Origin of the sequence: Maribacter dokdonensis DSW-8 (assembly GCF_001447995.1) — a bacterium.
In the GTDB taxonomy this organism is placed as follows: Bacteria; Bacteroidota; Bacteroidia; order Flavobacteriales; family Flavobacteriaceae; genus Maribacter; species Maribacter dokdonensis.
In genome coordinates this window covers 1-115,343 of the sequence record NZ_LDPE01000008.1, presented here as the reverse complement: position 1 = coordinate 115,343, position 115,343 = coordinate 1, and the positions used below count along the sequence as shown (strand labels likewise).

Sequence of the window (115,343 nt, the reverse complement as noted above, 5' to 3'; positions counted from 1 at the left end):
CAAGAAAATTAACATTTTAGATACCCCAGGACACAAAGATTTTGCCGAAGATACTTTTAGAACCCTTACCGCTGTAGATAGTGTCATAGTTGTAATTGATGTTGCTAAAGGTGTAGAGGAACAAACGGTCAAACTAGTAGAAGTTTGTCGTATGCGAAAAATTCCAATGCTCGTATTCATCAATAAATTGGACAGAGAAGGTCAAGATGCTTTTGATTTATTGGATGAATTAGAACAAAAGCTTGGACTTTCCGTTACCCCGTTAAGTTTTCCTATTGGAATGGGCTATGATTTTAAAGGTATTTACAACATTTTTGAAAAGAATATTAATCTTTTTAGTGGGGATAGTAAAAAGAATATTGAAGAAACGATTGCTTTTGATGACGTTACCAATCCTGAACTGGACAAAATTATAGGAAGCAATGCCGCATCGGAATTAAGGGATAATCTTGAATTGGTATGGGGTGTGTATCCAAAATTCAACAAAGAACTATACCTAAAAGGTGACCAACAGCCAGTTTTCTTTGGATCCGCCCTTAATAATTTTGGAGTTCGGGAATTATTAGATTGTTTTATCCAAATTGCCCCTACACCACGTTCTAAAAATGCTGAAGAACGTTTGGTAGAAGCTAACGAAAAAGCTATGACCGGGTTCGTATTTAAAATACATGCAAACATGGATCCTAAACATAGAGACCGACTTGCATTTATTAAAATTGTATCGGGTACATTTGAAAGAAATAAACCTTACTTACATGTAAGACATGGTAAAAATTTAAAATTTTCAAGTCCTAATGCCTTTTTTGCAGAAAAAAAGGAAATAGTTGATATTTCTTATCCCGGTGATATTGTAGGTCTTCATGATACGGGTAATTTTAAAATTGGTGATACGTTAACCGAAGGCGAAACCTTACATTATAAAGGCATACCTAGTTTTTCACCAGAACATTTTAGATATATCAATAATGCTGATCCATTAAAATCTAAACAGCTAAATAAAGGAATAGACCAATTAATGGATGAGGGTGTCGCACAATTATTTACTTTAGAAATGAATGGCAGAAAAGTTATAGGTACCGTGGGTGCATTACAGTTTGAAGTTATCCAATACCGATTGGAACATGAATATGGTGCCAAATGTAGCTATGAAAATTTCAATGTATATAAGGCATGTTGGGTAGGAACCGAAAACAGAAAATCAGATGAATTCAAGGAATTTGAACGAGTTAAGCAAAAATTCCTTGCAAAGGACAAGAGAGGTCAATTGGTATTTTTAGCAGATTCTCAATTCTCCCTTCAAATGACCCAGCAAAAATATCCATCAGTAAAACTACATTTTACTTCAGAATTTGAATAAAAAAAGCCCAATTTTTAAATTGGGCTTTTTTTATGCTTCTCCTGTAGGACCAAAATTAATTGGTATTGAAGGTTGCTCATAATCCTTTATTGTTCCGTGTGCTTTCTCAAAACGTTGCACATTATCGTTTAAAGCTTTTAAAAACTTTTTAGCATGTTGAGGAGTCAAAATAATCCTACTTTTAACTTTTGCCTTTGGAGCTCCTGGCATCATACTAATAAAATCAACCACAAATTCAGAAACTGAATGATTAATAATAGCTAGATTAGAGTATATACCTTCTGCCATTTTTTCGTCCAACTCAATATTTATCTGCTTTTGATTTGGGTTCTTATGTTCACTCATGTTTATTTCATATTAAAAAAAATGACCCTCAAATTTTATTTGAGGGTCAGTATTATAATTAGAATCTTAATGCCTCTTTTCTGGCCATTATCTCATCATATTCTTCTTTGGACCCAACGATAATACTATCATAGTCTCGCATACCTGTACCAGCAGGAATCTTATGACCAACAATAACATTCTCCTTAAGACCTTCTAAAGTATCTACTTTTCCACTTACAGCGGCTTCATTTAATACCTTAGTCGTTTCTTGGAACGATGCAGCAGAAATAAATGATTTCGTCTGCAACGATGCTCTAGTGATACCTTGAAGGATTGGAGTTGCCGTTGCAGAAACTGCATCTCTTGCCTCAACCAATGCCTTATCTCCACGTCTTAACAACGAGTTTTCATCTCTTAACTCTCTTGGAGTTACAATTTGACCCGGTTTAAGATTGTCAGAATCACCAGCCTCCATTACTACTTTCTTACCAAAGATTTCATCATTTTCTTTAATGAAATCATCTTTATGAATCAATTGATTCTCTAAGAAGATAGTATCACCTGGATCTTGAATTCTTACTTTACGCATCATCTGTCTAACAACTACTTCAAAGTGCTTATCATTAATCTTCACCCCTTGCAGTCTATAAACTTCCTGAACTTCATTTACCAAGTACTGTTGTACAGCGGAAGGACCTTTTATTGCTAAAATATCTTCTGGTGTAATTGATCCATCTGACAATGGCATACCTGCTCTTACATAATCATTCTCCTGCACCAAGATCTGATTAGATAATTTCACAAGATATTTCTTAACCTCACCTAATTTAGATTCAATGATTATCTCTCTATTACCACGCTTTATTTTACCGAAAGAAACAACACCGTCAATTTCAGATACTACTGCTGGGTTAGATGGATTTCTAGCTTCAAACAATTCGGTAACTCTTGGAAGACCTCCTGTAATATCACCCGCTTTTGCAGATTTACGTGGAATCTTAACCAAAGTCTTACCTTCTTTAATCTTATCGCCATCATCAACCATTATATGAGAACCTACCGGTAGGTTGTAAGAACGTAATGTTTCACCTTTAGCATCTTGAATCAATAAAGTTGGTATCAACTTCTTGTTTCTAGATTCTGAAATTACTTTCTCTTGGAAACCTGTTTGCTCATCTATTTCAACTTGATAAGTAACACCTTGCTCAATATTCTCATAAGCAATTTTACCTGGAAATTCAGAAACGATTACCCCGTTATATGGATCCCAAGAACAAATTACATCGCCCTTTTCAACTTTAGCTCCATTTTCCACAAACAATTGAGACCCATAAGGAATATTGCTTGTACTCAGAGTAATACCGGTTTTGGCATCAACAACTTTAATCTCAGTTGTTCTAGAAATTACGATCTCTGCTGGTTTACCATCAGAACCTTCGCCTGTAACCGTTCTTAAATCTTCAATTTCAGCAATACCCGAGAATCTTACTTCTAATTTATTATCCTCAGAAATGTTACCTGCAATACCACCTACGTGGAATGTTCTAAGTGTAAGTTGTGTACCCGGCTCACCAATTGATTGTGCAGCCACAACACCAACAGCTTCACCTCTTTGTACCATTTTATTGGTTGAAAGGTTTCTACCGTAACATTTAGCACAAATACCTTTCTCAGCCTCACATGTAAGTGCAGAACGTACTTCTATTTTTTCAATAGGAGATGCTTCCACTCTCTTAACATCGGCTTCCATAATCTGTTGACCCGCTTGAAGAACCAATTCTTCTGTCATTGGGTTATATACATCATGTAGAGAAACACGACCTAAAATTCTTTCACCTAAGCTTTCAACAACTTCTTCATTCTTCTTAAGTGCCTGAACTTCCACCCCTCTTAATGTTTCACAATCTTCGGTATTAATAATAACATCCTGAGAAACATCAACAAGTCTTCTCGTTAAGTAACCAGCATCCGCAGTTTTCAATGCCGTATCCGCAAGTCCTTTACGTGCACCGTGTGTAGAAATAAAGTATTCCAAAATTGAAAGACCTTCCTTAAAGTTAGAAAGAATAGGGTTTTCAATAATTTCTCCACCACCAGCTGTCGATTTTTTAGGCTTGGCCATCAAACCACGCATACCTGTTAACTGACGAATTTGTTCCTTAGAACCCCTTGCACCAGAATCAAGCATCATATACACCGAGTTGAAACCTTGCTGATCCTCACGGATACGTTTCATAGCCAATTCCGTCAACATAGCATTAGTCGATGTCCATACATCAATAACCTGATTGTATCTCTCGTTATTGGTAATAAGACCCATGTTATAGTTAGCCATAATGCCATCAACCTGACCATTGGCCTCACCGATCATATCCATTTTTTCAGCCGGGATAATAATATCACCTAAACTAAAGGACAATCCACCTTTGAAGGCAAATTCATACCCCATAGTCTTAATCTTATCCAAGAAAGCTGCAGTTGCAGGAACACTTGTTACAGCTAAAATATCACCAATGATATTTCTTAATGCCTTCTTGTTCAATACTTGGTTAATATAACCCGCTTCCTCTGGTACGTTTTTATTAAATAAAACACGCCCAACAGTAGTAGGTATAATTTGATTAACCAATTCACCCTCCTCATTAAAATCCTTAGCCCTAACCTTAATACCAGCATTAAGATTTACTTTACCTTCATTAAAAGCTATCTCTACTTCTTCTGCAGAATAAAAAGTTAAACCTTCACCGATAATTGGAACTTCTGGAGTTGATTTACGCTCTTTGGTCATGTAATACAGACCCAAGACCATATCCTGTGATGGTACCGTAATCGGCGAACCATTAGCAGGGTTTAAAATGTTCTGAGAAGCAAGCATCAACAACTGTGCTTCTAGAATAGCCTCTGGTCCTAATGGTAAGTGAACCGCCATTTGATCCCCATCAAAATCCGCATTAAATGCAGTACATGCCAATGGGTGTAGACGAATTGCTTTACCTTCTATTAATTTAGGTTGGAAAGCTTGGATACCCAAACGGTGCAAAGTAGGGGCCCTGTTCAATAATACAGGATGACCTTTCAATACATTTTCCAAAATATCCCAAACTACAGGCTCTTTCTTATCTATAATTTTCTTAGCGGACTTAACTGTTTTTACAATACCTCTTTCAATCAATTTTCTGATTACAAAAGGCTTGTAAAGCTCAGCAGCCATGTCTTTTGGAAGACCACATTCGTATAAGTTCAACTCTGGTCCTACAACAATTACCGAACGAGCAGAATAATCTACACGCTTACCAAGTAAGTTTTGACGGAAACGACCTTGTTTACCTTTTAATGAATCTGAAAGAGATTTTAAAGGTCTATTAGATTCCGTTTTTACTGCAGACGCTTTCCTCGTATTATCGAACAAAGAATCTACCGCTTCTTGAAGCATACGTTTTTCATTACGTAAAATTACTTCAGGAGCCTTTATTTCAACCAATCTTTTTAAACGGTTATTACGAATAATTACCCTTCTATAAAGATCATTTAAATCTGATGTTGCAAAACGACCACCATCTAATGGTACTAATGGACGTAATTCTGGTGGAATCACCGGAATTACCTTCATAATCATCCATTCTGGTTCGTTTTCTCTATTTTCTTGAGATTCCCTAAGTGCCTCAACTACTTGCAAACGCTTTAAAGCTTCAGTTTTTCTCTGCTTTGAAGTCTCAGTATTTGCTTTGTGTCTTAACTCAAAAGAAAGTTCTTTAAGATTTATTCTACCCAACAAATCAATTAAACATTCTGCACCCATTTTAGCAATAAACTTATTAGGGTCAGTATCTTCTAAATATTGATTTTCTTGAGGAATAGTATCTAATATATTCAAGTACTCTTCTTCTGTCAAGAAATCCATTTTATTGATTTCTTCACCTTCAGGTCCTTTAGCGATACCTGGTTGTATTACTACGTAACGCTCGTAGTAAATAATCATATCCAATTTCTTGGAAGGTAAACCTAAAAGGTAACCTATTTTATTAGGTAAAGAACGGAAGTACCAAATATGAGCTACTGGTACCACCAAATTAATATGACCTACACGATCTCTACGAACTTTCTTTTCCGTTACCTCTACACCACAACGGTCACAAACGATACCACGGTAACGAATACGCTTGTATTTACCACAAGCACATTCATAATCCTTAACAGGACCAAAAATACGCTCACAGAACAAACCATCACGTTCTGGTTTGTGAGTTCTATAGTTAATTGTTTCCGGCTTTAAAACTTCACCTCTAGATTCTGCCAAAATAGATTCTGGAGAAGCTAAACCTATGGAAATTTTATCAAACCTTTTTACTTGGTTATTATCTTTTATTCTAGCCATAATAGCGTTCTGATAATGTTTTAATTTGTTTTACTTAATAGTCTTCAATACTAACTATTGAACTATTCTTCCAGTCTAATATCCAAACCTAGTCCCTTAAGTTCGTGCATTAAAACGTTGAAAGATTCTGGTAAACCAGGCTCTGGCATTGTTTCTCCTTTAACAATGGATTCATAAGTCTTAGCCCTTCCGATTACATCATCGGACTTAACTGTAAGTATCTCACGTAAAGTTGCAGATGCACCATAAGCTTCTAATGCCCAAACCTCCATTTCACCAAATCTCTGACCACCAAACTGAGCTTTACCACCCAATGGTTGTTGTGTAATTAGAGAGTATGGTCCAATTGAACGTGCGTGCATCTTATCATCTACCATGTGACCAAGTTTCAACATATAAATCACACCTACTGTTGCAGGTTGATCAAAACGTTGACCGGTTCCACCATCGAATAAGTAAGTATGTCCAAATCTTGGAATACCTGCGTCATCTGTATACTTGTTTATCTCCTCTAAAGTTGCCCCATCAAAAATTGGTGTAGCATATTTTCTTCCAAGCTTAAGACCAGCCCAACCTAAAACTGTTTCATAGATTTGACCAATATTCATACGAGAAGGTACACCTAACGGATTCAAAACAATATCAACTGGTGTTCCATCTTCCAAGAAAGGCATGTCTTCGTGACGAACAATTCTTGAAACAATACCTTTGTTACCATGACGACCTGCCATTTTATCACCAACTTTAAGCTTACGCTTTTTGGCGATATACACCTTAGCAAGTTTCATAATACCAGCAGGCAATTCATCTCCAACAGATATAGTAAACTTATCTCTTCTTAAGTTACCTTGTAAATCGTTAAGCTTAATCTTATAGTTATGAAGAAGATCAGCTACCAATGCATTAGTATCTGCATCCGTTGTCCAACTACCACCTACTAAGTGAGCAAAATCATCAACAGAATTCAACATTTTCATTGAATACTTCTTACCCTTAGGTAATACTTCTTCACCTAAATCATTAAGAACACCTTGAGAGGTCTTACCATTTACTATAGTAAATAATTTCTCAACAAGAATATCTTTTAATTCTTGGAATTTTACTTCGTATTCCAATTCTAATTTAGATAGTTCTTCTTTATCTTCAGAACGTTTTCTCTTATCCTTTACTGATCTAGAGAATAATTTCTTATCAATAACAACACCTCTTAAAGAAGGTGATGCTTTTAATGAAGCATCTTTTACATCACCAGCTTTGTCACCAAATATGGCACGTAATAATTTTTCTTCAGGAGTTGGATCAGACTCACCTTTTGGTGTAATCTTACCAATTAGAATATCACCGGGCTTAACCTCTGCACCTATTCTGATCATACCATTTTCATCCAAGTCTTTTGTAGCCTCTTCAGAAACGTTAGGTATATCATGTGTAAGTTCTTCCGCTCCTAATTTAGTATCCCTAACTTCCAGAGAATACTCATCAACATGAATAGATGTAAAAATATCTTCACGTACAACTTTCTCTGAAATTACAATTGCATCCTCAAAGTTATACCCCTTCCATGGCATAAATGCAACGGTTAAGTTTCTACCTAATGCTAATTCTCCTTTTTCAGTTGCATAACCTTCACAAAGAACTTGCCCTTTCTTTACCCTATCACCTACTTGTACAATTGGCTTCAAGTTAATGTTGGTGCCTTGGTTGGTTTTTCTAAACTTCACCAAGAAATAAGTCTTGCTATCTTCTTCAAAACTGATTAATCTTTCCTCATCAGTTCTATCATATTTGATAGTGATTTTTTGAGCATCAACATACTCAATAACCCCATCTCCTTCAGCATTGATCAATACTCTTGAATCTGAAGCAACTTGACGCTCAAGACCAGTACCAACAATTGGAGATTGTGGTTTTAATAAAGGAACTGCTTGACGCATCATGTTAGATCCCATCAAAGCCCTGTTTGCATCATCATGCTCCAAGAACGGAATCAAGGAAGCAGAAATTGAAGCAATTTGATTAGGAGCAACATCGGTATATTGAATTTCCGATGGATCCACAACTGGGAAATCACCTTCTTCCCTTGCAATTACTTTTTCCGCATCTATAGTACCATCTTCCTTCATTGGAATGTTAGCCTGAGCTATTTTCATTCCTTCTTCTTCCTCAGCACTTAAATAAGTATAGTTTTTGTAGTCTACTACTGAATTCTCTACTTTTCTATAAGGAGTTTCCAAGAAGCCCATTGGGTTTACTTTAGCAAACACCGACAATGATGATATCAAACCAATGTTTGGACCTTCAGGAGTTTCAATAGGACATAAACGACCGTAGTGTGTATAGTGAACATCACGAACCTCAAAACCTGCACGCTCTCTTGATAAACCACCTGGACCTAATGCCGATAATCTTCTTTTGTGCGTAATCTCTGCCAATGGATTCGTTTGATCCATAAATTGAGACAATTGGTTCGTACCAAAGAAAGAATTAATTACTGAAGACAACGTCTTAGCATTAATCAAATCAATTGGTGTAAATACTTCATTATCACGAACGTTCATACGCTCACGTATTGTTCTTGCCATACGCGCAAGACCAACACCAAACTGAGAAGATAATTGTTCACCTACAGTTCTTACACGACGGTTAGATAAGTGATCAATATCATCAATTTCAGCTTTTGAGTTTATTAACTCAATTAAATATTTTATAATAGTTATGATATCTTCTTTAGTCAAGACTTGCTTGTCCATTCCAATATCCAACTGTAATTTTTTGTTCATTCTATAACGACCAACTTCACCTAAGTTATAACGTTGATCAGAAAAGAATAATTTATCAATAATACCACGTGCCGTTTCCTCATCTGGTGGCTCCGCATTACGTAATTGACGATAGATATGCTCAACCGCTTCTTTTTCAGAATTAGTTGGATCCTTCTGTAGTGTATTATGAATTATAGCATAATCTGACTGAGCATTATTCTCTTTATGTAAAAGAATAGTTTTTACATCGGCATCAATAATTTCAGCTATGTGTTCCTTTTCTAAAATAGTATCACGGTCAAGAACAATCTCATTACGCTCAATAGATACTACTTCACCAGTATCCTCATCAACAAAATCCTCATGCCAAGTGTTCAATACTCTTGCCGCTAATTTACGACCTAGTACTTTTTTAAGACCGGCATTAGAAACCTTCACCTCTTCAGAAAGGTCGAAAATCTCTAATATATCCTTATCACGTTCAAAGCCAATAGCTCTAAACAAAGTAGTAACCGGTAATTTTTTCTTTCTATCGATATAAGCATACATTACGCCGTTGATATCGGTAGCAAATTCTATCCAAGATCCTTTAAAAGGAATTACTCTTGCAGAATATAATTTTGTCCCGTTTGCATGGAAAGACTGACCAAAGAAAACCCCTGGAGATCTATGCAATTGAGAAACTACAACTCTCTCAGCACCATTGATAACAAAAGTACCACTAGGTGTCATGTAAGGAATTGTACCTAAATAAACATCTTGTACAATAGTTTCAAAGTCTTCATGCTCTGGGTCTGTACAATATAATTTTAAACGAGCTTTTAAGGGAACGCTATAAGTAAGACCACGCTCTATACATTCTTGGATAGAATATCTAGGTGGGTCTATGAAATAATCAAGGAATTCCAATACAAACTGATTTCTGGTATCAGTAATTGGGAAATTTTCCATGAAGGTGTTATAAAGACCTTCATTACCTCTTTCATCTGATTTAGTCTCAAGTTGAAAAAAGTCTTGGAAAGATTTAATCTGAATATCTAAGAAATCCGGATAGTCCGGTGTGTTTCTTGCAGAAGCAAAGCTTATTCTTTCAGTATTATTTGTGAACATCTACGGACAGTGTTTTGATCGTGAGTACTAGTTGGGTTGTATACTTCTTAATATACCTAATTCTATAAAAAGGCTTAGGTCTAAACGCAAAAAGCGCAAAGACCTAAACCAAAAATAATATGGTTGTTGCTATTATTTAAGCTCAACTTCTGCTCCAGCTTCTTCCAATGATTTTTTGATACCTTCAGCTTCGTCTTTAGTAACACCTTCTTTAACAGCTTTTGGTGCGCTATCAACGATATCTTTAGCATCTTTTAATCCTAAACCAGTTAATTCCTTAACTAATTTTACAACTGCTAACTTAGAAGCACCTGCTGCTTTCAAAATAACATCGAATTCAGTTTTTTCCTCTGCTGCTTCACCAGCTTCACCACCACCACCGGCAGCTACCGCTACTGCTGCTGCTGCAGGCTCAATACCGTACTCTTCTTTTAATATATCAGCTAACTCGTTTACTTCTTTAACTGTCAAGTTAACTAATTGTTCTGCGAAATCTTTTAAATCTGCCATTTTCTATCGTTTAATAAAATTTTTAAAATATACTTAGTTTATTGTGCGTACTTATTTTTCAGATAATGTTTTAAGGATACCAGCGATTTTACCACCACCAGATTTAAGTCCAGAAATAACATTTTTGGCTGGAGATTGTAACAATCCAATAATCTCACCAATCATCTCTTCTTTAGACTTAATGCTTACTAACGCATCCAAGTTCTCATCACCTATGTAAATTGCTTCTTCAACAAAAGCTCCTTTTAATAAAGGTTTATTAGATTTTTTTCTAAAATTCTTTATCAATTTTGCCGGAGCGTTGGCTACATCTGAAAACATTAAAGAAGTATTTCCTTTTAACGTTTCAGGTAATTCACCAAATTCTTTTTCAGAAGCCTCCATTGCTTTAGCAAGCAATGTGTTTTTAACTACAGCCAGTCTAATATTAGCTTTGAAACAAGCTCTTCTTAAATCAGAAGTTGTACCTGCATCTAAACCAGAAATATCAGCCACATAAATAGTGGCACTATCTGCCAACTGCGTAGTCAAATCTTTTATAACCGTTGCTTTTTCTTCTCTTGTCATACTATTAATTTTTAACTACCAGCTGTTAAACTGACTTTGGATCTAATTGCAAACTAGGACTCATAGTGCTAGACATGAAAATAGTTTTCATGTAAACACCTTTTGCCGCAGTTGGCTTCATCTTATTCAAAGTATCTAACAACTCCTTAGCATTATCCGCTATTTTATCAGCAGAAAAAGAAGCTTTACCTATCGCAGCATGTACGATACCTGTTTTATCAACTTTAAAATCTATTTTACCTGCTTTAACTTCAGATACAGCTTTTGCTACATCCATAGTTACAGTACCTGTTTTTGGATTAGGCATTAAACCTCTAGGCCCTAATACACGACCTAACGGTCCTAATTTACCCATTACGCTTGGCATTGTGATAATTACATCAACATCTGTCCAACCGCCTTTAATTTTTTCCAAATACTCATCTAACCCAACATAATCAGCACCTGCTTCTTGAGCCTCCGCTTCTTTATCTGGGGTTACCAAAGCCAAAACCTTTACATCTTTACCAGTTCCATGAGGTAATGTTACCACACCACGAACCATTTGATTAGCTTTTCTTGGATCCACACCCAAACGAACCGCTAAATCTACTGATGCATCAAACTTTGTATTGGTAATTTCTTTTATTAAAGCAGAAGCTTCTGTAACAGAGTATAGTTTATCTTTCTCTATTTTAGAATGCGCCTCCTTTTGCTTCTTCGTTAACTTTGCCATTTAATTACTTTTAAGATTTTAAAAAGGTCTTTTACCAGCTACCTTCATACCCATTGAACGTGCAGTACCAGCAATCATACTCATTGCCGATTCAACTGTAAACGCATTAAGGTCAACCATTTTATCTTCGGCTATCGCCTTGATTTGGTCCCAGGTAACACTACCTAATTTTACTCTGTTAGGTTCGCCAGATCCTTTTTTAATCTTAGCCGCTTCCAATAGCTGAATTGCCGCCGGTGGTGTTTTTACAACGAAGTCGAAAGACTTATCTTTGTAAACGGTGATAACAACTGGTAATACTTTACCTGGTTTATCCTGCGTACGAGCGTTGAACTGCTTACAGAATTCCATAATGTTAACACCAGCAGCACCTAAGGCGGGTCCAACCGGTGGCGATGGATTCGCTGCACCTCCCCTAACTTGTAGTTTAACTACTTTACCTACTTCTTTTGCCATTGTTTAAAATTAAATTAAAAGCGTGTTTACGGAAGCAACACTACTTTAATTATATGTATGTAACACTTAATCTAAATACTTAAATCTTCTCTACTTGCATATAGCTAAGCTCCAATGGTGTTTTTCTACCAAAAATCTTAACCATAACCTCTAGCTTGCGTTTTTCTTCATTAATTTTCTCAACAGTTCCATTGAAGCCATTAAAAGGACCATCAATTACCTTAACCGTTTCACCAAAAACAAATGGAATTGCAACACTATCTGTATTCACAGCTAACTCATCTACTTTACCAAGCATACGGTTAACCTCATTTTTTCTCAAAGGAACAGGATCCCCCCCTTTAGTTTCCCCTAAAAACCCAATAACATTGGTTATTGAACGTATGATATGCACCATCTCCCCACCTAAATTAGCTTTGATCATGATATACCCAGGAAAATACACCCTTTCTTTATTAATTTTCTTGCCGTTTCTAATCTGAACTACCTTTTCAGTAGGAACAAGAACATCCTCTAAATAGTCTGAAAAACCATGACGCTCTACTTCACTTTCAATGTATCCTTTGATTTTATTCTCTTGACCACTTACAGCTCGTACAACGTACCATTTTTTCTCTAAAACCTCTGACATAGTCCTATTAGTTTAAAACGTAGTTGAAATATGCTTTTATCACTTTACTAAAGACCGTATCCACACCCCAAGTAGCCAAAGCAAAAAGGATAGAAAACACAGCTACAACAACCATCAAATTAGATGATTCTGCACGTGAAGGAAGAGTAACATTATTCCTTAACTCTTCAACGGATTCTTTTATATATGTGAACATTTAAATACTGTTTTACAATTTCAACAAATAGGATTATTCATCCAAATTCTATTGTGCACGGGAGGAGAGACTCGAACTCCCGACACCTGGTTTTGGAGACCAGTGCTCTACCAACTGAGCTACACCCGTATGAACGGTGAACCAAATCACCAATTCTATTATTTGCATGTAAAGGTGTCCCGCTTGAGCAGAACACCCTTATACACAATACTCTTTTAAGACTAAATTAATCTATAATCTTAGTAACCTGACCAGCACCTACTGTTCTACCACCTTCACGGATAGCGAAACGCAAACCTACGCTTAATGCGATTGGCTGAATCAACTCAACTGTAATCGTAAGGTTATCACCTGGCATTACCATTTCAACTCCAGAAGGTAAAGAAATGTTACCTGTTACGTCAGTAGTTCTTACGTAGAACTGTGGACGATAGTTATTATGGAATGGTGTGTGACGACCACCTTCTTCTTTTTTCAATACGTAAACCTCAGCTTCAAATTTAGCATGTGGCTTTACAGAACCCGGCTTACAGATTACCATTCCACGGCTAATTTGAGATTTTTCAATACCTCTTAACAAGATACCTACGTTATCACCAGCTTCACCTCTATCTAATATTTTACGGAACATTTCAACCCCAGTAATAGTAGAGTTCAATTTCTCAGCACCCATACCAATAATCTCAACAGGATCACCAGTGTTTGCAATACCAGTTTCTATACGACCAGTAGCAACAGTACCACGACCAGTAATAGTAAATACATCTTCAACTGGCATTAAGAAATCCTTATCAACATCTCTAGCAGGAAGTTCGATCCAGTTATCAACAGCTTCCATCAACTCCATAACCGTATCAACCCATTTTTGCTCACCGTTCAATGCACCTAATGCAGAACCAGCGATCACAGGACCATTATCACCATCATACTCATAGAAAGAAAGTAATTCTCTTACTTCCATCTCTACCAATTCGATCAACTCAGCATCATCAACCATATCCACTTTGTTCATGAATACAACGATTCTTGGAATACCTACCTGACGACCTAAAAGGATGTGCTCACGAGTTTGAGGCATAGGACCATCCGTAGCAGCAACAACCAAAATAGCACCGTCCATCTGAGCAGCACCAGTAACCATGTTCTTTACATAATCCGCGTGACCAGGACAGTCAACGTGTGCATAGTGACGGTTAGCTGTAGAATACTCTACGTGAGAAGTGTTAATTGTAATACCTCTTTCTTTTTCCTCAGGAGCGTTATCGATAGAATCGAAACTTCTCAATTCAGAAAGACCTGCATTTGCCAAAACAGTAGTAATAGCAGCAGTCAATGTAGTTTTACCGTGATCCACGTGTCCAATAGTACCTATATTTAAGTGCGGTTTGGAACGATCGAAAGTTTCCTTTGCCATGTTTAATGTATTTTAATCTTAGTTTATATTAGTGTACAAATTTATACCTTAATTGAGCCAATGACGAGATTTGAACTCGTGACCTCTTCCTTACCAAGGAAACGCTCTACCCCTGAGCTACACCGGCGTAAAGTGTTGAATCTACCAAATAGCAGATTCCTGCCTTCGCAGGAATGACATTTCTGTCAAAATTTATAGAGCGGGAGACCGGGTTCGAACCGGCGACATTCAGCTTGGAAGGCTGACGCTCTACCAACTGAGCTACTCCCGCTTATAATATTACAATATTTCAATAAAATCCTTCAAGTAAAAAGTTTTGTGGGGAGAGCAGGATTCGAACCTGCGAAGACGTAGTCAGCAGATTTACAGTCTGCCCTCGTTGGCCGCTTGAGTATCTCCCCTCAAACTATTATTTTAAAGAACTTAAGAGCCGATGGAGGGACTCGAACCCACGACCTGCTGATTACAAATCAGCTGCTCTAGCCAGCTGAGCTACATCGGCTTATTTCACGACTTTTTCTGTCATAAAAAAGCCCGCTATTTCTAACGGACTGCAAATGTATAGTATTTTTTATTTATTCAAAACAAATTTTGAAAAATTTTTCTCAAACTTGTAATCTTAATTTCTGCTTTTGTTTTATTAGCCTGCGTTCCAGCGAACTACAAGCTGAATCCACAGCCTCCTCAAACGACTTACATTGCTTTTTTACCACAAATTTATCTTTAGGTACAGAAATTTTAATCTCAACTATCTTATTCTCCTTTGCACTTGTATTTTCCACTTTCATATAAACATCAGAGCTAATTACCTTAGAATAAAAGGTTTCCACCTTATCAAGTCTGTTTTGAAGAAAATTTATCAATTTTCTGTCTGCATTAAAATTTACCGATTGCGTATTTACTTTCATAGTCAGGAAATTTATAGGCCTTAAGAATTTAGCCAGATTAAACATTTATTTTTTATTTCCCCTTGGATGAGCTTTAGCATGCACTTTCTTTAATTCAGAAATACTATTATGCGTATACACCTGGGTTGATGCCAGACTAGAATGACCCAATAATTCTTTGACCGCATTTAAATCTGCACCTTTATTCAAAAGATGTGTTGCAAACGTATGCCTAAGAATATGCGGACTCGTTTTCACCTTTGAGGAAACCTCTCTAAAATACTTTTTTATTAATCTATAAACAAGTGTTTCATATAATTTATTACCTGACAAAGTCAAAAACATATATGAACCGTCATTAATTTCCTTTAAACCCTTTCTGTTATCCAAATAAATCTTAAACTTTTCCTTTGTTTCTAAAAGCATTGGCACAAGCCGTTCTTTATTTCTTTTACCCAGCACCTTTATGGTCATATTCGCAAAATCTACATCTGACACTTTTAAAGAAATAACCTCTGCCCTACGCATACCGGTAACATAAAGAACATGTATTAATAATTCATCCCGCACCCCTTCAAAATCATCAGCATATTCAATTTCAGATAATACTTTCTCCATCTCAAGCTCAGAAAAAGGAATCTCTATCTTTTTTGCGGTCTTTAATGCTCTGTGCATACTCAAAGGACTAACAGTAGTCACATCAATTTTTTGAAGGAATTTAAAATACGCTTTCAATGATGAAATTTTCCTATTTATTGTCCTATTATCATTCTGCTTTTCAGACAATTCTACTATCCAATGACGAATTAAAACATATTCTACCGTATCAATATCTTCAATCTCATAATTGGCCCCACAAAAACTCTTAAACTCTAGAACATCATTTTGGTACGCCTTAACCGTATGTGCAGAGTATTTTTTCTCTAATGTGAGGTATGATATAAATTGTGATAAATACATTACCTAAAGGTATCAAAGTTTTAAATTACTTGATTATGGAGCAAAAAAAATCCCGCAAATTGCGGGATTTTTATTTTCTAAAACAAAGCCTAAACTTCTTCTTGATCCCTTAGACCTTGAATATATTCTGCTTTTTGTATCTGTGCTCTACGCTCAACTGAAGGTTTTGTGAACTGTTGACGCTTACGCAACTGTCTCATTGTACCTGTCTTATCAAACTTACGCTTGAAACGCTTTAAAGCTCTATCGATGTTTTCTCCTTCTTTTACTGGTATTATTAACATGGGCTACAACCTCCTTTCTTTATGATTAAGGCTGCAAATATACTAACTATATTTAAATGGGCAACCTTTAATCTATTTTTTAAACTTTTAAATTTCCAGAACTAAACCGTAGCCGGCTTATATTCTTTCTTATCAATGATAATCTTAGAAATTATTTCCCTTAATATTTCAGATGTTCCACCACCAATAGGTCCTAACCTGCTGTCTCTAAAATTTCGTGCCATGGGGTAGTCCTCAATATACCCGTAACCACCTAAAAATTGCAAACACTCATAAGCAACCTCATCTGCAACCTTTGTGGATTTCAATTTTGAAATAGTGGCTTCTTTCACCACATATTGCCCCTTATCCAATTTATAGGCTACAGAGTAATTATACTCTTTACACATATCTATATCCGCATAAAGATCAACTACCCTATGCCTTAACGCTTGAAATTGATTGATAGATTTACCAAACGCCTCTCTTTCTGACATATAATTCAATGCATACTCCAACACATGCTCAGAACGGGCATGGGCATTTACCCCCATGATTAACCTTTCTAATGAAAAGTGCTCCATTATATAAGAAAAGCCCATATTTTCAACACCCATTAAATTCTCAATAGGTATTTTAACATTATCAAAAGCCAATTCTGCAGTATCGGATGCTCGCCAACCCAGTTTATTCAACTTATTAGCCGTTACACCTTCACTGTTTCTATCTACTGCAAATATGCTTATTCCTTTATTCCCTAATTCAGGATTTGTTTTAGCCGCAACAATCATATAATCCGCATAAACCCCATTAGTAATAAAGGTCTTAGAACCATTTAAAACAAAATGATCACCTTTTTTAATTGCAGTTGTTCTCATTGCAGCTACATCACTACCACCAAAAGGTTCAGATATACATAAACAGCCAATTTTATCACCATCTACACTTGGACGCAGATATTTTTCCTTTAAAAAAGAATCTGCCTCTTTGTTCAAGTGGGTCATAGCCAAATATGCATGAGCCCATATTGCCGCCGCAAATCCTCCAGAATTAATTTTCTGAAGTTCCTCTAACAATATAATAGTATAAAAGAGATCAAGTCCAAGTCCACCATCTTCTTCAGGAGTTGCCAAACCAAAATAGCCCATATCCCCAAACTTCTTCCAAATAAACCTTTCAATAGTCCCTGTTTCTTCCCACTTGTCTATATGGGGAACTACTTCTTTTTGTAAAAAATCTTTAAGGCTGGCCCTAAATAATTGATGTTCTTCGGTGAAGTACATACTTTGCATAGCGTTATTTTTATAATGACAAATATAAGGCAATTCTATCAATACGTTCTATAGGAAAATTTTCTATTTTTGATAATTCGTTCAAAGAATTGATACTTCCGTTGAGATTACGATAATTTACTATGCTTTCTGATACGTGTTTTTGAAGATATATCAATTTTGACAATTCTGAAGCAGTTGCAATATTTACGTTAATTTTTACGATTTTTGGTTTACTGATCACCCTAAACTCGTTCAAAGTTCTTTTTACCACATCTTTTTCAAGACCATAAACATCATACAATTGCTCATCGATTAAAAAACCACCCAACCTATCTCTAAATTTTATAATCCTAGCAGACAATTTCTCACCAATTCCACTTATTTTCTGCAAGTCTTGCGCAGTAACAGTGTTTAAATCCTTCAAAGTTATTTTATTGACATTTACAGATTCAATAGAATTAGACTTATGAGTATTAGGTTTAGCATTTTGTGTCCATTCCGGAAACTTGAAATCCTTAGAGATTACATTTAATAAGGAATTTGAAACCTTGGTAACCTCCTGAAACTCTTCCGCTGAATTCACAAACTTATTTCGCTTTCTATATTCATGTAGCCTATCAATCTCTTCTATTGTCATACCAAGAGAATATCCTTTAAAATCAGTAATAAAATTAGGATTAAATGGGTAGACACGCTCCTTATTATTCTTTGCTGCTATGGTTTTTAGAGAATCAACTTGGACCTGAAGGGAATTTTCTAAAATTAAAGGACCTGACACTTTTGAAGAATAGGATCTGTAGACATAGTAACCTATTTGAACAAGGATAAGCAATAACAACAAAAAGAAAATCCCACTTCGTTCTTGTTTATTAAACTTGAAGTGGGATTTGAGATTTTTCAAAATCTATATAAATATTAGTACACCTTTCTAATGGCTGTCAAATACCTATCAAAACTCTTCTTAACCTTAGGGAAAAGGATAAGCAGACCTATCATATTTGGAAATACCAATGCCAGAATCATAGCATCTGAAAACTTGATTACAGCGTCTAGCGTTGCTGCCGCACCAATAACCACGAACATTAGGAAAAGAACCTTATAAACGATATCTGCAGTTTTCCCTCTTCCAAACAAATATTTCCAGGATTGAAGTCCGTAATAAGACCAAGATATCATTGTTGAAAAGGCAAATAGTATAATTGCAATGGTAAGTACATATCTAAACCCAGGTATTACAGAGTCATATGCCATTGAAGTTAAGTCCACACCACCAACATATGCTCCAGTATCATTTAACATTACGGTACTACCAATACCATTACCATAATCAAAAGCACCGGCATCCATATTAAAGAAAATGATCACTAAAGCGGTCATGGTACAAATTACCACAGTATCAATAAACGGTTCCAATAACGCTACTATACCTTCACTTGCCGGATATCTTGTCTTTACCGCCGAGTGTGCTATTGCAGCAGACCCTGCTCCCGCCTCATTAGAGAAAGCCGCTCTTTGAAAACCTACAATGATAACCCCAATAATACCACCAATTGCAGCATCTGGAGAAAATGCACCGGCAAAAATCATCCCGAATGCATCACCTATATACTTTATGTTTGCAAATATGATTACCAAAGAAGCCAATACATAAATACCTGCCATAAAAGGAACTATCTTTTCTGTAACACTGGCAATCTTTTTAATTCCTCCAATGATTACAATACCTACCAATACCGCAAGTATTACTCCAATAATCACACCTGTAGCCCCACCTTCTAAATTTAACATTGAAGTCAATTGTACGGCAGCTTGATTAGATTGAAAAGCGTTACCACCACCAAAAGATGCACCCACACATAGCACAGCGAAGATACCGGCTAATATTTTACCTAAAATCTTAAAGTTACTTTCACTAAGTCCACGCGACAAATAGTACATTGGACCACCGTAAACAGTACCATCAGGACCTACATCACGATATTTAACCCCTAAAGTACATTCTACAAATTTTGTTGACATACCAATAAGTCCGCAAGCGATCATCCAAAATGTTGCCCCAGGACCACCCAAAGCAATTGCTACGGCAACCCCCGCTATATTACCCAGACCTACTGTACCAGAAACAGCAGTTGCCAAAGCTTGAAAGTGACTTACCTCACCCTCTTCACTTTCGTCTCTAATAGTATCAGGTATATCACCATCTTCGGTCATATGCTGCTGGACTTTTTCCAGCCCGTATTTTTCAATTTCCTCATATTTACCCCTTACAACATTAATTGCCAATGGAAATTTAGTTATACCCGGAAATTTGAAATAAATGGTAAAAAAGGTAGCTCCTGCTATCAAAAGAATCAATACAATTGGTATGTTATACCCAGCAATTGGAACAGAAGTCAATACTGTAGCTTCCCACCACGTTGCAAAAGGCATAAAGGCGTCATTTACTTTTTCATCCAAACCTTTTTCTTGTGCAATTGAAAGAAATGGTATTAACAGTGTTAATAGAGTTAGAAGTCTATACTTCATAAGTTTTAAAATTTTTTGAATTAGTCAGTTAGTCTAGCAATATCCTAAAAATAATGGATGCAATCAAATATATATGATAGAAAGATGATTATTCTATATGGAACATCTCGTTTAATTTTTTAATTTGTTCCGGTCTTCCCAGCACAATGACCTTACTTTTTGGTTGCAGTTCCATATCCGCTTCTGGGTTGATGATATAATTACCATCAGGTGATATGTAACCTATTATGGTACATCCGGTTTTTCTTCTTAAATCCAAATCCCTTAAAGAGTTACATTCTATTTGATCCGAAAAATCTTCTATTGCCACTTCCTCTAGGTTAGTAGTGTTTTCACCTTCTGTGGAAAGCTTGTCCATAAACGTTATTAAATCTGGCATCACTACTAAGGATGCCATATGGTCTCCACCTATTTTATCTGGCATAATTACTTTATTAGCACCTGCCAAAAACAATTTTTTCTGAGAATTTACTAAAGAAGCTCTGCTTATAATGAATAGATTTTTCTTCATTTGCCTTGCCGATAAAACTACAAACAGATTAGCTGCATCATCAGGTAATGTTGCTATTAAAAATTTTGCTCGCTCTATACCTGCCTGCAATAGCACATCATCATCATTTGCATCGCCTTCAATAAACAATACGTCATCTTCAAACCTTTCTATTATCTCCTTATCTTTTTCTATTACCACAAAAGGTCGCCTATACGCCTTTAATTTTTCTGCCGCTTGCATTCCATTTCGCCCAAAACCACAGACGATCACATGCTGATTTAAATTTTCGATAGCATTCTTCATTTTCTTCTTTTTAAGCAGTTCTACTGAATTTCTGGAAAGTAGGTATTCGGTGACTATTGATATTGCAAAACCAACTATAAATACACTTGTAACTATAAGAATTATTGTAAAGATCTTGCCTTCTGGCCCCATAGGCCTTACTTCGGAAAACCCTACAGTAGTGACCGTAATTATAGTCATATAAAAAGCATCTACCCAACTATAATCTGCAATAAACCTATAGCCCAACACACCAAAGGTCAAAACCATTAGCATTAATGTCAGTGCCAAATATATTTTAGACCGAAATAAGTTTATCATACATTACAGATCAAAGACTGAATTTCGTTTAGTATAAACAAGATCCTTAATTTTCAACCAAAAGGCCAGAAAAAGATAAAGAGCAAAACCAAAACCTACTGTTACAAAGGTCAGATAAATAAAAGAAGTTCTAACCACTCTTGCCCTTATACCCAAGCGCTCGGCAATTCTACCGCACACTTCGAATCCTCTTTTTTGAAAATAAAGCAATAATTTATAGAATACATTCATTGCGTATAAAATTAGACTTTTACATTCAATAAAGATGCACCTATGACACAATCTAAACATTTATCTTTTGTACAGTAATTATTGTACAATTGAAGATAGGCTTGAGAATCTTTAGCACTAAAGATTGATGTTTCTAATTTATCAAAGTTAGCTATAATACTGTTTTCTTCCTTTTTAATTTTAGCCATCATTTTAAACAAACCTTCATTATCCTGAGCGCCCTTATACCTATTGTAAGCAAACTTTAAAGGTATTATGGTATTAATGATCAATAAATTTAAAAATGAATTTGATATTTTCTTTTTGCCTTTTTTAGAGTTCTTACCAAAATTATAATGGGTATCCCAATATTGAGAAGTACCTACTTTAAAATATTCCTGAAAATCTAACTCATTATTTTCAATCAATGAATGGAATAAATTATTATTCTCAGCATAAATGGCACTCAATTGGGCTAATCTTATGGTAGGAAAGTTCATTGGTCTAAGCCTAAAATATTCTGGGGACTTGAAAACCGGGATCAAATTAAACTTATAACTCAGAAAAGTATATTCCTTTTTTAATTCATTTAAGTACTGATCATCATCTATAGTAACTTCCAATAAATTTGCCTGCCCTAAAAGCAAGCTTTCCATTTGAAATGGCTTTTTGTACAATTTTCTAATGATCGAAAAATCAATAGACTTGCCTATTTCAACAAATATTTCACGATTAATTTTTGACCCAAAAGATTTTAATAACATTAAAAATAAAACTTGTTCCCAGTTATTATTGGTATAGCACAATAATTCATTAATGTAGACCGATTTTTGTTCCAAACGCTCTATAAACAAGCGATCTAACCAATTATTCCTTATAAATCCGTCAACCGTGTCAAAATCATTTTCACAGTTTATGAACCTATGGTTTTTAACATTGAACAATTTTTGATAATTCTCTAGCACTTGCACAGGAATATAGTTCTTAAGGGAAAGTGTTGGTATTTGACCTCCATCTTTTCTATATACACCTATATCATCTTCCCATACTACATGTAAAATTACATTATCATAATTACGATCTTCTTGATGGTTATGCGCATACCAGTCTGATGATTTTACATGTATCTCAACATTACCTGCCCACAATTGACCATTCAACTCTAGTTGCGCGTTAAAAAAATCAGGACCACTTAAATGATTATGGGTCCCGGCAGACTTTATATAAACGGGTTCATTAGATGTAGTTTCTAATCCATTTACTGGATATTTTTTGTACTTCCATATAAAATGAAGCAAATCTTCCTTCATTTCATAAAAATAAAAAACCCGCTGTAAAGCGGGCATATTTTCTTAAAGAAATAAAATTAAGCGGTTTCACCTTCCCAATTCATAAATCCGCCTTGAAGATTAAAAGCCTTATCAAAACCTAAATTCTTCATAATTGCACAAGCTTGACCACTTCTATTACCAGACCTACAATACACGTAATAATTTTTGGTCTTATCTAACTTCTCAAGTTCAGCCACAAACTCTTGTCCTTTATAGATATCTATATTAATTGAATTAGGAATTATACCTTCCTCTACTTCTTCTTCTGTTCTTACATCGAGAATTATTGCATTAGAATCTTTCTCCAATTGCTCTTCCCATTCTTGTTGTGATAAATCTGCCATAGTGTAAATTATATACCGTAAAAATAATCGATTTTTATTTATTTATACCTCACAACTATTTTTAACAAAAAATTAATCTGAACAATCACTAATCCTAACAAAATAACTTTACATTTGTATATACAATTATTGTACACACATGAATGTAGAGGAAATTTTAAAAACAAACAAAAAAATGCCGTTGGCCAAACGGACATTAATTCATGTAGCTCTGGTAGCCAATAAGCTAAATGAGGAAGTTTCTATGGTGTTGAAGCCATTTGACATTTCGGTTCAGCAGTTTAATGTACTAAGAATATTAAGAGGGCAAAATGGAAAACCTGCAAACCTTTCTACCATTAATGAGCGAATGGTCACTAAAATGAGTAACACTACCCGCCTAGTAGATAAGCTAATTTTAAAGGGGTATGTTAACAGAACCGTATGCGAAAAAAATAGAAGAAAAGTAGAAATTGTAATTACCGAAGATGGATTGAACATCTTAAAACAAATTGATGGAATACTTTTTGAAGCAGAAGAAAATATGCTTAAAAATTTTACAGAAGAAGAGTTACATCAATTCAATGAATTATTAGATAAATTTTAAGCACAACTATGTATACGATATTAAATAAATTAAACTGGCGCTATGCCACTAAAAAATTCGATAGCTCTAAACAAGTTAGTAAGGCTGATTTAGACACTTTACTAGAAGGGGCAAAACTAACAGCCTCCTCTTATGGTTTACAACCTTATGAAATTTATGTTATTAAAAATGATAATATTAGACAAGAGTTAAGAAAAGCTTCATACAACCAACCACAAATTACCGATTCATCTTACCTTTTCGTTCTTGCTAACAAACCTAATTTTGACGAAGCATTAATTGACGATTATATAGATAATATCGTAAGCACTAGAGGGGTTACAAAAGAAGATCTTGAGGGGTATTCCCAAAGTATGAAATCTGCACTCTTAGACCTACCTAATGACGATAAAAATAAATGGTCATCTAACCAAGCATATATTGTATTAGGAAACTTGATGACCCTTGCTGCAGAAATGGAAATAGATACTTGCCCAATGGAAGGTTTTAATAAAGAACAGTATAATAAAATTTTGGGCTTAACCAAAAAAGGTCTAAACGCAGCAGTAGTTTTAGCTGTCGGTTATAGATCAACCGAAGATGATACGCAACACTACCCAAAGGTGAGATATTCACAAGAACAAATAATTACACACATATAAATTAAACACAATCATTTAAAATTAGAAACATGAAAAAATCATTATTAAGTTTAGTATTCGTAGCTGTTTTTGGCTTCTCTGCAACCGCTACCACCCCAATTGATGGCGAAAAGAAAGAAGTAAAAGTCAGCGAAAGTAAAGTTACCTGGAAAGGATATAAGGTTACTGGTTCACATGATGGAAACATTAATCTAAAATCTGGTCACTTAGAAATGAAGGGCAAAAAATTAGTTGGTGGAGAATTCGTAGTTGATATGACTTCTATAGTTGTTACCGACCTAGAAGCAGGAAAAGGAAAAGAAAAATTAGAGGGACACTTGAAGTCTGCAGATTTCTTTGGTGTTGAAAGTAACCCTACTTCCAAATTGGTTTTTACTTCGGTTAAACCCATGAACGATAACTCATATACGGTAAACGGTGACCTTACAATTAAAGGAATTACCAAGCCTGTTACTTTAGTTGTATCTATGTTTGAAAATAAGGCTTCAGCTACGCTTAAAATAGATAGAACTAAATATGATATTAAATATGGTTCAGGAAGCTTTTTTGATAATTTAGGTGACAAAGCTATTTATGATGACTTTGATTTAGTGGTAGATTTAGCACTATAAGCTTTAGATCGCTATAAAACTTGTGGAATTACAACAATTTAAAATCCCTTTGAGATATATTCAAAGGGATTTTTATTTTTGATAAGGTAAAGTTTGTAAGTTTAAATTTCCTTTTTATATTTGAACCTCAATGAAAAATTTAATCGCAAATACTTGGTGGTGGAACAACTTACGAAAAACATCGTGAGCAAAGCATCATTGTAGTAAAACTATATAAAGGCTTGTCATCACGACAAGCCTTCTTTATTTTATAAAAGTACCTATGGCCTATCAATTTAAAACATACCATAAAAAAATTCTTGCCGATACGGTAACACCGGTAAGTGTTTATTTAAAAATTAGAGACCGTTTTCCAAATAGTATTCTTTTGGAAAGTAGTGACTATCATGCCAATAACAACAGTTTCTCATATATCTGCTGCAATCCAATTGCATCCATTAAAGTGGAAAACGAAATCATTACAAAACAATTTCCGGATGGTGTGGTTGAAGAAATTCAAATAACACCAGAAATAGATGTTGTTGAAAGTATTGATTCTTTCAGCAAATCTTTTAAGGCAGATAGCAATGATTATAAATTCATTAATAATGGACTATTTGGTTATATGTCATATGATGCAGTTCGTTATTTTGAAGATTTGGAAATATCTCAAAAATCAGATTCAGTAAGCATACCAGATGTGTATTATGCGGTTTACCAAAACATTATTGCAATTAACCATTACAAAAACGAAGCATACCTTTTTGCGCATTGCTATAACACCGATAATAACATTCCAGAACTGGAACAACTACTAAATATTAGAAATTTTGCCACTTACAACTTTAAAATAGATGGTGATCGAAAGTCTAATCTTGAAGATGAGGAATATAGAGAGCATGTTGCTTTGGCAAAAAAACACTGTCAACGTGGCGATGTATTTCAGTTGGTTTTAAGTAGACGTTTTTCGCAAGGTTTTAAAGGTGATGAATTTAATGTTTACAGAGCTTTACGCTCGGTAAATCCATCGCCCTATTTGTTTTATTTTGATTTCGGGGATTTTAAAATATTTGGAAGTTCACCTGAAGCGCAACTTATTGTAAGCGAGGGCAAAGCCGAAATTCACCCTATAGCCGGTACTTTTAAAAGAACTGGTAATGATGAACAAGATGCACAACTCGCCAAGGAGCTAAAGACCGATGACAAAGAGAACAGTGAGCACGTTATGCTGGTAGATTTAGCTAGGAACGACTTGAGCAGAAATGGCAATGTAGTTAAAGTCGAGAATTATAGGGAAGTACAGTTTTTCTCTCACGTGATCCATTTGGTATCTAAAGTTACAGGCATGAAAAAACCAGATATACCTACCATGAAAGTGGTGGCAGACACTTTTCCTGCAGGTACATTGAGTGGCGCCCCAAAACATATGGCCATGCAGCTTATTGAAAAATATGAGAAGACTAGCAGGGGATATTATGGTGGAGCCATAGGTTTTATGGATTTCTCTGGAAACTTTAACCATGCCATAATGATCAGAACGTTTTTAAGCAAAAATCATAATCTCCATTATCAAGCTGGTGCAGGTCTTGTTGCTGCTTCTGACCCAGAAAGTGAACTACAAGAAACGTATAACAAACTAGGTGCATTAACCAAGGCTTTAGAAATAGCAGAAGACATTTAAAATGAAAAAAATATTAGTCATAGACAATTACGACAGCTTTACTTATAACCTTGTTCATTATCTAGAAGAATTGGAATGCGAGGTCGTTGTAAAGCGTAATGACCAACTTACACTTGAAGAGATTGATGCTTTTGATAAAATTGTATTATCTCCCGGACCTGGTATTCCAGATGAAGCCGGACTTCTTAAACCAATTATAGAAAAGTATGCTCCAACCAAAAGTATTTTTGGGGTATGCCTAGGTCAACAAGCAATAGCGGAAGTTTTTGGAGGATCATTGATCAATCTAAAGGAAGTATACCACGGTATAGCCACTAAGATCAACATTACCAAAGATGCCGTAATTTTTAAAGATATTCCCAAAGAAATAGAAGTTGGCAGATATCATTCATGGGTCGTAGACACTAATTTACCGGATGTTCTAGAAGCAACATCAGTAGATGAAAACGGACAAATAATGTCTTTACAACACAAAAAATACGACGTACATGCGGTACAATTTCATCCAGAATCCGTACTTACTCCTCAAGGAAAAAAAATGTTAGAGAACTGGCTGAACGCTTAAATCATAATTAAAGCGAACTAAACTTAAGGTTGAACTGTATAGTATTTAAAAAATGAAAGAAACATTAAATAAGCTCATAAATCACGAGATACTTTCCAAAGAAGATGCAAAGCGCATATTAGTCAATATTGCTAAAGGCGACTACAATACAAGTCAAATAGCAGCTTTTTTGACCGTTTATATGATGCGAAGTATTACCATTGAAGAATTAGAAGGGTTTAGAGATGCATTGCTAGATTTATGCTTGGCAGTAGATTTATCTGCTTACAACCCCATAGACCTTTGCGGTACTGGTGGTGATGGCAAAGACACTTTTAATATTTCTACATTGGCATCTTTTGTTACTGCCGGTGCCGGTGTAAAAGTTACCAAACATGGCAACTATGGTGTTTCCTCTAAATGCGGAAGTAGTAATGTAATGGAGTTTTTAGGAATCAAGTTCAGTAACAATGCCGGCTTTTTAGAAAAATGTATTGATAAGGCTGGTATTTGTGTATTACATGCGCCCCTATTTCATCCGGCTATGAAAAACGTTGCCCCTATTCGTAAAGATCTGGCGGTAAAAACATTCTTTAACATGTTGGGACCTATGGTAAATCCTGCATTTCCAAAAAACCAAATGGTAGGTGTTTTTAACCTTGAATTAGCTCGTATGTACGGATACCTTTATCAAAAAACAGATAAAAATTTCACCGTATTACATGCCTTGGACGGTTATGATGAAATATCATTGACAGGAAATACCAAAACTATTTCTAACCATACCGAAACAATGCTAAAGCCTTCTGATTTTGGTGTGCCGGAAATTAAACAAACCGATATTGTCGGCGGTGACGGCATTGAATCTTCTGCTCAAATTTTTATGAATGTATTACAAGGTAAAGGCACAGAAGCGCAAAATAATGTAGTTTGTGCCAATGCCGGTATTGCCATAGCCACAGTAAATAACCTAACTCCTATTCAAGGTTTTGAAAAAGCCAAAGAATCTTTGTTAAGTGGAAAAGGATTGAACGCATTGAAGAAAATACAAGAGTTGAGCAAAAATTAAACAGCACACTTTCTGTCTCAATGAAATGAGACTATCTAAACACACATGTAATGAATATTCTAGACAAAATTGTAGCGGATAAACGAAAGGAAGTAGAATTGAAAAATTTGATTTTCCCTTCTTCACAATATGAACATTCTGTATTATTCAACAGAGAGACTTTTTCACTGGCTCAAGCTCTTAAAGATAGTGACACCGGCATTATTTCTGAATTTAAAAGAAGATCACCATCCAAAGAAAGCATCAATCAAAATGCAAATGTTGGGCAGGTTGCCATGGGATATGAAAAAGCGGGTGTTTGTGGTATGAGCGTGCTTACCGATATTAAATATTTTGGTGGTTCTTTAGAAGACTTGATCATTGCAAGGGCATCGGCACAATTACCGTTATTACGTAAGGAATTCATAATTAGTGAATACCAAATTATAGAAGCCAAAGCTTATGGCGCAGATGTTATTCTTCTTATTGCTGCCGTGCTAACTAGAGAAGAAATAAAAAAATTCTCTGAATTGGCTAAAAGCTTAGGTTTAGATGTTTTATTAGAAGTACACAATGAAGACGAACTTCATAAATCAATCATGCCCAGCATAGATATGTTAGGAGTCAATAATAGAAACCTAAAGACTTTTGAAGTTAGCTTAGAGACCAGTAAATCGCTTTCATCCCAAATTCCTGATGATTTTGTAAAAGTATCTGAAAGCGGAATAAGTTCTATTGAAGCAATTAAGGAATTAAAAATGTATGGTTATAAAGGATTTTTAATCGGAGAGAATTTTATGAAAACCGATACTCCAGGCGAGAGTGCCACTCAATTTATTAAAGATCTAAAAGAAATAAGATGAAACTCAAAATCTGCGGTATGAAACTAAATACTTCTGAAGTTGCACAATTGCGACCAGATTATCTTGGTTTTATATTTTGGGAACATTCAGCTAGATTTTTTGATGGGGAAATTCCCGATTTACCACACACTATCAACAAAGTAGGCATTTTTGTTGATGCCGATATAGACTATATTATTACACTGGTCAAAAAACATCAATTACAGGGTCTTCAATTGCATGGTCACGAGAGCCCTGAATATTGTAGACAAGTTGCAGAAAAACTTATGAAGTTGAATAAAAAAATTGAGATCATTAAAGTATTTTCCATTAAAGATGAGTTTGATTTTGAAAGTTTAATGCCCTATGAAGATGTGTGCGATTTTTATCTTTTTGATACTAAAGGGAAACTTCCTGGGGGCAATGGCTATACCTTTAATTGGTCTGTCCTTAAGAATTATCCTTCTAACAAGCCTTTCTTTTTAAGTGGGGGAATTGGTTTGAACAGTCTTGATAAAATTAATGAGTTTATGAAATCACCCGAGTCTAAATTCTGCTATGCCATTGATGTAAATAGCAAATTTGAAATAGATCCAGGGTTAAAAAATATTGAAGAATTACAAAAGTTTAAAGAAGCGCTATGAATTATAATGCTGACGAAAAAGGATACTACGGTGAATTTGGTGGTGCCTATATACCGGAAATGTTGTACCCAAATGTAGAGGAACTACGCCAAAATTATTTAAAATTGATGCATGAAGATTCTTTTCAAAAAGAGTTTCATCAGCTGTTAAGAGACTATGTGGGTAGACCTTCTCCCCTATATTTTGCTAAACGCCTTTCTGAAAAACATGGTTGCAAAATTTACCTAAAAAGAGAAGATCTTAATCATACTGGTGCACATAAAGTGAACAACACCATAGGTCAAATTCTTATGGCTCAAAAGTTGGGCAAAACTAGAATTATTGCCGAAACCGGTGCTGGACAACACGGTGTGGCCACGGCAACCGTTTGTGCTCTTATGGGTATGGAATGTATTGTTTACATGGGGGAAATAGATATTGCGCGCCAAGCGCCAAATGTTGCCCGTATGAAAATGTTGGGTGCTGAAGTTAGACCTGCAAAATCTGGAAGTAGAACACTTAAAGATGCTACCAACGAAGCCATTAGAGATTGGATCAACAATCCGGTAGACACCCATTATATCATTGGTTCTGCCATTGGTCCACACCCTTACCCAGATATGGTCACTCGTTTTCAATCGGTAATATCCGAGGAAATAAAATGGCAGTTAAAAGAGAGAGAAGGTCGTGAAAACCCAGATTACGTGGTAGCTTGTATTGGTGGTGGCAGTAATGCCGCAGGTACCTATTATCATTTTCTACACGAGCCTGAGGTTGGCATTATTGCAGTTGAAGCTGCAGGTAAAGGCGTGGATTCTGGTGAGAGCGCAGCAACATCCGCCCTTGGAAAAGTAGGAATCATTCATGGATGTAAAACCATGTTGATGCAAACCATAGATGGACAAATTACTGAGCCTTACTCCATTTCTGCCGGGCTAGACTACCCAGGCGTTGGTCCTATGCATTCTCACCTTTACAAATCTGGCCGTGCAGAATTTTATTCGGCTACAGATGATGAAGCCATGGCTGCAGGATTGGAATTATCAAAATTAGAAGGTATTATTCCCGCTATAGAAACAGGGCATGCATTTGCCATTTTTGAACATAGGAAATTCAAAAAAGATGATGTCGTCGTTATTAGCCTTTCCGGCCGTGGAGATAAAGACCTGAACACATATATTGATTACTTTAAGTTAGCATAACCTTATTATGAGCAATAGAATAACATCAAAATTAAAAGAAGATAAAAAGCTTCTATCTATATATTTTACGGCCGGTTACCCATCATTGAACGATACGGTAAAAATTATTGAAGATTTAGAAAAGAACGGTGTTGATATGATTGAAATAGGATTACCGTTCAGTGATCCTTTGGCAGACGGACCAACAATTCAGGAAAGTTCTACCGCCGCTTTAAAAAACGGAATGACCACCGAAATTCTTTTTAGTCAACTAAGAGATATTCGTAAAACGGTTTCTATACCATTGATTATTATGGGATACTTTAATCCAATGTTACAATACGGTATTGAGGCATTTTGTAAAAAGTGTCAAGAAATTGGAATTGACGGACTCATTTTACCAGATTTACCGCTAGATGTTTACCAGGAAGAATACGAGGAAATTTTTAAAAAACACGGACTCTTAAACATTTTTCTAATCACTCCGCAGACCAGTGATGACCGTATTCACCAAATAGACGATGCCTCTAACGGATTTATCTATATGGTAAGTTCTGCAAGTGTCACAGGATCAAAATCCGGTTTTGGTCAAGAGCAAGAAAGTTATTTTGAGCGCATTGACAAAATGAATTTAAAGAACCCACAAATTGTCGGTTTTGGAATTAAAGACGAAGAAACATTTAAGCAAGCAACCAAAACCGCTAAAGGTGCAATAATTGGTTCTGCCTTTATTAAACATTTAACGGCTAATGGCGTAAACTCCATTTCAGAATTTGTGAATACTATACGATAAACTACTTTCTAATAACCTGGGTTTTGTACCGCATTAGGATTTAAGTCTATTTCCGATTGCGGTATTGGCCAAACGTACTCGTGAGGTTGGTAATCTTTAGAAAAGTCATTAGTAGAGTTAAAACCATCTATAACTTCTTGAAGTTTGTTCCATCTAACTAAATCGTCTCGTCTATGGCCTTCAAAACATAATTCTAATTTTCGCTCTAAATAAATTACATCAAAGAATTGATCCTTATTAAGATTTCCAGGTACATTGTTCTCGTTCCCAAATGCTCTTTCCCGAACTTGATTAATCGCTGCATAAGCTAAAGGAGTTGGTCCATTTACTTCATTCTCAGCTTCTGCTAACAACAACAATACATCTGCATATCTAAAAACAGGATAGTCAAACGATGTAGACTCAAAATCTGCATCAGGCAATTCTCCGTTATACCATTTTAATGGTCTCCAATTCTTTGGATCTACTTCATTAACCACATTATTACCAGAAATAGAGAATGTCGCTATGTTATTCTTAAACCGATTGTCTTCAATTTCTATCGGAAAACTAACAGGATTTTCAAATAACATGGAACTATTGAATGAATTTTCAAAACCAGAAACAAGTAACAGTGCATCTTCTGAAGCAATACCCAAAGGCCCCCAATAATCGTTAAACGAACTTTTGGAATCTTCACCTCCATCAAAAGTTATTTTAAAGAGAATTTCTCTATTTGAGGCTTCATTTTCTTCGTTAAAAACTGAATTATAATCTAACATTAATTCATACTGCCCTTGCAGAATTTTCAACTGTTCTAAAGCACTGCCGTATTTACCGTATTCATTTAAAGGAAAACCGGCCATGGTCATATAGACTTTGGCCAACAAAAATCTTGCGCTCCACTGATTTGCCTGATCATTACTATTTAAAACTGGTAAATTTTCAATTGCATAAAGCAAATCTTCTTCTATTTGTGAGTAGGTGGTACTTGGATTTTGAGGATAGTTTGGCGGACCGCTTAAATCTATTTCAGCTGTTACGCTTAAAAGAGGATTGCCATATATTTTTATTAGATTGAAATATAATAAGCTTCTCAAAAATTTAAAATGTGCTTCTAATTCTTTTCTATCTATCTCACTGGACACAACATTTGAAGAATCCATTAAATAGTCGATTCCCAAATTCAAGCCCCTTATTTGAATATAATGTTCTGCCCATACCTGATTTATAACAGTAGATTGAGCATTAAAAGAATAGGCATCCAAATCAACCAGTTCACCATTAAAATTTGGATTAGCTTTTAATATATCTGTACCAGTATCCCCCCAATATGATAAATATGCATCTGCATTAAATATTGATCGCAAATTATTATAGGATACATTCAATAAAAAATCAACGTCCAAATCTTGCTCAGTTAATTCGGGTATTTCAGGGATATTAAAAACTATCTTTTCAGTAACATTATTAGTAAGTACAACTTCTTGAAAATATAGAAAATCAGGATTTTGGTTCAATACCACGTTGACTACATAATTTCCTGTATCAATAGTTTCAAATACCACTACACCAGATTCTCCTACTACCAATGTTCTTGTTTCTGGATTCGTAGTTACAACAGCACCAATTGCTGCATCGGATCCCAGCAAAACAGTAACTTCAATATTTCCAGAATCAATCTCTTCTATCTCAGAAATTGTATTATCATCAGAACATGAATAAAGAACAAAAAACAATAAGAAATATTGGATGAAATTTTTCATTATTTACAATTTATAACTTGTCAAAGTAATACATTTTATTAATTCAAAAATTAAAATTCGCATTAAATAAGAATATTATTCTTGCACTATTTTTTTTAAATTAATTTATAATTTTCCATATACCATGATATTGGTACCAACACAGATTATTCACTCTATTTTCCTTACTTTTAAAGAATATATTTACATGAACGACCATGAAAAAACTTCTTACACTTACATTCCTTTTATTACTTTTTACCGCCCATTCTCAAGACTCCATTTTAATAAAATCTAAAGTAGCGAATGCTATTGGCGAATTAAGGGAATTTGTAGCTATACCTAATGATGCATTAAATGCGGACGATATTGATTCTAACCTTTTTTGGCTGAGAAAAAAATTCACTGAACGCGGATTTAATAGTACCATTTTAGAAACCGAAGGGCTACCATTATTTTTTGCCGCTCTACCCATGGACGACAACAAGCCAACTATTTTGTTCTATATGCATTTAGATGGGCAATCTGTAGACGCTACAAAATGGGATCAACCAGATCCGTATAAAGTAGTTTTAAAATCCAAAACCGAAGACGATTGGAAAACTGAATCTTTCTCAGAACTTAACGACGATATAAATTATGACTGGCGCCTTTTTGGAAGATCAACTTCAGACGATAAAGGTCCTATTATCATGTTCTTGAATGCTATAGACGCACTTAAAAAAGATGCTATAGACATACCTTTTAATGTAAAGGTGATTCTAGATAGCGAAGAAGAAAAAAGTAGCGCACCATTACCACAAGCGGTGCGTACGTATAAAGATTTATTGAAAGCCGATTTTTTGGTGATAAACGATGGTCCGGTTCACGTTTCCGGGAAACCAACAATAGTTTATGGTTGTAGAGGAATCACAACATTATCAATAACAACTCACGGACCTATAAAACCACAACATAGTGGTCATTACGGAAACTACGCTCCTAACCCTGGTTTTCAATTGGCACAGCTACTAGCAACAATGAAAGATACCAATGGAAAAGTTCTTATAAAAGGATATTATGATGGAATCTCATTAGATGATGCAACACTAGCTATTTTAAAAAGCGTTCCGGACAATGCAGATGTCATCAATAGCAATTTAGCCATCTCTAACCCAGAAAAGGTTGGCGGTTTTTATCAAGAAGCATTGCAATACCCTTCTTTAAATATTAGAGGACTAGGCTCTGGCTGGGTTGGAGAAAAAGCAAGAACAATTGTGCCGGCCACCGCCACAGCTGAATTAGATTTAAGGTTAGTACCTGAAAGTGATGGCACAAAACTTAAAAACCTTGTAAAAGAACACATAAAAAATCAAGGTTTTCATGTAATGAGTACGGAACCCACTCTGGAAGACCGCCTAAAATTTGATAAAATTGTTACTATTAAGGAAGGCTCAGTTACGGATGCTTTTAGAACCGATCTAAATAACCCTTTTGGAAATAACATAGTTAAAACCATGGAGTCCAAATTTGGAGAAAAACCTGTTCAAATCCGTATAATGGGCGGTACTGTTCCTATTTCGCCATTTATCAATGAACTAAAAATTCCTGCATTCATAGTTCCAATGGTGAACCCAGATAACAATCAACATAGCCCTAATGAGAATTTAAAAATTGGACAAATAGCGTATGGTATAAAATTGTTTTATGCATTACTTAGCCCAAGTAAAACTGAATAGTTTAGTTTAACATTCTATAACAAAGCTTTATTAACTAATTAACGGAGTTCTCATTTTCAATTTATTATCTTAAATATGAACCTAAAAAATTGAAATTATGGGAATTATAAAAGATAATAAAAAGTTTAAAAGAAAAGTAGAACAAAATAACCCAACAAATCCGACAGGGAATACCAATATAGAAACAAACGATTTTGATATAGATAAGGAGACTATTAAAAATCAACAGAATAAAAAATAGCACACTATATCCAACAAAGTAAAAAGCCCGATTCAATATTTTGAATCGGGCTTTTATTAGGATGTTATTTTATAAAAAACTATGCTGAGTTTCTACTAGCATTGATATTACCGTATAGTGATCTGGTAACAATCTTTTCGTACAATTCTTTATACTCCGTACCTTCTCCAATCCTTTGAAGCGCATATTGTTGAATAACCAATAAAGGCAAGACTATACTCTCACGAATTTTGATGGACTCCCTAGAAATTGCTTCTTTCTTCATTAATATTTCCATGCCAGATAGTTTTAGAAGCATTGCTTTAGATAATTCATATTCTGCATGAAGAATCTCCCAAAAAGCACCATACTCCTTATTTTCTTTCATGTAACTGGTCAATTCAAAATAACATTTGGTAAGACTCATCATACTGTTCATCATCAAAGCTTGAAAGAACGGTACTTCTTGGTACAACCTTTTGGCCTCTTCAAATCTTCCATCTTTTTCAAGTTTCTCAAGAGCAGTACCAATACCATAATAACCTGGTACGTTCTGCTTTAATTGACTCCATGACCCTACAAATGAAATTGCCCTTAAATCAGACAATTCAAGTTTGGCCTTATTTCCTCTTTTTCCAGGTCTACTACCAATATTTGCTTTTGTGTAATATTTAAGCGTACTCATGTTTTCCAAGTACGGCATAAACTTATCATGGTGTTTTAGATCATCATATTTTTTAAAACTTAGTTCTGACAGCTCTTCAATCAACTCTCTATCAGCATCAGATATAACAATTTCTTTTCCTAAAATTGTGTTAGACAATCCGGCGGTCAATAGTTGCTCACTATTATAAATAAACTGTTCTTTGGTACCATAAGTACTTGTTATGGTTTGCCCTTGAATAGTTAATTGAATTTCATTATTCGCCACTTTATTGGTCTGCGCAGCATAAAAACGATGCGTTTTTCCACCTCCTCTTGCCGGTGGGCCTCCCCTACCATCAAAAAATACGGCAGCAATATCATTCTGATCACAAACCTCTGAAAGCTCTTCTTTTGTCTTTAAAATGGACCAGTTGGCTTTTAAATAGCCCCCATCTTTAGTTCCATCGGAAAATCCAAGCATTATAGTCTGCTTTTTATTTCTATTTTCTAAATGGGCCATATACTCAGGTAAACTGAATAAAAACTTCATGGTATCTTGAGCTGTATCCATTCCGTTCATTGTTTCGAACAACGGCACTATATCAAACGTTATTTCTTTGTCTGCCCAGCCACACCATCTAAACAGTGCGTAAACAAACAAAATGGAATACTTATCTTCAGAATTACTGATAATGTATCTATTACATCCTTCTTCTCCATTTTTAGCCTGTATGGTCTGTAATTGAAGTATGTTCTTAATAGTATCTTTTACAATATCTTCTTCATAATCATCTGCTACCAAATTTAAATTCTTATGCAAAAGAATATCCAATAATTCCTCGTCAGATAACTCACTTAGCTCATCATTGATAAAACCATTCTTTTTTAATACTTCTACCATTACTTTGGTATGCATACTATGGTCTTGGCGTATATCTATTGTAGCAAAGTGCACCTTGAATATCTTTACCTTATCAATAAATTTTTCCAAATCTTTTAGATAAAGACTTTGGTATTTTTCTATTAATATGGATTGTATTTCTTCTAAAGGAACAATTAAATCTTCATAACCAATATCCTTAGAACTATCGAACATGGCCGTGTATAAATTACCCCTAAGCTTCTGCAACGGTTCTTGTACATCTTTAAAGGTAAGTTTATGCACCAAACCTTTAAGGTCATTATAATAGCACTTCATTAACGTTAAACGAAGCTCGTTCATTACATCTCTGGTGATATCTGCAGTTACAAACGGATTTCCATCTCTATCGCCGCCAGGCCAAAAACCTAACTTGACAATATCATGATTTTCAAAATTCTTTGACCCTGTACTACCCTTGATATAAGCATACATATCACCAATTGCATCATAATATACATGTCTTAGCGTGTAGATTATATTTTTGGCTTCATCTAAAGGTGTCGGTTTTTTTGCATTGATCAAAGACGTAAGGCCTAGTTGTTGTAGACCTACATCTATTTCATCAATTTTATCTTCTAATATTAAAGTTCTAAGGTTTGTAATGATATCTAAAACCGCCGGAGTATAAAATTGTGTTGGGTGCGCCGTTAAAACTATACGTGCACTGAACGTACTCAACTTGTCCCAAATAGTATCCCAAGATTTATTTTTTTCAACCAACTGAAAATAATCTTTTAATGACAATGAACTAGAATGCTTGTGTAACTTTGGGAACGCCGCATCTTCTACACTATCATAAAGAACAACTTGTCTTTCTACATACTGTATGATGCGAAACATAAAGTCTATTTGTTCTTTTTCTGATTTTATTTCTACAAAATTCTCGAAAAAATTCTCAAGAATTTCTTTTGGGTTTAGTCCGTCACTTAACCCCTTTTCAGATTGATTCAGTAATAAAGGAATCAACATACCTACATTTTCAATATTCTCGTAGGGAAGGTTTAAGAATAGACTATTGTAAACATTAAATTTATTTTGAACAGATTTCTTAAATTCTGCTAATCTTTCTTTTTGTTGCATATATTAAAAAACTTTTAGTCGTACCATTACGACAAACTCTTTAAATTTCGAACATAAATATCGCTATTCCAAGAGAATTTAGAGAATGATTTTTGTGAAATATCATATTCCTAGAAGTATACCACAAAATTGTCTGTATTGACAACAAATATTCCAAAAAACAGTAGTGCCTATATATCTTTACAATGTAAATAAGTAAAAAAATTTTTCATTTTCATATAGTGTTCTCGTAAAAGAGTCTTGTCTTAAAAGCAAGACTCTTTTTAGTTTATCCACTTACAGAACCATCACCTCTATTAAAAATATTTTTTATACTGTAACACTCTAAAGTCTATAGTATTGAATTTAGGATTTTCACTTTTCATTTTCTTATACAAATCCAAACTACCTACTGCCCTATTTGCTGCACCAGAAGGTGCCGTTAACGAAACCGTTCTTATGAGTTTATTAGTACTTGGGTGTACAAACTCATGAATTCTAGGCACCTGATTAGAAATCAATTTTAATGCTACCGCACTTTCCTTTAAATGTTTTCGGAAAAAATATTCCGGTCCATTTTTACTATTACCACCTGTAAATAAAAGCGTGTGTATTTTTTGATATTCTTCTAGATACCCGAGAACATTTCTTAATGCTATATTCTGCATACCTAAATCAGAAGCATCAATTTTCTCTCTTTCTGCAGAAGCTACTATGTCGCATATGCCAATTTTTCTATCCTTCAAAAATATTTTGCGCTGATCAATAGCTTTACTAGTGGTTTCAAATTTCAAATTAAGATCAAAGATTTTATTTAAAATAGGCCATAGCTGCCCGTCCCTGCTTCCGTAACAAAAGTTTACATCTCCTTCTTTTAAATCACCGGTAGTAAAACGAGGTGGCGGTAAGGTCCCCACTATAAGTTTTTCAGTAGAATTGTCAATAAATGGTTCATATGGGTGAATATGCTTAAAAATCTTTTGCATTAGTGATTTATTCTCTTGAGCCTATTAAAATGACCGATCATGACTAAATTACTTACTTTAATAGAAAGAACAATATTATGGGTAAAGGAGACAGAAAATCTAAAAAAGGAAAAATATCTAATAATTCTTACGGGGCAAGAAGACCTCGTAAAATTAAAAAGAGACCTACCGTAGAAGAAAAAATAAAAATCAGTAAAAAGAAATAGTTCTAATCGTCTATTCTAAAGGTTAAATCTACTTGGTTATCTTCATCCAAAGATATTTCATAGGTATAAAAACCAATAGGTAAGGAATCTGATAAAACATCTGTTGGAAAATAGTTAAGACTTGTTGAATCTGTAAGTATCGCTATTGCAGGATTGGCGAATGCAGTTTCAAACTCCATATAAGTTGAAAACTCATCTGCCGCGATATTCTCATACACAGTATCTTTATCCGCAATTCTTACTTCACTAAAAAAAAGTTCTGTGTTATTGTGAATACGAATATTGACAAGATTAACCTCATCATCCCTATCAGTACACGAGAATAATAGGACAACGATAATTACAGATAGCAAATAAACCCTTTTCATAGACGTATTGTTATACCTTTAGAACGAAAAAGAGATAATAATATTTTATCTAATAAAAACGGGTTGATTTTCTTTTAAAGTATGCTCTTTACTAAACTGATAATCATCTAAATTAAAACCTTTTATATCTTCAAGAGTTTTTGCATTTGTATCAATAATATACCTCACCATAGAACCCCTAGCTTTTTTGGCAAAAAAGCTAATTATCTTTAACTTATCATTCTTCCAATCTTTAAATACCGGAGTAATAATATCTGCCTTAATTTTTTTCGGTTTTAATGCACTATAATATTCGTTACTGGCTAAGTTCACCAATAGCTCCCCTTCTTCCATTTCATTGTTCAAATGATCGGTAAGCCTTTCTCCCCAATATTCATATAGGTTTTTCTTTCTTCCAATTTTTAAAGATGTTCCCATCTCTAAACGGTAAGGTTGCATAAGGTCTAGAGGTTTCAATATACCATACTGCCCCGAAAGAATTCTGAGCGATTGTTGTAAAATTTCAATCTTCTCTTCGGTTAACGTATAAGCATCTAAGCCTTGGTATACATCACCGCTAAAGGCATAAATTGCCGGTCTGGCATTTTCAGGTGTAAACGGTGTTGTAAAATCTTGATTACGCTGCCAGTTTAATTGTGCCAAGTTATCTGAAATGGACATCAATTCAGAAAGTGCTTTTGGCTTTTTCTTCTTTAATATTTTATTCAGCTTTTCAGCATCTTCAATAAATTCTGGCGATGTATATTTAGTTGTTGGCAAGTCACTTTCATAGTTCAATGACTTTGCCGGAGAAATAACAATTTTCATAATGCAATTTTAATTCTCCAAAAATAAACATGATCAACTTGAAGACCTACAAAAGATATAAAAGAGTTTAAATAGTGGTATTGAAAAATCTTATGCTGTACTGTTCTTGCTATAGCTACGCCATTTTTCAATTGCATTGGCCATATCATCTGGTATTTCAGAATCAAAACTCATATGCTCACCCGTAACAGGATGTACAAAACCTAAAGTTTTGGCATGTAATGCCTGTCTAGGCAATAGTTTAAAGGTATTCTCCACAAATTGTTTATACTTTGTAAAGGTTGTTCCCTTCAATATTTTTTCACCACCATAACGCTCATCATTAAAAAGGGTATGACCTATATATTTCATATGAACCCTAATTTGATGTGTTCTACCCGTTTCTAGTTTACATGATACTAAAGTAACGTAACCTAATCTTTCCAAAACCTTAAAATGGGTTACTGCTTCTTTACCTTCTTCCCCTTCTGGAAAAACATGCATTTGCAATCTATTTTTAGGATTTCTACCTACATGACCCTCCACAGTGCCTTCATCTTCTTCAATATTACCCCAAACTAAAGCTATATACTCCCTTTCTGAAGTCTTGTCAAAAAACTGCTTGGCCAAATGGGTCATTGCGGCTTCAGTTTTTGCTACGACCAGTAAGCCCGATGTATCTTTATCTATACGATGCACCAAACCGGGTCTCTCGTTACTGTTAGATGGCAAATTATCAGTATGATGTATTAAGGCATTAATTAAGGTTCCTGAATAGTTACCATGCCCGGGATGTACAACCATGCCTGCAGGTTTATTCACCACCAATAATACATCATCTTCATAAACAATATCTAAAGGTATATCTTCTGGAACCAATAAAAACTCATGCGGTGGATGCTCAAAAAGAACCTTTACCTCATCACCTGCCTTTACCTTGTAGTTAGATTTTACAATCTGATCGTTGACCCAAACATGACCATCTTTCGCGGATTGTTGAATTTTATTTCGCGTAGCATTTTCAATGAAATTCATTAAAAACTTATCCACTCTTAAAGGTACTTGACCTTTAGACGCTACAACTCTATGATGTTCAAAAAGTTCGCCATCTTCATTCTCAGGGCGCTCCATGTTCTCTTCCATCTAATCTTCTGATTCAGATTTAATAATGGCTCTTTCGGTAATACTGCCATTTCCACAGATCAATTCTATCTTAGATGTTTTTGGCAACTTATCACCGGGCTTAATATCCTTACCCTTAAATTTTATACGGTACACCATATCTTTACCCAACTCATCTATATAGGTAACCCTTTGTACATCTAAACCAACTGCCTTTAACATTGAAGAGGCATTACGCTTGGTCACTTGAATTATTTGAGGAACGGTAACTTTCTTATATCCAGAAGGATTTACCGTAAAATACACCTTTCTATTTTCCTTTACTTTTGATCCTGCCGTAGGGTTTTGTTCTATGATTGAAAATCTAGGATAATCTGGATTGTAATTTGCAGAGTCCAACACTTCATATCGCAAACCGGCCTCTTCAATAGATTTTCTCATTTCCATGACAGACTTCTTAGAAAAGTCTGGCACTTCTACAAATTCACCATGATTAGTAGTACTGTTCAAGTACCTTAACACAAGAAAAATGGTGATTATCAATACCAGTACCGCAAGACCTAATTGAATTAAAAAGGTTTTGCTTTTTAAAAAATTGAAAAAATTCCTCATAGATATTATTTGACCCGACAAATATAGTAAATGCCCCCGTACCAATTCATGCGCATAGATCTATAGTTAGATCATATCCATAAAAATATATTCCCTTAGATGAATGCTAAAGGTTTTCTTTTATATTTTATTTCAATGCTTCATCTTTGCTAAAGCATTCTTAACTGACCAAATAGATGAAAAAAAATATTGCAATTATAATGGGCGGCTATTCTAGTGAATATAAAATATCGCTTAAAAGTGGTAATGTGGTCTATAATTACCTAGATAAAGAAAAGTTCAACCTTTATAGAATTCATATTTTTAAGGATAAATGGGTTCATGTCGATGATAATGAAAAGGAAACCCCCATTGACCGGAATAATTTTTCCATTCCCCTTAATGGCACATCGGTAACGTTTGATTGTATTTTCAATGCTATTCACGGATCACCGGGTGAAGATGGCTTAATGCAAGCCTATTTTGAACTTTTAGGACTAAAACATACTTCATGTGATTTTTACCAGGCCGCCCTTACCTTTAATAAAAGGGATCTATTAAGTGTTCTTAAACCTTACGGCATTAAAGCAGCTCCATCTTATTACTTAAACTTAGGCGATGATATCAATGAAAATGAGATCATAGAAAAAGTAAAACTTCCCTGTTTTGTTAAAGCGAACAAATCTGGAAGTAGTTATGGCATCACCAAAGTTTATGAAGCCAAAGACCTAAAAAGTGCCATTGAAACAGCATACAAAGAAGACGATGAAATTATTATTGAAGGTTTTCTTGAAGGAACCGAAGTATCCGTAGGTGTTTTAAAACTGAAGGGAGAAACAACTGTTTTCCCTATTACCGAAATTGTTTCTGAAAACGATTTCTTTGATTACGAAGCCAAGTATGAAGGTAAATCACAAGAAATCACCCCTGCCAGAATTAATGATACACAATTGAAAAATGTTACTCAAGCCTCCAAGAAAATATACGATGTTTTAAAAATGACCGGTTTTTCCCGAAGTGAATTCATCTTTATTGGTGACGAGCCTTATTTATTGGAAATGAACACCACACCGGGTTTAACCACTGAAAGTATCTTACCTCAACAAGCAAAAGAGGCAGGTATTGACCTGGGCATGTTATTTGAACATGCTATAACAGAGGCATTGTCTTAAATTACCTATATTTAGAAAGTAAAACCAATATATGAGACGCGCAATTTTTCCTGGTTCTTTTGACCCATTGACCTTAGGTCATCATGATATTATTATGAGAGGTATTACTTTATTTGATGAAGTAATTATTGCTATAGGAAAAAATGCAGACAAAAAATACATGTTCAGTCTAGAACAACGTATAAAATTTATTGAGGAAGCTTTCAAAGATGTACCATCTATATCCGTTAAGTCGTATGAAGGACTAACAGTAGATTTTTGTAAGAAAGTAGATGCTAATTTTATTTTAAGGGGATTACGTAATCCTGGAGATTTTGAATTTGAGAAGGCCATAGCCCATACAAATAGAAAGTTATCTGAGATAGAAACCGTGTTTTTATTGACCTCATCGGGCAAATCGTACATTAGTTCGTCTATTGTAAGAGACGTAATACGCAATGGAGGCGATTATACAGGTCTAGTACCCGATTCTGTAAGAATATAGATGCATTTCATCGGCCTGACAACATAAAAGGCTGCCTGAACCACACTTTTTCGCAAAAACACAACAATTTACGAGGCAAGGTTAGAATATTCTTATAATTTAGTAGGAAAATTCTTTCCACCTATGCTTAAATCAAAAAATAGTTCATCATTTTCTTTAGATTGGATCAACCAAATTCCATCGTCTATTGCCATTATAGATACTGGTTTTAATTTAATGAGTGCATCACCTAGATGGCTTGCCAATTTTCAATTGGATCTTGACCAAATAGAAGGTGAAAACTTTACAAGTCTATTTCCTGAACTGTCTCAAGATCTTTCTACCCGTTTAAAATATAGTTTAGACGGTTTACGGGACATTAAGTTTAAATACAACGCTAAAGATTGTCATTATTCATCTGAAGATTCCATATGGCACTTAAATCCTTGGAAAGATGGATATGGAAATATAATTGGTGTGATCATTAAAGTTGAGCCCATTTCAAAAACAGAAGAATTAGAACGGGAACTGAATAAAACAAAACTGTTACTTAATAATAAAAGTTCTGTCGCAAAAATTGGCAGTTGGGAGCTTGACATTATCAACAACTCTTTACACTGGACACCAATTGTAAATAAAATATATGGTGTAAAAACCGACTTTGAACCAACTTTAGACAATGCCATTGCTTTTTACATAGATGACTCTAAAAAAATAATACAAAAAGCAGTGGAAGAGGCTATCAACCTAGGAAAACCTTGGAATGTAAAAGCTCAACTTAAACAACAGAATGGGAATATTATTTGGGTAAACACCATTGGTAGACCAAAGTTTAAAGATGGTAAATGCATTAGAGTCATAGGAACCATTCAAGAGGTTGATAAAGAAAATCAAATAGATGTTCAACTTTCAAAATTAGAAGACGAACTTAATGAATACCCATTATTTGAGAAAATTCCTCAAGGTCTTGCCATTGTTGATTTTGAAACTGGGAGATTTATAAATGTCAATCATCAATTTTTAAAATTATCTGGATTTGAGAAGCCCACTTTCTTAAACCAGAGCTTTAAAAAATTCGTTAATTCTTCAGTCACCGGAAAATTAGAAAGTTTAACAGATCAATTAGAAGAAAACGGCGCATTTAAGCCTGTTAAATTCACCTTCACCAATAAACTAAAACATCATTTAAATTTAAAGGTTACAGGTAATTTAGTTGTGGGTAAAAACAATAAAAAGAGTATTCTCTGCACTGTAGAAAATATTACCACACAAACCAAATTAGAAAAAAAATTAAAGAATACCATTTCGGCATCAAGAGAAAAAAATGATCAACTTCTTAATTTTGCCCACATGGTTTCTCACAACCTTAAAACACACGCTACTAACTTTTCGTTGCTCTTAAACTTTCTTAATGACGAGAAAGGCCTAACCCAGCGAAATAAGTATATGACAATGCTTTTTAACGCATCTGACAATTTATCTGAAACAATTAAAGGTCTTAGGGAAATTGTAGCGGTAAAATCAAATGTAAACAATGAAAAGAAATCACTTAACCTTAACGAAAGTGTTTTTGTTGTGGAGCAAAATGTAGCAGGGTTGCTTAAACAGACCAATGGTAAAATTATTAATGAAATTTCAGATAACACGACTATTAAAGCTTTACCAGCTTACTTAAATAGTATTTTGACCAACTGCATTACCAATTCTATTAAATATAGGTGTGAAGAAAAAAAACCTATCATAATTTTAAGCGTACAGGAAGATAAAAACTATACCACTTTAAGCGTTGAGGATAACGGATTGGGGATAGATTTGGAAAAGTATGGAGACCAACTTTTTGGTCTTTATAAGACCTTTCATAGAAACAAAGAATCTAGAGGTATTGGTCTTTACATCACAAAAAACCAAATGGAAGCCATGAACGGTAAAATCACTGTAGAAAGCACACCTGGGCAAGGTTCTATTTTTAGGTTTCATTTTAACAAAAAGTAAAAACATAATTAAAAAGTAGTTTTTTAAATCTTTTACAACGTAAATGGCAGCATTCACAACAATTATATAGTTAAATATGTCATTCCCGTTAAATTCGTAAGAAATTTCATCGGTATGGTAAAAGTTCCCCTAACATCAAATGCCTCGTTCTTAATTAGACAATTGCCGGCACCAACAGCCTTCATTGATACTAATTTTAATATTGTTCAGACTTCTGACAAATGGACGAGTCTTTTTAATAAAAATAATGAGTGCTGTAAATCTGATAGCTTATTTGACGTTTTTCCCGATTTAAGCCATAAATGGAAAATGGTAATAGAAAATTGTTTTAACGGTAATCCTCAGCCAATGGGCATTCATAAAGCCACTGATTGCGACGGACAAGAGCTTTGGTTCGAGTGGAGCAATGCGCCTTGGTATGATGTTGATGAAAATATCGTTGGGGCCATCATTCAATTAAGTAACATTACCGATGCAGTAAACAATGAGCTTGAATTGAACAAGAAAGAACTATTTCTTCAACAACAAGCAGAAATTAGCAAAATTGGTAGATGGGAGTATAACATTGCCGAAAACCAACTTATTTGGTGCGAAACTACCAAAGCCATACACGAGGTACCGCAAAATTTTTCTCCGAACATTGAAAATGCCTTATTTTATTACAAAGAGGGACATAGTAGAAATACTATATCAATGGCTTTGTACGAAGCACAAAATAAAGGTAAGGCTTGGAGTAATTTAAAATTGCAGATCATAACAGCTGCCGGAAAAGAAAAATGGGTAATGGCCGGGGGGAAACCTATTTATAATAAAGGTGAAATGGTTGGTCTTATAGGTACTTTTCAAGATATACATGAGCAGGTTGAAGCAAACATTAAAACTATAGATAATGAAAAACTGTTAAGAACGCTAATTGACAATTTACCTGTTAACGTATACATTAAGGATACAGAATCCAGAAAGGTATTGATCAATAAAGCGGAATGCGAATACCTTGGCGTAAAAGACCCAAAAGAAGTTATAGGTAAAAACGATTTTGACCTTTATCCTTTTAAGACCGCAGAAAAAATACGAGCAGAGGATTTAAAAGTAATGAACACTCTTGAACCTATTATTGGTAAGGAAACAAAAAAAATTACTTTAGATGGTAAGTCAACATCTTTTCTTAGTTCTAAAATTCCATTATTAAACAGTAAAGGAATAGCTTATGGTATTGTAGGTATTAGTTTAGATATTACAAAACTTAAAGAAAAAGAAAAAGAATTAAGAAACATTATAAACATTGCCTCGGTACAAAACAAAAAACTACTGAACTTTACACATATAGTCTCACATAATTTACGTTCTCACTCGGCAAATTTTTCAATGCTGCTGAACTTTTTAGAAAACGAAAAAGATGAAGATGAAAAGACAAAGATCGTAGAAATGTTGACCAAGGCCTCTAATAGCTTACTTGAAACCTTAGACAATTTAAATGAAGTAGTTTCAATAAATACTAACACCAATATAGAAATTAAAGAACTTTATTTAAATGAAAAGATAACAGATGCTAAGCAAGGTTTATCTTCACTTATTTTAAATAATAATGCCACTATTGAAAACAACATACCAGAAGATTTCACGGTAAGTTCAGTACCGGCATATTTAGATAGCATTTTAACCAACTTTATTTCTAATGCGGTAAAATATAAACACCCCGAAAGAGAAGCCAAAGTTGAATTAAGTGCGGAGAAAAAAGATAATTATTCAATATTGACCATAAAAGACAATGGTTTAGGAATAAATTTGGAGAAATATGGCAAAAAACTCTTTGGTATGTATAAAACCTTTCATGACCATAAAGATGCCAGAGGTATAGGACTATACCTAACCAAAAACCAAATTGACGCTATGAACGGTAAAGTTGAAGTTAGTAGTGTAGAAGGAGAAGGAACAGAATTTAAAATTTTCTTTAATGAAAAAAATTAGTGATATCACTATTATAGATGACGACGCAATTACCGTTTTTGGTTTGCGAAAATTAATCTCTTCTAGCGTAGATTGTAATACGATTGCATCATATGCAAATGGCAAAATTGCCATAGACGCTATGATCGATTTTTTTAATAATGAACAACAAATTCCGCAAATTATATTTTTAGATATCAATATGCCTATTATGGATGGATGGGAGTTTTTAGAAGCTTTCATCAATCTTCCCATTACCGATAAAATTAGAATTAATATTGTCACCTCTTCAATTGACCCTCGTGACCAACAACAATGGGAATATTTTAAAGGTAAAAGTCATCATCTCATAACTTTTAACCAAAAACCCATTGATAGAAATAAAATTGTAGAAATTACCCAAGTTGCATAAACCAATAAAGTAATCCTTATTTTTACAATCAATTAATGGCCTTTAAACCAATTTAATTGATTGTTCATGAAAGCGATCCTACCTCTATTATTGTTTTTTTCATTGATTTCTTGCGAGAATAAGATTGAAGATACCAAAACAGATTTTCCTACACCGTTTGAAACTTCCAATAAAACCGAAACGGCTACCTATGAACAGGTAATAGATTTTTACATAAAACTTGCCAAAGAATTTTCAACTATAAACATACAGACCATTGGCACTACTGATAGTGGCAAGCCGCTACATGTGGTAACATTTAGTAGCAAAGGTGATTTCGATTTCAAAAAATTAGCGACGAACAATACCATGTTATTGATCAATAACGGTATTCATCCTGGGGAGAGTGATGGTATAGATGCTACCATGTTACTTTTTAGAGATTTGGCAAGCAATGAAATTAAAACGCCTAAAGAAACCATTATTGCTACCATACCTGTTTATAATGTTGGTGGCGCCCTTAATAGGAACAGTACCACCCGTGCCAACCAAAATGGCCCGGTTGAATATGGTTTTAGAGGTAATGCCAAGAACTATGACCTTAATAGGGATTTTATAAAAACGGATACCAAAAACACGGAAACCTTTAACAAGATTTTTCATCTAATTGATCCAGATGTTTTTATAGATAACCATGTTAGCAACGGTGCGGACTATCAATACACCCTTACCCATTTATTTACCCAGCACAATAAATTAGGAGGAAAATTGGGTAAATATGTTCATGATGACCTAATGCCCCAACTACAAGACTCTTTATTGAACAACGGGTGGGATATTACGCCCTATGTAAATGTATTTAACTCACCGCCAGAAAATGGATTTCAGCAATTTCTGGACAACCCTAGGTACTCTACGGGGTACACCACGCTATGGAATACCGTAGGTATGATGGTAGAGACACATATGCTAAAACCCTACGATCAACGTGTAGCGGGAACGTACCAACTCATGTTGAACATGATTGCAATAGCAGAAAAAGATGGTCGCAAAATAAAAGAAATGAGAAATGCTGCAAAAAACGCTTTTCAGCAGAATGATTACTACCCTACTCAATGGCAAGTAGATACAACTAAAGCTTCAAGTTTTATATTTAAAGGGTTTAAGGCCGATACATTAACTAGTGAAATTACAGGTTTTAACAGACTAAAATATAACCGAGAAGTACCTATAGAAACTGAAATAACTTATCAAGATTATTTTAAGGCATCTGACTCCATCCAAATACCAAAAGCATACGTACTAGGAAAGCAGTGGCACAATGTTATTAAAAGATTGGACTTGAATAAAATTTCGTACACTGAATTAAAACAAGATTCCACGATATTGGTCGAATCATATCAAATTGACGATTACAGTACGTATACATCACCTTACGAAGGTCATTATCCTCATTATAATACTTCTGTAAACGTGACCAATATTACTAAAGAATTCAAAGCTGGCGATATTGTAATACCAGTAGATCAACCCGGTCTTAGATATATTATTGAAACATTGGAGCCTAGTGCCGTAGATTCATTTTTTAACTGGAACTTTTTTGATACTATTCTACAACAAAAAGAAGGATTTTCTCCTTATGTTTTTGAGGACACCGCTTTAGAGATGCTAAACAATGATACCATACTAAAATCTGAATTTGAAAATAAAAAGATAGAAGACTTAGATTTTAAGAACAACTGGTACCTACAACTAAAATGGTTATTTAAACATAGTAAACACTATGAGGAGGCTTACATGCAATATCCGATCTATAGAATAACTAACTGAATTTAATCTTCTTCAAATAGAATTCTTATGTTCACATAAGAATTCTCCAAGGCTTTTTTAATTTTTTCAGGACCTTTCCATCTAACTTTAAAAATGCCTTCTTTTTTCTCAGGTTTTAATTTACCCTCATAATCGGTACTCATTTCGTACCAAAATACTTGTTTTAGTTTGGTAATACCATTACGCCTAAAAACATGATATGTAGTGCGCAAGTAATTATCCAATCGAAGGCCTTTGACTCCTGTTTCTTCCTCTACTTCACGTATGGCACACTCTTCAATTGTTTCGCCTTTATCAAGTTTTCCTTTTGGCAAATCCCACTTATCATTTCTATAAATGAAAAGAACTTTTCTTTCCTTATTGTACACAACACCACCTCCCGCTATTACCAGTGGTATTTCTTGAGTAAACTTTTTTAAAATTTCATCGTGGTTTGGGTGGTATATGAACGCTTCCTCCAACTTCCCCTTCCTCAATGAACTTATAGCCTCTTCAATAGACTCCTTATTTAACAAAAAATACTCACCCTTTGTGGTATCGGAGAGTTTATTTGTTAAAATCAAAGGCAATTCATTAACAAAAACTTTATACATTTGCGTCATGGTTTTAGACAAAAACACTGCAAAAAAAACGGCAGAGCTTCTCTTGCAAATTAATGCAATAAAATTGAAACCCGAAAATCCTTTTACATGGGCTTCGGGTTGGAAATCTCCTATATATTGCGACAATAGGATTTTACTTTCTTACCCTATCATCCGAAACTATATTCGTGATGAAATGGCTAAGCAAGTTGAACAATTATATGGCAAGCCAGATTGTATTGTTGGGGTTGCCACCGGGGCAATTGGCATTGGTGCTTTGGTAGCGGACAAACTCAACCTACCATTCGTATATGTACGTCCTGAGCCTAAATCGCACGGGCGTCAAAATCAAATAGAAGGTCATTTAGAAGCACACCAAACGGTGGTTGTGATCGAAGATTTGATCAGTACCGGTAAAAGCAGCCTAAATGCCGTAAAGGCACTAAAAGCTATAGATGCCAAAGTTAAAGGCATGTTGGCTATTTTTACATATGGTTTTGAAACTGCCGATTCTAATTTTAAAGAAGAAAATACAGAGTTGCACACGTTAAGCAATTACGCTCATTTAATTGAACAAGCTTCTGACACTGGTTATGTAAAAGAAGAGCAATTAGCAACTTTAATGGAATGGAGGAAAGACCCTTCTAAATGGACAAATAAATAATATATGTTTATAGAAACGCCTAAGGCACAAGTAGCAAAAAGTAAAGAAGATACTTTTAACTTTTTGAACGAACTATCTAATTTTAGACAGTTAATGCCAGAAAACATTGATAAGTTCGAAGTACTTAATGAAAATAGATTTCTTTTTGCCTTAAAAGGCATGCCCGAAATTGTATTGGAAAAAAAAGAGCAAACTCCTTTTGAACAAATAATTTTAGGTGCGGCCAGTGATAAATTGCCATTCACCTTAACGGCAGACATCAAAGAAGTTGATGGTCAGCAAAGTGAAGTTATTTTAAGCTTCAAAGGTGAATTTAATGCCATGATGGCCATGATGATCAAATCACCAATCACGAATTTTATAAATACGCTGTCAACAAATTTGTCAAAAATCTAATACAGTAACTGTATTTCTTTTAAGCCAAATTCTTGAAAATCACCATTTACTAGTTTCACTACCAATTTACCGTCAATAGAAACTTTTTCAATTGTACCGGTAATTTGTATGTCATCGTGAATCTTGAACGTACTCATTTGCCCTTTTTTAAATAAATGGGCATGATACTGTGCATACAATTCACTTTCCATTAATTGAAAAGGTTTGATCATGTTTTGATGTAGATGTTCTATCAGCGAATAAAAAATTTCATCAAGATCAAAATCAGTACCGGTTATCGCATTTAATGAAGAGGCATGTGGTGCGCTTTTAAATGATTTTTGGTTTACATTTAAACCAAAACCTATTATGCTTCGCTTAATTTTAGAACCAGTTATGATATTTTCGATCAAAATACCGCCGATTTTGTAATTACCTGACAGAATGTCGTTTGGCCATTTAATACTTAAATCAGGTATATCAAAATCTTTTAAGCTCTCTATTATAGCCAATGAAACACAAACACTTACAAGAAAAACTCGTTGAATAGGAATATCCAAATTCTTTTTCAATATACTGAATGCTAGATTCTTACCAGGCTCAGATTCCCATTTCGCATTTAACTGCCCCCTACCTGAAGTTTGATTTTTGGTAGTTACGACAGTAAAATCATCTAACTCCCTTTTAAATGACAAATCTTTTAAATAGGTATTTGTAGATTGCGTGGCATCAAGTTTGATTATTTGCATTTACAGTTCTTATTGTGAATCTTTAATGTATTGTTAAAAACTAGACCTAAAAGAACAAAAAAATAATAACTTTGTAAAAATTAAAATTTTTGAATGCAGGAAAATAAAACTAGCGCAGATGAGTTAATTGCATTAATTATACAAGGAGTTGACGAAGTAAAAGGACAAAATGTAAATCTATTAGATTTAAGAGAAATTGAAAACACCGTTTGTGATTACTTCATAGTTTGTAACGGTACGTCCAATACGCATGTAAATGCGATCGTAGGTTCTATCCAAAAAACAGTAAGTAAAGCGATTCAAGATAAACCCTGGCACGTAGAAGGCGAGGACAATGCCGAATGGGTATTGATGGACTATGTAAACGTAGTAGTCCACGTATTCCAAAAGCAAGTTCGAGAATTTTATGACATAGAAGGTTTATGGGGTGATGCAAAATTCACGACCATAGAAAGTAGCGTTAATCAATAAAAAATTAAAATGGCAAAAGAAAACAAAACAAATCCGAAAAAACCAAAATTTAGTTCTTGGTGGATTTACGGATTGGTAGCAGTATTACTTATTGGATTTCAACTGTTCAATAGTGATGACCTAGCTAGCACACAAAAAACGACTACTTCAGAATTACAGCAGTATTTGAGAAATGGCGATGTAAAAAAGATATTGATCATCACCAATACAAATCAAGCTAAGGTTTTTTTAACCGATGAGGCCATCGCAAAAGAAGTACATAAAGATGTAAACGAGAAGTCCTTTCTTCCATCATCTGGCAATGTACCTCAGTATACATTAGACTATGGTGATCTTCAAATATTTCAAAATGAAATAACTGAAATCAAAAAAGAGAACAACTTAGATACCATTATTGAATTTGGAAAAGAATCTACAGCCATTTTAGATTTCCTTTTATCCTTATTACCATTTGTATTGATTATTGGTATTTGGATCTATCTAATGCGTAGAATGTCTGGCGGAGGCGGAGGCGGTGCCGGTGGACAGATCTTCAACATCGGAAAATCTAAAGCGAAGTTGTTTGACGAAAAGACAGATACAAGAACATCTTTTAAAGACGTTGCCGGTTTAGAAGGTGCAAAAGAAGAAGTTGAAGAGATCGTAGAATTCTTAAGAAATCCGGATAAGTATACATCATTAGGTGGTAAAATACCAAAAGGTGCATTATTAGTAGGACCTCCAGGAACAGGTAAAACACTTTTGGCCAAAGCCGTTGCAGGTGAAGCTAAGGTACCTTTCTTCTCTTTATCCGGTTCAGATTTCGTTGAAATGTTCGTAGGTGTAGGTGCATCTAGAGTACGTGATTTATTCAAGCAAGCTAAAGACAAATCTCCGGCAATTATATTTATTGATGAAATTGATGCTATAGGTAGAGCCAGAGGAAAAAATAACTTCACGGGATCCAATGATGAACGTGAAAATACTTTGAACCAGCTATTGACCGAAATGGATGGTTTTGGCACTAACACCAATGTAATAGTACTTGCTGCTACCAACCGTGCAGATGTTTTGGATAAAGCATTAATGCGTGCCGGTAGATTTGATAGACAGATTTATGTTGACCTACCGGATATTCGTGAGCGTAAGGAAATTTTTGAAGTTCATTTAAGACCTATTAAAACTGCCGAGACTTTAGATTTAGATTTCTTGGCAAGACAAACACCTGGTTTCTCAGGTGCTGATATCGCCAATGTATGTAATGAAGCCGCTTTAATAGCTGCTCGCAATGAAAAGAAAGCTGTAACCAAACAAGATTTCCTAGACGCTGTAGATAGAATTGTAGGTGGTCTTGAAAAGAAAAATAAGATTATAACACCTGGTGAAAAAGAAACCATTGCTTACCACGAAGCTGGTCACGCAACCACAAGTTGGATGCTAGAACACGCTGCACCGTTAGTAAAAGTTACTATTGTACCAAGAGGACAATCTTTAGGAGCAGCTTGGTATTTACCTGAAGAGCGCTTGATCGTTAGGCCTGAACAAATGCTTGATGAAATGTGTGCAACTATGGGCGGTAGAGCTGCTGAAAAGGTGATTTTCAACAAAATTTCCACAGGCGCTTTGAGTGACCTGGAGAAAGTAACCAAACAAGCTAGGGCAATGGTTACTATTTACGGACTTAATGATGAAATAGGAAACATTACTTATTATGATTCATCAGGTCAAGATTCTTATGGATTCTCAAAACCGTATAGCGAAGACACCGCTCGTAAAATAGATGCCGAAATTTCAAAAATTATTGAAGAACAGTATCAACGTGCCATTAAAGTTTTAACGGACAATAAAGATAAACTAACCACTTTAGCAGAACGATTGTTGGAGAAAGAGGTTATCTTTAAGGAAGATTTGGAAAAAATCTTTGGTAAGCGAAATTTTGAAAAAGATATTTTAGCGTTAGAAAACGAAAAGAAACTTAAAGAAGAAGAGGATAATAATTCTACAGAGCAGCAAGAAATTACTGAAAATAAGTAAAATTGCAGTACTTTAGATAAGCAATTAGTTCAATAGTATAAATGGGGTTTTTAGATATTTTATTTGGTGGCGGCAAGAAGAAAGTTTCGAAAGAAACAGCAGAAACGCGTGGTGACCATATGCCCGATTTAAATATACCTGTTGATGAAAAATTTACTATTCATTTTAAACAGAATGGAGGTAAATTTATCTATTGCGATTCTGACAATGAGGTTTCACGAGCCATACAGAACATAGTTACTGAAAATAATTGGGAGAATGAGCCTTTCTTTGTTCTCAATGAAAGGCTAGCCCAAAAATTTTCTAAAGAACCTATTACCTTTACCGACAATGCTAGACAAAGCGAAGTATTCTTTACTACCTGCGAGCATTTAATTGCACAAAATGGTAGTATTTTAGTTTGCTCTAACCAATTACTGGAAAAAAAGGTTAATGAATTACCAAGTAACGTAGTTGTATTTGCGACTACAAGTCAATTGGTAGAATCAATTGGAGAAGGTCTTAAGACCATAAAAAAGAAGTATGGCCAAAAAATACCGGCCAACATAACCACTTTAAAACACTTTAAAGCTACCGCAGAAAATTCAGATGATTTTCTAACGTATGGTAGTAGTACTAAAAATCTTTATCTTTTACTACTGGAAGATTTATAGTATGAAAGAAATTTTACGAAGGTCATTAACTGGGGCTGTATATATCATTTTATTGCTGTCAGCAGTATTTTTAAGCTCCGATGCGTTCGATTTTCTATTTATGACCTTTGGACTAGCATGCCTTTACGAGTATAAAAAATTGGTTCGTCTTAAAGGATATCACATATTTGCAGCATACTTAGCGCTTTGGTGGGCATTTATATATTTGGTAAAAGACCAGCAGGTTATTAATATACTTATGCTAATTACTATAGTAGTAGATATTTTTCTATTGATCAACCTTTTCACAAAAAAACCTTTAGTACTCAACACTCCATTAAAATTTATAGTAGGATTGTTCTACATTGGTGGAGGATGTATTTTTCTTACTATGATACCTTATAAAAATGATGCATTTGCCAAATTATTGATCATGGGCATTTTTATATTGATATGGGTAAATGATTCATTTGCATATTTAGTTGGCAAAAGTATTGGGCGTACTAAACTTTTTCCATCAGTTTCTCCTAAAAAAACTATTGAAGGTACTTTAGGAGGTTTTATATTTGCACTGGCAGCAGCTTATCTTATGGCAACTTTTGAGGAGCTAATTAGTCCTATTCAATGGATGATACTTGCTACTGTTATAGTTGTTGCGGGTAGTTTAGGAGATTTAATAGAATCTAAATTCAAACGAACAGCTGGCGTTAAGGATAGTGGAGCCATATTACCAGGTCATGGTGGTATGCTTGATCGTTTGGATAGTTTGGTTTTTGCAGCACCGTTTGCATATTTAACTTTAAATATTTTTAGTTATGTTTCATAGAGAGGGACAAAAAATAATATTGTTTTCTTTTTTACTTGTTGGGGTTAGTATACTATTGGCCCATTTCTTTATTGATATAGCATGGCTGAAGCTAACGGTACAAATACTTGGCTTAATTATCTTGATAATTATACTACAGTTTTTCAGAAACCCTAAAAGACTGGCCAAAAAAGATTTTAATGAAATTTTGTCTCCTGTAGATGGCAAGGTTGTAGTTATTGAAGAAGTAGAAGAGAAAGAATATTTTAAGGATAAGAGAAGGCAAGTATCTATCTTCATGTCTCCCGTTAACGTACATGTTACCAGATACCCTGCAAGCGGTAGTATTACTTTCTCAAAATATCACCCAGGTAAGTACCTAGTAGCATGGCACCCAAAATCAAGCGAAGAAAACGAAAGAACAACGGTAGTCATAAAAACACCTAAATTCGGAGAAATTCTTTACCGACAAATTGCGGGTGCATTGGCCAGACGAATTGTAAATTATGCTGAAGAAGGTGAAAGTGTGCAGCAAGGTGACGATGCCGGTTTTATCAAGTTTGGCTCAAGAGTAGATTTGTTTTTACCACTAGACTGCCAAATTAATGTAAAACTTAACCAAAAAGTTAAAGGCGCCGGCACGTGTATTGCTACTTTTATTGACCCAAATGAAAAAGACGAACTTACATACTGAATTTGAGAAGACGGTTGATTTGGTAAATAACTATACTGAACCTATACCTGCAGATGTTCTTTTAAAACTTTATGCCTATTACAAAATAGCGAATGCTAATTTTGAAAACCCAGGCAGTAAAACTCCTTTGATAAATGCATTTAAGGCAAACGCCCTTTTTCAAGCCAAGAATATGAGCAAAAAAAAGGCTATGCAAGCTTATATTGAATTAGCTACGAAAGAATTGAAGGCAGGACAATGACCTTTTGTAAAATTTAATTTAAATTTATAGTTGTTGCAGTAGAGTTTAAAATTTTATTTAAACATATGACACGTGCCAAATGAAACAACTAGAAAAATTAAAACTCAACATTCTCAGAATCTCCATAGGACTTGTTTATCTATTTTTTGGCTTTATAAAATTTATACCCAATCTAAGTCCGGCCGAAGATTTAGCCACCAATACAATCGGAATTTTGACTTTTGGAATTTTGCATTCCTCCTTAAGCTTAATTGTATTAGCAGTTGTTGAAACCTTAATAGGTGTCTTTCTCATTGCAAACTGGAAACCCAGGATTTTTATCAGTATAGCTATAGTTCACATACTTTTCACGTTTACTCCTTTATTTTTATTACCAGAAGAAATTTTTGGCAAAGGTGAATTGGTTTTTACCTTGGCAGGGCAATATATAGTTAAGAATATAATCATTTTAAGTGCCCTTTTATCCTTAAAAATAGATTTGAATAACAATCTTGAAAAAACTGCCAGTACGGAACCATCGTCAGAACAATTGATTGCCATTAAAAATCAATGATATAAATCTTCTAAATCCGCATCACAAAGAGAACAGATAAGATCTTCTAATTTTTCACATACATCTTTAAAAAAACGTTCTCCTTTTTCAGCAGTAGCATACTCCGGATTACCTATACCTGTGTCACTACTAACTTTAGACCATTGGCGTTCTGCCCAAGCCCAACCCTCATTATAAGCTTTGATCTTAAATTTTTTAGCACTACCACTACCCCATGATTCTTTCGCCAATACCAGTTCTGGTCTTAAATAAAGCATTAGGCTAGTCTCCATCTCATCTGCATGATCACCTTTTTCCTTAAAATATTTAGATTTATCTAACATTGGTGGAAAAAAGCAGAAGCTGATGAACATCTTTGGAAACAATAAACCCAGTTCCCTAACAATTGGTTTAAAGTTATTTCCACCATGCCCATTGAACAATAGTAGTTTTCTAATTCCCTGTCTATCCAAAACAGTTACCAAGTCTTTCAATATTGCCAGTTGGGTAGACGGATTTAAATTCATATCTAAATAAATATCCTTTTGCCCAGTATTGACACCGTAAGGTATGGTGGGCAAAATAATTACTTTTTTACCCTTTTCCCATGCGATCTTACCCGCAGCTTCAACCATATTTTCAGCTTGGTAGTTATCTGTGCCATATGGCAGATGATAATTATGTGCTTCTGTTGCACCCCACGGTAATACCGCCAGTTCTATATTTTCATCCTTTAAATGATTCCAGTTTGTTTCTGCTAGTATATATGGTCGTATCATAGTATTAAAGATACTATATACGCATAAAAAAACCCTTGAATAAATTCAAGGGTATGTATATTATTTACTTAATGTAATGTACTTACAGGACTTTTTTACCAGATATAATGTTGTATAGAATTACAATAACTGCAATCACTAATAAAATATGTACTAAACTACCGGTTGCAAGTCCAGGAACAATTCCTAACATTCCTAATAACCATATAATTATACAAATAACTGCTACTAACCATAATAGACTTCTCATAATGTGTGTTTTTTTAGATTGTTTATATGACAAAGTTAAAGGCATTACCCCTTTACCCTTAACTCAAACGAATTGATTACTAGCTCTAAATCAGCAGCATACCATCAACACACTTCACTACAAGTACTAAAAACCAACCACTTACATTAAATTTTCCTTAAAAAAATCAATGGTTCGCGACCATGCCAATTCTGCTGCCGGTTCGTCATATCTTGGAGTTGACGTATTATGAAAACCATGATTAACTTTCGGATAGAAATAGGCTGTATTTTCTTTACCCAGCTCATTAAGCTTTTTTTCATATTCAGGCCATCCGGCATTTACACGTTCGTCCAAACCTGCGTATTGCAGTAATAAAGGAGCGTTTATATCTTCTATTCCTTCCGTAGGCTGACCGCCATAAAATGGAACAGCAGCTGCTAATTCCGGCACTTTCACTGCCATCATATTAGAGATCCATCCACCGAAACAAAAACCTACAACCCCTATCTTACCTGTACACCCTTCATGATTCTTTAAATAATTAAATGCTGCAATAAAATCCTCAAGCATTTCATTTCTGTCTCTTTTCCGTTGCATTTCCCTACCTTCATCATCATTTCCCGGATAACCACCTAACGGACTTAAAGCATCTGGGGCAATCGTGATAAAACCCGCTAGAGCAGCTCTTCTTGCCGTATCCTCGATATACGGATTCAAACCTCTATTTTCATGTACCACCACTATACCCGGTAACTTTACGTCAGCTGATTTTGGTTGTGATAGTAATGCCTTAATCTCCCCACCACCTTTTGGCGAATCATAGGTAATAAAACCAGAATCAAGATCAGGATTGTTTTTATCAACCAATAACGTAGTTTCGTAATCTGGCATTAAAAAACTCATTAACGAAGGCACCGTAATACCTCCTACCGCATACATTGATAGTTTTTGCACAAAGTCTCGTCTTTCTAGTTTATTATGCGCATAGGCATCGTAAAGATCAAACACTTCTTGTTTAATATCCTCTTTTCTTAATGATTTCATTTTCAAAGCTTTTTGGTTCTATTTAAAATTACAAAAAGCACTTGAGTACGTCCATGATTTTAACAATAGAAAAAGCCTCACTCCCAAAATATGGGAATGAGGCTTTGTTATCTATTAAAAAATATTAGCCTAAACTTGCTAAACTCTTTTCTAAAGTTTCAATTTTAGCCTCGGCATCAGCTAATTTTTGACGCTCAATTGCTATTACCTTTTCAGGGGCATTATTGACAAAACGCTCATTAGATAATTTCTTCTGAACAGACTGTAAGAATCCTTTGGTATATTTCAACTCTTCGTTAATCTTCACAATTTCAGCCTCAATATCTATAGCACCTTCCATAGGTACAAAGTATTCGTTACTCTTTACCCTAAATGTCAATGCACCTTCTAACTGCTCTTCTGTATAAGCAATATCAGAAACATTGGTAAGTTTTGATATAACAACATCAAAACGATCACTCACCTTTTCGGTATTTAAAACAGATAATTCCAATGCTTCCTTCATAGGAATATTCTTATTCTTTCTTATAGTTCTGATACCGGCATTAACCTCAGCAGCAAAATCGAACTCTTCCAATAATTGTTCATCTATTTTACCTATTGTTGGCCACTTTGCAATCACCAATGCTTCGCTCTCGCTCCTTTTTGAAATATGCTGCCACACCTCCTCGGTCAAAAATGGCATGAACGGATGTAACAATTTCAAGTTCTGCTCAAACAGTTGAATTACCTTATCAAAAGTAATTTTATCAATAGGTTGTTGGTATGCAGGTTTAATAATCTCCAATAAAGAAGAACTATAATCATCCCAAACCAATTTATAAATTGACATTAAAGCATCGGAAATACGGAACTTGCTAAAGTGATCCTCAATCTCTACCAAGGTCTTGTTCAATTTAGACTCGTACCACTCTAAACCAAGTTTTGATGCTTCGGGCTGTGGTATATCTGCAACCTCCCAACCTTTAACCAATCGGAAACCGTTCCAAATTTTATTGGCAAAGTTTTTTCCTTGCTGACACAGATCTTCATCGAACATTAAATCGTTACCTGCCGCCGAACTTAACAACAAACCAACACGTACGCCATCCGCTCCATAATCTTCAATTAATTTTAATGCATCTGGCGAGTTCCCCAAAGATTTAGACATCTTGCGACGTTGCTTATCCCTTACCAAACCTGTGAAATAAACATTCTCAAAAGGTTTCTTACCTCTAAACTCATACCCAGCAACTATCATTCTAGCTACCCAGAAGAATAGAATATCCGGACCCGTAACCAAATCGTTGGTAGGATAGTAATAATTCACCTCTTCATTATCAGGATCCATAATGCCTCCAAATACACTCATTGGCCATAACCAAGATGAAAACCAAGTATCTAGCACATCGGCATCTTGCCTTAAATCACTTTCCTGCAAATCTGAATTGCCAGATTTCTCCTTTGCCAGTTCTAAGGCCTCCTTTAAATTAGCGGCAACCACAAAATCTTCTTGACCGTCACCAAAATAGAACGCCGGTATCTGTTGTCCCCACCACAATTGTCTAGAGATGTTCCAATCACGAACGTTCTCCATCCAATGGCGATATGTATTTTCAAATTTCTTTGGATGCAGTTTTACATCTCCACTTTCCAACACTGCTTCTAAAGCGGGTTTTGCCAAATCTTCCATTTTTAAAAACCACTGATCAGACAGTTTAGGTTCAATGACAGCTTTGGTTCTTTCTGAGGTACCTACCTTATTGATATGGGTTTCGGTTTTTACCAAAATACCCTTTTCCTCCAATTCTTTTGAGATTTCTTTTCTAACTACAAAACGATCTTTACCCTCGTAATGCATACCAAAACTATTTAAGGTGGCATCATCATTAAAGATATCTATAGTCTCCAAGTTATGCTTTTCGCCTAGCGCTTTGTCATTTATGTCATGCGCAGGTGTCACCTTTAAACAACCGGTACCGAACTCTACATCAACGTACTCGTCTTCTATAATAGGTATTACCCTATTACAAATAGGAACAATAACGTTTTTACCTTTTAAATGGGTAAAGCGCTCATCGTTAGGGTTAATACATATAGCTGTATCACCCAAAATAGTCTCTGGTCTTGTGGTAGCAATGGTCACTTTTTCATCTGAACCTTCTATGGCATATGACAAATAGTACAACAAACCTTGTTTTTCTTCATATACCACTTCTTCATCAGACAATGTTGTTTGCGCCTCTGGATCCCAATTTACCATACGATAACCGCGATAAATCAACCCTTTATTATAAAGGTCTATGAACACTTTTATAACACTATCATATCTTTCTTGGTCCATAGTGAACGCTGTACGGTCCCAATCACAAGAACAGCCCAATTTCTTTAACTGCTCTAGTATGATACCCCCATACTGGTGTGTCCAGTCCCAAGCATGTTTCAAAAACTCTTCCCTTGTAAGGTCATTTTTATTGATACCTTGCTCTTTTAATTTAGCCACCACTTTTGCCTCTGTAGCAATAGATGCGTGATCCGTACCAGGTACCCAGCATGCATTTTTACCTAATAAACGAGCTCTTCTGATCAATACATCTTGTATAGTATTGTTCAGCATATGCCCCATATGAAGAATACCGGTTACGTTTGGTGGTGGTATTACAATACTATAAGGTTCCCTATCATCGGGAACCGAATGAAAATATCCGTTTTTCATCCAATACTCATACCATTGAGATTCTGTGGACTGCGGATTATATTTTGAAGGAATTTCCATATTTGGAACAGTTTTTGAATAAATAAATATGTGGTTATTAAAAATAAAGCCGAACTGACATTCTAACGGTCATTTCAGCTAAATTTTACCTAAAATTAAATACGAAACAAAAATAAGTAACGTTAGAGTATAACAAAAGGATTTTGAGGTTGATCTGAAAAGATTTAATTTTGAAATCCACCCAAAATTAAAAATGATGAAAAAAATAGTACTTGTATTATTTGTAGGCTTACTAGGATTTAGCTTGACCGCTCAAGACACTGCGGCCAAAATAGAGTTTAAGTCAGAAACGGTTGATTATGGTGAAATAGCAAAAGGTTCTGACGGAGTTAGAGTTTTTGAATTTACCAACACCGGTACTGCTCCGCTTATTGTAAGTAAAGTAAGTTCTAGCTGTGGATGTACAATTCCAAAAAAACCGGAAGACCCAATTTTACCAGGTAAAACAGGTGAAATTCAAGTTAAGTATGATACTAACAGAGTTGGACCTATTCGTAAAGCGATTACGGTAATATCTAACGCAGATACACCAACAAAAGTTTTAAAGATCAAAGGAGAAGTAAAAGCTTCTACCGGTACCAAATAAAAATTACTGATGTAAAATTAAAAGCCCAACTGAAAAGTTGGGCTTTTTTTGTCTTATTGATCATCAAAAAGGGGTTTTAACTCAAAGCTGAACAACAAATCATTGTCATAACGCTCTACCAAAACCTTTATCCTTTTATCTTTTTTTACATTAAGCATGTGCATGATCTCTTGTAATTTGTATCTATGAATACGCTTACCATTTACAGCCAAAATTACATCACCCTCACGCAAGCCTGCTGAATGTGCCGGACTCCCTTGACGAATTCCCGATACAATTATCTCTGGCACCAAACTCAACCTTGTAGCTCCTTGAAGCAAAATTTGAACATCTCCATAAGATTTTGCATTACTATTTACAACACCGTTAGCATCGGTAATTCTTTCTGAAACATACCGCATACCGGCATGTTGAAGATCAATACCACTTATATTATACTGAAATAGTTTACCAAAGTTTGAATTCTTGGTTAGTATGAGCTTTTCATTAGCATAATCAAACACCACATGAAAGCGCTTTATAATCTCCCCGCCAAGACTACCATTTCTACCACCAAAATCAGCAATAGTATTAAATGTTTCCATATCAGGAAATGCTGCCTTGGCATCGCTCAAAATAAAATCAGAAATCTTTAAATGATTTATTTTGGTCCTCTTTCCAAAAATATCTCCTGCCAAACCTTTGCCAAGAAAATCCTGATAGTGTTTTTTTGGAAGTTGAATTCTCTCATCTTCAAACAACCAAACCGCATCACTACTACCGGTATCCAACAATAATTTAACAGGAATTTCATCGGTTTTATTGACCATCACATGAGCATCTAAATATGCTTTTCTTCTAATTACCGACATGTCCACTACCCTAGTATGCTTAGACGTTTTATATGTATAAAGCGCTGGATCATAAAACTTAATGGTCTTTTTGACATAGTTGACATCCACAACAAAATCCCTAAATAAATCATACCCAATAATTCCATGCACAGGAATACCCAGACTTGGAGAAAAATTAATTCCCGCATCCATCACTACATAAATATTTTGATAAAGGTTCTTTACATCACCCAGTTCCACCCTATTATTAGTAGACTTTAATGCGTTAATGGGATCACCTTCCCCCAAACCGTTAATGGTTATCTCCGTAACATTATTCAACTGAATGGAATCCTGATCCGCCAAATTGAACAATATGGGCGTGCCCACACCAGAATCTAACACAAAAGACAATTCAGTTCCGTTTACCTCTACAGGAATAATCATAAGATTATTAATGAGCTGAAATTTTACCTTTTGAAACTTCTTGCCCTTTGGCAATTGGTATGTTTGTGCATTTACAGATAAACCCGCACAACCAGCAAAGAGAATCAAAAAAAAGATATATCTACGTAACATAATCTATATGAATTAGTTAAGCCTTTTTAAGATACGTAAATTTTTAATACGATCGCTATATTTAACAGCACATAGAAGTTTAAATAAAATACAATTTAATTGTAAGTACCATTATCATTTATCACTTTTGCGTAAAATATAATTATATGCCATCTGTCTCAAATAAAGGGCTTACCATGCCCCAATCACCCATTAGAAAACTAGTTCCTTTCGCTGAAGGCGCTAAAAAGAAGGGGATTAAAGTCATTCATTTAAATATTGGACAACCGGACATAAAGACCCCTCAACAAGCATTAGATGCCGTAAAGAACAACAACATTAATGTCTTGGAATATAGCCGTACCGAAGGTTCTGAAGAATTTAGAAGCAAAATTGCCCAGTATTACATCAAAAATGATATTCCGGTAAATGCCAATGAAATTATAGTGACCACTGGTGGATCTGAAGCTTTGTCCTTTGCCATGAATACCATTGCAGATACTGACGATGAAATTATAATTCCAGAACCTTTTTATGCAAATTACAATGGCTTTGCAACTGCCTGTGGCGTAACTGTGGTTCCTGTCGTTTCTAAGCTTGAAGATAATTTTGCCCTTCCTCCAATCGAGGAATTCGAGAAATTGATTACCTCAAGAACCAAGGCTATTTTAATTTGCAACCCAGGTAACCCTACAGGATATCTATATAGCAAAGAAGAAATACAAAAATTAGCAACACTGGTTAAAAAGCATAATATATTCTTGGTTGCCGATGAAGTATACCGTGAGTTTACGTATGACAACAAGACACACACTTCAATTTTAAAGGAAAAAGGCTTAGAAGAACACGCCATTGTCATTGATTCCGTTTCAAAAAGATATAGTATGTGCGGAGCTAGAATTGGTTATTTAGTTTCTAAAAACAAAGACTTTATTGCAACGGCTCTCAAATTTGCACAAGCGCGATTATCACCACCAACCTATGCACAAATTGCTAGCGAGGCAGCTTTGGACACTCCTGATAGTTATTTTGCCGAAGTTAAAGAAGAATACGTTGCCCGAAGAAATCTTCTTATTACTGAACTTGAAAAAATAGAAGGCATTAAGATTGCCAAACCTCAAGGTGCGTTTTATTGTATTGCCGAATTGCCTATTGAAGATGCCGACCATTTTGCGCAATGGCTATTAGAAGACTTTAGCTTAAATAACGAAACTGTCATGGTAGCACCTGCAGCTGGATTTTACGCTACAAAAGGTCTGGGTAAAAAACAAATTAGAATTGCTTACGTTCTGGATAAAGAAAGTCTAAAACGTGCAGTACACATTTTAAGCGAAGCACTTAAAAATTACAAGGGTTAATGATCATTTATGACCACTTTTCTTTAAAGAACTACAATACTTTTGGTATTGATGCCACGGCTAGATACTTTGTGGAAGTAACCACTATTGAAGAATTACAGGATATTTTAGAGAATAACTCGTATCCAAGAAAAATTCTTATTGGTGGTGGTAGTAACATGTTGCTTACAGACTATATTGATGCTCTTTTTATACACGTTAATTTAAAGGGCAAGCAGATAGTTTCACAAGATGACAATAATGTGATCGTCAAAGTAATGGCCGGAGAAAATTGGCACAATATGGTAATGTGGGCAATTGACCATGATTTTGGTGGTTTAGAAAACATGTCTTTAATACCTGGTAATACCGGTACGGCTCCTATCCAGAACATTGGTGCCTATGGGGCAGAATTAAAAGATTGTTTTGTAAGTTGTGAAGCTGTCAGAATAGAAGATCAACAATTGGTAACTCTTTCTAAGGAGGAATGTCAATTTGGCTATAGAGATTCGTTCTTTAAAAATGAAGGCAAAGACAAGTACGTAATTACATCGGTAACTTTCTCCTTTACAAAAAAGAACCATAATATTAATTCTGGATACGGTGCTATAGAAAATCAATTGCTTAAGGAGTCTATTTCAAATCCTACAATAAAAGATATTTCCAATGCCGTAATAGCAATTCGCCAAAGTAAGTTGCCAGACCCAAAAGAATTAGGAAATAGTGGTAGTTTTTTTAAAAATCCGATTGTCACAAAAGAAATTTTCACCCGGTTCAGCACAACATATCCAGAGGCACCTTTTTACAAAGTTTCAGATGACTATTATAAAATTCCTGCAGGCTGGTTAATAGAACAATGTGGCTTTAAAGGAAAACGTTTTGGCGATGCCGGCGTACATAAAAATCAAGCGTTGGTACTGGTCAATTATGATAGTGCTACCGGTAAAGACATTCTAGATCTTGCAGCAAAAATTATTGAAGAGGTCAAAAGAAAATTCGAAATTGAAATAAGTCCAGAGGTTAATCTAATAAAATAACCCCTGTAAAATTTACAGGGGTTATTACCAAACCAAACCAACCAAAAACAAAGTGGGCAGTTACCAGCTGACCACTTATTCAATATATATTTTTAGAAAACGCCACTTTAACAATCAATTTTATAATTTAGCGTTTAAGCATATACGGTTCAATCTTAGCATTTGGATGTCCATTATAAAAAAATATGTACATCTTTTTAAATTATGAGCACTCTATTAGAAAATCATATTGTTGAATTATTACAAGAGCGAAACGAAAAAGCGATTTCCCTTTTGTACGATAACTATGCTGATACCCTATTGGGTGTTGCCAATAAAGTAGTACGGGATCCAGAACTTGCACAAGACGTGGTTCAAGAATCGTTTGTGAAAATTTGGAAGAAAGCAGATTCTTACGACCCTAAAAAAGCAAAACTTTTTACTTGGCTTTTTAGAATTACACGTAACACTGCAATCGATAAATTAAGAAGTGTAAACACAAAAAGTGATAAAGAAATCCAAATAGATGTTTCAGACGTATATACTTTAGGTGTTGAAAGCACAAGACCAGAATTAATGGATGTAAAAGAACATCTAGACAAAATTGAAGAAAAATATCAAATTGTACTAGAAGCTCTTTTCTTTCAAGGCATGACCCAACAAGAAGCAAGTGATGAGTTGGATATACCATTGGGAACCATTAAATCTAGATTAAAGATAGGATTGCGCGAATTAGGCAAAATCTATGGTCCTGCCGTAATAGCCATGATATTAAATATTGTATTATGAAAGACAAAATAAAAATTTTCCTCGATTCAGATTTGTTGGAAAAATATCTTTTAGGAACCACTACAGAGTTAGAAAGCTTACAAGTGGAGCGCTACATTGCCATGTACCCTGAAGTTAGGGAAACCTATGCAGAGCTACAGGAAAACCTTGAAATTTTTGCTAAGTTACACGCCATTGAAGCCCCACAAGGACTTAAGGATAAAATCAACGCAAGAATTAAAGCTGAACGTAAAGGCAGAAAAAGATTTTACAGCTATGCTATTGCAGCTAGTATTACCGCTATACTATTTATTGGCATTTCAACTTTCTTCTGGAATCAGAACCAGAGTTTACAAGAAGAGAACAGTGTTGTTAGCAATAAAATAAAATTGCTAGAGGAGAATATGAAAGAACAATTGGAAGACGTGCGCAACCAATTTATTGTTCTTAACAATCCACAGACAAAAAAGTATAACGTAAAAGGCAACCAAAAAGCAAAGGAGCTTAAAGCTGTGGCATACATTAATCCTGTTAAAAAACTATCCTATATTAATGTTAGCAAATTGCCTAATATTCCTGAAAGCCAGTGTTTTCAAATGTGGGCAGAGGTTAATGGCAAAATGATCAATTTGGGTATTATAGAGGAAGCAGGAGACCAACAAAAGTTGCTTGCACTGCCATACGCGGAAAATGCCGTTGGTTACATTACCATAGAACAAAAAGGTAACAACCAAGCACCGACCGTAGAAAATATAGTTGCCAACATAGCTTACTAGGTCAACTCACATAAAGTATTCTTAAAGCCCCATATTTGGGGCTTTATTTTTTATCTTTGTATAAAATTCAGCATATGAAACTAGTATTATTGACCATTGGGTTATTAGCATTGGCTTTTGCAGGAATAGCTATTAAAATATGGTCTAAAAAAGATGGTAAGTTTGCAGGTACATGTGCCAGCCAAAGTCCGTTTCTAAATCAAGATGGGCAAGCTTGTGGTATGTGTGGCAAAATGCCAGATGAACAAGATTGTAAAAAAGATTTAATCTCAGAATAAGTACACTTACTTCTTAAAACAAGGAGTTTACAATATCGGTATTTGAATAACACAGACAAATTAGAAGAAACAATTCTTAAAGCTAAACAAGGCAATCAAATTGCGTTCAGCCGTTTATTGGATATGTTTTGGAACGATGTGTATGGATTTCAACTAAAACGCACCGAAAATGAGAACGACTCTGAAGACATTACCATACAGACCTTCTCAAAAGCGTTCGATAAAATTCACACTTATAATGATGCTTATGTTTTTAAGACATGGTTGATAACCATTTCAAAGAATATACATATTGATCTGGTGAGAAAGCGAAAAAAGAGTTTGTTAGACTCCCATAGCAATACGGAAGCCATAACTTCAGCTTTAGATGCCACCCCTTCTATGGAAGATCAACTTATTCAAGAACAGAATTTAGCCGATTTACTAAGGGATATCAAAAAATTGAAACCTCATTATCAAGCGGTAATCAACTTAAGATATTTTAACGAGTTGAGCTATGCCGATATAGCAACTCAATTAAATGAACCTATTAATAGTGTAAAGGTTAAGTTACTAAGGGCAAAAAAGCTTCTTTCAGAAATTATTGAAGCGAGAAAAAAATAACATATTGGTTATTACGTAATTTTTTCACCTTCATTTGTGTAGAATACAATTCTACTTTATCCTCATTTTTATAGTTCGTATATTTGTATTAAAATTATCGCATGTCAACAGTTGTAAAAGAAAATGTTGCTCCACCAAAAGGCAAACCAAAATGGCTACGGGTTAAATTACCTACCGGTAAAAAATATACCCAGCTTAGAGGCTTAGTTGATAAGTATGATCTTCATACCATTTGCACCAGTGGTAGTTGCCCTAATATGGGAGAATGCTGGGGAGAAGGTACGGCTACCTTTATGATTTTGGGTAATGTTTGTACAAGATCATGTGGCTTTTGCGGTGTTAAGACAGGTAGACCTGAAAACGTAGATTGGGCAGAACCGGAAAAAGTAGCTAGGTCCATTAAAATAATGGGAATCAAACATGCTGTAATTACCTCTGTAGACAGAGATGACCTTAAAGATATGGGCTCTATTATTTGGGCAGAGACCGTTAAGGCCATAAGAAGAATGAACCCTACAACTACTTTAGAAACTTTAATTCCTGATTTTCAAGGAATAGAAAAGCATTTGGATAGAATTGTTGCTGTTGCCCCTGAGGTGGTATCGCACAATATGGAGACCGTTAAAAGGCTGACCAGGGAAGTACGTATACAAGCAAAATACGAACGTAGTCTTGAAGCTCTTAATTATCTAAAAAAGCAAGGTATTAACAGAACCAAGTCTGGTATTATGCTAGGTTTAGGTGAGCATGAAGATGAAGTTATAACAACTTTGGCAGATTTACGAAAGGCAGACGTTGATGTTGTAACTATTGGGCAATATCTACAACCCTCTAAAAAACATCTTCCTGTAAAAGAGTTTATTACCCCTGAACAGTTTAAAAAATATGAGGATATAGGTCTAGAAATGGGCTTTAGACATGTAGAAAGTGGCGCTTTGGTAAGATCATCTTACAAAGCACATAAACACATTCTTTAATTTATTTTTTTAACCGCTCCTAGATTTTCAAAGTTTATTGGTTAACCCATGGTTTCCATTAAACTTCCGATTTCACAAGTATAAAAATTTACGATAACCAATGCAGAAATTAAATATTGGCATTAATGGTTTCGGAAGAATAGGTAGAACCCTATTTCGCCTTTTGCAAGAACAGCCTAACTTAAATGTTGTAGCAATAAATGATTTGGCAGATGCCAGAACACTTTCACATTTACTAAAATATGATAGTATTCATGGTACCTCGGCGCTTAATATTTCATGTGATGAAAATCATATTATCGTCAATGATGGTCGTATAATTTTACACAACGAATCTCATCCGTCAAAAATAAATTGGTCATCAACAGCAGTTGATTTGGTTGTAGAATGTACTGGTAAATTTAAGGATCGGGAAACCCTTGCTTTCCATATTAAAAACGGAGCTAAAAAAGTAATTCTTTCTGTACCGCCAACTGAAGATGATATTAAAATGGTTGTTTTTGGTATCAATGAAAATTCATTGACAGCAACAGATGATATTATTTCTAACGCATCTTGTACTACCAATAATGCTGCACCAATGATAAAAGTGATCAATGATCTTTGTGGTATAGAGCAAGCATATATTACCACCATACATTCCTACACTACCGATCAAAGTTTACACGATCAACCTCACAGAGATTTAAGAAGGGCCCGTGCAGCCTCACAATCTATAGTGCCAACAACTACAGGTGCCGCTAAAGCATTGACCAAAATATTCCCTGAACTAGCGGATACCATAGGCGGTTGCGGTATTAGAGTACCTGTTCCAAACGGCTCATTAACAGACATTACCCTTAATGTAAAAAGGGAAACGAGCATTGATGAAATAAACGCTACTTTTGAAAAAGCGGCTAAAAACCAGTTTAAAAATATTGTTCACTATACCAGCGACCCAATAGTTTCTATAGATATAAACAATAGTTGCTATTCTTGTACGTTTGATTCTTTAATGACCTCTGTCATAGGTAAAATGGTTAAGATCATTGGTTGGTATGATAATGAAACAGGTTATAGTAGTAGAATTATAGATTTAATTAACTTCATTAGTTTTAAAAAGTATATTTGAAAATTTTATTTTTAAATAAAGTAATTAAAGTTTTATTAGTCCCCATTATAATTTTGGCGACTACTACTGTCGTATTTTCCCAAGACCCAATTTCCCAAAAAGATATTCAACCTTATTTTGATCAAGCACGAAAGTTCAAAAATCAAGACAAAATAGACCTTGCCCTAGAAACGTTGAACACAGCTGCCAATGAAGCAGAAAAACGTGAAGACATTAAAGGTTTAATTGATAGTCTTCATGAACTGGCACTTTTATATTTAAGAATTGACAAAGAAGGTGATACAGAATTCTATTGGGATCGTGCCAGCGTATTATTAAAAGATATTTCTTACCCATACGGTGATGGCATGCACAAGTATATTGAAGCTATACTACTACATAGAAGTAATAGAAACTTTCAATCCCTATTTATGCTAAACGAGGCCAAGCAGCTAAATAACGATCGTAATTTTTACAATAATCTATTGTTGACAGAAGCAAAGGTTTATTTAAGTCTTGAAAAATACGATAGTGCCTCTAAAAATTTGAATTCACTTTTGGTCAATACAGACTTGTTTGAAAAAGAATATTTAACAAGTCAAGCATATCTTACCCTTGCCGAACTAAATCTAATTCAGGAAAATTTTTCTGAAGCTGCCAAAAATGGCGAAAATGCCTTGGAAGTTGCCACACATAATGGTTTTCTAGAGGACATTAAAGATGCAAATATTCTCTTGACCTCGGTTTATGAAAAATTAGGACTATACCAAAAATCATTGGTAAACAGTCAAAATTTAGTTCAATTGAAGGACTCCATTTTCAATGTTGAAAAGAATAAAATAGAAGCAAAAACTGCAGATAAAATAAGAGATAATTATAAAACTGAAGAGATTGCCCGTCAAGAAAAGAAAATTGAAGAACTGACGGAATCTCAGAACAGATCTGAACTAACGGCTATTTTAACATCTGCTTTTTTAATTATCATATCATTATTGGCTGTTACACTTTATAGAAACAATCAAATAAAATTAAAGACCAACGATCTTTTACAGACTAAAAACAAAGAACTACAAATAGCAAGAGATGGTGCAGTACAAGCTATGGAAGCTAAGACCAACTTTCTCTCAACAGTAAGTCATGAATTAAGAACTCCACTTTATGCTGTTACTGGTCTCACCCATTTATTACTTGAAGAAAACCCTGAAGAGCACCAAAAAGAACATTTAAAAGCTTTAAAATTTTCGGGTGATTACTTACTTAATTTCATCAATGATATTTTACATATCAATAAAATTGACGCCAATAAGCTTGAACCCTTGAATATGGAGTTCAATCTAAAAAAGGTAATTAACGAAGTAATTAATTCACTAGGACAAAGTGCCAAATCTAACAATACCAACCTTATTTTAGAGTATGACCCTAAAATACCTAGCCATTTACTTAGTGACCCATTAAAGTTATCGCAGATATTCATGAACCTGATCGGTAATTCGATCAAATTCACCAAGGGAGGTGAAGTTAGGGTGATTTCTAAACTTTTGAACAAGGATCAAGATGATGTCACCATTTATTTTGAAGTGAAAGATAATGGAATAGGCATATCAAAAGAAAAACAGAAAAGTATATTTGAAGGTTTTGAGCAAGGGTCCATTCAAATAAACAGGGAATATGGCGGAACGGGACTTGGCTTAACCATTGTAAAAAGTCTTTTGGGTCTTTTTAATAGTCAAATTGAACTAGAAAGTAATTTAGGAGAAGGAAGCTCATTCTTCTTTGAGATTAAAATGAAGAGTATTGATGATCTTGCCGAGGATGTTGCTTTTGAAATTGCTCCTAAAGACTATGACTTTAAAGGTCTTCATTTATTGATTGTTGAGGATAACAAAATCAACCAGGTCATTACCAAAAAAATGTTGACCAAAAGAGATATGACCAGTGATATTGCCAATAACGGTCATGAAGCGGTTGATCTTGCCAAAGAAAATGTATATGATGCCATTTTAATGGATATACACATGCCAGGTATTAGTGGTGAAGAAGCTACCATAGAAATTAGAAAGTTCAATCAAGACACTCCTATTATTGCATTAACCGCAATTTCTTTAGATGATAGTTTAGAAAGTTTTTATGCTGCCGGATGTAACGATGTTGTTACAAAACCATTTAAACCAGAGATTTTCTACCAAAAAATAGGTGAAAATATTTTTGACAAAAAGCCTAAGAATTCTTTGTCATAAACTGCAGTAATTCCTGCCTCAAAGCTTCTTTCCCATCGTATAGAAACTCATGTTTCACTTCAATATAATGCAGGTTTGGAATTTTTGACTTTAGCCTTACGTAATCCTTTTCAGTAGTAAGAATCGTTTCCTTCTTTTTTAAATCCTCTATTTCAGCATCGGTAAAAAAGTGATGATCGTTGAATTTCAAATGCTCAAATGTAATACCGGATGATTTCAAAAACATCTCTAAAGGAGTCGGGTTGGCTATGCCCGTTACCAAAGTCACGTTTTTAGTTTTTAAGCTTTCAAGTGGCATTTCAACACCCTTTAAATCTCTATTATAATCCAAATAACTAAAAAATACTTTTTGGTAGTGTTTGGGAGCAAGCTGTAAAAGTATTGTTGATTTATCGGTATTGGATAAATCTGCAGGGCATTTGGTTATTACTATAATGTCTGCCCGGTTTGCCTCTCCTTTAAAATCCCTTAAATCGCCTGTAGGTAGATACCAGTCATTGACATACAAATTATCATAAGCCGTTAACAATATTGAAAAATCAGGTTTTACCTTTCTGTGCTGAAAAGCATCATCCAATAAAATAACATTGGGATCAATATCTGTCCTTAATTGGTTTATTCCATTTCTCCTATCTGCATCAACTGCGACGGCAACTTTTGGAAATTTCTTTTTTAATTGAAACGGTTCATCACCTAACTCCTCTACACTGGTATGATTACCGGCAAGTAAAAATCCCTTCGTTCTTCTCTTATACCCCCTGCTTAATATAGCAACTCTAAAACTTTCACCTAGTTCACGTACCAGTAATTCTATCATAGGTGTTTTACCGGTACCGCCAACGCTTAAATTACCTACACAGATTGTTTTTACAGCAAACGTTTTAGAAGAAAAAACACCCATGTCGTATAATCGATTTCTAAAAAAAACAATCAATCCGTATAGGAGTGAAATGGGAAAAAGAAGTTTTCGTATTAGCTGCATTAGAACGAAATTATAATAATTTATCTTTGAATATCTTATTTTTCCATAAAATGACTGTAAAAGACATCACCCGAATATTAGAAGAATTTGCCCCACTACCCTATGCCGAGGATTTTGATAACGTTGGCCTATTGGTGGGCAATGCAACAAATGAAGTGAGCGGAATATTGGTTACGTTAGACACCTTAGAGAATGTTGTTGATGAAGCTATCGCCAAGAATTGTAACCTTATTATTAGTTTTCACCCTATCATTTTCGGTGGCTTAAAAAAGATTACCGGTAAAAATTATGTGGAACGTGTAGTCATTAAAGCTATCAAAAATGATATTTCCATTTATTCTAACCATACCGCACTTGATAACGCCCGTTACGGAGTCAATGCCAAAATATGTGAGGTACTAGGCCTTTCGAATACAAAAGTGCTACTTCCCCAAAAGAACACGATAAAAAAATTAACTACGTACGTACCCAAAAATGCTATTGAAGAAGTGAAAAATGTTCTTTTTAAGGTAGGTGCCGGTAACATTGGCAACTATTCCAATTGTAGCTTTTCGGTTGAAGGAAATGGCACCTATAAAGCCAATGAAGGTGCAAACCCCACCATTGGTACAATTGGAACTACCCATACCGAGAACGAAGTGATGCTCACATGCGTGTTTGGTAAAGATCGGGAGTCCGTTATAATTAATGCACTATTGACCTCACACCCTTACGAAGAAGTAGCTTATGATATACAAACCATAGAAAACACCAACCAACATATTGGTATGGGCATGATCGGTGAATTAGACCAAGAGGTTTCAGAATTGCAATTTCTAAATGACCTTAAGCTCAAAATGAACGCAAAATTGGTGCGACATTCCAATTTATTAAATAAACCCATTAAAAAAGTAGCCGTTTTAGGTGGCAGTGGTTCTTTTGCCATTGGAGCGGCAAAAGCTGCTAAAGCAGACGTATTTGTTACTGCTGACCTTAAATATCATCAATTTTACGAGGCTGAAAATCAAATAATTTTGGCAGATATTGGACACTTTGAAACTGAGCAGTTTACAAAAAACCTTTTAGTTGATTATCTTACAAAAAAAATTCCTAATTTTGCAATCCATTTATCGGAAAGTATAACAAATCCCATCAATTATTTTTAATATGGCAAAAAAAGAAGATTCGTCTGTAGAAGCAAAGTTAAGAGCATTATATGATCTGCAATTAATTGATTCTAGGGTTGATGAAATAAGGAATGTTCGTGGTGAACTACCTTTAGAAGTAGAAGATTTGGAAGATGAAGTCCTTGGCCTAAAAACGAGAATGGATAAGCTTAAAACCGATTTAGAGAATATAAACTTTGAAATTGGCGCTAAGAAGAACCTGATTGAAGAAGCAAAGGCTTTAATTAAAAAATACGGCGAGCAACAAAAAAATGTTCGTAATAGTAGAGAGTTCAATTCTATTAGTAAAGAATTGGAATTCCAAGAATTGGAAATTCAATTAGCTGAAAAGAACATTAAAGAATTCAAAGCTCAAATAGAGCAAAAGAAAGCTGTTATCTCTGATACCAAAGAACGTTTATCTGAGCGTGAGGCACACTTAAAGCATAAGAAAGGTGAATTAAACGCTATTCTTGCCGAAACGGAAAAAGAAGAAAAAGCGTTGTTGGAAGAGTCTATCAAATTCCAAGATAAAATTGAAGAGCGTTTGGTTAAGGCATATGCCCGTATCCGTAACAACGTTAAAAATGGTTTAGCTGTTGTTCCAATTGAAAGAGGTGCATCTGGTGGGTCTTTCTTTACAATTCCACCACAGGTACAAGTTGAAATTGCTTCAAGAAAAAAAATCATTACAGATGAGCATAGTGGTCGTATTTTAGTTGACCCAGTTCTAGCTGAAGAAGAAAGTGAAAAAATGCAAAAAATGTTCGCTAAATTATAATAGCGCACATTGTATAAAAAAAGAAAAGCCATCTTCTTAAAGATGGCTTTTTTATTGGTATATGTATAAAATTCTTAGGAACCGGATAACAGCTTCAACATTAAGTTCTCAACCTCTAAACTATCCCAATTTTCTGCAATATTGGATATTTTCATAACCTCTTTCATTATTTCTTCTTGAGCATCACCTTCCGCTAATGCTTCTGCATAAGGTCTATTGGAAAAGGTAACCCTGCTGTATGCAGGTATCCACTTTTCTGGGTGTTTTGAAGAAAAGTGTTTTTCTATTTTCTTTTGAAGTAAAAAATTAGCGTCTGCGGTTTTACTGCTCATCTCTATGAAGTTTCTATAACTCAGCTCTGCTATAGCATCGGCATTTGGCTTGCGTTTTTCTTGATAGGTAGTAAAAATACGCTCCCAATCATCTCCAAATTCCTGAATAAGCTGATCTAAGACATAAATATCTTCAAAACCAGCATTCATACCCTGACCATAAAAAGGAACCACAGCATGGGCAGAATCTCCTACCAGCGCTACTTTATCCCAATAAGTCCAAGGATAGCATTTCATAGTTACCATGGCACTTGTAGGGTTTTTAAAGAAATCTTCGGTAAGGTTTTCAATTTCATCCTTTACATTTGGAAAATAAGTATTGAAAAAGCGTACAGCATCTTTCTTTGTTTGTAAACTTTCAAAAGATACTTCCCCTTCAAATGGCATAAAAAGGGTGCATGTAAAACTGCCATCTAAATTGGGCATAGCAATAAACATGAATTTACCTCGCGGCCAAATATGAAAAGAATGCTTATCTAGTTTATGTGTACCGTCTGCGTTAGCAGGTATGGTCAATTCTTTATATCCAACATCAATAAAATCTTGCGAATAGTCAAACCTGCTACGGCGTTGCATTTTATGTCTCACCCTAGAAAATGCCCCGTCACAACCAAATACCAAATCAAATGGATATTCTTTCCACTCGCCCTTTTCACTTTCACCTGTGAAAACAACAGCCCTTGGCAGATCAATATCCCATACCTTTTCTTCAAAACGAAAGTCTACCCCATTATTTTCGGCTAAATCTATCATTCGTTTGTTCAGGACCCCTCTTGATATGGACCAAATTGCCTCACCATCCTTACCATATTTTTGAAAATACTGTTCTTTACCAATAACGTGCATGGCACGTTTGTCTAAAGGAATGGCTATTTTTTTGATTTCCTCCTCTATTCCAACAGTTTTTAAAGCGTTCCATCCCCTATTGCTCATAGCCAGGTTAATGGATCGACCAGAAAACTCAATATTTCTAATATCCGGTCTTCTATCAAACACCGTTATTTTATGTCCGTATCTCTTTAAGTAAATAGCTAGTAAAGATCCTACTAATCCAGAGCCTATTATGGCAATATTCTTTTTTTCTTGGGTCATGTATTGGGCTTTAAGCCTACATTAAGTGAATGTTAAAAATATGAAATATTGCCCAAAATTTAAGCTTTATCGCAACAAACTGAACAAATCATTTATCTGATAAGGTTATTTTTTGTTTAATTTTTTAATATTTTTATTAAACAAAATAAAATTATATTGAAACATTTTACCTCAAACGATATTCATGAAATGCCCAGTAGATATAGGGCACATTTGATCAATAGTTGTACCGGTTATAAATCTGCCAATCTTTTAGGGACAAAATCAGTATCGGGTATTAGTAATTTAGCCATTTTCAACTCCGTGGTGCATATTGGCAGTTCTCCGCCAATGCTAGGTTTCATTTTACGTCCGTTAACAGTTGCAAGAGATACTTATAAAAACTTTAAAGAGACTGGCTTTTTTACTGTAAACCAAGTAAACAATGAAATAATTGAAGGCGCTCACCAAACCGCAGCAAGCTACAAGGAGCATATTTCAGAATTTTCAAAAACAAATTTAACCGAAACTTACCTAGACCAATTTCACGCTCCCTATGTAGATGAAAGTGCTATAAAACTGGGGTGTAGTTATGTTAATGAATATAGAATAGAAGAAAATGGATGTGTAATGATTATAGGTGCCATTGAACATATTTATTTGCCCGACGACATTTTACATGAAGATGGCTGGTTACAGTTAGATAAACATAACGCTGTTGTGACCAATGGTTTAGATGCGTATGCGCTACCTAGACTTTTAAATAGATTTTCTTATGCTGAACCGGACAAGCCTTTACAAAAATTACTGTAATGGCGCATAAAAAAATACAGCTGCCTTCTAAAATATGTATTACCTGTAAGAAGCCATTTTCATGGCGTAAAAAATGGAAAAGAGATTGGGACCATGTAAAATACTGTAGTAAAAAGTGTAAACAACTTAAACAATAGAACATGAATAATTTAATCTGGTTTAGAAATGACCTAAGAATAGGTGATAATTCTTCCTTGAACGCTGCCGTGAAGGGACAGAAAGTTATTGCCTTCTATTGTTTTGAAACTATTTTTTTTGATTATGATACCTACGGATTTAAACGAACGGGCAAGTACCGGGCCAAGTTCTTACTTGAAACCGTAACCCAATTAAAAGCAGCGCTTAAAAAACTTAACATTGCCCTTTTCATTTATGTGGGCCGATCTGAAGATTTCTTGCCTAAATTAATTGAACAACATAATATCGATACCGTATTTCTACAAAAAGAATGGACAAGAGATGAGCAGCTTGTACTTGAAAATGTAAAGAATAAAATATCGCCTTCTATTCAATTCAAAGAAGTGTACGACCAATTTTTATTTCATCCAGATGATATTCCCTATACAAGTTTCAAATCCATACAAGAAATATTCACCAACTTCAGAAAAGATTGCGAAATCCATTGCAAGGTAAGAGCTCCTCAAATGCCGATTAAGGCAATGTCTAAGAATAATTTGGTCCGCACTAAAACAGAATTACCCACTTTAAATCAATTGGGTTTTAATAACTTCACCCAACACACGCATACGGCCTTCCCTTTTCAAGGTGGTGAACATGAAGCACAAAAACGCATCGAACAATATTTTTGGGATTCTCAAAAGCTAGCTGTCTATAAAAAAACCAGAAACGGATTAATTGGTGAAAATTATAGTTCAAAACTCTCTGCTTGGTTAGCTAATGGTAGTATATCTCCCAGAACCATCTACTGGGAAGTTAGAGAATTTGAAAAAGAAATAGTAAAGAACCAAAGTACCTACTGGTTAATCTTTGAACTTATTTGGCGTGATTATTTTAAGTATATCTCCTTAAAACATGGTGATAAAATCTTTGGACTAACAGGTATACTTCAAAAGCCTTACGAATGGAAAAGAACATCAGTAGCACTAGAAAAATGGATAAATGGTACTACCAAAGAACCTTTTATCAATGCAAATATGAAAGAATTATTGGCAACCGGATGGATGAGCAATAGAGGTAGACAAAATGTAGCCAGTTTTTGGTCTAAGGAATTGGAGCAAGACTGGCGAATTGGCGCCGCATATTTTGAGCGTATGCTCATAGATTACGATGTGCATAGCAACTATGGAAATTGGATGTACAATAGCGGCGTTGGTAATGACCCCAGAGATAGAAAGTTTAATATTAAAAGTCAGGCTGTTCGCTATGATAGTGCCGGTAGTTACCAACGTTTGTGGCTGCAAGAAACATTGTTTTAAAAATTAAAATTAGACGAAATGAAAACTGTACGGTTAATTCTTGGTGACCAGTTAAACCAAAATCACTCTTGGTTCAATGAAGTAAATGATAATGTCATATATCTTATGGCAGAAATGCGCCAAGAGACCGACTATGTTAAACATCACATACAAAAGGTAATAGCGTTCTTTTTAGCTATGCGAAATTTCAAAGATGAACTGAGCGCTAAAGGTCATCAATTTATATATTTCTCACTTACTGATGCAAATAATCCTCAACAACTAGAGGAAATTATCACTAAAACCATCAAAGAATCAAACGCCAAAAAATTTGAATATCAATTACCTGATGAGTACAGACTTGATGAACAATTAAATAATATATGTAAGTCATTACCAATAGCTACCTCTTACGCCGATACCGAACATTTTTATACAACACGATTTGAATTAAGGGATTTCTTCAAAGGAAAAAAACAAATGATCATGGAAAGCTTTTATCGTATGATGCGCAAAAAGCACGATATCCTAATAAATAACGATCAACCTGAAGGTGGAAAATGGAATTATGATCAAAGCAACAGAAATAAATGGAAAGGTCAACCAAGCATTCCCCATGAGAAAGATTTTAAAAAGAACGTTGAAGAAATTATTGAGGAGCTTTCCAAAGCTAAGGTTAAGACCTTTGGTAATGTTGACCCCACAGCATTTTCGTGGCCAGTAACCAAAGTAGATGCCCTAAGTACCTTGACTTATTTCTGTGACCAGCTCTTACCACATTTTGGTGATTACCAAGATGCCATGCATGAAGACCAAAAGTTTTTATTTCATTCTAGATTGTCATTTGCAATGAACAGCAAAATACTTTCGCCTAAAGAGGTAATTACCCGGGTCACAGCCCATTATCATAAAAATAAGGACGTAATTCATATATCTCAAGTTGAAGGCTTTACTCGTCAAATTTTAGGTTGGCGAGAATATATGAGAGGTATTTATTGGAAAGAAATGCCACTATATAAGGGCTTAAATGTGCTAGAAAATAAAAACAAACTACCCCATTTCTTTTGGACAGGTAAAACGAACATGAACTGTTTAAAACATGCCATTGGTCAAAGTTTAGACCACTCATATGCCCACCACATACAACGTTTAATGATTATTGGAAACTTTGCACTACTTACACAAATGGATCCAGACGAGGTAGACCAATGGTATTTAGGTGTTTATATAGATGCCATAGAATGGGTTGAAATTACCAATACCAGAGGAATGAGCCAATTTGCAGATGGTGGTATCGTAGCAACCAAACCTTACGTTAGCAGTGCCAATTATATTAATAAAATGAGTAATTATTGCTCAAAATGCCCTTATAACCACACAAAAAAATTAGGAGACAAAGCCTGCCCATTTAACTCGCTGTACTGGAATTTTTTAGCAGATAAGAAAGCGCATTTTAAAAACAACCAACGTATGAAAATGATGCTGTCACTTTTAGATAAAATGGACGGTAGTGTTTTAGCTGACATACAATTAAAAGCAAATGATTTAATGAAAAATTTAGACGCACTTTAATAATTAGTTAATATGAATTTAACCTTATTATCTAAGCCAAATTATATTTTTGTTGTGTAGTTAAATTTAACTTTCCGCGAGAGCGCCTATATAAATAAAAACACCTTTTTAACATTTTTGAAAAGGTGTTTTTGCATTTAAGAAGTTTTTTAAAATCTTCCAAAATCACCAAAATTACCCATCTAAATTCTTGTCCTACTTTAACTCCAATCGGTTGAACCTATTGATTTCATCGACCAAATGCACAATCACATCATCAACAGGTCTTTAACAACAATTTTAACACTCTACAACAATTTCAAATCGTAATTCAAGTCAATTCTTACATAAAACACAAAAACGATTTTTATAAAAAATTCAGTTTAAAATACTAATTATCAATTACTTATAAATATAAATAGAAAATTCACAATTTACATTTAACTGAAAAATAAGAAAAGGACTACATATTATTTACCACAAAATCCCCTTGCTTCACAACAACAATTAAATATCCCAAAACTATCACCGTTAATTTGTCAATGTAGGTTCGTCGACGAATAACATCGGGTGAACTATAAAATTGAGTTATTAGACGGGTAGGTCCTAATTTTGTAACAGAATTAGATCCCAAATCTGTTCTAACAAAAAACTTAACCTTCTATTTAGCAATTGATTGCGATTCTTCGTAATCTATTTTGATGTTGGTTAAGTAAACTATAAAGAATTAAACTTAACCATTAATATGAAGTCTATTTACACTTCTAACATCATCTCCCCCAAATGCTGTTTTGAAAAAACTGTATTTCCAATATATGGAATACAACATCTCTTTACATCTTTTTCAAGGGTCAACAATCTGTCCAAATCAATGGCGGATAGTGATGCTGTTTATAAGGTAAACCATAATTCTTTTCTAGGGATGGATATTCCGTTGACCAACGGCAGCTCCAACACTCAAAACATGGCTAAAAATTTTTACGTGTTCAAGCACGGTATTCTCCTAACAAATAATAAAAATTTATAATGGAAAGATCAACTTTCATAAAACCGACATTTTTTTTATTTGTCTTGTGGTTCTTTATAGGATCAATAGATGGCTTGGCACAAACTTTTTCGGTTTCAGACGCAAGTGCAAATGAGGGGTCTAACATGACCTTTACGGTTACTTCCAGTAGCTTTATAATAGGTAACCGAACATTTGATATTACATATGGTGACGTAGCAGATACTGCACTACCTTTAGATTATTCCGGTCCAAATTCAGTAACCCTGGGTTTTTTTGGTACCACCTCAACTTTTACCGTTGCCGCTTTAAACGATGATTGGGTAGAAACAACCCAGCAAGAATTTACACTTACGCTAAGTGATCCCTCTGGCTCATACTCTTTTTCAGATGATACGGGTACCGGTACCATTATAGATACTGATGTAGCCTATGTAACCGGTGGAAACTATGATATCACGGAAGGTGGAGAAATACAGTATGTTCTTCGATTATCAAACGGCACTAATACCAGCGGTCAACAATACGTAGGTATTGAAGATGATTATACTGTTGATTTTTCTGTTGAGGCTAATGCAAGTTCAACGAGTCCTGCTAGTGATGGTAGTGATTTCAACGCATTTACCACTACGGCTACTTTTCCTGCAGGTTCTATTGCAGGTTCTGAAATAATTATACCCATACCAACCATAGACAACGCTATAGTAGAACCTTCTGAAGAGTTCAACGGTGTAAAATCTAGAAATGCAGCGGAGACTACCAAATATGGCACTAGCCCTTCAAGGGTTAGCATAAATACAGAACGCTCTGCACTTCGCATTCATGATAATGATACCGCTACCATAAATTTAAGTAATACTACAGAATTAGAATCTGTTGGTAATGCCAGAATTAGTTTTACATTAAATGGCGAAGTTCAAGATAATTTCAGAATTGACTATGCTACATCAGATAATACGGCAACACATCCTTCTGATTATGATGAAACTATCGGCTTTCTTAATTTTAATGGGTCTAATAATCAAAGTTTTAATAGAAATTTTAAAATTAACGATGATACCGTAATTGAATCCACGGAATATTTCACGGTAATATCTTCTTATTCCCCGGATGCCAACACCATGACCAACTATGTTCCCCAAAACATAGTTTTTGTAACCGGTGAAGGTGAAATTACAATTACAGATGATGACTTGGATACTGATTTTGATGGCGTAAATGACTTAGTGGATGAAGATGATGATAATGACGGTATTACGGATATTAACGAAGGTAACGGTGATGCCGATGGCGACTCCATTATTGACAGCTTAGATAATGATTCTGACAATGACGGTTGCCCCGATGCTATAGAGGCTGGACATACAGATCCTGATGGCGATGGTTATTTAGGTAACGGTCCTCTAACCGTAAGCAACGGTACAGTAGACCCTTCTACAGGGCGTGTTTTAGCACAAGGTGGCTATACAGGTACGGATAGTAAGGTTACCACAGCGTTCCAAACCGTTAGTATAACATTACAGCCAAACGATAGAGTTGCCAACCTTGGCGACACTATTACCTATACAACAGGTGTTAACGGAACCGGACTTACCTATCAATGGGAAGTTAGTACGGACAATGGTACCACTTGGAACCCTATTTCGGATAGCGGTATTTATTCAGGTTCCACGACTACCACATTGACCTTGACAAATATCACAAGCTCTGAAAGTGGAAACCAATATAGATTTAGCGCGTATGATAGTGAAAATCTATGTACTCCTTATACCTACTCTAATGCCGCAGACCTTTTTATAAGACCTGTTGTTACCATTGCAGACGCGAGTGTTGCAGAAGGTAATGATCTGGATTTCTCCGTTAGCTTATCTCATGCGGTAAATGAAGTAGTGACGTTTGACCTTACGTATACAGATATTACTACAATAGCATCGGACTATACTGCCCTGTCAGGTTTTTCAGTACCTAGTAATACATTGAATACAAATATCCTTATTCCGGCCATAGATGATAATATCATTGAAAGTGATGAAACTTTTACCTTGGGCATGACCAATGGCTCAACCAATGTAGGCGATATTACCGATACTGCGTTGGGAACCATTACTAATATAAATGCCCCTGCTGCGGGTGAAGGTGTTTCCATAGCTGATTTTTCCGTTGATGAAAATGTGGGTACCGTTAATTTTATATTGACCTACACCGGACCTACAGTACAAGATTCCTTTACCGTAGACTATGCTATTACAGATATTAGTACAACTCATGGCTCAGATTATAATGTAAACCTTACTGGTCAGGTTACTTTTCCTGCCGGTACTTCTGATGGTAACACCCAATCACTTTTAGCAGCAATTACAGATGATACCGTAATTGAAGGTGATGAAAGTCTTAGTATTCAAATATCAAATATCTCAAACAGTCTTTTGAATATTATCAAGCCAGATGCTACAGGTACAATCATAGATAATGATACTACCCCAACGACAGGACTATCTATTGCAGACGTAGATTTCAACGAGGCAGCTGCATCGGCAAACTTTGTAGTTACCTATAATGGTGGTAATGTTAAAACTGGCTTTACAGCAGATTATACCATTAGCAATGGGTCTGCTATAGAAGGAGATGACTATACCGCTACATTAACAGGTCAGGTTTCTTTTCCAAACAACACTACGGACGGTGCAACTCAACTTGTAAATGTTACTATAATTAATGACCTCATCATTGAAGGTGACGAGAATTTAAATATTGAACTATCAAATCTTTCTACCAATCTTATCAACCTAGTAGACCCAATTGCGATCGGTACCATTATAGATAATGATTCTAAAACACCTACCACAGGTTTAACGGTTGCTGACATCAATATAGATGAAAATGATGGCACTGCTAATTTTGTGGTTACTTATAATGGTAGTGAACTGCAAAATTCTTTTACTGTAGATTACGCTATAACGGATGGTTCAGCTATAGCTGGTACAGATTTTAGTGGAAACCCTACATTAACAGGTCAGTTGACATTCCCGGCAGGGACCAATGACGGTGACTCACAAAATGCGAGTATCAACATCAATGACGATACCATCATTGAACCTGATGAAACCATCAATTTTCAATTAACGAATTTATCTACTAGCCTTATTAATTTAGTAGATGCAAATGCTATTGGTACTATTACCGATAATGATTTAAAAACGGCAACCACAGGTTTAAGTGCATCTGACTTTTCGGTTAACGAATCCGCAGGAAGTACTAACTTCATCATCACTTATAACGGAAATACCGTACAAGATTCCTTTACCGTAGAATACAATATTACGGACGGTACTGCTTCAGACGGAAAAGATTATACCACAACACTTGCTTCAGGACAGTTAACTTTCCCAGCCGGTACATCTAATAATGATCAACAGTCAATTGAAGTTACCATACTGGAAGATGCATTCATAGAAGCTACGGAAGATTTGAACGTTCAACTTTCTAATCTGTCCACCACTTTAATTAACATCGTAGATCCAACAGGTACGGGCGCTATTACCGATAATGATAATACCGCTACTAAAGGAATTGATTTTCAGAATTTAACGGTTACCGTTACAGAAGGTGATACTGGTGATAATGTAAATGCGACATTCGTCGTTGAATTCATTGGTGATGTGGACACTGGCGAAACTATTGAAGTAGATTATTTTGTAACTAACGGTAGTGCGGCAAATGCCACAGATTTTACTCCTCATGCTACCATACAAACCTTAACATTTACCAGTACAACAAAAACACAAAATATAGTTGTGCCCATAATTAGCGATGACACCATTGAGAACGAAGAGGATTTCTTTGTTGATCTTGTTGCCATACGTTCAAATGTTGGTATCAACTTATTAAACAACCAAGCTAGAGGAGTTATACTTGATGACGACGGAGGTTCTGTTGCTGTAGCTGGTTTTAGTATCGTTGAACAGACCAACGGTATCAATTTTGATGTTACGTATACCGGAGACAGATTAAACGGTGGGTTTACCCTGGCATATTCTATTACCGATATTAGCACAACTTCTGGTGTTGACTATACTTTAACCACAGATCCACAAACAACTGGAACCTTAACTTTTACCGGTGTAAATAACGAAGTACGTTCAGTTCAAATCAATGTTGTTGGTGATGATTTCATTGAAAACAATGAAGATTTGAGAATTACGATTTCTAATCCATCTTCATCTAAAATCAGTATATCCAATGCGGATGCAATTGGTACGATAACCAATGATGATACGGGTACAGTGGCTGCTACAGGTTTTTCTGTAGACGAATTCAATGTAACCGCCAATTTTGAAGTTACGTATACCGGAAAACCAATAAATGGAGGTTTTACAGCATCCTATGAAATTACGGACAATACCACCACATATGGTAGTGACTATACCGCTTCGGCAACAGGTACCCTTAACTTTACCGGTACTTCAGATGAAGTACTACAAGTTCCTGTGGATATTATCCAAGATGCTATAATTGAAGGTGATGAGACCTTGAGATTGACAATAACCTCAATTTCCCCAAATTTAATTACAGCTTCTAACCCTACAGCTATTGGTACTATTAGGGATATTAATCATTTACCAAGTGCAGTAGATGATTCTTTTGTTGTATTCCAAAACCAAGCTTCCGCAAATATTACGGTGCTTGATAATGATGATTATGGGTTTGACGGACCTGCAGCCGTAAACCCTCTACAAGTGGTAAACAACCCTATTAATGGTACGGTTACACTTAGGGACAATGGCACACCTGGTGACGCTACAGATGATTATTTTGAATACCAACCTAGTCCATCTTTTAACGGAAACGATTCTTTTAGATATAAAATAGTAGATTCTAACGGATCTGAAGATGAAGCTGTTGTTAACATATTTGTAAACGACACCAACCTTAAAAAAGATTTTGAAATTCGCTATTCCGGAAGTATCAACGGAGACTTTACCATGATCGCCAACAATGTACTTTCAAGAAATGCAACAGGAAATTACAATGGAGAAGATGGTAACCATGATTTCAACAACAACGTTTTTGTAGATATAGACTCAGACCCAACAACGTTCAACTCTACCAATGCGAACTTAGCAAACCCAGAGCCTTCGTTGAGCTGTTTAAATATTAAAAAAGCTTATCTATATTGGGCTGCCGCAGATAAAGAATACGATGGTACTACTGGTGGTGGTGCTACAGAACCTTCTTGGAATTACAACCAGGTTAAATTAATGCTACCAGGCCAATCTTCATATACAACAGTTTCTGCAGATGAGGTAATTTATAGAGGTCGTGATGATCATTTTCAAAATGACCCGTATGTATGTATAAAGGATATTACCGATGACATCAATGCTCTTTCTACCCCTTTTGGAACCTATCAAGTAGGTAACGTAAAGGCTACCGAAATGGATTTACGTTCTCACGGTATTGCAAATGTGACCGGAACCTCTGGTGGATGGCAAATTGTATTCGTTTATGAAAACGTATCATTAGACCCTAAAAACATTACCCTTTATGATGGTTATGTGCACACCTTTGCATCTAATGGTGCGGGTGAAACAGAATTTAACTTTAGCGGCTTTGAAACCATACCTAACGGTAATATCAATGCCAATGTAATGTTAGGTGCGTTAGAAGGTGACCGTGATCTTTCAGGTGACCAACTATTAATATTTGATACTTCTAATAACTGGTCAAAATTATCGACTACGTTAAGAGATGAAGACAACTTCTTTAACAGTCGTATTACCATTGACGGTCTGAATTACGTGGACAGAAATGCCGCTAGTACCAATACCTTAGGTTTTGATGCTACCGTATTTCCATTAGCCAATACGGCCAATAGATATATTGATAACGATCAAACTTTTGCCCGATTTAAAATTACTACAGATCAAGAGTCTTACGGTCTATATTTAATGGGATTAAGTGTAGATGTTTACAAACCTAGTCTAGGGGCCTTAAGTTTAAATACAAATACCAGTGGTCCTTTTAATGCTAGTGATATTGTACCCTTGACTTTAAACGTTACCAATATTGGTAATGACGATATTCAAGATCTTGTTATTACCACGGTTCTTCCTGCTGAAGCAGATTTTTCCGGGGTAGGAACTTTACCTTCAGGAATTACCCATTCTTATGACCCGTCTACTAAAACATTGACCTTTACGGCTCAAAATGGTACTACCAATATGGGTGATAATTATGATATTGATTTCGATATTGAAATTATAGAAGCTTGTTACTTTTTGGAAACCGCCTGTGTTGCTAGTTTTGAATTACAGGCAACGGCTACGTATAGTGGAGTAATTAGTGGTGACCCTATTACCACTAACAGTTCATCTTCTACAGATTCTTGTGGAATAGGTACACATACCCCAACAATCATAGATGTACAACAACCCCCACAGGTAAATTGGTCAACGGCTCCTAATGCATTGGACAGAACTATTGCCTGTGATAATATTGCAGCACTTAACAATGCCAATTCTTTGGTACCTGCAACGGCTTCTTGTGATTTTACTTTGAATAAAACAGCAGGTAGTTTTGTACAATCTGGAGCTTGTCCTACTGAAGGTACGTATACCAATACTTGGACATTTACAGATGCTTGTGGTAGAGTAAGTGAAACTTTTACCCAGGTTATCACTATTGAAGATAATGAGGCGCCTACTTTTAATGAAACTTTACCACAAGATTCTTATGCTGCTCATGACAATATACCTACGGCACCGATACTTTCTGCTAATGACAATTGTGACTCTAACTCTACAGTGACATTCAACGAAACTTATGATGGCGATAATACAAGCACAAATTACACGATTATTAGAACTTGGACAACTAACGATTGTGCAGGTAATAGCACAAGCCATACACAATACATTTATGTTAGTGAAAATGGTGATCCTATAGGTCTTAGAATTAACGACGTTACCGTTAATGAAGATGCTGGTACGGCTGTTCTTGAAATTACACATACCGGTACTGTTTCTGGCGGATTCACGGTAAACTATACTACCGCAGATGATACCGCGGTTGAATCTGAAGACTATGTTTCTGCATCGAATACCGTTTCTTTTGCCGGTACCAATAACGAAACAAGATCGGTTACCATTACAATTAATGATGATACAATTATAGAAACTACCGAGCAGTTCTTTGTTCAACTTACAAATGGTACAAATACACCTACCATTAATGATAATGAGGGTATTGTAAGTATCACCGATAATGATAATGTACCTGGTAGTACAGGTGTTTCTTTTGCCAATGATAATGTTATTGTTACAGAAGGTACTAACACTTTTGCGAGATTCACAGCTACCTTCACAGGTAATATTACTCCTGGAGAAACAGTTACCGTTGATTACGCAACAGGAAACGACACCGCTATTGAACCAGGTGATTACACGTCTTCTACAGGTACAATTTCATTCAACAGTACTACAAATTCAGTTAATATAGACGTACCGATCATAGACGATAGCATAATTGAACCGTCGGAAGATTTCACTATAACATTATCCAATATTCAATCTAATATTAATGTTGGGTTCTTAGATCAACAGCCAACTAATTCTGCTATTGGTACCATTAACGACAACGATAATATACCGGGCACTACGGGTATTTCATTTGAAAACGACAATATTACCGTAGATGAAGCTGCAGGTACTGCCACCATTAATGTTTTATTAACAGGTAATGTTCAAGGCGGATTTACCTTAGACTTTACAACCAATGATAATACGGCCACCCAACCTGGTGATTATATTACTAACTCGGGGCAATTGACCTTTACCGGTACAGATGGTGAAACCCAGTCCATAACCGTTACCATTAATGATGACTCACTTATAGAGGTAACTGAAAGTTTATTTGTAGACCTTTCAAACCTTTCAACTTCATTAATTGCAATAAATGACAACCAGGGAGTTATCAATATTACCGATAATGATGGTGGCGCCGGTACGGGTATTTCATTCCAAAATGACGATATCACTGTTAATGAAGCTGATGGTACAGCTACAATAAATGTACTGTTAACAGGTAATGTTCAAGGCGGTTTTACTATAGATTATACTACTAATGATGACTCTGCCTTTCAACCAGGGGATTATACTACAAGTTCAGGTCAATTGACCTTTGCCGGTACTAACGGTGAACTACAACCAATTACAGTTGCTATTATTGACGACAATATTATTGAGACTACAGAAAGATTGTTTGTAGACTTATCTAACTTATCTACAACCTTAATTGCCATTAATGACAGTCAAGGGAATATAAATATTACCGATAATGACAACATACCTGGAACTACCGGTATTTCATTTGAAAATGACGATATTACCGTAGATGAAGATGCTGGTACAGCCACTATAAACGTTCTATTGACAGGTAATGTTCAAGGCGGCTTTACGGTAGACTATACCACCAACAATGATTCTGCCATTGAACCTGGTGATTATACCTCAACTTCTGGTCAATTAACTTTTACCGGCACCAACGGAGAAATTCACCCTGTAACGGTCAACATCATAGATGACAACATCATTGAAGCTACTGAAAGACTGTTCGTAGACCTATCTAACTTATCTACAACCTTAATTGCTATCAATGACAACCAGGGGAATATCAATATTACCGATAATGACAACATTCCTGGAACCACGGGTATCTCTTTTCAAAATGATGATATTACCGTAGATGAAGCTGTTGGTACGGTTACCGTAAATGTACTCTTAACCGGTAACGTACAAGGTGGTTTTACATTGGATTATACTACCAGTGACGACTCTGCTGTTCAACCAGATGATTATACTACAAGTTCAGGTCAATTGACCTTTCTAGGTACTGACGGTGAGCTACAGCCAATTACCGTTACAATTATTGATGATAGTGCTATTGAGACGTTAGAAAGATTATTTGTTAACCTATCTAACCTATCTACTAATTTGATTGCCATCAATGACAATCAAGCAAACATTAATATTACCGACAACGATAATATACCGGGTACTACGGGTATCGCATTTGAAAATGACAATATTACCGTTGATGAAGCTGCAGGTACGGCAACCATAAATGTGCAATTAACAGGTAATGTTCCTGGCGGATTTACGGTAGATTATACAACCAACAACGATACTGCTATACAACCAGGAGATTATTCTCCTATAAACGGTCAATTGACTTTCACCGGTACAGATGGAGAAATTCAGCCAGTTACGGTGACCATAATCGATGACAATATCATAGAGGCTACCGAGAGACTATTTGTTGACCTTTCAAATTTATCGACATCCCTTATTGTTATTAATGACAATCAAGGTAACATCAATATCACCGATAATGATAATATACCAGGAACTACGGGTATCTCTTTCCAAAATGACGATATCACAGTTGATGAAGCCGCTGGCACTGCAACGATCAATGTATTGCTTACCGGTAATGTTCAAGGTGGTTTCACCCTAGATTATACTACGAACAATGATTCTGCAGTACAACCAGGTGACTATACTACCAATGCAGGACAATTAACTTTTGTAGGTACAGATGGTGAATTCCATCCTGTAACGGTAAGCATTATAGATGATAACATCATTGAAGCTACTGAAAGGTTATTTGTAGATCTGTCAAACTTATCTACCACATTGATTGCAATCAATGACAATCAAGGTAATATTAACATTACAGATAATGACCATGTGCCCGGCACCGGAATCTCATTTGAAAATGATAATATTATAGTTGATGAAGCTGCTGGCACAGCAACTATAAATGTATTGTTAACAGGTAATGTTCAAGGCGGATTTACGGTAGATTATACCACTAATGACGACACCGCGGAAGCTCCTGGTGATTACATCTCAACTGCCGGTCAATTAACGTTTGTTGGGACAGATGGCGAAACACAGTCAATTACCGTAAGTATCATAGATGATAATTTAATTGAAGCAACTGAAAGATTGTTTATTGACTTGTCTAACCTTTCTACTACACTAATCACCATAAATGATCACCAAGGTAATATCAGTATTACAGATAATGATAACATACCTGGCACTACTGGTATCGATTTTGAAAACGACAATATTACCGTAGACGAAGCTGCTGGTACTGCAACGATCAATGTTCAATTGACAGGAAATGTACCTGGCGGATTTACTATTGACTATGCCACTGCCGATGGTTCCGCAATTGAACCTGGTGATTATACTAGTAATTCCGGTCAACTTACTTTCGTTGGTACAGATGACGAATTACAACCTATAACGGTTACTATTATTGATGATAATTTCATTGAAGCTACTGAAACGCTATTAGTCAATTTATCTAACCTTTCTACTACGTTGATCGGTATAAACGACAATCAAGGTAATATCAATATCACAGATAATGACAATATACCCGGCGTTACAGGTATCTCATTTGAAAATGATGATATTACGGTAGATGAAGCTGCCGGTACTGCTACGATCAATGTATTATTGACGGGTAATGTACAAGGTGGATTTACTTTAGACTATACTACCAACAATGATTCAGCGGTTGAACCTGGAGATTATACTGCTATTGCCGGTCAGTTGACCTTTGCCGGTACAGATGGAGAAACACAGCCAATTACTGTAAGTATCATTGATGATAATTTAATTGAAGCAACTGAAAGATTGTTTATTGACTTGTCTAACCTTTCTACTACACTAATCGCCATAAATGATCACCAAGGTAATATCAATATCACCGATAACGATAATATACCAGGTGTTACAGGTATCTCATTTGAGAATGACAATATTACGGTAGATGAAGCTGCAGGTACTGCAACGATCAATGTATTATTGACAGGTAACGTTCAAGACGGATTTACCATAGACTTTAGCACAAATAATGATTCCGCGATATCACCTGGAGATTACACTCATAACAAAGGGCAATTGACTTTTAGCGGTACAGATGGTGAAGTTCACCCTATAACCGTAAGCATTATTGACGACACACTAATTGAGTTTACGGAAAGTCTATTTGTTGACCTTTCTGATCTATCGACCACATTAATTACTATTAATGACAATCAAGGTACTATCAACATCACTGATAACGATGCCGATCCTACTTTATACGGAGTGCAATTCGATATCACGTCAATAGATGTGAACGAGGATGCAGGTACCGTATCTCTTGATGTCATACTAAATGCAGATGTTCAAGACGAGTTCACGGTAGAGTATTATACCGTTGATGGGACTACCATAGAAGGTAGCGATTATACAGGTGTTCCTCAAGATACCCAGACATTGACATTTGGTGGAACAAATTCAAATACTCAGACTATTGTTATTCCTATTATAGATGACACCTTAATCGAGTTTACGGAGAACTTCCAGGTAATCCTTGAAGATATTTCTTCGCCTATCGTAGGTATTCTTGCCAATGATACGGCTACGGTAAACATTATTGATAACGATGCCGATCCTTCCTTATACGGAGTACAATTCGATATCACTTCTATTGACGTGAACGAGGATGCAGGTACCGTATCTCTTGATGTCATACTAAATGCAGATGTTCAAGACGAGTTCACGGTAGAGTATTATACCGTTGATGGGACTACCATAGAAGGTAGCGATTATACAAGTGTTCCTCAAGATACCCAGACCTTGACATTTGGTGGAACAAATTCAAATACTCAGACTATTGTTATTCCTATTATAGATGACACCTTAATCGAGTTTACGGAGAACTTCCAGGTCATCCTTGAAGATATTTCTTCCCCTATCGTAGGTATTCTTGCCAATGATACGGCTACGGTAAACATTATTGATAACGATGCCGATCCTTCTTTATACGGAGTACAATTCGATATCACTTCAATAGATGTGAACGAAGATGCAGGTACCGTATCTCTTGATGTCATACTAAATGCAGATGTTCAAGACGAGTTCACGGTAGAGTATTATACCGTTGATGGGACTACTATAGAAGGTAGCGATTATACAGGTGTTCCTCAAGATACCCAGACATTGACATTCGGTGGAACAAATTCAAATACTCAGACTATTGTTATTCCTATTATAGATGACACCTTAATTGAGTTTACGGAGAACTTCCAGGTAATCCTTGAAGATATTTCTTCGCCTATCGTAGGTATTCTTGCCAATGATACGGCTACGGTAAACATTATTGATAACGATGCCGATCCTTCTTTATACGGAGTACAATTCGATACTACTTCGGTTGAGGTAAACGAAGGTGCAGGTACCGTAACCTTAAATGTTGTACTTAATGCTAATGTTCAAGATGAATTTACTGTTGAGTTCTATACGGTAGATGGTTCAGCAGTGGATGCCAACGATTACACAGGTGTACCTCGTAATACCCAAACATTGACATTCGGTGGCACAAACGATAATACTCAAGCTATAGTAATTCCTATTATTGACGATATTATTATTGAAGACCCAGAAACTTTCAATGTCATTCTTGAAAATATATCTAGTCCAATAGTTGGTATATTATCAGATAATATTGCTACGGTGACCATCATAGATAATGATGGTAATGAAGGCTGGCCAACCGATGAGACCATTGAAGCTTGTGATACGATCCCAGATGCATTTGTAATAACTTCTGATAGCACTTGTGCCATAACAGTTGATTATGATGAATTAGTGGAAGGTCAAGATGATGAGTGTGCAACGGAATATACCATTACCAGAACATGGACTATTACTGATTGCGTAGGTAATGTTCGTACACATACACAAGTAATTACTATTGAAGATACAGTAGCCCCAACTTTCAATGAAGCGCTACCGTTAGATATGACCGTTGAATGTAATATGGTGCCAGATGCATCTATATTGACAGCTACAGATTCTTGTGACCCTAACATTGAAGTGGTTTTTGAAGAAACTATTACCAATGATGAAAACTGTGCAGTTGGTTATACCGTAACTAGAACTTGGACCGCTACGGATTGTGCCGGTAATTCAACAGAACATACCCAAGTAATTACTATTGAGCCAACTGGTCCTATCATGAGCCAGCCTTATGAAGAAGAAATTACTATTATCTGTGGCGACGAAATTCCAGAAGCACCAGAAATGACCTTTACAGGTGGTTGCGGTAATTTTGAAGTTGTTTTCAATGAAGAAACGCAACAAGCTGATGACTCTGACGATTATATGATCATAAGATCTTGGAACGTAACGGACTCTTGTGGCAACACTGCCTTATTTGAGCAAATAATTTTCGTATTACAACCTCAATTACAGGAAATTACAATTAACATTTGTATAGAAGAAGAGCCAATTGACCTATTGAATTACCTACCTGCAGATTTTGACAGTAACGGTATATTCATGATTCTTGAAGGTGATGTTGTTCTTGAGGAAAACATTTTTGATCCTATGAACCATGAGCCAGGTGAATATAAAATTGCCTATAGCTCTACAGAGGGTACTTGTAAATACTATGTTGACTTTACAGTAATTGTAGATACTGAATGTGTACCATGTGGTAGAGGTGATATTATCATCTCTAAAGCGGTTACCGCAAATGGTGACGGAGTTAATGATTATTTTGAAATTACGGGTGTTGAGTACTGTGCCTTTAGTTTTGATGTCATCATTTTTAACCGTTGGGGTACAAAAGTTGCAGAGGTCAAAGACTACCAAAATGATTGGGGCGGTGAGTCTCCTAATGGTTCATTCGGTCAATCCGGTATGTTACCAACAGGTACGTATTACTATATTATTACCGCAACCGATATTGAAACAGGTACTATTCTAGAACCGTTCAACGGGTACATTTACCTAGGTACCAACTAATATTAAAATACATTATTTACAGCACCTCATCTTAAAAAAGACGAGGTGCCTATTTTCCTTTCCCCCATTAGAACACTAACATAAAACGCTCTTTTTAAGCCTATTATAGCACATATTTCATTTAACCGATAAAATCATCAATTAAACGAAAATACGGTATAAGAACGAATAATAAGGAGAGTCAACCGTTAATTTTTCTATACATAAGAACAGCGTTTAAATTTGTTTAAATAAGATTAACCTACTTATTCATTAACATATAGCCGTAAAAAGCTAAACCCAAACATAACCATGAAAAAAGCTAATCTCTTTTTAGCCATTTTACTATTTACCGGTGTATTTGTAAGTGCACAGCAGTTACCTCAATTTACACAGTACATGTACAACACCATTTCTGTTAACCCGGCATACGCAGGTAGTAGAGAAACGTTGAACGCTACAATATTACATAGAAACCAATGGGCAGGATTAGAAGGTAACCCACGTACCAGTACCCTATCCGTTCATTCTCCATTAAAAAATGAAAAGATCGGTATTGGCGTATCATACATCAATGACCGTTTAGGTTTTGAAAGCACCAACTATTTTTATGGTGATTTCTCATATACCGTTCCAGTAAGTCAGCAAGTAAAAATGCGTTTTGGACTAAAGGGCGGGTTCACAAGTTATAACCTAGAAAATCCTGATCCCAACGATCAATTCTTCAATGCCAACTTCAACAGTATCAATCCTAATTTTGGTGCTGGCTTTTATATTGGCTCAAACAGATGGTATGCCGGTATTTCATCTCCAAGAATTTTAAATACAGATTTGAACGAAGGCGAATTTGAAGCTATAGAACGTAATAGCTATTATGCCATTGGTGGTCTGGTTTTTGACCTGTCTGAAACAACTATTTTTAAACCTACCATAATTACAAAATTTACAAATGGTGCCCCGGCAACCTATGATTTTACCATTAACTTTTTGTTCAATGAAAAATTTTGGGTAGGTACCTCATATAGAGTGAACGATGCATCTAACTTTGGTGCAATGATGGATTACCAAGTTTCTAGAGATTTTAGAATTGGTTATGCCTATGATCTACCGACATCATCGGTAAGACCTTATACTGGCGGTACACATGAAATAATTTTGATATTTGAACTTGCCAAAAAAGTATTAGGTCCGGTAAAATCCCCCAGATATTTCTAATAATTTAAAATCGATACGATGAAAAATTATAAAAATTTGGTGCTTTTAACGCTACTATTTCTAGTAGGGCAATTTACCATTGCGCAAATAGCATCGCAAAAAAAAGCTGATTATTACTTTAGTAAATTTTCCTATTCTTTAGCAATACCTGAATATGAAAGAATGGTGGAAACAGATTTTAATGCGGAATATGCACACCAGCAATTAGCTGAATGCTACCTATTAATCCGTGATTATAAAAAATCTATTCCGCATTTTAAGGCTGTAATCAACAATGCCACCCTTCCTACAGATTATTATTTTAAATATGCCATGGCACTTTATGCCAATGGAGATTTGGATGAATCTGAAACTTGGTTGAAAAAGTACAAAAAGTATAATAAGAACGATTCTCGTGTAAAACGATTCTTAAAAGATGGTAACCTGGCATCGGTAGTCTTCAACAGTAGACAACGATATGAGGTTGAACCTGTATCATTTAATTCTACAGATAGTGATTTTGGCGCGTTTCGGTTTTTAGGAAACATCTATTTTGCCTCTTCTAGACGAGACGTGGTAACCGGTGAAACTTATGGCTGGAACGATGAGCCTTGGTTAGATCTTTTTGCTGTGCAAGAGGACAATCCTATGTCTGAACCTATACGTTTAAAAGGAGATATCAACACAAAATTTCATGAAAGTTCCGTAGCTTTTTCTACAGATTATAAGAACGATACCATCATGTATTTTACCAGAAATAATTTTTATGATAAAAAAGCTGGTTACGGTGTATCAAACGAAATCAACCTAAAAATATATAGCGCCAAATTTGTAGATGGCAAATGGGTAGAAAATAGTAATCTTAGAATGAACAGCGACTACTATTCAACCGGTCACCCATCTGTTAACCAATCTAGGACCCGAATATATTTTGCCTCTGATAGACCTGGCGGTTACGGTGGTACAGATATCTATTACGCAGAAATTCATGAACGTGGAGGTATACAAACGCCGATCAACGCCGGACCCATTGTTAATACGGAAGGAAACGAAATGTTTCCGTTCATAAACGAAGAGGGTAAATTATTCTTTAGTTCAGATGGTCATGTTGGTTTTGGCCAATTAGATGTCTTTTCTACCATATCAAATGAGGATGGTGAAGTTATTGACATTATTAATTTAGGTACTCCTATAAACAGTTCAAGCGATGATTTTGCATACTATGGGCTACCTAACGGTTTAGATGGTTATGTAAGCTCTAACAGAGAAGGTGGCGTTGGTAGTGATGATATTTACAAGTTTAAATTTACCCCTGCCTTAGATGTAGAAGGTTATGTTGTTGATGGTGTCAATAATCAAATGCTGGATAGTGTAACGGTCAAATTATTTGATCAAATTACCAACACGCTGGTGGCGCAGACTACAACAGATGAAAATGGGTACTATAGATTTCCGGTGAACAGAAAAACTACTTACATGATCGAGGCGGTGAGAAAAACCCACCCACATAAAAATGTTTTCTTTAACACCTCTTCTACCCCAAAGGCACAAAAGCTTATGAGGCAAGATATTGTTCTTGAGCCTGTATTAGACCTTAAAGTATTGGCGGGACTTAATAAAATATACTTTGATTTCAACAAAAGTGATATTAGACCCGATGCTGCTGCGGAGCTAAATAAGGTAATTAAGGTAATGAACATTACCTACCCAGATATGATCATTAAACTAGAGGCACATACAGATCCGGTTGGTAGTCATGCCTACAATGATGATCTTTCTGAAAGTAGGGCAAAATCTACCTACGAATATTTAATTGAGAACGGTGTTTCTAAAGATAGAATTGTTTCATACAAAGGGTTTGGCAAGCGAGTACCTATCAACCATTGTACAAGTAAACAAGACTGTTCTGCAGAGGAACTGGAACTAAATAGAAGAACAGAATTCCCTATTTTACAGATTAAAAAAGGCATAGTTGCCTCAAAATAAGTATATAAAATTATCACCAAATAACGACCAACCATAAAAAAAGTCCTTTACAATTTTGTAAAGGACTTTTGCTTTTTATAATAAGTAGCTACCTATTCTAAAATACCGTCTACGATACCGTATTTAATAGACTCCTCTGCATTCATCCAATAATCTCTATCAAAATCTTTTAAGACTTTATCAAAGTCTTGACCACAGTTATCCGCCAAAATCTGGGCACTTAACTCTTTGGTCTTAATAATTTCCCTTGCCTGAATTTCAATATTGGAAGCTTGCCCTCTTGCACCACCACTTGGCTGGTGAATCATTACTTGTGCGTGTGGCTGAATAAACCTTCTACCCTTTTTACCAACAGACAATAATATAGACCCCATAGAGGCTGCCAGACCGCTACAAATAGTAGAAACAGGACTCTTTAATGACTTTATAGTGTCATACATTGCAAAACCAGAAGTTACATAACCTCCAGGACTATTAATATATAATTGAATTTCTTTATTGTTCTGCATATCCAAGTATAACAACCTATCAATTACATGTTTTGCAGAATCGTCATCAACCATACCCCATAAGAAGACTTTTCTTTCCTCCAGCAATTTCTCATCTATGGCTTCCTGAATTTTTCCTTTTTTAGAACTCATATTTTAAGTTTATTTATCTCTAACAAAATTAATGAATTAAATCATAAACAGAAGAGGCAATCCTTCTCCTAATTAACGTCCAATTCTTTTCAACTTATATTACAATTACTCTTTTGGTGCCGTAATCTCTTCTACTTCCACCGTTTTTTCCACTACCTTCTTAATAGGGATAACCACTTTGCCGGTTTTTGTCTTTAATACCATTGCTATATTATCTATACCAACCACTGTACCTTGCAAATCGCCTATTTTAACCTTATCTCCTACTGCATAAATTTTTCTAGAATAAAAAGTTCTCAAAAGATCACCAACTATTTCTCTAGACCCTAAACCTAAGGCCAAAGAGATCGCCAACAAAAAAGCTCCCAGAACAATGGTAAAGTTATTGGTTATGATCTGTGTGTCTATACCTGCTTGGTTTAACGCTGTTATACTCACAAAAATTATAATGAGGTAGAACAAAACATTTCCAAGAATTTTTCCACCACCTAGACCAATAGAATCAAAAACCTTAATAATGGTCTCTTTGATCGTTTTGGCCAAGAACAATCCTATCATGAAAATGACCATAGCAGACAACAAAATAGGCAGGTAACGTAGTAAATTGGCAATTTCTGTAGAAATAATGGTCAAGCCCATAATATCTGAGGCCACAATTATAAACACCAACCAAAGCAGCACTTTTACAAAGGTTACAATGATTTTAGATAGATCTATCTTAATATCGGCATCACCAAAAAGTTTAGCGTCATTTATTTTTTCAGAAATACTGCTCAACTTAATGACCTTAAATATCTTTCTTAATACCAGGGTGGTAATTTTTATTATGATCCACCCAAATACAATTACTATAAAGGCCCCGAAAATACCTGGTAACGCTGCCGCTATATCTTTAAAAATATTACTTAAAGATTCAAATGTTAGGTCTTTCCACTTATCTACTGTTTCCATATCTGGTCTACTACTATTATTTCTGGTTAGGTTTTGAATTCGTTTTTAACATGCCCTCAATAATAGAGGCAAAATTACCCGTAAATAGATTGGTCAATTCCATCACCAATTTAGCCGCAGCGACATCATCCATAACTTTTTTACGTAGTTCTGGTGGAACATCTTTAAGATCCCCTTGTAAATTTTTAAATGGATTATTGTCCTGTTCTAGCATTAAGGTAGGGTTTTATACATTTCCGTTACTTTCGCTTTTGCCCTTTTGAGCCTCATTTTTATCGCACTCGGTTTTAAATCTAAGATATTTTCCAATTCTTTTATTGATGCTCCATCTTGATATTTCAATAATAATAGAGATTTATCTTCTGGCGCAATTAGTTCCAAAGCCTTTTTTAGCTTATCTACCTGCATTTGCAATAGTAAATCATCGGTTACATCAACAGGTATATCTTCTTGAGTATCATATTTAATTGAGTTATCATTTATTTTTCTTTCCTTATTTCTGTTCACGTAATTGACACAAAAATTATAAGTGAAAGAGTAGAGCCAAGTAGAGAATTTTGAATTTCCCTTGAACGAACCCAACTTAACAAATAACATTAAAAAAATATCTTGGGTTAAATCTTCAGCTTCTTTGTTAGACTTTGAAAATCCTAAACACTTATTATAGACCAATTGAGAGTACCGATCATATAATTCTCCAAATAATAAAGAATCGTTATTGGCAACAATTCTCTCGATCAACTCATTATCGGTAAGTTTTTCATGTGCGCCTTTAGAAACCGTTTTATTTCCAAACTGGTTTCCAATGATTATAAAACAAAGCTTCTTAAGAAAAGTCACCCTAATAATTATGTTTACAAAAAAATAAAAGTAGGTTAAAGATACTGTAATTGATATATTTACTTGAAAATCTACAGAAAAATGAAAAAATTAATTCTTCTTTCCATTCTTGTTTCAAGCGTATTTACAGGATGTAAAACCGACCAAAAAAAATCTAAAGTTGTCGTTGCCGAAGATAAGGAATTGACCGTTCTTGAAAAAATAGCCAATGCCAACGGTTTTGAACACTGGAAAGATGTAGAGCGTATAAAATTTACTTTTAATGTAGATCGTGAAGATGAACACTTTGAACGTACTTGGTTATGGGAAACGGGTTCTAACGATGTAACCATGATGACAAGACAAGACACCATCTCTTACAACAGAAAATCTGTAGATAGTACCATGACGGCCACCGATGGCGGATTTGTAAATGATAAGTTTTGGCTATTGGCACCATATCAATTGGTATGGGATCAAAAAAGTTTCACCCACAAGCACACAGAAAATGTAGAAGCACCGATCAGCAAAGCTACCATGCATAAATTAACCACAGTTTATAATAATGAAGGTGGCTACACACCTGGCGATGCCTACGACTATTATTTTGGAGATGATTATATTATTAAAGAATGGGTATACAGAAAGGAAAACCAGTCTGAACCTAATATGGTAACCACTTGGGAAGACTATAAAAACCTAAACGGGTTACACATAAGCATGATGCACAATAGACCGGATGCTGATTTCTCACTTTATTTTTCCGGGGTAGAGGTGAAATAATATGGTACAAAGTTTGATACGTTTCAATCTTAACAACTAATCCATGAGACCATCATTCTTTCTGTTTTTTCTACTTTCATTTATTGGATTTTCACAACAGACTATAGATGCTGTAATAGTAGATGGTGCCGACAATGTTCCTCTTGAATTTGTCGGTGTCTATAATTCTAAAGATCATACTATTTCCAATGAAGATGGTCGGTTTCAATTTTCATCACTATTTGATTCCATTATAATTTACAGGGTTGGTTATGATAAATTAACTACTACTTTTCAAAAAGTAAAGGATACCATTTTCCTCAACAAAAGTGTATTGGAGCTTAATGAAGTTACGGTTACGAATGAAAAAACCCTATGGCAAAAAGTTGGGGATTCTATTAGATCTAATTACCCTATTTATCCATATAAAGAGAAATTTCTGTTGAGAGGTGTTTTAAGATATAATGGTGAAATTACCAGAATTCAAGACTTGCAAGGTAAACTGGAAAGAAGAACGCTATTATATACAAAAGAAATTGACCCCGATAAGAAAGACTTTAAGGTAGAGTTGACCAATATGCGTAAAGTTGGATTAGTGAAAGATGAAAATGAAGTATACTTCATTTTCGAAACCTTTTACCAATTATTCATGAATTTCACCCCTATGAACGCTACTGGAGATGCTTTTGATTTGACCGAAGCTACTTTTAATAATGGCAGTAAGACCAATTTAAGTTTTCAGACCAAACCAGAAATTGAAAATGAAGAAGTAAATGGCCATTATATTATCAACAATAATGACCATGCTATTGAAAGAATTTACATGGCCATTAACAATAAAGACAATCCTTATAAAAAGGATGGCAATATTAGATTTAGAACGGTCTCCGTTGAAAAAGAAATGTCACTTTCCAAATCTTCAAATACAAACAAATATTACATAGCCACGGCAAAATATGATGTAAAGGTAGAGGTGACAGATGATAAAAATTCCTACACCTCTTTTTATGATGTATCTTTTATATTGACTACATCTGACCATGAGGGCGACTTTCCCGTCAAGAAAAATGTGAGCACTTCTAAAGATCTATTCAAAATAAAATACCCGTACGATCAGCGTTATTGGAATGCTCAAAATCAATTATTGCTAACAGAAGAAATGCTGGATTTTATTGAAAAAGTACAAGATCCCAATAATGAATTTAAAGTAAGAAGCAATATCAAAAACTGACCTAAGCTTTCTTTTTCTTTAATAAAAATGTAAATAATAGAATTAGGAATCCACAAGCCAAAAGTACCACGAAGCTTCTGGTCAAACTATAATTCTCTGCTAGAAAACCTAAAATTGGTGGGGCACACAAAAAGCCGGCATATCCTGAACCTGCAATAAAGGCAATGCCTTTAGAAGAATCTATTCCTTTTACATTCCCCCCTATTCTAAAAACTTCAGGTACCATGACAGAAAATCCCAATCCGTTTAACGCAAAACCGATAATACTTAAGTAAGTATTTGTTGTCAATACTAAAAAGTATCCTGCAATTGCTAAAATTGCTCCTACGGCAACTATCTTGACCGATCCAATTTTATCACTGATCCCATCCCCTAAAAACCTTCCTAAGGTCATGGTGATTTGAAACCCTAAAAATCCCAATCCCCATAAAGTTTCTGGCGCTAACGCAATTTCCTTTAAATATAGTCCGCTCCAATCTACGATAGCACCTTCACTACCCATGGCCAAAAAAGAAATAAGACCTAATAGCATTAACGGTTTTAACAAACCAAAACTAAAGGGTTCATTTTCTATTTCTTCGGCTACTTCCGTAAAATATTGTTTCCTAAATTTAAAATTGACCACCAAAACGAGTAACACGGCAATGAACATGTGTAGTACGGGATTTGACAACGGACCAATTAAAAAACTACCCAAACCTGCCAAAACACCACCTAGACTAAAAAAACCATGAGATGCTGCCATAAACTTTACCTTATCCTTTTTCTCTATTTCCGTTACCAAGGTATTCATAGCAATATCCGTGATACCATTAGAAGCCCCAAAAAGAAACAAGGCTGCCATTAACATATAATAACTGGGTGCCAGTAGTGGCAGCATGGCAGCAACACAACTCGCCAACACCCCGTAAAATGTGCTTTTACCAACCCCTACCCTATTGATAATACCTGAGGCAAACGGAAAAACCGTGAATACACCTAGTGCCAAAAAGAAAATAGCTATACCCAGCTCAGACTTACTAATATGCAAAGTCTCTTTGACCGTGGGTATATAAATGGCCCATGTTCCAAATAGTATGTTGATACTTGCAAATACCCATGACGGACCAAAATAACGTGCTTTCCCTAAAATTAATCGTAATGACTTCACTTGGTTGTCAGATGTTAGTTATTGGTTACTTCGGCTACGCTCAGCACAGGTGTTGGTTGTTGGTTGTTGGTTGTTGGTTGTTGGTTGTTGGTTAAAATTGAAAAAATACCTTTCTATTTTCTTTTCTCTCTTTTCTATATTCTAAATTCTACAAAATTTTAATTGGCAAGTACTCCTTCTTTTAATATCTGCCCAAAACGGTACATATCTTCAAACGTAGAATAGAAAGGAGCCGGTGCTAAACGAATTACATTGGGCTCTCGCCAATCTGTCACCACCCCATTTTCCATCAAATAATTAAACAACGCCTTGCCCTGTCCATGTAAGAACACAGAAAGCTGACAGCCTCTATCTGCCGGAGTTATGATTTCAAAAGTGCTATCTACCTCTTTATCTATTTCATGTAGAATAAACTCTAGATAGGAAACAATTAATTTTCTCTTATCAATCAATTTATGCATACCAACTTCTTCAAACATGGTCAATGAAGCCAAATAGGGCGCAACCGATAGCACAGGTACATTGCTTATTTGCCAGGCATCGGCATTTTCCATAGGTTCAAACTCTGGCTTCATTAAAAAACGGGTTTCCTTTTTGGTTCCCCACCATCCTTCAAAACGCTGAATATCTTTTTTATTCAGGTGTTTTTTATTCACGAAAATTCCAGAAGCATTTCCTGGTCCGCTATTCATATATTTATAACTACACCATGATGCAAAATCGGCATCCCATTCATGCAGTTTCAATTCTACATTACCAACGGCATGTGCTAGGTCCCAACCCACATTGGCACCAACTGCTTTTCCTGCTTTGGTAATAGCTTCCATATCCATTACTTGACCATTGTAATAATTTACTCCGCCAATTAAAACAAGTGCTAGTTCATCTCCCAACTCTTCAATTTTTGCCAGTATATCTTCTGTTCTCCAATGATGCTCCCCTTCTCTCTTTTTAATCTCTACAATAGTTTCATCCGGGTCTAGCCCATGAAAACGAACTTGACTTTGAAACATGTATTGATCACTAGGAAATGCTTTTTCTTCACAAAGAATCTTAAATCTCTTTTGAGTGGGGTTGTAAAAAGAGACCATCAATAAATGAAGATTCACCGTAAGCGTATTCATTACCGATATTTCTTCAGGCAACGCCCCCACTACTTTTGCCAAGGGCTCAGCTAGGCGCTCATGATAGTCCCACCAAGGTTTTTCTGCATAAAAATGACCTTCAACGGCAAGTTCCGCCCAATCTTTCATGACCTCATCTACAAACGATTTGGTTCTTTTTGGCTGTAATCCTAAAGAATTACCGGTAAAATAGATGACCTCCTTCCCATTAATTTTAGGAAAAATAAATTCATCTCTATATATATTCAAATTGTCTTTTGCATCTAATGATTGTGCAAACTGCAACGTATTTTTAAACTCCATAGCTAATTTTGTATAAAGGTAAACATAAGCCTATAATATTATAAGCTCCATGCAATAATAGCATTTTAAGATTCTGTTCTTAATCGCATTTCGATCATGTGTCTTTTAAACCCTTTTTTTTCATAGGCTTTAATAGCAGGTTCATTTTCCTCATATACATGCAACCTTATTTCCGTAAGCCCAATATTCATGGCCCAATGCTGTAAGGCTTCCACAATTTTACCGTTAATTCCCCTGCCCCTATATTCCGGATCGGTATACATAAAACCCAAATAAGCATAGGTCTCATGATCCAAGTAAGGTCTTGCCTGTTTTTCCAATGCATAACCCGTTGCCACAATTTTATCTCCGTCACAAGCAACCATAAGGGTAGCTCTTGGGTTTTCTATCAATGCATCTAAATCATAGTATTGCACATCATTATTTCTAATAGTTGGATCCATTGGGCGTTCTGCCTTGACCACTTCTTGCTCATATTGCAATAGTACAGGCACATCATTTTTTAGGGCTTCCCTAAGGGTAATTTCATTGTTCATGGTTATGCTAATTTGAGTCCATTAAAATAAGGCTTAAAACCCTATTTTTGCAAAAAGAAACGCATGCATTTTTTATCGCCACTTTTAGAAAATTACTTAGCGGACCATTCACAGCCAGAACCTAAGTTGTTACAAGAACTTACCCGAGAAACGCATTTAAAGGTTATACAGCCCCGTATGCTAACGGGGCATTTTCAAGGTCGTGTTTTAAGTTTACTTTCTAAATTGATACATCCTGCCAACATTCTAGAAATTGGCACGTATACCGGTTATTCCGCTTTATGTCTTGCGGAAGGATTACAAAAAAACGGACAATTACATACTATTGATGTCAATGCAGAACTAGAACAAATTCAGCGTACTTTTTTTGATCGAAGTGATTATGGTAATCAGATCATACAACATGTAGGTAATGCTTTGGACATTATCCCTAAAATGGATATCACCTTTGACCTTATTTTTATTGATGCGGAGAAAAAGCAATACGATAAGTATTTAGATGTTGTACTACCCAAAACCAAATCTGGCTCTGTGATACTTTCAGATAATGTATTGTGGTCAGGTAAAGTGGTTGAGCCTTTGAACCCAAAAGATGTGACCACAAAAGTATTGTTGGACTATAATAAAAAACTAAGTGATCATCCACAATTAGAGACGGTATTGCTGCCTATTCGTGACGGACTGACCCTAAGTAGGGTAAAATAAGTAAACCGTATAACTTGTAGAACAACCAAGCAGAGCATATACCTACCAAAGCACCTACCATTAAATCTATAGGAAAGTGCACCCCAACATACACCCTACTCATAGCAAATAGTATAGGCCAGATATAAAATAAATACACCCATTTAAATTCTCGCCTTAAAAAAAGAACGGTCAACGTGATTATAGAAAAGGAAGATGAGGCATGGCCCGAAAAAAAGCTGAACCCGGACGGACTCCGTAAAATACGGATCAACGTATTTAGCTCTTCGTCATTATTAGGTCTTAAGCGGGCTACCACATGCTTTGTCAGGTCAGTGACCGTAGCCACAAAAGCTGCCATAATCAATATGGTCAAAATCATTGTTATAGCTTCTTTCTTTGGGAATTTTATAAAGAAAAGTGTAATGATCAATGCAAAGAGTGGAATCCAAGGTGGAAATTTGGTAACGGTAGACCAAAAAGCATCGTACTGTTCTATACCTAGACTGTTAAGATAGACAAAGGCATCTCGATCCCATTGTAAGATCTTATCTAGCATAAGCGCTTATTTTCTCTTGATCGTACCGGTTACTTCATTGATATTTTTAGTGACGTCATTTATTTGCTTTTTAACGTCAGTACCTAAACCGGAACTAATATCTTGTTTCATGTCATCAATATCCTTTTTAATATCGGTCACAAAACTTGTATCTATACCTTGTTTGTCGGCACTTTTTTGAATTTCTTGTTTAATATCTTCAGTAGCATCTTTTAGCTGGCGCATACCTTTGCCCAAGCCCTTGGCAATACCAGGAATTTTGTCGGCACCAAAAACCATCACTACGATAAACATAATGAAGAAAATTTCCGCGCCACTAATAAATAATGAATACATAGCAATCATACTACAAATATAAACAAGTTTAGTATCGAAATTAAAAAAGCCCCGTAGTTATACGAGGCTTTTTTCAATAAATGTTTTGTTAATTATTCTCCTTTGATTCCTTCTTTCATTTTATCGAAATCACTTTCCTGCTCTTTCTTTGGCCAACTATTGTTAGTTGTATCAATATCAGCAGTTTCCATTTTGGGGTCTATCTGAATTCCTTTTAGCTCAGATGTAGATGAAATCACCATACTTACCTCTTTGCTGTTCTTTCTCCAGATTTCTGGCGGATAGGTTACATTCTTAACCGATCCGTCCTCATATGTATACTCAACAATTAAAGGCATTGGTAAACCACCCGGACTGTTGTACGTTACTTCGTAAAAATACTTAGGCTCTTTTATAGCTGCTCTTTCAGCGGCCGTCATATTATCCATCATAAATTCCTTCAACGTTTTAGAAGTTTCAGAAGGCAAATTATTCTTTAGTTCCGGTGATACCATACCGGCATCATCATACTCCTCTAAATATACCATTGGTGGTAAATTGGACTCTGGTATACCGCGCTCTGCCAAATATGCTTTCATCTTCTTATTTGGCTGATCGCTTACGTAGTATTTCTTAATATCCTTTACGGCCATATCCACATAGTCGGTAGTATAGAACCATCCTCTCCAGTACCAATCTAGATCAACGGCAGATGCATCTTCCATTGTTCTAAAGAAATCTTCTGGGGTTGGGTGCTTAAATTTCCAACGGTGAGAATATGTTTTAAACGCATGATCGAACAACTCGCGACCCATTACGGTCTCTCTCAAAATATTCAACGCTGTTGCAGGTTTTCCATAGGCGTTTGGTCCTAATTGAAAAACGTTTTCAGGGTTAGACATAATTGGTGCAATAGTACTTTGATCACCGCTCATGTAAGGTACGATCTTAGCTGGATCCCCTCTTCTTGATGGGTATTTTGCGTTAGGCGCAATAGCTTCTGGATATGCTTCCCCAAACTCTTGCTCTGCCATGTACTGCATAAAAGTATCTAAACCTTCATCCATCCATCCCCATTGACGCTCATCCGAATTTACTATCATTGGGAAAAAGTTATGTCCTACCTCATGAATGATTACACTGATCATTCCATATTTAGTTCTGTCAGAATAGCTACCATCCTTATTTGGTCTACCGTAGTTCCAACAGATCATTGGGTACTCCATACCTTGTCTTTTGGCATGTACAGAAATTGCTTTAGGGTAAGGGTAGTCAAATGTATGCGAAGAGTAAGATTTCAAAGTATGCGCTACAGCTTTTGTAGAATACTCTTCCCATAACGGGTTACCTTCTTTAGGGTACATAGATACCGCCATTACGTCTCTGTTACCCAATTTTACCGCTTGCATGTCCCAAATGAACTTTCTTGAGGTTGCAAAACCAAAATCACGAACATTCTCCGCTTTTAGCTTCCATGTCTTTGTTTTATCTGAAAAACCTTTTTCTGCAGCTTCTGCTTCTTCTTGACTTACAATGATTACAGGTTTGTCATATGATTTTTTCGCTTTTTCATAACGCGCCATCATCTCTTTGCTATATACTTCTTTTCTATTTTGAAGTACACCTGTACCATCTAAAATATGATCTGCAGGTACGGTAATGTTCACCTCATAATCCCCAAAAGGAAGAGCAAATTCGCCATTACCCCAAAACTGGTGGTTCTGCCATCCTTCAACATCATTGTAAACGGCCATTCTTGGGAAGAACTGTGCAATTACATATGCTCTGTTACCGTCTTCAGCAAAATACTCATAACCTGATCTTGCCCTATTAATCGTATGATCCGGTATATTATAGTTCCACTTGATCTTAAAAGCATACTTATCCCCACTCTTTAACGGCGTAGGTAAATCTACACGCATCATAGTAAAGTTAATGGTGTAAGGCAATGCTTTTCCAGAATCATCCTTAACGTAATCTATATTGAAACCGCCATCAAAAGGTTCGGTCATAAAGTTACCTACAAATTTCTCTGGAGAATCTCCCAAAGAAATACCGCTACCATTTTTTAAAGCCGCCTTAGAATCTTTAGCTCGTACATTTTGGTCTAACTGCACCCATAAATACTCCAAATCATCCGGGGAATTATTGGTATATGTAATGGTCTCTTCACCAAATAGTTTAGCATTCTTATCATCTAAACGAATGTCCATTACATAGTCTGCCTGCTGCTGATAGTAATCAGGACCAGGTGCGCCAGATGCAGATCTGTAGGTGTTAGGCGTAGAAAACTCTTCATACAATTGTTTGAACTTACTCTGGTTGTAGTGCCCAGGTTCCTTTTCTTTGGTCATCGTTTCTTGAGCAAACGTTACGGCCGTAAAAAGGAATAAAATAGACGCAAATGCGTACTTTACTCTTTTCATTACTTGGTTTTTTTAGTGTCCGAAAATTAAAGTTTTTATAGGGATATCTTAATATATGTTACAAATTTAACATTCCTTTAGGACGAGATTTCACCAAAACATGGCTTTTTTTTGTGCCTTTTACTTTCATGTGCACCACGTTTTGCTGATCATCATAAATATCCGTAAGGACTTCATCTGTAATACCAATTTGTTTTAAGTTGGATAACGGAATATTAGGTACTTCTAAATAACAAATGACCATATCAGAATCATACTTATGACCTATAAAATCATAGGTTGCCTTTTCTTGGTTTACTTCTACCAAGAATTTTGTACGTAAGTATTTTTCAAGAAAATCCTTGTCCATTTTCGTTTCCTTAGCAGTACCCAGGTTTGCAGTATAACCATATCTTTCTTTAAGTACCGTATTCATATCATCTATAAAAACACGGGTAATGATTTGTATGGCCTCATCTTTTTCAGAATAGTCTACATTGGTAACACTAATGTAAAATTTGTGCGCCCCTACGAATGCAAAAAGGGGGAGTATCAATAATACCAATACCGGTTTAAAAATTTTCATAATGTATGGTTTCATATGCTATGGAGCAAAGTACATGCCAAATATAACACCCCTAATCCAAAGCATTATTCTTTCTGTACACTATACTCTTTTGTCGTAGGTATTCCCAAATTTCCATTTCATTATGGGTATCCACAATTTGCTGAAAACGGGGATCAACCTCGCAATAATATAGAAAATCATCTATTTTATCAATAGGGATCAATAACTGTTTTTGGTAAATACTATCTGCGTAAAACTTACGTACCCGTTCCGTTCTATCATACAGTTTATTGCGCTCTACACGCTTCTTCAACATTTTAGTACGCCCGGTAATGGCATTGATCAATGGGTCAAAACTCATTATGGGGTTTGCTGTAGCCGCAGAAAGTTCCCTTTCGGCCTTGGTAGGTATTTTTACATAAGCATTTGGTAAAGCTAAAGTAGATGCGGTAACTATGGGATCCAATTCTAAAGTAGGCAGATCCTTTAAAAGGTTACCACTAAGATTATAGGGCGTTACGGTAACCTCATCTAATTCAGTAAGTGCCTCTTCTAAACCTACAGAGATAAACTTGCTTTCCAAAATTGCGGTATTTACTACCACAATTTTCTTTTTGTATTGTATGGCCGAAAATTCTAAGGTATCCAACAATTGCACGGCAACCGTAAAAAATCCGTTTTCATCGGTTATGGTGGCCCGTTGAGATGTTAAGTTAAGTACATGAGTGGCGGCAACGTCACCGTCATCACTATATACCCTGCCCTCTAATTTATTTGTCTCGCCCAATTGGGAGAAAACCGAAATGCTAGCAAGCAAAAAAAAGAATAGGAGTCTACTCCTCATTTAAATCTTTAAGAAACGATTTACTATGATTCACCAATGCATCGATCAATTGAAATTCATTTTCCTTTTTAAGTAAGGACTGCGCAGGCATTCTAGCATCACAGTAATACAAAAACTCATTGATCTTATCTTGCGGTATCTGCAGGTCTACAACAAAGAAAGAATCGTCATATACCTGTCTTAGCACCTCACTCACCTTTAACCTAGGTTTCTCTTCTTCAGCTTGGTCCTGTGATTTAAAAATGGCCCTGAAGATGTTTACGAAATTAAGACCGTCTTGCATACCTCTATCCACATCGGACATGGCAATATTCTCCACCTCTGTGCCTCGATCTATTTCGTACTCGTGCTGTTTAAATTCTTCGTTTCTCATTTTCAAGAAACGTTCTTGCTGCTCTGGGGTAATGACCACTTCGTCTAACTCCGTCACTTTTTCGTTCACCTCTACCACCAAACGGTTGTTCGCCAAAATTTCCTCGGTTATGGTCACTACTTTTATATTGTAGTTTACTGCCGTAAAAACTAATTGATCACCCACTTTTACATTAATCTTAAACTGCCCTTGGTCATTGGTAATGGTTGCATGCTCAGAAGTTGAGTTAATCACATTTTCATTGGGAACTCCAATGCTCATGTAGATTACCGAACCTCTTAAAGGTACTCTAGCATCATCTTGTGCAAAGCCCGATACTGTGATAAACAATACAAATAAAAAAAGTAATTTTCTGGTCATTTAGTGTGTCTTAAAAGGGATGATACCCTACCCATAGGGTATTCAAAAGATAAAGAAAAGATTTGTAACTATTATAAAAAAAATCCTGTCAATAAACTTTTGTTAATTTCTTATCTTCCAAGAAAGCAATAGGTCCTTATCTTCATGTAAAACCATACCGTACAACGACCATACATGTACTTTAACCCAATAGCACATTATTTCAACTTATAAATAAATGGTATTACCAAGATAATTCTATTTTTGTTTATCGTTATTTTCTCGTCATAAGACACTAAGTATGAAAGCAATAATTTTATTTATTTTCTTTATTTTTTTGGCAGTGCCCCCCGTATTCGGACAAATTAAAATAGGAGACAACCCCCAAAATATAGATGCTTCGTCTGTTCTAGAGCTAGAAAGTTCTTCTAAGGTATTGGTCATTACCCGCGTTAACACATTAGAAATGGAAGCCATTACCCCACAGCGTGGTGGTTTGGTCTACAATACCGATACGGAATGTGTTAATTACTATGATGGCACCCAGTGGGTAAACCTTTGTGATGCCGTGAACTTTACCATAACCAACGACCCTATTATTAATGGCAGAAGTACCATAGAGATTACGGAATCTGCGGCTGGGTACAACTTAGAAGTTGCCAAAAACAGCATTTTGGGCGATAATATTATTGATGGAGGCATTGGTCCAGATGATATACAGGACAATTCTATAACACAGGACAAACTGGCTGCAGAATCCGTAGGATCCAGCGAGCTTAGACAAAATGCGGTAGGTTCCGTAGAAATTAGGGATGGCAGCATTGCCCCAGAAGATATGGCCAACACTATAGCCGATCAGGTGTTGACTACAGATGAAAATGGCATTGTACAATGGGAAGACACCAACGATCTTTTTGACCTGACCTTTGATAAATTAGATAATACTCTAACTATTTCTAGATCAACTACACCAGGTGTTTCTACCATTAGTTTAGAAGCTTTGGTAGGATCAGATGATCAGCAGTTAACTTTGCAAAATAATATTTTAACCTTACAAGATGGTGGTACACCCATTGACCTAAGCACTTATACCAATACCGGCACCGATGAGCAAACAATCGCTACAAATGGAACTGCTGGTAATATTTCTATTTTAAATGGAAATGAAATTACTTTAAACGTAGATGATGCGGATGCCAATGCAAGCAATGAACTACAGAATATCGAAGAAGTACTTTTAGATGGAAATGACGCTGGAGGTATACGAATTGAAAACATTGGAGCACCAGTAGATATCAATGACGCAGCTACAAAAGCTTATGTTGACACAGAAATTGCAGATGTTGTAACCTCTGGGGGTAGTGACCCTGTTAATGAACAAAACACTGCTTTTGATGTTGTTGGAGGCGAGTTAAGGATAACAGATGTTGCAGGTACATTATCAGTTCCACTTACATCTATTGACACAGACACCCAATTGACAGATGCTGAGATTGCTGCTTTCGGATATTTAAAAAATGGAGAAATCCCTTTAAACCAAGGAAATATTTTAATAGGCTCCAACGCAAATGTAGCGGAACAAGGTTTTATTTCTGGTGATGCTACCATGAATGACCAAGGTTTACTTACCATAGAAAATGAAGCGGTTACTCCTTTAAAAATAGAACCCGGTCTAAATGGTCAGTTTTTAAGTACCGTTGGTGGTGCTGTAACTTGGGTAGCAGCACCAGGTGGAACAGGTGGATCCACCGAAGTAGCTGATGGAACAACAATTTCTGGTGATGGAACTGCAGCTACACCTTTCACAATAACACCAGGTGCCAATGGAGAATTTTTAAGCACGAATGTTGATGGAGATGTTGTTTGGGCAACTCCTCCAGGTGCAACTGGCGGAACTACCGAAGTTGCCGATGGCGTTACAATTTCTGGCGACGGAACTATAGCTACTCCTTTTACAATAACGCCGGCCGCTTTACCTTTAACTGACGACCAAGTTTTAGTAACAACTGCTGCTGGAGCTATTCAA

General features: G+C 35.4%; 101 protein-coding genes, 5 tRNA genes and 1 pseudogene (1 of these 107 running past the window's edge). 53 read left to right on the top strand and 54 right to left on the bottom strand.

Annotated features, from left to right (window positions below):
- On the top strand, positions 1 to 1,357 hold the 3' portion of the coding sequence (locus tag I600_RS18265) for a peptide chain release factor 3 (RefSeq protein WP_058106009.1). The gene continues 233 nt to the left of window position 1, outside the view; only the last 1,357 of its 1,590 coding nucleotides appear in the window; its start codon lies off the left edge, out of view; it ends in the stop codon at positions 1,355 to 1,357.
- A 30-nt stretch (positions 1,358 to 1,387) separates the two neighbouring features.
- Here I600_RS18265 and I600_RS18260 read toward each other — a convergent pair whose 3' ends face one another.
- The 25 genes from I600_RS18260 to I600_RS18140 form a co-directional block, all read right to left on the bottom strand.
- The gene (locus tag I600_RS18260) at positions 1,388 to 1,702 is read right to left on the bottom strand and encodes a DUF3467 domain-containing protein (protein WP_058106008.1); all 315 of its coding nucleotides are present in this window, start codon (positions 1,700 to 1,702) and stop codon (positions 1,388 to 1,390) included.
- A gap of 58 nt (positions 1,703 to 1,760) precedes the next feature.
- Positions 1,761 to 6,059, bottom strand: a complete 4,299-nt coding sequence (gene rpoC / locus I600_RS18255; protein ID WP_058106007.1) for a DNA-directed RNA polymerase subunit beta' — start codon at positions 6,057 to 6,059, stop codon at positions 1,761 to 1,763.
- Positions 6,060 to 6,121: 62 nt separating this feature from the next.
- Positions 6,122 to 9,931 carry a DNA-directed RNA polymerase subunit beta gene (gene rpoB, locus I600_RS18250; RefSeq protein WP_058106006.1) on the bottom strand — a complete coding sequence of 1,270 codons (3,810 nt, stop codon included), beginning with the start codon at positions 9,929 to 9,931 and terminating at the stop codon, positions 6,122 to 6,124.
- 132 nt (positions 9,932 to 10,063) lie between these two features.
- Positions 10,064 to 10,441, bottom strand: a complete 378-nt coding sequence (gene rplL, locus I600_RS18245) for a 50S ribosomal protein L7/L12 (protein ID WP_058106005.1) — start codon at positions 10,439 to 10,441, stop codon at positions 10,064 to 10,066.
- A 51-nt stretch (positions 10,442 to 10,492) separates the two neighbouring features.
- Positions 10,493 to 11,008, bottom strand: coding sequence for a 50S ribosomal protein L10 (rplJ, locus tag I600_RS18240; protein WP_058106004.1), 516 nt, complete (start codon positions 11,006 to 11,008; stop codon positions 10,493 to 10,495).
- A gap of 25 nt (positions 11,009 to 11,033) precedes the next feature.
- Entirely contained in the window at positions 11,034 to 11,723 is a 690-nt protein-coding gene (gene rplA / locus I600_RS18235; RefSeq protein ID WP_058106003.1) for a 50S ribosomal protein L1, read from the bottom strand.
- Positions 11,724 to 11,741: 18 nt separating this feature from the next.
- Positions 11,742 to 12,179 carry a 50S ribosomal protein L11 gene (gene rplK, locus I600_RS18230; RefSeq protein ID WP_058106002.1) on the bottom strand — a complete coding sequence of 146 codons (438 nt, stop codon included), beginning with the start codon at positions 12,177 to 12,179 and terminating at the stop codon, positions 11,742 to 11,744.
- Positions 12,180 to 12,258: 79 nt separating this feature from the next.
- Positions 12,259 to 12,810, bottom strand: coding sequence for a transcription termination/antitermination protein NusG (gene nusG / locus I600_RS18225; protein WP_058106001.1), 552 nt, complete (start codon positions 12,808 to 12,810; stop codon positions 12,259 to 12,261).
- A gap of 7 nt (positions 12,811 to 12,817) precedes the next feature.
- On the bottom strand, positions 12,818 to 13,006 hold the full coding sequence (secE, locus tag I600_RS18220) for a preprotein translocase subunit SecE (RefSeq protein ID WP_058106000.1): 189 nt from the start codon (positions 13,004 to 13,006) through the stop codon (positions 12,818 to 12,820).
- A gap of 56 nt (positions 13,007 to 13,062) precedes the next feature.
- A tRNA-Trp gene (locus tag I600_RS18215) sits at positions 13,063 to 13,135 on the bottom strand.
- A 97-nt stretch (positions 13,136 to 13,232) separates the two neighbouring features.
- Positions 13,233 to 14,420 carry an elongation factor Tu gene (gene tuf, locus I600_RS18210; RefSeq protein WP_058105999.1) on the bottom strand — a complete coding sequence of 396 codons (1,188 nt, stop codon included), beginning with the start codon at positions 14,418 to 14,420 and terminating at the stop codon, positions 13,233 to 13,235.
- A gap of 55 nt (positions 14,421 to 14,475) precedes the next feature.
- Positions 14,476 to 14,547 (bottom strand) — tRNA-Thr (locus I600_RS18205).
- Positions 14,548 to 14,618: 71 nt separating this feature from the next.
- Positions 14,619 to 14,691 (bottom strand) — tRNA-Gly (locus I600_RS18200).
- A gap of 48 nt (positions 14,692 to 14,739) precedes the next feature.
- A tRNA-Tyr gene (locus tag I600_RS18195) sits at positions 14,740 to 14,821 on the bottom strand.
- Between the two features lie 27 nt (positions 14,822 to 14,848).
- Positions 14,849 to 14,922 (bottom strand) — tRNA-Thr (locus I600_RS18190).
- Positions 14,923 to 15,025: 103 nt separating this feature from the next.
- Positions 15,026 to 15,328: a ribosome hibernation-promoting factor, HPF/YfiA family gene (hpf, locus tag I600_RS18185; protein WP_058105998.1), complete on the bottom strand. Its 303-nt coding sequence runs from the start codon at positions 15,326 to 15,328 to the stop codon at positions 15,026 to 15,028.
- A gap of 45 nt (positions 15,329 to 15,373) precedes the next feature.
- Entirely contained in the window at positions 15,374 to 16,267 is an 894-nt protein-coding gene (locus tag I600_RS18180) for a tyrosine-type recombinase/integrase (protein ID WP_058105997.1), read from the bottom strand.
- An 89-nt stretch (positions 16,268 to 16,356) separates the two neighbouring features.
- The gene (rpsU, locus tag I600_RS18175) at positions 16,357 to 16,551 is read right to left on the bottom strand and encodes a 30S ribosomal protein S21 (RefSeq protein WP_058105996.1); all 195 of its coding nucleotides are present in this window, start codon (positions 16,549 to 16,551) and stop codon (positions 16,357 to 16,359) included.
- Positions 16,552 to 16,652: 101 nt separating this feature from the next.
- Positions 16,653 to 17,822, bottom strand: a complete 1,170-nt coding sequence (locus I600_RS18170; RefSeq protein WP_058106016.1) for an acyl-CoA dehydrogenase family protein — start codon at positions 17,820 to 17,822, stop codon at positions 16,653 to 16,655.
- 10 nt (positions 17,823 to 17,832) lie between these two features.
- Positions 17,833 to 18,582, bottom strand: a complete 750-nt coding sequence (locus I600_RS18165; RefSeq protein WP_245188918.1) for a ComEA family DNA-binding protein — start codon at positions 18,580 to 18,582, stop codon at positions 17,833 to 17,835.
- Between the two features lie 137 nt (positions 18,583 to 18,719).
- Positions 18,720 to 20,330 (bottom strand): alanine/glycine:cation symporter family protein, encoded by a 1,611-nt coding sequence (locus tag I600_RS18160; protein ID WP_058105994.1) that lies wholly within the window; start codon positions 20,328 to 20,330, stop codon positions 18,720 to 18,722.
- Positions 20,331 to 20,418: 88 nt separating this feature from the next.
- On the bottom strand, positions 20,419 to 21,426 hold the full coding sequence (locus I600_RS18155; RefSeq protein WP_058105993.1) for a potassium channel family protein: 1,008 nt from the start codon (positions 21,424 to 21,426) through the stop codon (positions 20,419 to 20,421).
- Between the two features lie 3 nt (positions 21,427 to 21,429).
- Entirely contained in the window at positions 21,430 to 21,657 is a 228-nt protein-coding gene (locus I600_RS18150; RefSeq protein WP_058105992.1) for a PspC domain-containing protein, read from the bottom strand.
- An 11-nt stretch (positions 21,658 to 21,668) separates the two neighbouring features.
- Positions 21,669 to 22,946 (bottom strand): DUF2851 family protein, encoded by a 1,278-nt coding sequence (locus I600_RS18145; RefSeq protein WP_058106015.1) that lies wholly within the window; start codon positions 22,944 to 22,946, stop codon positions 21,669 to 21,671.
- A gap of 56 nt (positions 22,947 to 23,002) precedes the next feature.
- Complete coding sequence (locus I600_RS18140; RefSeq protein WP_058105991.1) at positions 23,003 to 23,311, bottom strand: rhodanese-like domain-containing protein; 309 nt, start codon at positions 23,309 to 23,311, stop codon at positions 23,003 to 23,005.
- Between the two features lie 139 nt (positions 23,312 to 23,450).
- Here I600_RS18140 and I600_RS18135 point away from each other — a divergent pair, with 139 nt between their 5' ends.
- The 10 genes from I600_RS18135 (at position 23,451) to trpA (ending at position 31,840) form a co-directional block, all read left to right on the top strand.
- Positions 23,451 to 23,897 carry a MarR family winged helix-turn-helix transcriptional regulator gene (locus I600_RS18135; RefSeq protein WP_058105990.1) on the top strand — a complete coding sequence of 149 codons (447 nt, stop codon included), beginning with the start codon at positions 23,451 to 23,453 and terminating at the stop codon, positions 23,895 to 23,897.
- 8 nt (positions 23,898 to 23,905) lie between these two features.
- The gene (locus tag I600_RS18130; protein WP_058105989.1) at positions 23,906 to 24,538 is read left to right on the top strand and encodes an NAD(P)H-dependent oxidoreductase; all 633 of its coding nucleotides are present in this window, start codon (positions 23,906 to 23,908) and stop codon (positions 24,536 to 24,538) included.
- A gap of 29 nt (positions 24,539 to 24,567) precedes the next feature.
- Positions 24,568 to 25,149 carry a YceI family protein gene (locus I600_RS18125; protein WP_209439213.1) on the top strand — a complete coding sequence of 194 codons (582 nt, stop codon included), beginning with the start codon at positions 24,568 to 24,570 and terminating at the stop codon, positions 25,147 to 25,149.
- A gap of 262 nt (positions 25,150 to 25,411) precedes the next feature.
- Positions 25,412 to 26,809, top strand: coding sequence for an anthranilate synthase component I family protein (locus tag I600_RS18120; RefSeq protein ID WP_058105987.1), 1,398 nt, complete (start codon positions 25,412 to 25,414; stop codon positions 26,807 to 26,809).
- A gap of 1 nt (position 26,810) precedes the next feature.
- On the top strand, positions 26,811 to 27,374 hold the full coding sequence (locus tag I600_RS18115) for an anthranilate synthase component II (protein ID WP_058105986.1): 564 nt from the start codon (positions 26,811 to 26,813) through the stop codon (positions 27,372 to 27,374).
- 52 nt (positions 27,375 to 27,426) lie between these two features.
- Complete coding sequence (trpD, locus tag I600_RS18110) at positions 27,427 to 28,422, top strand: anthranilate phosphoribosyltransferase (RefSeq protein ID WP_058105985.1); 996 nt, start codon at positions 27,427 to 27,429, stop codon at positions 28,420 to 28,422.
- Between the two features lie 50 nt (positions 28,423 to 28,472).
- The gene (gene trpC / locus I600_RS18105; RefSeq protein WP_058105984.1) at positions 28,473 to 29,264 is read left to right on the top strand and encodes an indole-3-glycerol phosphate synthase TrpC; all 792 of its coding nucleotides are present in this window, start codon (positions 28,473 to 28,475) and stop codon (positions 29,262 to 29,264) included.
- A 17-nt stretch (positions 29,265 to 29,281) separates the two neighbouring features.
- Positions 29,282 to 29,887, top strand: coding sequence for a phosphoribosylanthranilate isomerase (locus I600_RS18100; protein WP_455429467.1), 606 nt, complete (start codon positions 29,282 to 29,284; stop codon positions 29,885 to 29,887).
- Positions 29,884 to 31,068 carry a tryptophan synthase subunit beta gene (gene trpB, locus I600_RS18095; protein ID WP_058105982.1) on the top strand — a complete coding sequence of 395 codons (1,185 nt, stop codon included), beginning with the start codon at positions 29,884 to 29,886 and terminating at the stop codon, positions 31,066 to 31,068. Before I600_RS18100 ends, trpB begins: the two co-directional genes overlap by 4 nt.
- Before the next feature lie 7 nt (positions 31,069 to 31,075).
- Positions 31,076 to 31,840, top strand: coding sequence for a tryptophan synthase subunit alpha (gene trpA, locus I600_RS18090; RefSeq protein WP_058105981.1), 765 nt, complete (start codon positions 31,076 to 31,078; stop codon positions 31,838 to 31,840).
- 8 nt (positions 31,841 to 31,848) lie between these two features.
- On the opposite strand, the gene I600_RS18085 is transcribed toward trpA, so the two are convergent.
- A complete protein-coding gene (locus I600_RS18085; RefSeq protein ID WP_058105980.1) occupies positions 31,849 to 33,585 on the bottom strand; it encodes a RagB/SusD family nutrient uptake outer membrane protein in 1,737 nt (578 codons plus the stop codon).
- A 197-nt stretch (positions 33,586 to 33,782) separates the two neighbouring features.
- On the opposite strand from I600_RS18085, the gene I600_RS18080 reads away from it, so the two are divergent.
- Together I600_RS18080 and I600_RS19350 are read left to right on the top strand one after the other, a co-directional pair.
- Positions 33,783 to 35,282 carry a M20/M25/M40 family metallo-hydrolase gene (locus I600_RS18080; protein WP_058105979.1) on the top strand — a complete coding sequence of 500 codons (1,500 nt, stop codon included), beginning with the start codon at positions 33,783 to 33,785 and terminating at the stop codon, positions 35,280 to 35,282.
- Between the two features lie 97 nt (positions 35,283 to 35,379).
- On the top strand, positions 35,380 to 35,523 hold the full coding sequence (locus tag I600_RS19350) for a hypothetical protein (protein WP_167342577.1): 144 nt from the start codon (positions 35,380 to 35,382) through the stop codon (positions 35,521 to 35,523).
- Between the two features lie 79 nt (positions 35,524 to 35,602).
- Here the strand turns inward: I600_RS19350 and I600_RS18075 are convergent, their stop codons facing one another.
- On the bottom strand, positions 35,603 to 38,149 hold the full coding sequence (locus I600_RS18075) for a phosphoenolpyruvate carboxylase (protein ID WP_058105978.1): 2,547 nt from the start codon (positions 38,147 to 38,149) through the stop codon (positions 35,603 to 35,605).
- A gap of 296 nt (positions 38,150 to 38,445) precedes the next feature.
- A complete protein-coding gene (locus I600_RS18070; RefSeq protein WP_058105977.1) occupies positions 38,446 to 39,114 on the bottom strand; it encodes a uracil-DNA glycosylase family protein in 669 nt (222 codons plus the stop codon).
- 77 nt (positions 39,115 to 39,191) lie between these two features.
- Here I600_RS18070 and I600_RS19120 point away from each other — a divergent pair, with 77 nt between their 5' ends.
- On the top strand, positions 39,192 to 39,320 hold the full coding sequence (locus I600_RS19120) for a 30S ribosomal protein THX (RefSeq protein WP_071340068.1): 129 nt from the start codon (positions 39,192 to 39,194) through the stop codon (positions 39,318 to 39,320).
- 2 nt (positions 39,321 to 39,322) lie between these two features.
- On the opposite strand, the gene I600_RS18065 is transcribed toward I600_RS19120, so the two are convergent.
- The 4 genes from I600_RS18065 to I600_RS18050 all read right to left on the bottom strand — a co-directional run bounded on the left by I600_RS18065 (position 39,323) and on the right by I600_RS18050 (position 42,208).
- The gene (locus I600_RS18065) at positions 39,323 to 39,688 is read right to left on the bottom strand and encodes a hypothetical protein (protein WP_058105976.1); all 366 of its coding nucleotides are present in this window, start codon (positions 39,686 to 39,688) and stop codon (positions 39,323 to 39,325) included.
- A gap of 45 nt (positions 39,689 to 39,733) precedes the next feature.
- Positions 39,734 to 40,495: a peroxide stress protein YaaA gene (yaaA, locus tag I600_RS18060; protein WP_058105975.1), complete on the bottom strand. Its 762-nt coding sequence runs from the start codon at positions 40,493 to 40,495 to the stop codon at positions 39,734 to 39,736.
- A gap of 90 nt (positions 40,496 to 40,585) precedes the next feature.
- Positions 40,586 to 41,617, bottom strand: a complete 1,032-nt coding sequence (locus I600_RS18055; RefSeq protein WP_058105974.1) for an RluA family pseudouridine synthase — start codon at positions 41,615 to 41,617, stop codon at positions 40,586 to 40,588.
- Positions 41,618 to 42,208 (bottom strand): PASTA domain-containing protein, encoded by a 591-nt coding sequence (locus tag I600_RS18050; RefSeq protein ID WP_058105973.1) that lies wholly within the window; start codon positions 42,206 to 42,208, stop codon positions 41,618 to 41,620.
- A 176-nt stretch (positions 42,209 to 42,384) separates the two neighbouring features.
- Between I600_RS18050 and I600_RS18045 the strand changes: the two genes are divergently transcribed.
- From I600_RS18045 to I600_RS18020, 6 genes are all read left to right on the top strand, one after another.
- Positions 42,385 to 43,359, top strand: a complete 975-nt coding sequence (locus I600_RS18045) for a D-alanine--D-alanine ligase (RefSeq protein ID WP_058105972.1) — start codon at positions 42,385 to 42,387, stop codon at positions 43,357 to 43,359.
- A gap of 31 nt (positions 43,360 to 43,390) precedes the next feature.
- The gene (coaD, locus tag I600_RS18040; protein ID WP_058105971.1) at positions 43,391 to 43,843 is read left to right on the top strand and encodes a pantetheine-phosphate adenylyltransferase; all 453 of its coding nucleotides are present in this window, start codon (positions 43,391 to 43,393) and stop codon (positions 43,841 to 43,843) included.
- Between the two features lie 123 nt (positions 43,844 to 43,966).
- Positions 43,967 to 45,814 (top strand): ATP-binding protein, encoded by a 1,848-nt coding sequence (locus I600_RS18035; RefSeq protein ID WP_058105970.1) that lies wholly within the window; start codon positions 43,967 to 43,969, stop codon positions 45,812 to 45,814.
- A gap of 114 nt (positions 45,815 to 45,928) precedes the next feature.
- On the top strand, positions 45,929 to 47,782 hold the full coding sequence (locus tag I600_RS18030) for a PAS domain-containing sensor histidine kinase (RefSeq protein WP_058105969.1): 1,854 nt from the start codon (positions 45,929 to 45,931) through the stop codon (positions 47,780 to 47,782).
- Positions 47,769 to 48,173 carry a response regulator gene (locus I600_RS18025; RefSeq protein ID WP_058105968.1) on the top strand — a complete coding sequence of 135 codons (405 nt, stop codon included), beginning with the start codon at positions 47,769 to 47,771 and terminating at the stop codon, positions 48,171 to 48,173. The genes I600_RS18030 and I600_RS18025 overlap by 14 nt, the downstream gene beginning before the upstream one ends.
- Before the next feature lie 66 nt (positions 48,174 to 48,239).
- Positions 48,240 to 49,982 (top strand): M14 family metallopeptidase, encoded by a 1,743-nt coding sequence (locus I600_RS18020; RefSeq protein ID WP_058105967.1) that lies wholly within the window; start codon positions 48,240 to 48,242, stop codon positions 49,980 to 49,982.
- 2 nt (positions 49,983 to 49,984) lie between these two features.
- On the opposite strand, the gene I600_RS18015 is transcribed toward I600_RS18020, so the two are convergent.
- Positions 49,985 to 50,575: an NUDIX hydrolase gene (locus I600_RS18015; protein ID WP_058106014.1), complete on the bottom strand. Its 591-nt coding sequence runs from the start codon at positions 50,573 to 50,575 to the stop codon at positions 49,985 to 49,987.
- A 7-nt stretch (positions 50,576 to 50,582) separates the two neighbouring features.
- Between I600_RS18015 and pyrE the strand changes: the two genes are divergently transcribed.
- Positions 50,583 to 51,227 carry an orotate phosphoribosyltransferase gene (pyrE, locus tag I600_RS18010; protein WP_058105966.1) on the top strand — a complete coding sequence of 215 codons (645 nt, stop codon included), beginning with the start codon at positions 50,583 to 50,585 and terminating at the stop codon, positions 51,225 to 51,227.
- A 3-nt stretch (positions 51,228 to 51,230) separates the two neighbouring features.
- On the top strand, positions 51,231 to 51,623 hold the full coding sequence (locus I600_RS18005) for a hypothetical protein (RefSeq protein ID WP_058105965.1): 393 nt from the start codon (positions 51,231 to 51,233) through the stop codon (positions 51,621 to 51,623).
- Here I600_RS18005 and I600_RS18000 read toward each other — a convergent pair.
- On the bottom strand, positions 51,620 to 52,351 hold the full coding sequence (locus tag I600_RS18000; RefSeq protein ID WP_058105964.1) for a biotin--[acetyl-CoA-carboxylase] ligase: 732 nt from the start codon (positions 52,349 to 52,351) through the stop codon (positions 51,620 to 51,622). The two genes, I600_RS18005 and I600_RS18000, sit on opposite strands and share 4 nt — an antisense overlap.
- 93 nt (positions 52,352 to 52,444) lie before the next feature.
- On the opposite strand from I600_RS18000, the gene rsfS reads away from it, so the two are divergent.
- The 7 genes from rsfS (at position 52,445) to I600_RS17965 (ending at position 57,760) form a co-directional block, all read left to right on the top strand.
- On the top strand, positions 52,445 to 52,822 hold the full coding sequence (gene rsfS, locus I600_RS17995; RefSeq protein ID WP_058105963.1) for a ribosome silencing factor: 378 nt from the start codon (positions 52,445 to 52,447) through the stop codon (positions 52,820 to 52,822).
- 9 nt (positions 52,823 to 52,831) lie between these two features.
- Positions 52,832 to 54,835, top strand: coding sequence for an ATP-dependent zinc metalloprotease FtsH (ftsH, locus tag I600_RS17990; protein WP_058105962.1), 2,004 nt, complete (start codon positions 52,832 to 52,834; stop codon positions 54,833 to 54,835).
- Positions 54,836 to 54,876: 41 nt separating this feature from the next.
- Complete coding sequence (locus I600_RS17985; protein WP_058105961.1) at positions 54,877 to 55,488, top strand: LUD domain-containing protein; 612 nt, start codon at positions 54,877 to 54,879, stop codon at positions 55,486 to 55,488.
- A 1-nt stretch (position 55,489) separates the two neighbouring features.
- Positions 55,490 to 56,293 (top strand): phosphatidate cytidylyltransferase, encoded by an 804-nt coding sequence (locus tag I600_RS17980; protein WP_058105960.1) that lies wholly within the window; start codon positions 55,490 to 55,492, stop codon positions 56,291 to 56,293.
- Positions 56,283 to 56,966: a phosphatidylserine decarboxylase family protein gene (locus I600_RS17975; RefSeq protein WP_058105959.1), complete on the top strand. Its 684-nt coding sequence runs from the start codon at positions 56,283 to 56,285 to the stop codon at positions 56,964 to 56,966. The genes I600_RS17980 and I600_RS17975 overlap by 11 nt, the downstream gene beginning before the upstream one ends.
- Complete coding sequence (locus I600_RS17970; RefSeq protein ID WP_058105958.1) at positions 56,941 to 57,207, top strand: acyl-CoA-binding protein; 267 nt, start codon at positions 56,941 to 56,943, stop codon at positions 57,205 to 57,207. The genes I600_RS17975 and I600_RS17970 overlap by 26 nt, the downstream gene beginning before the upstream one ends.
- A gap of 79 nt (positions 57,208 to 57,286) precedes the next feature.
- Positions 57,287 to 57,760 (top strand): hypothetical protein, encoded by a 474-nt coding sequence (locus I600_RS17965; protein WP_058105957.1) that lies wholly within the window; start codon positions 57,287 to 57,289, stop codon positions 57,758 to 57,760.
- Here the strand turns inward: I600_RS17965 and I600_RS17960 are convergent.
- From I600_RS17960 to I600_RS17945, 4 genes are all read right to left on the bottom strand, one after another.
- Entirely contained in the window at positions 57,754 to 58,518 is a 765-nt protein-coding gene (locus tag I600_RS17960) for a creatininase family protein (RefSeq protein WP_198033510.1), read from the bottom strand. The two genes, I600_RS17965 and I600_RS17960, sit on opposite strands and share 7 nt — an antisense overlap.
- 82 nt (positions 58,519 to 58,600) lie before the next feature.
- Positions 58,601 to 58,768 (bottom strand): lmo0937 family membrane protein, encoded by a 168-nt coding sequence (locus I600_RS17955; protein WP_027067903.1) that lies wholly within the window; start codon positions 58,766 to 58,768, stop codon positions 58,601 to 58,603.
- A 141-nt stretch (positions 58,769 to 58,909) separates the two neighbouring features.
- A complete protein-coding gene (locus I600_RS17950; protein ID WP_058105956.1) occupies positions 58,910 to 59,794 on the bottom strand; it encodes a dienelactone hydrolase family protein in 885 nt (294 codons plus the stop codon).
- Positions 59,795 to 59,918: 124 nt separating this feature from the next.
- Positions 59,919 to 62,549 (bottom strand): valine--tRNA ligase, encoded by a 2,631-nt coding sequence (locus tag I600_RS17945; RefSeq protein WP_058105955.1) that lies wholly within the window; start codon positions 62,547 to 62,549, stop codon positions 59,919 to 59,921.
- A 193-nt stretch (positions 62,550 to 62,742) separates the two neighbouring features.
- Between I600_RS17945 and I600_RS17940 the strand changes: the two genes are divergently transcribed.
- Positions 62,743 to 63,135, top strand: coding sequence for a DUF1573 domain-containing protein (locus I600_RS17940; protein WP_082643031.1), 393 nt, complete (start codon positions 62,743 to 62,745; stop codon positions 63,133 to 63,135).
- A gap of 53 nt (positions 63,136 to 63,188) precedes the next feature.
- Here the strand turns inward: I600_RS17940 and I600_RS17935 are convergent, their stop codons facing one another.
- On the bottom strand, positions 63,189 to 64,526 hold the full coding sequence (locus I600_RS17935; protein ID WP_058105954.1) for an aspartyl protease family protein: 1,338 nt from the start codon (positions 64,524 to 64,526) through the stop codon (positions 63,189 to 63,191).
- Between the two features lie 146 nt (positions 64,527 to 64,672).
- Between I600_RS17935 and I600_RS17930 the strand changes: the two genes are divergently transcribed.
- The 9 genes from I600_RS17930 (at position 64,673) to I600_RS17890 (ending at position 73,587) form a co-directional block, all read left to right on the top strand.
- Positions 64,673 to 65,863 (top strand): pyridoxal phosphate-dependent aminotransferase, encoded by a 1,191-nt coding sequence (locus tag I600_RS17930; protein WP_058105953.1) that lies wholly within the window; start codon positions 64,673 to 64,675, stop codon positions 65,861 to 65,863.
- Positions 65,863 to 66,879 carry a UDP-N-acetylmuramate dehydrogenase gene (murB, locus tag I600_RS17925; protein WP_058105952.1) on the top strand — a complete coding sequence of 339 codons (1,017 nt, stop codon included), beginning with the start codon at positions 65,863 to 65,865 and terminating at the stop codon, positions 66,877 to 66,879. The genes I600_RS17930 and murB overlap by 1 nt, the downstream gene beginning before the upstream one ends.
- Before the next feature lie 204 nt (positions 66,880 to 67,083).
- The gene (locus tag I600_RS17920; protein WP_058105951.1) at positions 67,084 to 67,647 is read left to right on the top strand and encodes an RNA polymerase sigma factor; all 564 of its coding nucleotides are present in this window, start codon (positions 67,084 to 67,086) and stop codon (positions 67,645 to 67,647) included.
- The gene (locus I600_RS17915; protein WP_058105950.1) at positions 67,644 to 68,402 is read left to right on the top strand and encodes an anti-sigma factor; all 759 of its coding nucleotides are present in this window, start codon (positions 67,644 to 67,646) and stop codon (positions 68,400 to 68,402) included. Before I600_RS17920 ends, I600_RS17915 begins: the two co-directional genes overlap by 4 nt.
- Positions 68,403 to 68,476: 74 nt before the next feature.
- Positions 68,477 to 68,680 carry a hypothetical protein gene (locus I600_RS17910; protein ID WP_058105949.1) on the top strand — a complete coding sequence of 68 codons (204 nt, stop codon included), beginning with the start codon at positions 68,477 to 68,479 and terminating at the stop codon, positions 68,678 to 68,680.
- A gap of 42 nt (positions 68,681 to 68,722) precedes the next feature.
- On the top strand, positions 68,723 to 69,283 hold the full coding sequence (locus tag I600_RS17905; protein ID WP_058105948.1) for an RNA polymerase sigma factor: 561 nt from the start codon (positions 68,723 to 68,725) through the stop codon (positions 69,281 to 69,283).
- 101 nt (positions 69,284 to 69,384) lie between these two features.
- The gene (lipA, locus tag I600_RS17900; protein ID WP_058105947.1) at positions 69,385 to 70,260 is read left to right on the top strand and encodes a lipoyl synthase; all 876 of its coding nucleotides are present in this window, start codon (positions 69,385 to 69,387) and stop codon (positions 70,258 to 70,260) included.
- Positions 70,261 to 70,360: 100 nt separating this feature from the next.
- Complete coding sequence (gene gap / locus I600_RS17895; protein ID WP_058105946.1) at positions 70,361 to 71,371, top strand: type I glyceraldehyde-3-phosphate dehydrogenase; 1,011 nt, start codon at positions 70,361 to 70,363, stop codon at positions 71,369 to 71,371.
- Entirely contained in the window at positions 71,368 to 73,587 is a 2,220-nt protein-coding gene (locus I600_RS17890) for a hybrid sensor histidine kinase/response regulator (RefSeq protein WP_082643030.1), read from the top strand. The genes gap and I600_RS17890 overlap by 4 nt, the downstream gene beginning before the upstream one ends.
- Here I600_RS17890 and lpxK read toward each other — a convergent pair.
- Positions 73,568 to 74,569 (bottom strand): tetraacyldisaccharide 4'-kinase, encoded by a 1,002-nt coding sequence (gene lpxK / locus I600_RS17885; protein WP_058105945.1) that lies wholly within the window; start codon positions 74,567 to 74,569, stop codon positions 73,568 to 73,570. The two genes, I600_RS17890 and lpxK, sit on opposite strands and share 20 nt — an antisense overlap.
- 50 nt (positions 74,570 to 74,619) lie before the next feature.
- Between lpxK and I600_RS17880 the strand changes: the two genes are divergently transcribed.
- Both I600_RS17880 and I600_RS17875 read left to right on the top strand, forming a co-directional pair.
- Positions 74,620 to 75,714 (top strand): Nif3-like dinuclear metal center hexameric protein, encoded by a 1,095-nt coding sequence (locus I600_RS17880; RefSeq protein WP_058105944.1) that lies wholly within the window; start codon positions 74,620 to 74,622, stop codon positions 75,712 to 75,714.
- Position 75,715: 1 nt separating this feature from the next.
- A complete protein-coding gene (locus tag I600_RS17875) occupies positions 75,716 to 76,495 on the top strand; it encodes a zinc ribbon domain-containing protein (RefSeq protein ID WP_058105943.1) in 780 nt (259 codons plus the stop codon).
- A 74-nt stretch (positions 76,496 to 76,569) separates the two neighbouring features.
- Here I600_RS17875 and I600_RS17870 read toward each other — a convergent pair whose 3' ends face one another.
- A complete protein-coding gene (locus I600_RS17870) occupies positions 76,570 to 77,919 on the bottom strand; it encodes an FAD-dependent oxidoreductase (protein ID WP_058105942.1) in 1,350 nt (449 codons plus the stop codon).
- Positions 77,920 to 78,075: 156 nt separating this feature from the next.
- Here I600_RS17870 and I600_RS17865 point away from each other — a divergent pair, with 156 nt between their 5' ends.
- The 8 genes from I600_RS17865 (at position 78,076) to I600_RS17840 (ending at position 99,713) form a co-directional block, all read left to right on the top strand.
- Positions 78,076 to 78,711 carry a flavin reductase family protein gene (locus I600_RS17865; RefSeq protein ID WP_058105941.1) on the top strand — a complete coding sequence of 212 codons (636 nt, stop codon included), beginning with the start codon at positions 78,076 to 78,078 and terminating at the stop codon, positions 78,709 to 78,711.
- The gene (locus tag I600_RS19115) at positions 78,711 to 78,848 is read left to right on the top strand and encodes a DUF2256 domain-containing protein (protein ID WP_082643029.1); all 138 of its coding nucleotides are present in this window, start codon (positions 78,711 to 78,713) and stop codon (positions 78,846 to 78,848) included. Before I600_RS17865 ends, I600_RS19115 begins: the two co-directional genes overlap by 1 nt.
- Before the next feature lie 3 nt (positions 78,849 to 78,851).
- Positions 78,852 to 80,147: a DASH family cryptochrome gene (locus I600_RS17860; RefSeq protein WP_058105940.1), complete on the top strand. Its 1,296-nt coding sequence runs from the start codon at positions 78,852 to 78,854 to the stop codon at positions 80,145 to 80,147.
- A gap of 18 nt (positions 80,148 to 80,165) precedes the next feature.
- Positions 80,166 to 81,698 carry a cryptochrome/photolyase family protein gene (locus tag I600_RS17855; protein WP_058105939.1) on the top strand — a complete coding sequence of 511 codons (1,533 nt, stop codon included), beginning with the start codon at positions 80,166 to 80,168 and terminating at the stop codon, positions 81,696 to 81,698.
- Between the two features lie 724 nt (positions 81,699 to 82,422).
- Entirely contained in the window at positions 82,423 to 82,704 is a 282-nt protein-coding gene (locus tag I600_RS19260; RefSeq protein WP_157490937.1) for a hypothetical protein, read from the top strand.
- Positions 82,704 to 96,554 carry a Calx-beta domain-containing protein gene (locus I600_RS19255; protein WP_058105938.1) on the top strand — a complete coding sequence of 4,617 codons (13,851 nt, stop codon included), beginning with the start codon at positions 82,704 to 82,706 and terminating at the stop codon, positions 96,552 to 96,554. The genes I600_RS19260 and I600_RS19255 overlap by 1 nt, the downstream gene beginning before the upstream one ends.
- A gap of 291 nt (positions 96,555 to 96,845) precedes the next feature.
- Positions 96,846 to 97,748: a PorP/SprF family type IX secretion system membrane protein gene (locus tag I600_RS17845; protein ID WP_058105937.1), complete on the top strand. Its 903-nt coding sequence runs from the start codon at positions 96,846 to 96,848 to the stop codon at positions 97,746 to 97,748.
- A gap of 18 nt (positions 97,749 to 97,766) precedes the next feature.
- Positions 97,767 to 99,713, top strand: coding sequence for an OmpA family protein (locus tag I600_RS17840; RefSeq protein WP_058105936.1), 1,947 nt, complete (start codon positions 97,767 to 97,769; stop codon positions 99,711 to 99,713).
- A gap of 92 nt (positions 99,714 to 99,805) precedes the next feature.
- On the opposite strand, the gene I600_RS17835 is transcribed toward I600_RS17840, so the two are convergent.
- The 4 genes from I600_RS17835 to I600_RS17820 form a co-directional block, all read right to left on the bottom strand.
- Complete coding sequence (locus I600_RS17835; protein WP_058105935.1) at positions 99,806 to 100,354, bottom strand: ClpP family protease; 549 nt, start codon at positions 100,352 to 100,354, stop codon at positions 99,806 to 99,808.
- A 105-nt stretch (positions 100,355 to 100,459) separates the two neighbouring features.
- Entirely contained in the window at positions 100,460 to 101,305 is an 846-nt protein-coding gene (locus I600_RS17830; RefSeq protein WP_058105934.1) for a mechanosensitive ion channel family protein, read from the bottom strand.
- Positions 101,306 to 101,321: 16 nt separating this feature from the next.
- Positions 101,322 to 101,519, bottom strand: a complete 198-nt coding sequence (locus I600_RS17825) for a hypothetical protein (RefSeq protein ID WP_058105933.1) — start codon at positions 101,517 to 101,519, stop codon at positions 101,322 to 101,324.
- Positions 101,519 to 102,145, bottom strand: a complete 627-nt coding sequence (locus I600_RS17820) for an RNA polymerase sigma factor (RefSeq protein ID WP_082643028.1) — start codon at positions 102,143 to 102,145, stop codon at positions 101,519 to 101,521. The genes I600_RS17825 and I600_RS17820 overlap by 1 nt, the downstream gene beginning before the upstream one ends.
- An 81-nt stretch (positions 102,146 to 102,226) precedes the next feature.
- On the opposite strand from I600_RS17820, the gene I600_RS17815 reads away from it, so the two are divergent.
- Together I600_RS17815 and I600_RS17810 are read left to right on the top strand one after the other, a co-directional pair.
- Positions 102,227 to 102,907, top strand: a complete 681-nt coding sequence (locus I600_RS17815; RefSeq protein ID WP_058105932.1) for a hypothetical protein — start codon at positions 102,227 to 102,229, stop codon at positions 102,905 to 102,907.
- Between the two features lie 43 nt (positions 102,908 to 102,950).
- The gene (locus I600_RS17810; protein ID WP_058105931.1) at positions 102,951 to 104,117 is read left to right on the top strand and encodes a peptidase associated/transthyretin-like domain-containing protein; all 1,167 of its coding nucleotides are present in this window, start codon (positions 102,951 to 102,953) and stop codon (positions 104,115 to 104,117) included.
- A 1-nt stretch (position 104,118) separates the two neighbouring features.
- On the opposite strand, the gene I600_RS17805 is transcribed toward I600_RS17810, so the two are convergent.
- The 3 genes from I600_RS17805 to I600_RS17795 form a co-directional block, all read right to left on the bottom strand.
- Complete coding sequence (locus I600_RS17805) at positions 104,119 to 105,267, bottom strand: MFS transporter (protein ID WP_058105930.1); 1,149 nt, start codon at positions 105,265 to 105,267, stop codon at positions 104,119 to 104,121.
- 158 nt (positions 105,268 to 105,425) lie between these two features.
- On the bottom strand, positions 105,426 to 106,694 hold the full coding sequence (kynU, locus tag I600_RS17800; protein WP_058105929.1) for a kynureninase: 1,269 nt from the start codon (positions 106,692 to 106,694) through the stop codon (positions 105,426 to 105,428).
- A gap of 65 nt (positions 106,695 to 106,759) precedes the next feature.
- Positions 106,760 to 107,230, bottom strand: a complete 471-nt coding sequence (locus tag I600_RS17795) for a GNAT family N-acetyltransferase (RefSeq protein WP_058105928.1) — start codon at positions 107,228 to 107,230, stop codon at positions 106,760 to 106,762.
- Between the two features lie 63 nt (positions 107,231 to 107,293).
- On the opposite strand from I600_RS17795, the gene I600_RS17790 reads away from it, so the two are divergent.
- Positions 107,294 to 107,935, top strand: coding sequence for an O-methyltransferase (locus tag I600_RS17790; RefSeq protein ID WP_058105927.1), 642 nt, complete (start codon positions 107,294 to 107,296; stop codon positions 107,933 to 107,935).
- Here the strand turns inward: I600_RS17790 and I600_RS19040 are convergent.
- From I600_RS19040 to I600_RS17760, 6 genes are all read right to left on the bottom strand, one after another.
- Positions 107,898 to 108,473 (bottom strand): phosphatase PAP2 family protein, encoded by a 576-nt coding sequence (locus tag I600_RS19040; RefSeq protein ID WP_082643027.1) that lies wholly within the window; start codon positions 108,471 to 108,473, stop codon positions 107,898 to 107,900. The two genes, I600_RS17790 and I600_RS19040, sit on opposite strands and share 38 nt — an antisense overlap.
- A 6-nt stretch (positions 108,474 to 108,479) precedes the next feature.
- On the bottom strand, positions 108,480 to 108,809 hold the full coding sequence (locus I600_RS17780; protein ID WP_244275721.1) for a twin-arginine translocase TatA/TatE family subunit: 330 nt from the start codon (positions 108,807 to 108,809) through the stop codon (positions 108,480 to 108,482).
- 92 nt (positions 108,810 to 108,901) lie between these two features.
- Positions 108,902 to 111,214, bottom strand: a complete 2,313-nt coding sequence (locus tag I600_RS17775; RefSeq protein ID WP_058105924.1) for a M1 family metallopeptidase — start codon at positions 111,212 to 111,214, stop codon at positions 108,902 to 108,904.
- 58 nt (positions 111,215 to 111,272) lie between these two features.
- Complete coding sequence (locus I600_RS17770) at positions 111,273 to 111,779, bottom strand: DUF6702 family protein (RefSeq protein WP_157490936.1); 507 nt, start codon at positions 111,777 to 111,779, stop codon at positions 111,273 to 111,275.
- Positions 111,780 to 111,831: 52 nt separating this feature from the next.
- Positions 111,832 to 112,605 carry a peptidase associated/transthyretin-like domain-containing protein gene (locus I600_RS17765; RefSeq protein WP_058105922.1) on the bottom strand — a complete coding sequence of 258 codons (774 nt, stop codon included), beginning with the start codon at positions 112,603 to 112,605 and terminating at the stop codon, positions 111,832 to 111,834.
- Complete coding sequence (locus I600_RS17760; RefSeq protein ID WP_058105921.1) at positions 112,595 to 113,338, bottom strand: peptidase associated/transthyretin-like domain-containing protein; 744 nt, start codon at positions 113,336 to 113,338, stop codon at positions 112,595 to 112,597. Before I600_RS17760 ends, I600_RS17765 begins: the two co-directional genes overlap by 11 nt.
- 280 nt (positions 113,339 to 113,618) lie before the next feature.
- On the opposite strand from I600_RS17760, the pseudogene I600_RS17755 reads away from it, so the two are divergent.
- A pseudogene (locus I600_RS17755) lies at positions 113,619 to 115,343 on the top strand (hypothetical protein); the annotation flags it as partial.

Excerpts from the sequence above, each read along its gene's own strand:
- I600_RS18260 (WP_058106008.1), bottom strand. The coding sequence starts at position 1,702 with ATGAGTGAACATAAGAACCCAAATCAAAAGCAGATAAATATTGAGTTG.
- rpoC (WP_058106007.1), bottom strand. The coding sequence starts at position 6,059 with ATGGCTAGAATAAAAGATAATAACCAAGTAAAAAGGTTTGATAAAATT.
- rpoB (WP_058106006.1), bottom strand. The coding sequence starts at position 9,931 with ATGTTCACAAATAATACTGAAAGAATAAGCTTTGCTTCTGCAAGAAAC.
- rplL (WP_058106005.1), bottom strand. The coding sequence starts at position 10,441 with ATGGCAGATTTAAAAGATTTCGCAGAACAATTAGTTAACTTGACAGTT.
- rplJ (WP_058106004.1), bottom strand. The coding sequence starts at position 11,008 with ATGACAAGAGAAGAAAAAGCAACGGTTATAAAAGATTTGACTACGCAG.
- rplA (WP_058106003.1), bottom strand. The coding sequence starts at position 11,723 with ATGGCAAAGTTAACGAAGAAGCAAAAGGAGGCGCATTCTAAAATAGAG.
- rplK (WP_058106002.1), bottom strand. The coding sequence starts at position 12,179 with ATGGCAAAAGAAGTAGGTAAAGTAGTTAAACTACAAGTTAGGGGAGGT.
- nusG (WP_058106001.1), bottom strand. The coding sequence starts at position 12,810 with ATGTCAGAGGTTTTAGAGAAAAAATGGTACGTTGTACGAGCTGTAAGT.
- secE (WP_058106000.1), bottom strand. The coding sequence starts at position 13,006 with ATGTTCACATATATAAAAGAATCCGTTGAAGAGTTAAGGAATAATGTT.
- tuf (WP_058105999.1), bottom strand. The coding sequence starts at position 14,420 with ATGGCAAAGGAAACTTTCGATCGTTCCAAACCGCACTTAAATATAGGT.
- hpf (WP_058105998.1), bottom strand. The coding sequence starts at position 15,328 with ATGAAAGTAAATACGCAATCGGTAAATTTTAATGCAGACAGAAAATTG.
- I600_RS18180 (WP_058105997.1), bottom strand. The coding sequence starts at position 16,267 with ATGTATTTATCACAATTTATATCATACCTCACATTAGAGAAAAAATAC.
- rpsU (WP_058105996.1), bottom strand. The coding sequence starts at position 16,551 with ATGTTAATAATACCAGTAAAAGAAGGAGAAAACATCGATAGAGCTTTA.
- I600_RS18170 (WP_058106016.1), bottom strand. The coding sequence starts at position 17,822 with ATGCAAAGTATGTACTTCACCGAAGAACATCAATTATTTAGGGCCAGC.
- I600_RS18160 (WP_058105994.1), bottom strand. The coding sequence starts at position 20,330 with ATGAAGTATAGACTTCTAACTCTATTAACACTGTTAATACCATTTCTT.
- I600_RS18155 (WP_058105993.1), bottom strand. The coding sequence starts at position 21,426 with ATGATAAACTTATTTCGGTCTAAAATATATTTGGCACTGACATTAATG.
- I600_RS18150 (WP_058105992.1), bottom strand. The coding sequence starts at position 21,657 with ATGAATGTATTCTATAAATTATTGCTTTATTTTCAAAAAAGAGGATTC.
- I600_RS18145 (WP_058106015.1), bottom strand. The coding sequence starts at position 22,946 with ATGAAGGAAGATTTGCTTCATTTTATATGGAAGTACAAAAAATATCCA.
- I600_RS18140 (WP_058105991.1), bottom strand. The coding sequence starts at position 23,311 with ATGGCAGATTTATCACAACAAGAATGGGAAGAGCAATTGGAGAAAGAT.
- I600_RS18135 (WP_058105990.1), top strand. The coding sequence starts at position 23,451 with ATGAATGTAGAGGAAATTTTAAAAACAAACAAAAAAATGCCGTTGGCC.
- I600_RS18130 (WP_058105989.1), top strand. The coding sequence starts at position 23,906 with ATGTATACGATATTAAATAAATTAAACTGGCGCTATGCCACTAAAAAA.
- I600_RS18125 (WP_209439213.1), top strand. The coding sequence starts at position 24,568 with ATGAAAAAATCATTATTAAGTTTAGTATTCGTAGCTGTTTTTGGCTTC.
- I600_RS18120 (WP_058105987.1), top strand. The coding sequence starts at position 25,412 with ATGGCCTATCAATTTAAAACATACCATAAAAAAATTCTTGCCGATACG.
- I600_RS18115 (WP_058105986.1), top strand. The coding sequence starts at position 26,811 with ATGAAAAAAATATTAGTCATAGACAATTACGACAGCTTTACTTATAAC.
- trpD (WP_058105985.1), top strand. The coding sequence starts at position 27,427 with ATGAAAGAAACATTAAATAAGCTCATAAATCACGAGATACTTTCCAAA.
- trpC (WP_058105984.1), top strand. The coding sequence starts at position 28,473 with ATGAATATTCTAGACAAAATTGTAGCGGATAAACGAAAGGAAGTAGAA.
- I600_RS18100 (WP_455429467.1), top strand. The coding sequence starts at position 29,282 with ATGAAACTAAATACTTCTGAAGTTGCACAATTGCGACCAGATTATCTT.
- trpB (WP_058105982.1), top strand. The coding sequence starts at position 29,884 with ATGAATTATAATGCTGACGAAAAAGGATACTACGGTGAATTTGGTGGT.
- trpA (WP_058105981.1), top strand. The coding sequence starts at position 31,076 with ATGAGCAATAGAATAACATCAAAATTAAAAGAAGATAAAAAGCTTCTA.
- I600_RS18085 (WP_058105980.1), bottom strand. The coding sequence starts at position 33,585 with ATGAAAAATTTCATCCAATATTTCTTATTGTTTTTTGTTCTTTATTCA.
- I600_RS18080 (WP_058105979.1), top strand. The coding sequence starts at position 33,783 with ATGAAAAAACTTCTTACACTTACATTCCTTTTATTACTTTTTACCGCC.
- I600_RS19350 (WP_167342577.1), top strand. The coding sequence starts at position 35,380 with ATGGGAATTATAAAAGATAATAAAAAGTTTAAAAGAAAAGTAGAACAA.
- I600_RS18075 (WP_058105978.1), bottom strand. The coding sequence starts at position 38,149 with ATGCAACAAAAAGAAAGATTAGCAGAATTTAAGAAATCTGTTCAAAAT.
- I600_RS18070 (WP_058105977.1), bottom strand. The coding sequence starts at position 39,114 with ATGCAAAAGATTTTTAAGCATATTCACCCATATGAACCATTTATTGAC.
- I600_RS19120 (WP_071340068.1), top strand. The coding sequence starts at position 39,192 with ATGGGTAAAGGAGACAGAAAATCTAAAAAAGGAAAAATATCTAATAAT.
- I600_RS18065 (WP_058105976.1), bottom strand. The coding sequence starts at position 39,688 with ATGAAAAGGGTTTATTTGCTATCTGTAATTATCGTTGTCCTATTATTC.
- yaaA (WP_058105975.1), bottom strand. The coding sequence starts at position 40,495 with ATGAAAATTGTTATTTCTCCGGCAAAGTCATTGAACTATGAAAGTGAC.
- I600_RS18055 (WP_058105974.1), bottom strand. The coding sequence starts at position 41,617 with ATGGAAGAGAACATGGAGCGCCCTGAGAATGAAGATGGCGAACTTTTT.
- I600_RS18050 (WP_058105973.1), bottom strand. The coding sequence starts at position 42,208 with ATGAGGAATTTTTTCAATTTTTTAAAAAGCAAAACCTTTTTAATTCAA.
- I600_RS18045 (WP_058105972.1), top strand. The coding sequence starts at position 42,385 with ATGAAAAAAAATATTGCAATTATAATGGGCGGCTATTCTAGTGAATAT.
- coaD (WP_058105971.1), top strand. The coding sequence starts at position 43,391 with ATGAGACGCGCAATTTTTCCTGGTTCTTTTGACCCATTGACCTTAGGT.
- I600_RS18035 (WP_058105970.1), top strand. The coding sequence starts at position 43,967 with ATGCTTAAATCAAAAAATAGTTCATCATTTTCTTTAGATTGGATCAAC.
- I600_RS18030 (WP_058105969.1), top strand. The coding sequence starts at position 45,929 with ATGGTAAAAGTTCCCCTAACATCAAATGCCTCGTTCTTAATTAGACAA.
- I600_RS18025 (WP_058105968.1), top strand. The coding sequence starts at position 47,769 with ATGAAAAAAATTAGTGATATCACTATTATAGATGACGACGCAATTACC.
- I600_RS18020 (WP_058105967.1), top strand. The coding sequence starts at position 48,240 with ATGAAAGCGATCCTACCTCTATTATTGTTTTTTTCATTGATTTCTTGC.
- I600_RS18015 (WP_058106014.1), bottom strand. The coding sequence starts at position 50,575 with ATGTATAAAGTTTTTGTTAATGAATTGCCTTTGATTTTAACAAATAAA.
- pyrE (WP_058105966.1), top strand. The coding sequence starts at position 50,583 with ATGGTTTTAGACAAAAACACTGCAAAAAAAACGGCAGAGCTTCTCTTG.
- I600_RS18005 (WP_058105965.1), top strand. The coding sequence starts at position 51,231 with ATGTTTATAGAAACGCCTAAGGCACAAGTAGCAAAAAGTAAAGAAGAT.
- I600_RS18000 (WP_058105964.1), bottom strand. The coding sequence starts at position 52,351 with ATGCAAATAATCAAACTTGATGCCACGCAATCTACAAATACCTATTTA.
- rsfS (WP_058105963.1), top strand. The coding sequence starts at position 52,445 with ATGCAGGAAAATAAAACTAGCGCAGATGAGTTAATTGCATTAATTATA.
- ftsH (WP_058105962.1), top strand. The coding sequence starts at position 52,832 with ATGGCAAAAGAAAACAAAACAAATCCGAAAAAACCAAAATTTAGTTCT.
- I600_RS17985 (WP_058105961.1), top strand. The coding sequence starts at position 54,877 with ATGGGGTTTTTAGATATTTTATTTGGTGGCGGCAAGAAGAAAGTTTCG.
- I600_RS17980 (WP_058105960.1), top strand. The coding sequence starts at position 55,490 with ATGAAAGAAATTTTACGAAGGTCATTAACTGGGGCTGTATATATCATT.
- I600_RS17975 (WP_058105959.1), top strand. The coding sequence starts at position 56,283 with ATGTTTCATAGAGAGGGACAAAAAATAATATTGTTTTCTTTTTTACTT.
- I600_RS17970 (WP_058105958.1), top strand. The coding sequence starts at position 56,941 with ATGAAAAAGACGAACTTACATACTGAATTTGAGAAGACGGTTGATTTG.
- I600_RS17965 (WP_058105957.1), top strand. The coding sequence starts at position 57,287 with ATGAAACAACTAGAAAAATTAAAACTCAACATTCTCAGAATCTCCATA.
- I600_RS17960 (WP_198033510.1), bottom strand. The coding sequence starts at position 58,518 with ATGATACGACCATATATACTAGCAGAAACAAACTGGAATCATTTAAAG.
- I600_RS17955 (WP_027067903.1), bottom strand. The coding sequence starts at position 58,768 with ATGAGAAGTCTATTATGGTTAGTAGCAGTTATTTGTATAATTATATGG.
- I600_RS17950 (WP_058105956.1), bottom strand. The coding sequence starts at position 59,794 with ATGAAATCATTAAGAAAAGAGGATATTAAACAAGAAGTGTTTGATCTT.
- I600_RS17945 (WP_058105955.1), bottom strand. The coding sequence starts at position 62,549 with ATGGAAATTCCTTCAAAATATAATCCGCAGTCCACAGAATCTCAATGG.
- I600_RS17940 (WP_082643031.1), top strand. The coding sequence starts at position 62,743 with ATGATGAAAAAAATAGTACTTGTATTATTTGTAGGCTTACTAGGATTT.
- I600_RS17935 (WP_058105954.1), bottom strand. The coding sequence starts at position 64,526 with ATGTTACGTAGATATATCTTTTTTTTGATTCTCTTTGCTGGTTGTGCG.
- I600_RS17930 (WP_058105953.1), top strand. The coding sequence starts at position 64,673 with ATGCCATCTGTCTCAAATAAAGGGCTTACCATGCCCCAATCACCCATT.
- murB (WP_058105952.1), top strand. The coding sequence starts at position 65,863 with ATGATCATTTATGACCACTTTTCTTTAAAGAACTACAATACTTTTGGT.
- I600_RS17920 (WP_058105951.1), top strand. The coding sequence starts at position 67,084 with ATGAGCACTCTATTAGAAAATCATATTGTTGAATTATTACAAGAGCGA.
- I600_RS17915 (WP_058105950.1), top strand. The coding sequence starts at position 67,644 with ATGAAAGACAAAATAAAAATTTTCCTCGATTCAGATTTGTTGGAAAAA.
- I600_RS17910 (WP_058105949.1), top strand. The coding sequence starts at position 68,477 with ATGAAACTAGTATTATTGACCATTGGGTTATTAGCATTGGCTTTTGCA.
- lipA (WP_058105947.1), top strand. The coding sequence starts at position 69,385 with ATGTCAACAGTTGTAAAAGAAAATGTTGCTCCACCAAAAGGCAAACCA.
- gap (WP_058105946.1), top strand. The coding sequence starts at position 70,361 with ATGCAGAAATTAAATATTGGCATTAATGGTTTCGGAAGAATAGGTAGA.
- lpxK (WP_058105945.1), bottom strand. The coding sequence starts at position 74,569 with ATGCAGCTAATACGAAAACTTCTTTTTCCCATTTCACTCCTATACGGA.
- I600_RS17880 (WP_058105944.1), top strand. The coding sequence starts at position 74,620 with ATGACTGTAAAAGACATCACCCGAATATTAGAAGAATTTGCCCCACTA.
- I600_RS17875 (WP_058105943.1), top strand. The coding sequence starts at position 75,716 with ATGGCAAAAAAAGAAGATTCGTCTGTAGAAGCAAAGTTAAGAGCATTA.
- I600_RS17870 (WP_058105942.1), bottom strand. The coding sequence starts at position 77,919 with ATGACCCAAGAAAAAAAGAATATTGCCATAATAGGCTCTGGATTAGTA.
- I600_RS19115 (WP_082643029.1), top strand. The coding sequence starts at position 78,711 with ATGGCGCATAAAAAAATACAGCTGCCTTCTAAAATATGTATTACCTGT.
- I600_RS17860 (WP_058105940.1), top strand. The coding sequence starts at position 78,852 with ATGAATAATTTAATCTGGTTTAGAAATGACCTAAGAATAGGTGATAAT.
- I600_RS17855 (WP_058105939.1), top strand. The coding sequence starts at position 80,166 with ATGAAAACTGTACGGTTAATTCTTGGTGACCAGTTAAACCAAAATCAC.
- I600_RS19260 (WP_157490937.1), top strand. The coding sequence starts at position 82,423 with ATGAAGTCTATTTACACTTCTAACATCATCTCCCCCAAATGCTGTTTT.
- I600_RS19255 (WP_058105938.1), top strand. The coding sequence starts at position 82,704 with ATGGAAAGATCAACTTTCATAAAACCGACATTTTTTTTATTTGTCTTG.
- I600_RS17845 (WP_058105937.1), top strand. The coding sequence starts at position 96,846 with ATGAAAAAAGCTAATCTCTTTTTAGCCATTTTACTATTTACCGGTGTA.
- I600_RS17840 (WP_058105936.1), top strand. The coding sequence starts at position 97,767 with ATGAAAAATTATAAAAATTTGGTGCTTTTAACGCTACTATTTCTAGTA.
- I600_RS17835 (WP_058105935.1), bottom strand. The coding sequence starts at position 100,354 with ATGAGTTCTAAAAAAGGAAAAATTCAGGAAGCCATAGATGAGAAATTG.
- I600_RS17830 (WP_058105934.1), bottom strand. The coding sequence starts at position 101,305 with ATGGAAACAGTAGATAAGTGGAAAGACCTAACATTTGAATCTTTAAGT.
- I600_RS17825 (WP_058105933.1), bottom strand. The coding sequence starts at position 101,519 with ATGCTAGAACAGGACAATAATCCATTTAAAAATTTACAAGGGGATCTT.
- I600_RS17815 (WP_058105932.1), top strand. The coding sequence starts at position 102,227 with ATGAAAAAATTAATTCTTCTTTCCATTCTTGTTTCAAGCGTATTTACA.
- I600_RS17810 (WP_058105931.1), top strand. The coding sequence starts at position 102,951 with ATGAGACCATCATTCTTTCTGTTTTTTCTACTTTCATTTATTGGATTT.
- kynU (WP_058105929.1), bottom strand. The coding sequence starts at position 106,694 with ATGGAGTTTAAAAATACGTTGCAGTTTGCACAATCATTAGATGCAAAA.
- I600_RS17795 (WP_058105928.1), bottom strand. The coding sequence starts at position 107,230 with ATGAACAATGAAATTACCCTTAGGGAAGCCCTAAAAAATGATGTGCCT.
- I600_RS17790 (WP_058105927.1), top strand. The coding sequence starts at position 107,294 with ATGCATTTTTTATCGCCACTTTTAGAAAATTACTTAGCGGACCATTCA.
- I600_RS19040 (WP_082643027.1), bottom strand. The coding sequence starts at position 108,473 with ATGCTAGATAAGATCTTACAATGGGATCGAGATGCCTTTGTCTATCTT.
- I600_RS17780 (WP_244275721.1), bottom strand. The coding sequence starts at position 108,809 with ATGTATTCATTATTTATTAGTGGCGCGGAAATTTTCTTCATTATGTTT.
- I600_RS17775 (WP_058105924.1), bottom strand. The coding sequence starts at position 111,214 with ATGAAAAGAGTAAAGTACGCATTTGCGTCTATTTTATTCCTTTTTACG.
- I600_RS17770 (WP_157490936.1), bottom strand. The coding sequence starts at position 111,779 with ATGAAAATTTTTAAACCGGTATTGGTATTATTGATACTCCCCCTTTTT.
- I600_RS17765 (WP_058105922.1), bottom strand. The coding sequence starts at position 112,605 with ATGAGGAGTAGACTCCTATTCTTTTTTTTGCTTGCTAGCATTTCGGTT.
- I600_RS17760 (WP_058105921.1), bottom strand. The coding sequence starts at position 113,338 with ATGACCAGAAAATTACTTTTTTTATTTGTATTGTTTATCACAGTATCG.